Source organism: Kribbella sp. NPDC051620 (assembly GCF_044453825.1).
Lineage (GTDB): Bacteria > Actinomycetota > Actinomycetes > Propionibacteriales > Kribbellaceae > Kribbella.
In genome coordinates, this window is the sequence record NZ_JBITDB010000002.1 from 168,038 (window position 1) to 283,380 (window position 115,343).

A 115,343-nucleotide genomic window follows, 5' to 3' on the forward strand; every position below is an offset into this window, starting at 1 on the left:
CCCAGGCGCTTCACCAGGAACCGGACCGCCAGCCAGCTCACGCCGTACACGTCGGCGTTGTTGTTGTAGAAGCCCTGGTCCGACGGCAGCGCGCTGAGCAGCGGCAGCGCGTCGTCGATGACCTCCTGCTCCCACTTGCCGACCTCGCCGGGTCCGCTGATCGCCTCGATCCCCCGCCAGGACACGTACTCCGCCGCGCCTTCGGCCAGCCACAACGGCTCGTACCCACCGAGGTCGGCGGTGGCGACGTGAGTGATCTCGTGGGACAGCAGGATCTCGTCGACCCGGTCGCGTTCCTTGGGGTTGACCACGATGTACGCGCCGGCGACCGTACCGTCGGCGGTGTCCTGACCGGGCAGCGACGAGAAGGTCGAGCCGGCGCTCGCGGCGGACTCCACGTCCTCGTCGTTGAACCGCGCGTCGCGGACGTCGGAGTCGTCCAGCGCGGCGATCAGCACGGTGCCACGCCACTTGCGCGGCCAGTACGCGGTCACCTCGGCAAGCGCCTCGGTGGCTTCGGTGACGATCGACCGGCCGCGCTGGGTGTCGCCTTTGTCGACCAGGACGAGGACGCGCGGGGCGCGATGCACCTCGAACCGGCCGAGGTCCCAGGCTTCCTGGTGCGCGCCCGGGCCGAGCTCGTCGTCGAGGTCGTTGTCGTCGGCCATGATCCAGCGGCCGCCGTGGTGCACGAAGGTGTAGCCGAGCTCGGTCGTCACCGGCACCAGGTCGACCTCGTGGATCTGGTACCTCATCAGCACCCGGACCAGGTACGTCGAGGCGCCGTGCGCGCGGACCGCCTTCTGGTCGAACCGTTCCTCGGCCTGGCTGTAGCCGATCTCGTCCAGGCCGAGCTCGACCAGGTTCGCGAACAGCACCTTCTGCTCTTGCCGCAGCTTCTTGTTCGCCGGGTCGACGTCCTGCAGGAACATCTTCTCGTTGACGGTCCGGACGGCCTTCGCGCGGCGCAGCAGGATCGTGTCGACGGCCAACCGGCGGGCAGCGACCGCCGCAGCCGTCTTGGACGGCGGCTTGGTGCCGTTGTTCGGCTGGGTCGCAGGCGGCGTGGTGAGGGGCGCGCTGGGCCTGGCCCGGGCATCCTGCTCCCGGTCCTCGACCGCGTAGACGACGCCCGCGGAGACCACGGCCACGGCAATCAGCAGGCCCAGCCAGCGGCGGGGCCCGTGGGGCGGAACCTCGGCGCCGGACGGTACGGCGCCAGGTGTTGTCGAACTCACGTCGGGTCGATTCCTCCGGTCCGCCCGTCTGCCACAGCCCGGCTACCCTACTCGCTCCTACAGTTTCCACCACCGACACGCCGGGTATACAACTTGCCCGCTGCTGCCCTTAGCCGGCCGCTTCCTTCTTCAGCGCGAGGAAGAGGCGGCCTTCGGTCAGGTTGAGGTGCTCCAGCATGATCCGGTTGCGCTCGGCCTGGGTCTCGCCGAGCGAGGCCATCTCCTGGTAGAGCGTGCCCACCTCGATGCCGCCGAAGTGGCGGAACAGGTAGTCGACCGCGAGCCACGACATCGGGTACGAGCTGTTCGAGTCCTTGAAGAACACGTCGTCCGCGGGCAGCCCCTTCGCCTTGGCCAGGTACTTGGTCTGGACCTCTTTGCGGTACTTGTCCAGCGCGAGGTTCTCCTCGCCGGCCATCGGCAGGAACTCGACGTACGTCGCCGCGCCCTCCACCAGCCAGCGCGGCGCAAACGCCCCGTACGGCGCGGTCGCCACGTGGGTGAACTCGTGGGCCAGCGTCCGGGCGTCGACCTTGTCGCGGTTGCGCGGGTTGATGACGACGTACGAGTCGGCCCGCTCCCCCATCGCCGTCACCTCGCCGGGCAGCGTCCGGTACACCCAGGTCGCCATCGCGAGCGCGTCCTCGGCGTTCTTCGGCACGGTGTAGTCGGCGCCGCGGACGATCTTGTCGTCCAGCGCGATCACCACGCCCGAGCCCGTCCAGCCGCCCGGCCAGGCCTTGCTGACGGCCTCTACCGCGCTGACCGCCTTAGCCGCGAGGTTTTGGGCGAGCTTGGTCTGGTTGCGCTCGACCACGATCAGCACCCGCGGCGCGCGCTTCACCAGGATCTGGCCGAGATCCCAGGCCTCCTGATGCGATCCCCGCGGCAACAGATGGTCCATGTCGCTGTCGGACACCAGCAGCCAGCTGCCATCGGGCTTCTGGACGAAGGTGTAACCGAGCATCGTCCGCACCGGCTGCGGATCGATGCCCTTGATCTGGTACCTCATCACCACGCCGACCAGGTACGTCGACGGGCCGTACTTGTCCACCAGCCGCTGGTCGAACTGTTCCCTGAGCTGCTCGTACTGCAGGCTGGCGAACCCGAACTGCCGCAGGTTCTCGAAGAGCAGCTTCTGCGCTTGCCGCAGCGTCTTGTTGGCCGGGTCGACGTCTTGCAGGAACTCCTGCTCGTTGTCGCGCTGGACCGCCTGGGCACGGCGGAGCAGCACCTTGTTCACCCCGGCCGCGCGGGCCGTCTCGTCGATCTCCGGCGGGCCGGACGTCTTCGGCGAGGCGATGGCCTGATCGGAGTCGGCGCTGGACCGGTGCAGGGCGAGCCCACCGGCGACGGCTCCGGCGACGAGAACCAGCGAGAGCAGCAACGGCCAGAGCCGACGCTGCCGGGGTGCCGCGGAGTGCCGCCCCCTCGCCGGTCCCCCGTCAGGCCCCGCCCGGCCTGCCGCTCGCGGTGTCTGACTCACTGGTGATCGCGTCCCCTTGCCTGGCGATCAGCTCTATCACGTCCCGGGCCAGCCCCTGGCCGGTCAAACCGATCTCCTGCAGGATCTTGTCCCGCTTGGCGTGCTCGAGGAACTCCTGCGGGATGCCGAAGTCGCGCACCGGGGTCGTCACGCCCGCGTCGCGCAGGGCCTGCGCGATGGCCGCGCCACAGCCGCCGGCCCGGCCGTTGTCCTCGATCACGACGACGAACTTGTGCTTGCCGGCCAGCTCGACCAGCACCGGGTCGACGGGCTTGACCCAGCGCGGGTCGACCACGGTGACGCCGAAGCCCTGCTGCTGCAGTCTGGTCGACACGTCCACGGCGGTCGCGGCCATCGAGCCGATGCCGATGATGAGGACGTCGGTGCCGGTTCGGACCAGGACGTCGCAGCCGCCGATCCGGTCGATGGCTTCGATGTCGGGGAACACCTCGCCCTTGGCGTAGCGAAGTACCGTCGGGGCGTCGTCGACCTCGATCGCCTCGTTGAGCAGCTCACGCAGCCGGGTGCCGTCGCGGGGCGCGGCCAGCCGCAGGCCGGGGACGACCTGGAGGATCGACATGTCCCACATGCCGTTGTGGCTCGCGCCGTCGTCACCGGTCACGCCGGCCCGGTCGAGCACGAAGGTGACACCGCACTTGTGCAGCGCGACGTCGAGCAGCAGCTGGTCGAAGGCGCGGTTGAGGAAGGTCGCGTAGAGGCCGACCACCGGGTGCAGGCCGCCCATCGCGAGGCCGGCGGCACTCGTCACCGCGTGCTGCTCGGCGATGCCGACGTCGAAGATGCGGTCGGGGAACTGCTCGGCGAAGGCCGCCAGGCCGGTCGGGTGCAGCATCGCGGCGGTGATCGCGACGACGTCGGGCCGGCGGTGGCCGATCTCGATGATCTCGTCGGCGAACACGTCGGTCCAGCCGCGCGGCTTGCTCTTCGGGCGGACCTGGTGGAAGTTGTCTTCCTCGTCCTGCTCGGCAGCGGCGTACCCGAAGCCCTTCTGGGTGACCGCGTGCACGATCACCGGGCCGCCGAACGCCTTCGCCTTGGTGAGCGCGTCCTCCATCGCCTGCCGGTCATGGCCGTCGACCGGGCCGACGTACTTGAGGCCGAGGTCCTCGAACATGCCCTGCGGGGCGAGCATGTCCTTCAGCCCCTTCTTGACGCCGTGCAGCACCTCGTACATCGGCGGGCCGACATACGGCGTACGGCCGAGGTTCTTCTTCACCAGGTCGAGGATCTTCTCGTACCGCGGGTTGGTGCGCAGGCTGGTCAGGTGCGTGGCCAGGCCGCCGACGGTCGGGCTGTAGGAGCGGCCGTTGTCGTTGACGATGATGACGAGCTTGAGGTCCTTGGCCGCGGCGATGTTGTTGAGCGCCTCCCAGGCCATCCCGCCGGTCAGGCCGCCGTCGCCGATCAGCGCGACGACGTGCCGGTCCTCCTTGCGCAACCGGTACGCCTTGGCGAGGCCGTCGGCGTACGACAGGCTGGTCGAGGCGTGGCTGTTCTCGACGACGTCGTGCTCGGACTCGGCCTGGCTCGGGTAACCCGACAGGCCGCCCTCCTGACGGAGCGTGTCGAACTTGGCGGCCCGGCCGGTGAGCAGCTTGTGGACGTACGTCTGGTGCCCGGTGTCGTAGATCAACCGGTCCCGCGGCGACTCGAACACCCGGTGCATCGCCAGGGTGATCTCGACCATGCCCAGGTTGGGCCCGAGGTGCCCGCCCGTCCGCGACACCGTCTCGACCAGGACGTCACGGATCTCCGAGGCCAGCTCACGCAGTTGCGAGTCGGTCATCCGTTTGAGGTCCGCCGGGCCATCGACGGTCTCCAGAACGCGCATCGAGCTCCTCCGCAGGTTGTCCTCGAACGCTTGAGTCTATGCACGGACAGCGACGATTCCGAACTCAGCAGCCCCGCAGATGCGTTTCTCACACTCCCCCAGGCTCACCGCGACTCGGCCGGGGCGCGCTTGCTCGCTTGTGATGCGCCCCTCACCTAAAGTCACCCCTATGGAGCCAGACCGGGGCGGTGGGGTGGGGCAGAGATGGACATGGTGAGGACACTCTTCTGCAAGTACGACGGCACGCCCCACCGCCTCCTCGAGTCCATCAACCTGGGCGAGGACGAACACGGCCTCTGGGTAGGCTCCCTCCCCGGCTCCCGCGGCCAGCGCGCCGACGGCACCTGGGTGACGATCGACCACCACCGAGTCCGCCTCTACCCCAGAGGCCAATGGTGGAGCGCCCTCTTCAACGACACCCCCCACCCCACCCAGATCTACTGCGACATCACCACCCCACCCGTCTTCGGCGTCGACTCAGTCACCACCATCGACCTGGACCTGGACATCCGCCTCCTCCGAGACGGCACCATCAAGGTGATGGACGAAGACGAATTCCTCCTCCACCAAAAGCTCTACAACTACCCACCCCAAATAATCGCCACCGCCCAAGCCACCTGCACCTGGATAACAGCCAACATAGCCACGTCCGAACCCTTCACCACGGTCTACAAGACCTACCTCGAAAAGCTACGCACCCTCCAGCCCTGACGCTCCAGAACCTCACCCCTACTCCGGCTGTCGCACGACCTTCGCCTCGAACTCCCCACACCCATCGTGCTCGAACCGCACCCGCCCGTCCGAGCCCGACGCCGCGTTCGCACAGACACCCCAGTCTTCCCCCATCACCCCGGCCAGCGGCCGCCAAAACAAGCAATCCGCACACTGCTCCCAGTACCACGCGTCCAGGTACCCAACCTCACCGGTAACCCGGTTCCGAAGCCCCAACCACCGCGCATGCGCATCTTCAGCACTCATCCGCCGTTACGCTCCTGAGCGCTTCGTCTGGCTGCGCCACCACGACTCATCCCGGCCGGCGTCCTCGAACGCCTCGCTCATCTCGATCACATGCTCCACAAAGCTCCGCGGCGGCCGGAGCCCATGATCACTGACGTAGTGCTTCAACCCTTCCGGCCAGACATACACCCCATCACTCAACTCCAGCGAGCCGTTGGTAGTCGAGTCACAGAGCCGGCACGGCGAGTACCCCATGTAGGCGCGCGTAACAAACCCGCGCCCAAGGTAGTCAACAACCCGATACCGCTCACTCTCATCCCAATCCAGATCTACGAAGTCACCAGGCTCCGGCCAGCCTTCCTCCCTCGGCCCGCGCCAGTAACCGATCAAGATCAACTCGGATCGAACCACTGCCACTCACCTCCGCCATGAACCTTGAGCATCTCCCGCAGCACACCGAGCCGCTTCATACGTTGAGCAATCCCTCGTCGAACCAGACGTCCTCGCATCCCGGCGCGATCAGAAGCCGCCACCGCCCAGAAATACCAGCCGCACGCATCTCCGTCGACCGGATGCCTCAACCCGTTGAGAGGCCAGGCCTGGGCGTCCCGCACCTCCCGCGCAACGCCGGCCATCTGCATTCCCTCAACCTCAACCCCTACCACCCCGAACCGCTCGCACACCTCCCTCATGCGCCACTCCCTCGTCGACAACCTTCAGTCGGTACTCCGGTCCGTTGGCCAGGCTTACTCATTTGGCAGTAGTCGGCGGCGAGCTGGATCCGTGGGTGGGCGAACACGGTGTCCGGGAACAGCGCGTCCTCAACCCCAAGGCCCCCGGCCGCCAACGCCGGTTCGACCGCGATTCCCACCGGCGTACTCACGCAGACGCTCGCGTAGTCGAGCCACTGCGACGAATCCATCCCGGTCGTCGACTCTGCTGCCCAACCCCAACGTCCGCAGCCTGTCTGTCCACCTGCCCGGTCATCACAAACCGGTACCCGATCTCCCGTGCACTCGCGAGCCACAGGCTGGCGAGAAGGTCGCTGTCTCGCGGTAGACAAGCATCGGCAGGTCTACCTCGACAGGCGCCCAGAGCTTCGAACTCCTCCGGTGTCTGCGGAGTTGGACGGGGTAGCGGTGGCACGGAGGGATTGTTGGAACGCCGTCGCCATTGCATTGACTATGCCGGTTCGGCCGCGCGCCGGGGATCCCAGAACGGCGTTGCGGCCCCCTCCCATCGCTTCAGCAGCGTGTCGGCGCCATGCTCGGCAACAAACATGCGTTCTGATTCGAAGACGGGCACGACCTGAAGGAACTCGACGCGGACTCCATCCTCCAGTCTGAGTTCGGGCAAAATCTCAACGGCCTGGCGTAGCACCAGGAGCGTATGCATCTCACTTCCCGGCCAAAGAGCCTCATCGGCCGGCACTGTGTGCCCATGATCGACGCGTACGCCCTCTCGCCGTGCGAACAGCCCGAGCGCGGCCAAAGGAGACGCAATGGCATCGCGACCAGGCTGGAGCCCGACGAAGTACTCGACCCGATGTCCGTCTCCCGCGCCCGGCATGTCCTCCACGCTGGCACCAAGGGTGGCGTACAGGTCGACCCCTTCGCCGTTAGCCGCCGCGTCCCATTTGAAGATCTCGATCTCAAACGCCCCACTCCGGAACGCGGCCTTACGCGACGGCTCACCCCAGCGACCTCGATAAAGATCGCGAACAGCACTCACTACAGTCATTTACGGACCTCCATATGGCCACCAGACGCCTGCCGGCTGGAAGAAGTCGACATCCTGCGAAGCTCCTCCCCGTCCAGACAGACCACCCGCCGGTCCCCCTTCGACCGGATGCCTCAACCCGTTGAGAGGCCAGGCCGACCCGTCCCGGACTTCGGGCGTGACGCCAGCCATCTGCATTCCGCCAACCTCCACCGGCCCCACCCCGAAAGGCTCGCATACCTCCCTCTCCTCGACGAGAACCTTCAGGCGGTACTCCGGTCCTGGCGGAGCTCACTCGTTCGAAGGCGTTCCGAGTACATCGGCACCCTTCAGGAACGTGTCGAGCGTCGGTCCATCCGGTGCTGGGAGTAACTCCAGGCCCACTACGATCCGCTGACAGTAGTCGGCGGCGAGCTGGGCTCGGGCGTGAGCGAACACGGTGTCGAGGTCGTCGTCATCGTCAGGGAAAGCGACGTCATCGAAGAGTTCCAGAGACACAACCTGAACCACCGGAAACAGCGCGTGCTCAACCCAACTCCCGACCATCAACCCCGGATCGACCGCGATTCTGACCGGCGTACTCAGACAGACGATCGTTGAGCTGAGCCACCGCGACGAATCCACCCCGGTCGATCCTGCGGCCCGACCCCAGACGTTCGCCGCCTCGTCATCCACCCACCCGGTCGTCACGAACCGATATCCGATTCCCCGCACCCAGACGGTTCATTCCATCGCGGTCATGATCGGGGTAGTCAGGAACGATCGACCAGAGGTCCAGCCATCACGTGACTGAAAGAAATGACTGCAGCGATTACCGCACGAGTCTCCTCAGCCGACATAGAATCCAAGCGGAACAAGTCAATGTTAGGATTCGCGACGGTTATACCCCGCCTACTCTCAACCGTAAAAGATGCGTAGACAACTTCTCCACTATTTAAGCGGATGACTGCGAGGACAGCATCATCATCGGCCGCCGAAAGACTTACCAACTTCCTCGGAACACACACCTCCGCTCACATACCGATCCATTTCGAATCGACAGTGTAGTTCTCGCGCCAGTGCCTGCGGGTTCGACCATTCGCCGAGCTTTTCCAACAACTCCGCCTGAGACCGAGCCCATGGCCAGGTTGCCTGCTTTGAGGGTGAGGATCGGGTCGGTGAGTCCGGGTACCACCGCCTGCCACAGGGGTTGGGGGGTACGAGCGATCGCCACGAAGCCTCGGACGTTGGCCGAAGAAGATGGTCCCGGTGAAGTTATTGACGCATTCGTAGGTCGCCTGAGTCATATCGACGCTGCCCTTGACGGAGCCCAGCTTCCCGGTGGCAATACCGTGGGCGATCTGAACCTGGGCGTCTTCGGGAGGCGCAGCCCATACTTCAGTACATAGTACGCCAGCTGGCCTCCGTTGAACGGCGCGGGAGCTCAGTCGACCAGCAAGCTCTCGTCGTACCACACGTCTTCATGGCCGGGCGCGATGAGGAATCTCCATCCCGGCGGGAGTGCCAGATAGGGCAATGCGACTGGACACCAATCAGCGAGATGACTGACGTGCAGAGGAACGAAGAAGTCCGCATCGTTGGAGAACTCTTCCCCCGCCCAGATGTACCAGCCGCTACCTTCTCCTTCCAGCGGATGGCGGAGCCCATTCAGCGGAAGCACCGACTTACTACGCACATTCTCCGAGATTCCGACCTTCAGGTGAATAGGCGCGACAACCGGCGCGACATCGAAACGCCGACAGACATCCAGCTGTTCTGCGAAAACGACCTCGTGACTCAAACCCACACCCCTCGCCTCGCCGCAGGTCTCATAGCAACGGCAGTTGAGTCCGCGTCGTGTCCGATTTGAACCGAACCGCGCGGGTGGTATAGCTGCCACGAATTCTCCATCCCGCCAACTGCCATCAACTCCGCCGGCCCGGCACCCGATGTAGGCCAGCGGCTACCCATCCAGGTCCCACCGACGCTCTGCCCGAAGCTGCTCGAGTTGCTGCGCGGCTTCGCCCTTCGGGTCGAGCACTTTGCTCTCGGCCACTGATCCGTCAGCGCTGAACCGAAGCGCTAGAACGCAGACCCCGTACTCATAGCGTTTCTCCACCACCAGGCGTCCTTGCTCGTCGAACTCTCTGCTTGTCCCATGAAGAACATTCTGGACATAGCGCGACTCGCCTTTCGGGACGCCAGATGGATACCAGTCCCGGGCCAACCCTTCCTGCAGGCCGTCACGGTAAGTAATCTCCGACCTGCCCAGTTCTGCCGACTCCTCGTAGGCGATGCCAGTGAAGGCCTCGCCGTCGAGCGTGAACACCAGATCCGAGTCGAATTCCAACTCGGAGTCCCGAACGAACTGCGGCTTGCTCATCGCACCAGATCCTCGGCTCCCTTGAGAACATTCGCGCAGTTGCCACACATCGGGATCTGGGCCCCCTGTGCACCACCCCGCAGGCGAACACTGTAGAACACAAAGTCAGAAATGGATGACCCCGGGCGTGCGTAGAGTCCTTGGCTGATGGCATTGAACTCCGAGTGAGTCCCAGGTATGCCCTTGCCTGCTGCTGACGACCCCTTGAACGCATCAAGCGCCGCACCAAGCTGCGGATGCATCGGCACCGGGAAGCCTGTGTTTTGGCCGAAGAACACTTCGCCTGTTTGACGGTCCATCGCACCGGTGAGCACTGGTCCGCGCTTGCGAATCGATTGCGATTTGATCACCTGCGCTGCCCGAGTCTCTACTCCCGCAATCAGGCGAGCATCATTTGTCGCAGAGATTGCCGCCGCTGCCGCCGCCGCATCTGCGGCGGCGGCAGTCCTCGCAGCTGCGGATGCCAAGGCGCCGGCACCCTTCGAGCCCAGGAGGATTTCGCCGCCGATCCAGGTGGCCTGGCCGATGGCGTCCCCCACGTTGCCGGCTTTGAGGTTGATGAGGATTGGGTCGGTGAGTCCGGATACCACAGCCTGCCCCAGCGCCTGGGGGGTTCGGGTCACCGCTACCAAGCCTTGGACGTTGGCTGAGCAGACGGTGCCGGTGAAGTTGTTGACGCATTCGTAGGCGGCCTGAACCATATCGAAGCTGCCCTTGGCCGAGCTCAGCATCCCGGAGGCAATGCCGTGGTAGACCTGGCCCTGAAGGTCGTCTCCGTAGCTATTGTCGAGGTGCTTCTGGATCTTCTTGAATATGCCCTGTCCGCCGCCACCACCATCGTTGTTGTTGTCGGATCCGCTACCACCCGGGCTGCCGCCCTGGTCGCCTCCGGTGCCGCCTTGGTTCGTTCCATGCTCGCTGCCACTGCTTCCAGTGCCGCTGCCAGTGTCTGGTCCGTCGCTAGGAGGCGGCGTGGGTAAGGCGTTGCCACATTCGCATTGGCTGATCAGGCCGCTGGGGTCTGACATGGAGGTCGGGTTGTCGTTGCCGTAGGTGTAGCCGAGCACTTGCTGCGGGTCACCTGTCGACATCAACGGGTCGACGCTGAGGAAACGGCCGATCGTCGGGTCGTACTCGCGAGCGCCCAAGTGGGTCAGGCCTGTGGTCTTGTCGACTGGCTTGCCCAGGAAGCCGTGGTCGTCGGGCCAGTTGGCCGGGTCCACGCCGCGGGACTCGCCGAAGGGTGTGCTGTAGCGCGTGACGGTCGCCAGCGTGGCTGAGTCGACGGAGACCTGTGTGGTGCCGTGGTGGTCGGGGATCAGCCACTTGCGGTCGGTGACGGAAGACTTCACGGCGACTGCTTGCCCGCCGATTGAGTACTCGCGCTTGGAGGTCAACGCCAGGGTCGCGGTGTCGAGCGTCAGTTCCAGCGAACCGACGTACAGGGTGGTCTTTCCAGGACTTTTGCGAAGGAGCAGACCGCCTTCGGCGTCATAGACATATGACGTGTCGCCTGCGGTGGTGCTCAGCTTTTCGAGCTTGCTGTCCGCGTTCCACGTCAAGGTCTGCGCAGGCGTCCCCACCGGCCCCGGCCTGGCGGTCGTGTTCCCGCTGACGTCGTAGGCGTAGGACGCCGCCGGCTTCGGCGCGGCACCCGTAGTCGCGATCGACTTCACCGTGTGGGGCTGGGTCGTGTCGTAGGTGTAGGTCTCCAGCGTGTCGCCCAGCGCGGTGTGATCGGTCTGCGTCTTCCGCAGGCCGTTCGCCGTATAGGTCCATGACTGCCAGTACTCCGCTGGTCCGCCCAGCGCTGCCGCCGATTTTGCGGTGCCGCAGTCAGCGTCCGCCGGGGTCCACGCCTCGGTCAGGCGGCGGTGACCGTCATAGTCGAAGCACTGGGTGTCCCCACCGACCAGGTTCTTGTCCTTCAGCAGGTTCCCGGCCGGGTCGTACTCATAGTTGTGATTGGCAACGATGTTCACGTCGCCGGCCAGCGTCTGCTTCAGCCGGCGGGAGCCCATCTCGAACGTGTTGACCACGTACATGTCCTCGTTCGACCCCAGCTCGTACCGCTCGGGATCGCCCAGCGCCGTGTACTTGAGGTCCTTCACATAGACCCCGTCGCCGCTCTTCATCGAGACCGGCTGACCCACCTGGTTGTAGGTGTAGTTGAGGATCTCGCTACCGAGGGTGCCGCCGCCCGGGACGTCGGAGAAGGCGACCGTCTCCTCATCCGGCGCGTAGCCGATCCTCGTTTCGTAGATACCGTCGAGCTCGCGGCCTTCGACGGCCGGAATCACCACGCTCGTCACCGTCGGCTTGTAGAGCACGTTGCGCTGCGAGATCTTCGACTTGTACACCGGCCCGGTCTTGCCGGTGGGATAGCGGGCGGACTGATACAGCTGTCCGAGGGCGCCGTCCGCGTCGTAGATCCAGTCCGACCTCAGGTTGGCGTCGGATTTCGATCCTTCGTACAACGCGACCTTGCGGTCGAGGTTGTCGTAGGCGGTGATCTGCTTCTTCTGGTTCGCGTTCGTCATCGTGGTGACGCGGTCCACTGCGTCGAACTCGTAGGTCGTGGTCCCCGAATCGGGATCGTTCACCCTCGTCTGACGGCCCAAGATGTCGTGCCCGTAGGTCCAGGTCGCGCCGGCGCTGGTCAGCGCGGTGAGCCTGCCCGCGACGTCATAGGCGTAGCTGCTCTTGACGAAGCCGGGCGTCTGGACGTTGCTGTCGTACTCGCGCCGCTCGACCACATGGCCAACCGCGTCCTTGATCTCCGAGGTGGCCGCCGCACCACTTGGCGGCAAGGTGGTGATCGCGTCACCGCTGTAAAGGGTCCTGGTCGACCACTGCGGCTGCGCCGCGACGGCGAACGTGGACTGGATCACGCGGCCGGCGCCGTCGTACGTCGTCTGGGTCTCGTTCGGGACCTCGTTGTCGAGGACGCTGACCATCGTCCCGGCAGGAGCCGCCGAGTTCCACAAATCCTTGTTGTTGATGATGGCCAGTCCGCGCGAGTTGTACTTCGTCTCGCTGATCAGGCGGCCGCCGTTCGCCGCGACTTCCTGACTCTGCCGGGGCCGCAGCAATGAGTCGTAGATCGCGTAACCGGACAGGTAGCCGTTGGCCAGGATATTGAGGGAGTCGGTCCGCACGTATGACGGGGCGGTACTCGACAGGTTGTAGGTGTACTTGGTGTTCGGCAGCTCGCTGGCCGACTTCGACTGATTCGGCAACCAGACACTCGTAAGACGTCCGAGGACGTCGTAGTCCAGACTGGTCAACTTGCCGTTCGGGTCGGTGACCTGCGACGTACTCCCCCACTCGGGCAGGTAGGTCGTTTTGGTTTCGAGGCCCTTGGTCACGCCGTCAGGCGTGACGATGGATGGCGTCTTACTGATGATCTGTGTCAGCGCCCCGGCACCGGCAGGGGTATAGGCAACGCTCGAAACGCGTCCCAGCGCGTCGGTCGTGCCCGTGCTCCGCCCCAAAGAGTCGTACGTCGACGTCGCGACCGTCTGGTATCTCGGCATGCCCTGGACGTATCCGTCCAAGCGCTGCGTCGAGGTCACCTCGCCTTTGGTCGGTGCCGAGCCGAAGGAGCCGCCGTCGTAGAAGGTCCGGTTGTCGGTCAGCGCCCGGCTCTCGGGCGGGTTGGCCGAGGCCGAGTCGCAGCGGCCCTCCGACGTGACGATCCGCGACGGCACGACCATCCCGGTGGCGGCGTTCTTCGCATACGAGGTGATCGTGCACTTCTCGTCCACCTTCGCCGAGTCTCCCTGGTCCTCGACCTGTACCTCCAACCCTGTCGCAGGGTCGTACTCGGTCAGTGCCGCGTGGACGAGGTCGGTTCTGCCACCATCTCGTGTGATTCGCGCTGCCACCGCCGACGGCTTGACGATCGAGGCACGGCGTACCAGCCCGGTCTCGATCGACTGTGCGGCGGTCTCCTGAATCCAGTAGTCGGTCAGGTTGCCGGAGATTTCGGTGTTGCTGGTGTCCGACGCGTAGGTAATGGCCTCGCGGACGAGTCCATTCAGTGCGGGCGCATCGGCACGGGAGCCGCCCAAGGTGTCAGCCACGGTGACTGACTTCGTACCGCCGGCCTTGAGCTTGTCGCCGTTCATGCCGCGGAAGTACGACGTGACGACCCTAGACCGAGGGCCCGGTTGGAACGGGTCACCGGAAGACGTGGTCACCGTACGGAAGCCGCGCCAGTCGGACCAGTTGCGGTCCTTGGCTGGGACGAGCGGATTCTCCTCGTAGTGCCACGCGGCGCCGCCGCCATAGGTGTAGTTCGTGACCGCTGCGTCCGCGCCGCCGGTGATGTCGTTGACCCGGACCTGGGCGACCACATGCCGGTGGAACCAGTCCTCGCGCTCGGCCGCCAGCGGGGGCGCCCACTTGACCGGGTAGCAGCGCATCGTGTTCGTGTCAGCAGATGCCGGCATGTGCCGAGCCGCGGTTGGCCCCGCCACACACTCAGGGTCGGCATAGTTCACCGTGATCTGGGCGCCGGTCTCGGTCCAGATGTTGCCGACCCGGTTCTTGATCATCGGCCCGACGCCGTCGCTGTCGGTATCCACCCGGTTCGGCAATGGCATCTTCCCGAAGCTCACCACCAGCGGGGCCGCGGCAGTCGGTGCGACCGCCTTACCCGTGTGGGTGATGGACTGCAACCACAGTGCCCGGCCGGACATCGGGTCGCCTACCGACGGAAAGTCCTGGGACAGGGTCCAGCCATCAACACTCTGGTAGGTCGTGCTCTTCAGCACCTGCGTCGTCACCTGCGTCAGCCGGCGCCGGGAGAAGAAGGTGGGAGCGACCTTCGTGCAGGTCGCACCGGACGCGCAGATCTGGTCGAACGGAACGTCGGGCCAGTTTCCCTTGGTCGCGCTCGTCAGTGACGTGCAGTTGCTCAGGCATCGTTCCTGGGTGTCGAACAAAACCTGCATCGGAGCCAGCGCGGTCATCGCGTCCGAACGCTGACCGTACAGGATCTTCATCAGGTAGCCGCCGCGGTCGTAGACCTTGGTCGCGGTGGTCGCGCCGTTCTTGGCGTAGTAGTTGCTCTCCTTGGCGTACCACAGCGACATCGCGTTGCCGTGCGGGTCGACGACGTAGTCCAAGTTCCAGCGCCAGGCCTGGTTGTCGCAGAACGAGGTGGCGAAGGTCGCCTTGTTACAGGGTTCGCCGGCATCATCGCCGGCCACCGGGACGGTCCACACCGAGTTCTGTCCGGTCAGCAACTCCCGGCCGAAGTAGTACTGCGTGCCATCGAGTGTCGTGACCTTCCAGGCTTCCTTGTCGTCGTCGCCGTTGGCGGTCGGGTTGGTGACCTTCTCGACCTTTGACCCGTCGTCATTCTTCAGCCGCCAGCCGTTCGCGCCCTTGACCAGCTCGCTGGCCTGACCGTTCAGCACCACGGTCGCGTTCTCGTACTTCCAGCACAGGTCGTACTTCCCCACCTGCCCGTCGTCCTTGCACGTGCCGTACCTGCGTTCGACGTACGACTCCGTCAAACCGAATCCCTCGCCGATCCACGACGACTGGTTGTTGGACGCGGCAGTCTTTCCGTCGACCGATTGTGCGGAGTAGTCGATGGAAAGCTTCGGGGCCGGACCTGCCGGCACCGGAGGCACTCGCAGCGGGTAGTTCCAAGTGAAGTCACCGCTGGCCCGTCCGGCGGACCATGAGGCGGCCGGCGACAGCGAAGTCGCGGAGTAGTCGCCGGTGCTCCCGCCTGAATCGGCGGTCACCGCCATCACCCGTTCGGTGTTTCCCACCCATACGGGGGCGGTCAGGGTCTGCTTCTCCACGTTGTTGATCGAGCCCACCGATGCTGGGGTCAGGCAGCCCTCCACCCGTGGCGTGGTCAGCGCGCATGCCGGAAGCGAGACGAGCTTCAGTCGCGAAGCCCAGTCGCCGCCGGATGCCTCGGCAAAGCCCGAGTAGTCGATGGTGAGCTGAGCCGGCGCCTCACCTTTGCCTTGGTCTGCCCGAGTCAGACCGAGCAAGAAGCCGGACACGTCCGCAGCTGTCGCCGTTTTCTGATCAAGTACCCGCACCCGCGTCTTCGTCGGTGCAACCGGTTCGCCTTTGGCCCGGGACAGCGGGGCGGCCATCTTGATCGCCTCGCCGGAGGCGACGCCCAAGGTGACGATCTGGTCGGCGGCGCCTGGCCAGATCGCCGGCTTTGGCTGCGGACCCCGAAGCATTTCGCGGGCCCGTTCCGCCACCGACTTCTTGGCTTCCGCAACCTGGAGCGGGCTCACCTTCGTGTCCCGGGCCTTCGGCAGTGGCGGGATCTTCGAGGTCGTCGCGGCGGAGCTAGTCTGCGCACCGATGACGGGCAGGCCACCGGCCAGCAAGGCGCAGGCGGAAACCGTCACGAGGACCGCGCTACGAACGGCAACTGCTCTTCTCATCGCTCGGTTCCCCTTGTCAGCGCCTTGACCTGATTGGTCCACGTCATCGTTGTGCTCCGTGCCCGTCGTGAATCGGAGGTCATCAGTCAGCCCGCCGGAACAGGACAGTTGCCCTCGAGCTCGGGGAACTCGTCGCAGATCGCGTTGTCGAGCAATGGTCCGGAGTACATCCGGAAGTCGTGGAGCTGTCCCGCGAACTCAGCGCCGGCGGTCCGGCCCTTGCCGATGACGGTGCTGCCCAGCCGGTACGGAGCGATGTAGCTGTCGCGGCCTTCGGCATCTGCCCGCTTGTTCACGGTGATTCCGATTTCCCCCAGTGCAGAACCGATCGCGTCTTCCGCCGAAGCGTCGTAGGTCCCGACGATGAGCTGCCAGTAGTTGGTGACGGCGTCGATGTCGGCCTCGAAGACGGCGGTCTTCGGTTCGGTCGAATTCGCCGGCGTTCGCGAGAAGATCCACTGTCCGCTCAGCGCGTTGACCGGCTTCCATTCCAGTCGCCAGGCATCGCGATCCGGCCCTGCCTGACGAGCGATCACCGCCGGTTTGGTCGCATCCTCGAGCTTCACCCAGACCGCCGCGGAGAAGCTTGTCCCGCCGTCGACCACCGCCCGCGGCAGGGTGAGCGACTCGCTTGCCGCCCCGGAGAACTGCAGAACCCGGCCCATGTCGTCGTCCTCGACGAATGCCGTCGACTGGTCTGCACCGCCACCGAAGCCGGAGATCGCCAGGTTCGCACCGTAGATCGTGTCTTCGGTGCGCCACACCTGATCAGCGTCCAGCGTCGCGCTGTTCAGCGGCCACACCGCCGCGCGGCCGGCAACCACCCGGTCGGCCTTGCGGATCTCGACTTCGGCCATCACCGCCTTGTCATTCAGCGGTCGCTGCCAGATCTTGACCGCGTCCACGGAGCCGGCGAACCGGTTGCCGAAGACGTCGTTGTACTGTCCGTGGCCGATGCTGAGCGGGCCGGTGGCCTTCCATGCGCTGTCCAGGTACGGGACGTCGCCGGCCGACTGCAGTCGCCCGTTGATGTACAACCTGAGTCGGCCCTTGTTCGGGGCCGCGTCGTACACCCCGGTCACCAGCGTCCAGGCGCCGAGTACGGCCGGTTCGTCCGACAGCGCCTTCACGTTCGACGGCGCCATGGTGTCGCTCTTGACTCGCATGAACACCCACCGGTTCAGCGATCCCGAGTAGTACAGCTCGAAGGCACTCGAGATGTTGCCTGCGGCACCGACCACGACCGCCTCCTTGACCGAGGTCAACCGCGCCCAGGCCGATACGGTGAAACTCTGCGAGGTGTCTACTACCGGTGTCGCCGTCTGCGCGTAGTCGTCGGCGCCGTCCAGTTGGAGCGACCCGCCGTCGCGCCCCGCGTCATCGAAGGCCGCTCCCCCGGTCAGCGTCAGTGGATGGGACGGCGCTGCGGTGTCCGCCGCTGTTGTCCCCGAACCATCGTCGAATGACCATGCGGCAACCGGTGGCGCCGCGCTCTTGAGATTGACCAGGAAGTCGGTCGGTTTGCTGGAGCTGCCGGCGGCGTCGAAGCTCACCACGTGTAACAGGTTGTAGCCGGTATCGCTGGGCACCAGATTGACGGTGACGGTGTTGCCGCTCACCTGCGAGCGGACCCGGGCTCCCTGGTAGAAGTACTCATGGCGTACGACGTCTGCTGCGGCGCCCTTGATGGTGTACGAAATGGCAGCGCCATGCGGAACTATCTCCTGGCAGGTGGTGGTCGCAGCGGCACAGTTCGGAACATTCGTGGTTCCGTACTTCGCAGTGACGATCGGCGGCGGCGGAGCGAGTCTGTCGACCTTGAAGTAGCACCAGATCGTGTAGGCGGAGTAGAGGGTTCCCGAGCCGTAGGCCGAGCTGTAGGGATAGAGCGTTCGGGCACGGAAGTGATAAGTAACCTGGTCTGGCAGGTCCTTGCTGGGAATTGTCACCGTCAAAGCGGTATTGGGCAGGTCCAAGCCGGTCGCGTACGTCCTGAAGAGATTGCCGGACGAGCTGAAGATCTCGATCTCTGCCTTGACTCGCGCTCCAGAATCAATCGGTGTCAATCTGGGAGTGACGCCGAACTGGATGTTGACCGATCCCACGTTCTCCATGTCCGCAGGTTGCTGGCAGCCGATCTGCGGGTCCGTCAGGCCGAGTCGGCCAGGCACTCCGGGCGGCGTGACGTAGGTGATCTGCAGTTCGCCTGTCGAGTTGAACTGCTTCCAGGCGATCTCGTCAGTCTCGTCCGTCGCCGCGAGCCGGAAGGTGGACGTGGTGTAGCCCTTGGCGGCCGTGTCGACGACAGAGTTGGTGACCGGGAACTCGACATAGTTGTCCGGGCAAGAGGAGTCGTGGCCGTTGGCGAAGCTCTTGCTGCCGGCTGCGAGCTGGACGGCCGGCTGGTTGTTCCACGTTGTCGCGGCTGAGATTGGACCGGTACGGGTCACCGACACCGAGCGTGCCGCACAACTCGCCGAATGCGTCTCGAACGTTCGTAACGTCGCCCCGAGGATCTTCTTGCCGGCGAACGCGCTCGTGCTGAACTGGAAGGAGGATCTTCTTGCCGGCGAACGCGCTCGTGCTGAACTGGAAGAATGACCGGACGATCTTGTGCTGCTCCCAGTCCTCGTTCCCCACCCCGAGGCTGTGGGTCGTCTTGTAGAACGAAGTCGTCGGGGAGGTCTGCCAGGCCGCTGCCCAGGCGGTCCTCGTCGGGGTGGACACCGATGGGTCAAGCACGACCGGATAGACGGTCGACAGGCCGTTGAGAACAGCTGGGTCCGGCGTCACCGTCAGACCGCTCGCGTCGCCCCTGAGGTCCATCGCCGCGACATGAGCACCGCTCGGTCCGTCGTCCACCAGTTGAGCCGACGCCTTGGCGGCCTTGCCTTGCGGTCCGGGACCTGCCGAGTCCCACATGATGGCGCCGCCTGCCATCATCGCCAACCGGCCGTCCTGGGCGACGTACGCCGGTCCGCCGGGGCGGTCCGCGCGGAGCGACAGGCCGGATGCAGCGACCGGAAAGTGAATCGACTTCAGAGCTGGATTGCCGGCGGCCTCCCTGCTCTTCACTACGAGGTTGTAGGTGAAGCCGTCCGTCGTTGCTTCGGTGACCAGGTCCACACCCGCGACTACGTCAGCGTAGGTGGCCTTCGATCCGGACAGCGTGGGGCGTGGGAGCTGCCAAGGAGATCGCAACTCCAGGCTGCCGTCCTTGACTCCAGCCTTGACCAGCAGCCCAGACCCACCGCCCGACAAGGTGACGTCCGACGTTACCGCTTTTGGTCCGACGCTCCCATCAGGCCGGAACTCCAGCGTCGTGTCTATCGCACGCCAGTTGTCGCCCTGCCGAACCCGAACCGGACTGTTCGCCAGTTTCGCAGTCTGTGACCCGTCCGGGTTGGCGAACGTCTGCGAGGTTTCCGTGGTGCGATCCGGGATCTCGACCGGCTCACCGGTCTGCGCAGCCCGCGCGACTGCATCGGCCTCGGTCCGGACAGCTGTGACCGGCGCCGCCACCGCCTCGGTGGCAGGCAGCGCCCGTGCTCCTGCAAAGGCGACCACACCAAGCGCCGCTACTAGGCCTAAAGCCCGCCAACCAGTCCCGTTCCCCGCGATCCAACCGCTCACGATGCCCTCCCCGGCGATGCCAGCCGGGCCTCACGCCGGGCGGCCACTCATTGTCGAGGTGGGCACTACTCTGCGTCTACGTGACATATACGACCTGCAACAAGCTGCAATTTCTGTAACGCCGGAATTACAGACCGGTGATGTGGCAGGTGGGGATGGTGTGTCGGGGCTCTCGGTTATTCGGGGACGATTGTGTAGTTGGGTGGGTTGAGGGTTCCCCAGGGGGTTGTGGTGGCTTGGGGTGGGAGGGGGGCGGGGGTGGGCATGGGGCCGGTTAGGCAGGTGTTGCACCAGAAGTAGGCGGTGCCGTAGGTGGCGCAGGGGTCTTTGACCTCGAATTCGAGGCGGAGGTTGTGGGCGCCGCAGTTGGGGCAGGAGAGGGTGGGTAGGGAGGTTGGGCGGTGGTGGGCGAGGTTGTAGGCGTCCATCCAGCGTTGGTACGGGGTGTTGTTGGAGCAGAGGCGGATGAAGACCTGCCAGACGGCCCAGAGGTCGTCGGCGCGGCCGCGGGCCTGGGCGTAGGTGTCCGCGGCGTCGACGGCGTCCTGCAGGTAGGTCAGGAGCTGCTTCTCGCGGTCGCGGACGATGCCGGGTGGCAACGTGACCTCAACGCAGAGCGAGCGGCTCTCGAACGCGAGGACCCGGGTGCGGGGCAGGTTGCCCGGGCCGCGGAACAGCACTCTGAGGCTGAGACTGGAATCGAGCCCAGTCTCAGCCTCTTCCGCGCGGGTCTGCAGGTCGGCGATCTCCCGCTGCCACCCCTCGGCCGCGTCCACCAGCGAGAGCACGCGCTCACACGCTGCCATCGCGCCCGGCAATCAATCGAACTCTCATCGGACCATAAGAGGGTCTAGACCGCCCAGTTGTCGAGATCTGAGCGCATTCCGGAATCGATTCCCGGTGGTACCGGCGCTACAACAGGTCTTCGGGTCTCAGCGGCCGAGGAGTTTGTAGCGGGCCTCGGTGGTCGACTTCTGTGGTTTCCACCAGGTGGGGTTCTCGCGGTACCAGGCGATGGTGGCGGTGAGGCCGGTGGTGAAGTCGTAGGTGGGGAGCCAGCTCAGCTCGGTGCGGAGTTTGGTGGTGTTGTTGGAGTAGCGCAGGTCGTGGCCGGGGCGGTCGGGGACGTGGTCGTAGGCGTCGGCCGGCTGGTCCATCAGGAGCAGGATCTGCTCGATGATCTGTTTGTTGCTGCGTTCGTCGCCGGAGCCGATCAGGTAGGTCTCGCCGATCCGGCCGTTGGCGATGATCCGGTGGACGGCGTCGTTGTGATCGTCGACGTGGGTCCATTCGCGGACGTTGTCGCCGGCGCCGTAGAGCTTCGGCCTGTCGCCGAGCAGGACGTTGGTGATCTGGCGCGGGATCAGCTTCTCGACGTGCTGGTACGGGCCGTAGTTGTTCGCGCAGTTGGAGAGGGTGGCGGCGACGCCGTACGAGCGGACCCAGGCGCGGACGAGCATGTCGGAGCTCGCCTTGCTGGCGGAGTACGGGCTGGACGGGTCGTACGCCGTCTGCTCGGTGAACTGCTCGACCGAGTCCAGTGGGAGGTCGCCGAAGACCTCGTCGGTGGAGATGTGATGCATCCGCTTGTCGTGGCGGCGGACCGCCTCGAGCAGGGTGAAGGTGCCGAGGATGTTCGTCCGGATGAACGGCGACGGGTCGTTCAGCGAGTTGTCGACGTGCGACTCGGCGGCGAAATGCACCAGTACGTCGGTGTCGCGGACCAACCCGTCGACCAGCGCGGCGTCGCAGATGTCCCCGTGCACGAAGGTGATCCGGTCGGACACCTGGTCGAGGTTGCGCTGGCTGCCGGCGTACGTCAGCAGGTCGAGCACGGTGATCGCGAGGTCCGGGAAGCGCCGCAGCGAGTCGAGGACGAAGTTCGAGCCGATGAATCCGGCTCCACCCGTGACGAGCATCCGCTGCATGCGGCTCAGGATATCCGGAGTGACCGCCTGCCGCCGGTACGGTGACGCCATGCGTAACGTTCGGGTCGTCTACCGCAAGTACGACGAGAAGCTGCACTGGCACCAGTGGATGCAGTACCTCGGCGAGGACCAGTACGGCGTCTGGCTCGGCGCCCCGCCGAACTCGGTCTCTCAGCGCGGCGACGAACCCGAGGTGACCCAGGAACAAGCGCACGTCCAGCTGTTCCCCCGGGACCGGGGTTTCACCGCGCTGTTCAACGACGAGCCGCGCTCGACCGAGATCTACTGCGACGTGAGCACGCCGGTCGAGTTCAACGGCGACGTGTTCACGATGATCGACCTCGACCTGGACGTGATCCGCAAGCGCGACGGCTCGATCTATGTCGACGACGAGGACGAGTTCGCCGAGCACCAGGTCAAGTACGGCTACCCCGCCGACGTGATCGAGCAGGCCCAGGCGACCGCCGACTGGCTCGTCACGGCGGTCGCCTCCGAGGAGCCGTTTCTCACCGTCTTCAAGACCTGGCTCGACAAGGTCCGTTAGCGGACGCGGTGCAACCGCAGCGTCACCTTGTCGAGCAGCAGTGAGCTAGGCACTTGACCGTTCTGCCCGGCGAACATGTCCGCCACCGGTGACACGGTCAGGAAGAGGGTCTTGCCGGCCGGTACGTCGACTGCGATCCCCGGTAGGTCGAGCGTCCGCCGAGCCCCGTGGACCGGACGCTTCTCGCGCAGCGGCATCGTGTTGTTCTGCACGATCTTCGCGTCGAGTGGAGTCGTGCCGACGCTCAGCGCGAAGAAGGCGGCCGCGTTGGGCAGCAGGCTGCTCACCCGAGCCCTCACCTGAGGCACTCCCGCCACCGTGATCGGTCCACGAGCCACAGCGGTCGTGACAGCACGGACCGATCCCAACCGGTACTGCGTATTGGCCGTCAGCTCTCGTTGCGTCAGGCAACGACCATCCGCGGTCGCCAGGTGATAGCTGCCAAAACCGGTCAGCCCGCTCGACTCGTGCTTCAACTGCAGCGCCATGAACCGTTGCTCCAACGCCGCGAAGCTCGGACTGCCGAGCGCGATCGAGCACGGATCCCCTGGCGTCACGAACCCCGGCGGCACGACGCTGGGCAGCGTGTGGCCGGCGTTGTACCCGACAAACAGCGACCTCGACCGCGCCCTCGAGGTGAGCGCCCGATCGAAATTCTTCAACCCCTGGTTGAGGTTGAACAGGTTGTCCGGCAGCCCTTGCCCGATGATCACCGGGATGTCGAGCTTGCGCCCGTGCGCGACCTGCCAGGACGGCCCGTTCTTGCGGAAGAACGCATCCAGGTCACGGCCGGCTTGACCAACCGGCCACTGCCCCGTCGTGATCAGCGCGACGAACCCGGCCTGCACCGCCGGCGGCAGATGCGTGCCACTGCCCGCGTAGAGCAAGGTCAGCCACATCGTCCGGGCAGCCTCCGACGGCGCCAGGCTCTCCTTGAGATCCCACCAGGTGATCTCAGGCGCCAGCGCGTCGAAACGCGTCCGCCCCTTCTCGCGCAGCTCCGTGAAGGCCCCCGCAAACTGATAGCCGCCTCCATACGATCCACCGATCGCGCCGATCAACGGGTCACCAGGCCGTTGCTTGGTCACCCAGTCCAGGCCGGCGACGAGGTCGACCAATCGCACCACGTCACGCCCCTCGAGCTCCGGGTTCATCACGTGCGCGACCCCGGTCGACTCCCCGAAACTGCGCTGGTCGAAGCTCAGTACGCCGTACCCCGCGTCGAGCCATGACTTGAAAGCGGCCGCGTCCTTGGTCCGGCTCCCACCCCACCCATGACTGTGGAAGATGAGCGGCACGGTGTGCGCGGCCGACGCACCGGCAGGTTGGAACAACGAGTAGCAGATCCGCACCGGCGTCGTCGTTCCCGGCTCAGGCACGCTCGCGACGCATCCGTTGGTCGTCACCGGTCCAGCAGCGTGGGCCGGTACGGCGACGACCACCGACCCGAGAAGCATGAGGCTGACGGCGGTACGGAGCAGGCGGCGGGACATATGACCCCCAGTGATCGGAGTGTGCCGGTGCGCACACGGTAGATGAAAGCAGGCCCCTCGGACAGTTCCTGATCTCCGCTGTGGGCGAACCGTGCAACACCGGTCCGCGTGGCCTGCGACACTGTGCGCGTGGATATCGCGATCGAGATCGTTGCTCTCGTCGCCGTGGTCGCGGCCGGTGCCGCTCTCGCCCGGCGGATCGGGATCTCGGCTCCCCTCTTGCTCGTCGTCGTCGGGATCGCGGCTTCGTACCTGCCGTTCGTCCCGCGGGTCGAGTTGTCCCATGAGGTCGTCCTGGTCGGCTTCCTGCCGCCGCTGCTGTACTCCGCGGCGATCAAGACCAGCCTCGTCGACTTCTCCCAGCACCGCCGCTCGATCGGGCTGCTGTCCGTCGGACTGGTCGCGTTCACGACCGCCGGAGTCGGCCTGGTCGCGTACTGGCTGCTCGGCCCGTCGATGGTCAGCGACAACCCGCTGCCGCTGTGGGCTGCCTTCGCCATCGGCGCCGTCGTCGCGCCGCCCGACGCCGTCGCGGCCACCGCGATCGCGAAGAAGGTCGGCCTCCCCCGCCGGGTCGTCACGATCCTCGAGGGCGAGAGCCTGCTCAACGACGCGACCGCCCTGGTCTGTCTGCGGACCGCGATCGCCGCCGCCCTGATCACGCCGACCTTCCTGCACGTCGGCCTCGACTTCCTCCGCGCGGCCGGTGGCGGCGTGGCGATCGGCATCGCCGTCGCGATCGTGCTCGCCAAGGTCCGCAAGCGATTCACCGATCCGGTGCTCGACACCACACTCAGCCTGACCGCGCCGTTCATCGCGTACGTCGCCGCCGAGAACCACTACGTGCACGCGTCCGGCGTCCTCGCCGTCGTCGTGACCGGCCTACTGCTCGGCCACAAGGCGCCGATCATCCAGTCGGCGGCCTCGCGGATCTCCGAGCGGACCAACTGGCGCACCTTCCAGTTCCTGCTCGAGAACACGGTGTTCCTGCTGATCGGTCTGCAGACCCGGTGGATCCTCGACGATCTGTCCCGCAGCCCGCTCTCGGCGTGGACGATCGCGACGGCCACCATCGGCGTCTTCGCGGCGACCGTCCTGCTCCGCCCGATCTGGCTCTTCCCGGTCACGTACCTGTCCCGGCGCATCCTCGGCCGCTCCCGTCCCGGCCCGGTCTCGGTCCAGGCTCTGGTGGTCGTGTCCTGGGCCGGCATGCGCGGTGTGGTCACGCTGGCGGCCGTCTTCGTGCTGCCCGAGGACACCCCGCATCGCGAAGTACTGGTCTTCATGGCCCTCGTCGTCACCGCCGGAACGTTGCTGCTGCAAGGGTCGACTCTCCCCTGGCTCGTACGCCGGCTGCGTCTGCCCGGCCCTGACCCGGCCGAGGATGCACTGCAGGAGGCCGCGGTACTGCAGGGTGCCCACCGCGCCGCCGAGCAGACACTCGACGAGCTGATCACTCCGAACGACCCACCCGAGGTCGTCAACCTGCTGCGGCAACGCGGCGAGTCCCGCGCGCTGGCCGCCTGGGAACGGCTCGGCCGCCCGGAGACCGATCTCGAGACGCCGAGTGAGACCTACCGCCGGCTGCGGATGGCGATGCTGGAGACCGAGCGGGCGCACATCCTCAAGGTGCGCGACGACGGCCTGGTCGCCGACGAGGTGCTGCAACGCGCCCAGATGGCCCTCGACATCGAGGAGTCGATCCTGGACCGCTCCGCGACCGACGACGTCGGCGGTACGTCGGAGAACCTCACCGCTCCCCCGTCATCGGTCGCCGAATGCGAGCACCTCGCCTCGGCGCCCTGTGTGCTCACGCCGCACACGCCGGACGGTTGCGAGGAGTGTCTCCGCGACGGCGGTACCTGGGTCCACCTGCGGTTGTGCCTGGGCTGCGGTCACGTCGGCTGCTGCGACTCGTCGCCCGCCCGGCACGCCAGCAAGCACTTCGACGAGACCTCGCACCCGGTGATGCGCAGCTTCGAACCGGGTGAGACTTGGCGCTGGTGCTTCGTAGACGAGAAGCTGGGCTGATGGCGGACTGTCTCTTCTGCTCGATCATCGCCGGTTCGACCCCGGCCCACATCGTCTACGACACCCCTGAGGTGCTCGGCTTCCTCGACATCAGGCCGGTGTTCAAAGGGCACACCCTGCTCGTCCCCCGCGAACACATTCCGACGCTGGTCGAGCTGCCCGACGAGCTGATGGTGCCGCTCTTCAGCGCCGCCCGATCGGTCGCGGCGGCGGTCCGTACGGCGTACGACGCCCAAGGCTCCTTCGTTGCCGCCAACAACGTGGTCTCCCAGTCGGTACCCCACCTGCACGTCCACGTCGTCCCCCGCACCAAGGGCGACGGCCTCCGCGGCTTCTTCTGGCCCCGCACCAAGTACGCCGACGACGCCGAGGCAGCGCAGTACGCCGAGAAGCTGCGCAGCGCGCTCTAGCAACTGGCGTCAGGCCAGCGGCCGGTCAAGGCGTTGGGAGAGGTTTTCGAGCGCTCGGACGACGGCGGCTCGGACAGTGATGTCCGGGTCATCCTGCAGGGCTTCGACTGCGGCAGCGTGTTCGTATTCGCCGGCCGCGCCGATCGCCCGTACTGCGGCCGCGCGGACGCGCGGCAGCTCGTGGTCGAGCATTGGCAGCAGCGCGTCGACCAGTTGACCCAGCTCGCGTTGAGCCGTGATCCGGGCGACGTGTTCGCGGACTCGCCAGGCTGGGTCGGCGGCGACCGTGGCCAGCGCTTCGACGGCGTCGTCGCGCCAGACGTAGAGGAAGGCTCGGGCCGCCCAGACCCGGATCCAGTAGAAGTTGACCGGGTCGACCGGCTGGGACCAGCCGCCCGGGTTCGGCGAGCCGGTGATCGCCACCAGCTTCGGCAGGTCCGGGCCGTAGGCGTCCTCGCCGGAGATCTCGCCGGTCAGGAACGCGACGCACCAGTCGATCACCACGTCCTCGCCGTACCGCGCGCACGCGGCCCGGATCACCTCACGCGGATGTTCCCGTTCCATGCCGCCCAGTAAATCGGACCGGACCGACAGTTTTGCGGCAACGCGGTCAGCCGCGCGCCAGGATCTCGATCATGAACGCCTTGATCGTACCGACGCTCGACTTGCTGCCGGCGCCGGAGATCTGCACCCCGGTCAGCACGCCGGCGTGTTCGACCGCGGCGTACCAGATCGGTATCCCGCTGACCGACGCGCCGATCGCGAAGCCCTGGTCGCCGACGCCCTCGAGCAGCTTCTTGCCGCGCGCCTTCTTCGCCTTCGCGTCGCCGATCATCTTCTGCGTGAACGCACCGTACAGCGAACCGTCACCGCGGGTGATCGTGACGACGCCGGGACCGTCCACCGGCTTCACCGTGTTCCAGGTGCAGGTGACGTACGGCCCGTTCTTGCTGGTGACGGCCTTGCGGACGGCCAGTCCGAGGGTCTTGCTGATCTCCGCCGTGCTGAAGATCTCGCACAGCGGCTTCGGCGCCGCGGTCGACTCCTCCACGATCGGAGGCAGCGTCGATTGGTCCACCGGCGCGGTGGTCTTCGGCCGGATGGTCGGCCCGGCGGTGGTCGGTCCGTAGGTGGTCGGCTCCTCGGCCGCGCACCCCGCGACCAAGAGCACCGCCGCGAGCAGTATCGCTGGGTAACGCACGCATCCCCCCGGAACTGAGACCCCGACCCGCCCGGCCGAGGCACCGACAGCTAACCAGGACTTTGTTACCAAGAGCAACCTGCACCGTGAACAGACCGGTACGGCGCACCACGGACGACAGCCCGCGGTACGCCGTACCGGTCAAGCACTCAGTTCGCGATCAGCGAGCGCAGTACGTACTGCAGGATGCCGCCGTTGCGGTAGTAGTCGGCCTCGCCGGGGGTGTCGATCCGGACCACGGCGTCGAACTCCTTGACCGAACCGTCGGTGCCGGTGACCTTGACGTGCACGGTCGGCGGTATCGGACCGTCGTTGAGCGCGGTGACCCCGGTGATGTCGAAGGTCTCCTCGCCGGTCAGGCCGAGGGACTCCGCGTTCTCACCCTCCGGGTACTGCAGCGGCAGTACGCCCATGCCGATCAGGTTCGACCGGTGGATGCGCTCGAAGGACTCGGTGATGACGGCCTTCGCGCCGAGCAGCGCCGTGCCCTTCGCGGCCCAGTCACGCGACGAGCCCGAGCCGTACTCCTTGCCGGCCAGGATGACCAGCGGAGTACCGGCGGCCAGGTACGACTCCGACGCCTCGTAGATCGAGGTGACGGGCGCGTCCGGCTTGGTGAAGTCGCGGGTGAAGCCGCCCTCGGTGCCGGGCGCGATCTGGTTGCGCAGCCGGATGTTGGCGAACGTGCCCCGGATCATCACCTCGTGGTTGCCGCGGCGGGAACCGTACGAGTTGTAGTCCTTGCGGTCCACACCGTGCTCGGCCAGGTACTTGCCCGCCGGGCCGTCGGCCTTGATCGAGCCGGCCGGGGAGATGTGGTCGGTGGTGACCGAGTCGCCGAGCTTGGCCAGCACCCGGGCGCCGGTGATGTCGGTGACCGGCGACGGCTCCTTGGCCATGCCGTCGAAGTACGGAGGCTTGCGCACGTAGGTCGACTCGGGGTCCCAGGCGAAGGTCTTGCCCTCGGGCGTCGGCAGCGACTGCCAGCGCTCGTCACCGGCGAACACGTCGGCGTAGTCCTTGGTGAACATCTCCTTGTTGATCGAGGTGGCGATCACCTTCTCGACCTCGTCGGCCGACGGCCAGATGTCCTTCAGGAACACGTCGTTGCCGTCCGTGTCCTGGCCGAGCGGGTCGGTCTCGAAGTCGAAGTCCATCGTGCCGGCCAGCGCGTACGCGATCACCAGCGGCGGCGACGCCAGGTAGTTCATCTTCACGTCCGGGTTGATCCGGCCCTCGAAGTTGCGGTTGCCGGACAGTACCGACACGACCGCGAGGTCGGCTTCCTGGACACCGGCCGAGACCTCCTCGGGCAGCGGGCCCGAGTTGCCGATGCAGGTGGTGCAGCCGTAGCCGACCAGGTGGAAGCCGAGCTTCTCCAGGTACGGCGTGACGCCGGCCTTGTCGTAGTAGTCGGTGACGACCTTCGAGCCCGGTGCGAGCGACGTCTTCACCCACGGCTTGCTGGTCAGGCCCTTGTCGACCGCGTTCTTGGCCAGCAGCGCGGCGGCCAGCATCACCGACGGGTTGGAGGTGTTCGTACAGGAGGTGATGCTGGCGATCACGACGTGGCCGTGGTCGAGCTCGACCTCCTGCCCGTTGAGGCTGATCTTGGTCTTCTTCGACGGGCGGCCGCCGTTGCCGGAGCCGTGCGGGACATGCGGCTCGTCGTCGGTGTTGCCGTGGCCGTTGGGGGCGTCACTGGCCGGGAAGCTGCCGAGCTCGGACGGGTCCACCTCGAGCTCTTCGGTCGCGTAGTCGACCAGCGCGCCGCGGAAGCCTTCCTTGGCCTCGCTGAGCGCGACCCGGTCCTGCGGCCGCTTCGGGCCGGCGATCGAGGGAACGACCGTCGACAGATCAAGCTCCAGGTACTCCGAGAAGCGCGGCTCGATCTCGGCGTTGTGCCACAGGCCCTGCTCCTTGGCGTACGCCTCGACGAGGGCGACCTCGTCGTCGCCGCGGCCGGTCAGGCGCAGGTACTCCAGGGTCACGTCGTCGATCGGGAAGATCGCGCAGGTGGAGCCGAACTCCGGGCTCATGTTGCCGATCGTGGCGCGGTTGGCCAGCGGCACGGCCGCGACCCCGTCGCCGTAGAACTCGACGAACTTGCCGACCACACCGTGCTTGCGCAGCATCTGGGTGATCGTCAGCACGACGTCAGTCGCGGTCGCGCCGGCCGGGACGGACCCGGTCAGCTTGAAGCCGACGACCTTCGGGATCAGCATGCTGACCGGCTGGCCGAGCATCGCGGCCTCGGCCTCGATGCCGCCGACGCCCCAGCCCAGCACGCCCAGGCCGTTGACCATGGTGGTGTGGCTGTCGGTGCCGACGCAGGTGTCCGGGTAGGCCTGGCCGTTGCGGACCATCACGGTCCGGGCCAGGTGCTCGATGTTCACCTGGTGCACGATGCCGGTGCCCGGCGGTACCACCTTGAACTCGTCGAACGCGGTCTGGCCCCAGCGCAGGAACTGGTACCGCTCCTTGTTGCGGCCGTACTCCAGCTCGACGTTGCGCTCGAAGGCGTCCTGACGGCCGAAGACGTCGATGATGACCGAGTGGTCGATGACGAGCTCGGCCGGCGCCAGCGGGTTGATCTTGGTCGGGTCGCCACCCAGCTCGGCGACCGCCTCGCGCATGGTGGCCAGGTCGACGACACACGGCACGCCGGTGAAGTCCTGCATGATCACCCGGGCCGGGGTGAACTGGATCTCGGTGTCGGGCGCCGCTGCCGCGTCCCAGTTGCCGAGCTTCGTGATGTGCTCGGCGGTGATGTTCGCGCCGTCCTCGGTGCGCAGCAGGTTCTCGAGCAGCACCTTGAGCGAGTACGGCAGCGTCTCAGCGCCCTCGATACCCGCCAACCTGAAGATCTCGTACGACGTTCCGTTGACCTCGAGTGCACCCTTGGCACCGAAGCTGTCGACGCTGGCCATCAACCTGCTCCTCTATCCGGTCCTGTATCCGCTGAACCCATCCTGCCGAGCCACCGGCCCGGGCGCGAGATCAGGCTGCCCTAACCTCGCCATGCAAACTCTCTCGACATCAAGATACACGACATCGAGCCACTTCCGCTGCTACATCTGCGGCAGGATGTCCGACGCGATCAGCTCGAGGTGGTCCAGGTCGGCGAGGTCGAGCACCTGCAGATAGTGGGTCTGTGAACCGATCGCCGCGAGCTGTCCGAGGCGATCGACGATCTGGGCCGGAGTACCGACGATCGAGCCGTCGCCGGGGTTCTCCGGGTCGCGGTCGACGACGGCCGCGCGCCGGCGTACCTCGGCGTCGTCCTTGCCGACGACCACGGTGTGCGCGGTCGAGAGGTTGAGCGTCTTTGGATCGCGGCCGGCCTGCTCGCAGGCCGCCTGGACGCGGCCGAAGATCGTCTTGATCTCGTCGACGGAGCGGAAGCCGGCGTTGAACTCCGAGGCGTACTTCGCGGCGAGCGCGGGCGTCCGCTTCTTGCCCGCGCCGCCGACGATGATCGGCGGGTGCGGCTGCTGGATCGGCTTCGGGAGGGCCGGGGAGTTCTTCAGCTGGTAGTGCTTGCCGTCGAAGTTGTACTTCTCTCCCACCGGCGTGTCCCACAGACCCGTGATCAGCTCGAGCTGCTCTTCCAGCAGGTCGAAGCGGCCGGGAGTATCCGGGAAGTCGAGTCCGTACGCCTGGTGCTCGTCCTCGAACCAGCCGGCGCCGAGACCGAGCTCCACCCGGCCGCCGCTCATCTGGTCGACCTGGGCGACGGAGATCGCCAGCGGGCCGGGATGGCGGAAGGTGACCGGGCTGACCAAGGTACCGAGCTTGATCCGGCTGGTCTCTCTCGCCAGGCCGGCCAGCGTGATCCATGCGTCGGTCGAGCCGGGCAGGCCGTCGACGTCGCCGAATGCGACATAGTGGTCCGAACGGAAGAACGCGTCGAAACCGCACTCCTCCGTCTTGCGGGCGACCGCCAGCAGGTCGTCGTAGGAGGCACCTTGCTGAGGTTCGGTGAAGATCCGGAGCTTCATGCGGCAACGCTATCTCGCGCTGGTGTACAGCTTCTCCAGGTATGACGGTTGCCAGTCGGCGCCGCGTCCGTTGAGCCGCCGGACCAGGCCGTCGACGTCGAGCCTCGGCTCGACCGGGTTGTCCCACCAGTCGGGCACGCTGTCGTACCAGCGGTCGATCCGCAGCGTCCGGCCGGCCGCGTCCATCCGCGCGAACAGCCAGCCACCTTGCTCGCCTTGCGACTCCGCGATCCAGAGGTCGCCGAGCAGCTCGGTCAGCTTCTCAGCCCCGTACTCCGGGTCGTCGACCTCCGGCGGCTCGAGGTCGAACCGATAGCTGGGCGCCGCGGGATCGAGTACCTGCACCTGAATGGTGAAGCCGGACGGTACGACCTTGGTCCGCGCGCGACACCACTCCCGCAGCGCCCGGAACGCCGCGGACTCCTTCGGCCGTGGGCGGGGGCGCTCGACCTCGGCACGCATGGCCTCCTCGATCGAACCAGGCGGCGTCTCAACCGGCGGCGCTTCCCCACCGACAACCCCAAGCCCCGGAATGGCGACAGCCCGGCCTTCGTCAGGCACCACAAGCTTCTCCGGACGAGCCACCGGCGCCGGCCCCTCACCCACACCAACCGCGGCCACTCCCACAGCCGCTTCCGCAGCCGAATCTTCCGGCTGCGCGTCCTGCGGCTGCGGGTCATACGGCTGCGGGTCGTACTCGCTCGGCTCCGGCTGCTCATCCCGAATCGCCTCGAACTGAGCCGTCACCTCACTCGCCGTCAGCTCATCCAGCTCCGGCCCGTCCGGCTCCCGCCCGTCGTGCTCCCGCCGGTCCAGCTCCAGCTCGTCTTGCTCGCGCGCATCCAGCTCCCGCCCGTCGTACTCCCGCGCGTCCAGCTCCAGTTCGTCTTGCTCCCGCGCGTCCGGCTCTTCCTCCAGCTGCCCCTCGGCCGACTCACCAAACTCAACCGCGCCACCCTGCCCCCGCACCTCGCCCAGCCCTTGCGGACCGCCGTGCCCCTGCGCCTCGGCCAGCCCTTGCGAACCGCCCTGCCCCTGGGCCGCGCCCAGCCCTTGCGGAGCGCCCTGCCCCTGGGCCTCGCCCAGTCCTTGCGGCCCGCCCAGCTCTTGTACCTCGGTCGGCTCGTGCGCCTCCTCCGGGCCCTGCTGTTCGTGCATCGCTTGCGGCAGCGGCTCTTGAGGTCCGCTCGCGGACTGCTGCGGCTCGCCCAGTTGGTCAGCGGTCCAGTCTGCGTCGCCGAGGATCTCGTCGTGGAAGTTCTCGCCCAGCCGGTAGTCGAAGTCCCCGAGCGGCTCGAGACTGCTGAACCCGTTCGGCGGAACATCCCGCGCCTCCGGCGCGAACGGCGAACGCCCGGCCGCGTAGTACTCATCCTCAGGATCCTGCTCAACCACAGCCGCAATCTCAGCCGTAGGAGCATCCCCCTCAACCTCACCCTGAGCCTCCCCACCCGGCTCCCCACCCAGGTAATCCCCGCCCGTCACCCCATCTCCGCGCTGCTCAGCCCCGCTCCGGCTGCCGAGCTGCTCAACCCCAGCCAGGTGCCCAGGCTGCTCAGCCCCAGCCTGGTTGCCGAGCTGCTCAACCTCAGCCTGGTTGCCGAGCTGCTCAGCCGCAGCCTGGTTGCCGAACTGCTCAACCTCAGCCTGTACTCCGGCCGACTGCTCATCAGCCGCCACGTCGTCAGCCGCCGGAGCCGCCATCCCGAAGACCCGCTCGGCCGCCTGCTCGAACGGATTGACCCCTCGAAGGCGCCCCTCCGTCGCCGGCTCCTCGCCATCCTGGACGTCGCCCGCCCGCTGCGAGAGCTCGTCCCCGTCATCAGCGGCCGGCTCAACCAGCTCGTCGCCCGACAGCCCGACCGAATCGGCATCCTGCAGCCGTTCCTCAGCCAGCGTCTCCCCACCCGACCGCTCGAACGGATTGACGCCGTGCAGCCGTTCCCCGGCTGACCTCTCTCCGGACGACCGCTTGAACGGATTGACGCCGTAGAGCTGATCCTGCGCCGCCGCATCCTCGTCTGACCCGAACCGCGCGGCGTCCGTGAACCGCTCCTCGGCCGAACCCTCCTCCGGTACGAACTCCCCCGGCTCCTGCTCGAGACCGGCGAGCCCAAGCACCAGTTCCTCAGTAGGCGGCTCCTCCGAGGCTTGACCGTGGACCTCAAGAACGTGTTCCTCGGTCGGCGGCTCATCCGGAGCTTGGTCATGGGCTGCAAGTCCAAGAACGCGTTCCTCGGTCGGCCGCTCATCCAAGGCTTCGCCGTGGGCTGCAAGCCCAAGAACGCGTTCCTCGGTCGGCGGCTCATCCGAGGCTTCGTCGGGGCCTGTGACCCCAAGTACGCGTTCCTCAGTCGGTGAGTCCTCCGGAGCTTGGTCGCGGGATGTACGGCCGAGGACGTGTTCCTCGGTCGGAGAGTCGTCAAGAGGCGGAAGCTGGCTGAAGTCCTCCGTCGGCAGTTCCTCTACCGAAGCAGGCTTCGCCGGACCAGCGGCGTTCTGAGCTGCTAGGTAGGCGGCGACATCCTCCACCCACACACCATTGATCCAAGCCCCACCAATCCACTCCGGCCTAGCCGGCGCACCCCGCCCCTCCGCCACATACGCCTGCTCCTGCTCCTGCTCCAATACTGCGGAGCGCATGCCCTCGGACACCGCCTCAGCCTCAGCCCCGGCTCCGGCCCCGGTCCCGACCTCGGCTCCAACCTCAGCTCCGGCTCCTGCCTCGCTCCAAGGCTCGGGCTCGGCTTCGACTTCGGTCTCGCTCCACGGCTCGGGCTCGGATTCGGCTTCGGCTTCGGCGCCGCCTTCGCTCCAAGGCTCGGCTCCGGACTCGGGCCCCACACTGGTACCGGCGTTGGAATCAAGCGGGCCGCCGGAGACTTCATCCGTCGTCCTGGCATCATCGCGGTCCCCGAAGCCCTCACCTGAACGCAGAAGCGCGCCCTGGTCTGGCCCCACACTGAGGTGCGCACCGGAGGCACCCGCGCTGGCAGCTTGCCGCCCATCCTCGTGCACACCCAGGGCGTCGGCGGCACCGATACCCGCGCTTGCACCTAGCCCGGCGCCCGCTCCCAGCTCTGTGTCCTGCCGGGGGCCGGTACCCACGACGTGCCCAGCACCTGGGCCCTGCCCGCTACCTGGGCCCTGCCCGTTACCTGCGCTCTGCCCGGTGCCCGTGGCCTGCGCTCTGTGCATGGTCGGCTGGGCGTACGGCGTTGGCTCACCGTTGGGGGTTGGTTCGGCGTCCAGTGCCAGTTCGGTGTCTGGCGTCGGGTCGCCGTCTGTGGCTGACCAGGCGTCGGTGGGTCGGGCGGCGGAAGGATCTGGGTGGGTGGCGGACGGGTGTGGGGCGAGGGGGTTTTGGGGTGGGGCTTCGGTGGTGGGGGTTGGGGGGATTACGCCGGTGTCGTCGGAGGCGGAGAGGTCGGGGGTTGGGGCGACATCGGCTGGGTCGGCCGATGCGTCCGGGGTGGGGGGGACATCGGCTGGGTTGTCCCCGGAGTCGGGGGTTAGGGGGACTTCGCCGGTGGCGTCGTCGGTGATTGCGGGGATCTCGTTTGTTGCGTCGTCGGCTGACCAGGTGTTTGCGTTGGCGGGGGTGTTTCGGGTTACGTCCGGTACGTATGTTGCGGCGGCTGGGGCGTCGGCGAAGAGGCTTGCGTAGAAGTCCTCGCCGTCGTTGACCGGGCCGCCGACTCGGGGCTCGGATGACGGGAGCTTGGGCATCGCAGGAGTACCTGCGTCTGTCTGCTCGGGCTGGTCGCCTGTGGAGTGCGCGTAGGGGGTGCCTGTGGCGGGCGTGCGTGGGCCGTCGGTTGGTGAGGTGTACGGCACGGATGACCGGTATGGGTCGCCGGGGGGCTGCGCGTACGGCGTACCGGGGGCTTGGGCGTGCGGCGTACCGGGCGCTGCTGTGGGTGGCGTGGGTGCAGGCTGCGGGAGGCCAGGGGGTGTGCCGGTGGGTTGGGGGTCGGGGGCTTCGTGTTTGCGGCGGCGGAAGAGGCGGGGCTTTTTGGCGACGATGCCGTAGTCGCCGTGGTGGGGGGCTGCGTCTTCCGGCTGGTATGGCGGGTCTGGGTCGGGCTCGGGGGTGAACGGGGGCTCGGGTGTGTATGGCGAGGGGTCGGGCGCGAAGGGCGAGTCCGGTCGGAACGGGGGCTCGGGGTTGAGCGGGGGTTCCGGGGTGAAAGGGGGCTCGGAGGCGACCGGAGGTCCGGGAGTGAAAGCCGGTCCCGGAGTGGAGGACGGGCCGGAGGTGTAGGGCGGTTCCGGGGTGTAGGGCGGTTGTGAGTTGTAGGGGTCGTTGGCGCCGATGATGAGGTTGGCGTCGTCGCCGATCGGCTGGCCGGTGAACGGGCTGATGCCCGGTGGCACTGCCACCGACTCCTCGTCGTCCGCTTCGTCGAGCAGTTCGGCGGGCAGAGAGGCTGGCTCCGCGGCCGGCGCGGCGAGCGTTGGTGGAGCAGGGGGCGCCACACTCGACGGCTGCGAGGACGGCGCTGGAATGCCGGAGCCGGGACCGCCGAGCGCTGGAACGCCGGGCCCGGGAACACCAGACCCGGGAGCACCGGACCCGGGAAAGCGGGCTTCGGGGACGCCGGGTGTGGGTGAAGGCGGTTGGGTGGCGGGCGCCGGGGAGCTGATGGCGGTGCCGCTGAAGGCTGCTGCTGCGGCGACGGCGGCGCGCAGGTCGGGGTGTTGCGGGGACTGCGGACCGATGCCGAGGCGGTCGAAGAGGTCTAGGAGGGACTCCGGGGTGATGCCGGTGGTCGACGCGGTGCGGATCAGCTGTACGCCGACCGGCAGCAGCTCGTCGAGTCCGCCGAGGTAGTCGGCCCACTCCGCCGCCCACTCGATCATCTCCCGGGCGGCCTCCTCGTCTGAGGTGATCCACTCGCCTATCGGCAGGAACCCGTCGTCCAGCGGCTGCCACGGGTCGCCGGGGTACGACGCCCGCGCCCACGTCCCATTGAAGCTGCCGTAGACGAAGCCGAGCTCGCCTGCCGCCATCCGGCGCTTGACCTCCGGCTGCCCGATCCAGGGCGGCGCACCGGCGAGCAGGTCGGCCCCACCCGTCTGTGTGTGCTGCGTGTGAAATCCGAACAGCACTGCCCGCCCACCGTCGAGCCGGACCATCCGCAGGTCGCTACCGGTCTCGTCCTGGTGGTACCAGCCGTGCTCGTCGGCGTACCAGCGCCGGTCGTAGCCGGTGGCATGGGCGACCGCGGCGAGCGCGCTCCAGCGAGCGCGCAACTCCTCCGGGTCGTCCAGGTCGACGAGCGGCATCAGGTCTCCTGCTCAAGTGCCAGATCCAGCGATTCAAGCCAGAACGGTACCCGAGAAAGCGACCCTAGGCAGGTCGCGGTTCGAGCACAGCCACGCACTCTATGTGATGCGTCATCCCGAACAAATCGAACGCCCGCAGCGAACTCACCCCGTACCCGAGTCCCCCGAACGTCTTGAGGTCCCGCGCCAGCGCCGCCGGGTCACACGCCACGTAGGCGATCCGCCGGGGCGACAGCGCCGCGATCCGCCGTACGACGTCCTTGCCGGCGCCTGTCCGCGGTGGGTCGAGCACGACCAGGTCGACCGCCTCCAGCCCCTGCCCAGCTGCGTTGTTCAGCACCTTGGCCACATCCCCGGCCTCGAGCGTCACCGCCGGCAGGTCGTGCAGGTTCCGCCGCGCGTTCTTCACAGCGTCCTTACTGCCCTCCACAGCCAGTACTGCGCACCCCGCCTCCGCCAGGAACGCAGCAAACAGCCCCACCCCGGAGTACAGATCCAGTGCCGTCTCACCAGCACGCGGCTCCAGCCCAGCCAGTACTGCGTCCACCAGCGTCTCGGGAGCGGCCGGGTGCGCCTGCCAGAACCCATTGGCCTCCACCCGGAAGCGCCGGTTCCGTACGACCTCCACTACCCGCCCACCGGAGTTGTCGTCGGTCAGTACCGCCGTCTTGCCCTCAGACGACACCACTGCCTTCACCGACGAGGCATCCGGCCACTGCTCATGCAGTACGTCCGGGGTGCCCGGATGCGCGATCAGGCACTTGTCGATCAGCACCAGGTCGTGCGACCGGTGCGCACGCATCCCGGGGCGACCATCGACGACCGCATACCGCATGCGGGTCCGCCACCCGAGCCCGTCGTCGCCCGGCGACTCCATCACGATCGCGCGCTCGATCCCGCCGATCCGCCGCAGCGTGTCCGACACCACGGTCGCCTTCAGCCGCCGCTGCTCGACGATGTTGGCGTGCTGGAAGTCGCAGCCCCCGCACCGCCCCGGCCCGGCGAACGGGCAGGGTGGTTCGATCCGCTGCGGCGAGGGCGTCAGCACCTGTACTGCGTCCGCGCGGAGGTACTTGCTCGTCTGCTCGGTCACGCGGGCATGCACCAGCTCACCTGGTAGTGCATGCCGCACGAAGACCACCTGGCCCTCGTAGCGCGCGACACAGTGCCCGCCGTGAGCTACTGGCCCCACTTCCAGCTCCAGCAGCGTCCCGACGATCTGGTCTTCCGTCACCGGTCTCCTGAACTCTTGCGCGCGCCGCGCCGTACTTGGCCGGCTACGCGTTCCTCACGGTCCTGCCGCTCCTCAGCCGCCTGGGACGAGATCAGCTGGTAAGGAACGGACGTAACCATCACACCAGGTGTGAACAAGAGCCGTCCCTTGAGCCGCAGTGCGCTCTGGTTGTGCAAGATGTGCTCCCACCAGTGCCCGACCACGTACTCGGGGATGTAGACCATGACCACGTCCCGCGGCGACTGCCGCCGGATATCCCGAACGTACTGCACGATGGGGCGAGTGATCTCCCGGTACGGCGACGCGAGCCGCTTGAGAGGTACTGGGATGTCCCGCGCGTCCCACTCGGCCTGCAGTTGCTCCGACTCGTCCCGGTCGACATCGACCGTCACCGCCTCGAGCATGTACGGCCGGGCCGCCTTGGCGAAGGCCAGTGCCCGCAGAGTCGGCTTGTGGAGCTTGGAGACGAGCACGATCGAGTGCACCCGGGCCGGCAGCATCAGCTGGTCATCGGCGTCCACTGCCATCTCCCGGCCGACAGTGTCGTAGTGCCGGCGGATGCCCTTCATCATCAGGAAGAGCACCGACATGGCGATGATCGCGATGTAGGCGCCATGGGTGAACTTGGTGATCAGCACGATGATCAGCACGGTCCCGGTCAGCGTCAGGCCGATCGCGTTGATCACCCGCGAGCGCATCATCTGGGCCCGCCGGCCGCCGTCGGTCTCGGTCTTCAGGTGCCGGGTCCAGTGCCGGATCATGCCGAACTGGCTGAGCGTGAAGGAGACGAACACCCCGACGATGTAGAGCTGGATCAGCTTGGTGACCTCGGCGTCGAAGGCGATGATCAGGCCCACCGCGCACAGGGCCAGCAAGACGATGCCGTTGCTGTAGGCAAGGCGGTCGCCGCGGGTGTGCAACTGCTTGGGCAGGAAGCCGTCCTTGGCCAGGATGGAGGCCAGCACCGGGAAGCCGTTGAAGGCCGTGTTCGCCGCCAGCACCAGGATCAGCATGGTCGCGCCGATCACCAGGTAGAAACCGGGCGAGAAGTTGGAGAAGACCGAGTCGCTGATCTGGGCGATCACCGTCTTCTGCTTGTATCCCTCGCCGACCGGCTCGCCGTCGCGGTAGAGCTGGGTCGCCGGGTCCTCGGCGAACCGCAGGTGGATCTTCGAGGCCAGGAACAGGATGCTCATCAGCATCGTGATCGCGATCGTGCCGAGCAGCAGCAGCGTGGTCGCGGCGTTCTTGCTCTTCGGCTTGCGGAACGCCGGTACGCCGTTGCTGATCGCCTCGACGCCGGTGAGCGCCGCGCAGCCCGAGGAGAACGCGCGGGCCAGCAGGAAGGCCGCCGCGACGCCGCTGAACACCTCGTGCCCGGGCTCGGGCCGGACCTCGAAGCCGGCGCTTTCGGCCACCGGCAGGTTGCCGAGGCCGAGCCGGATGGTCCCCCAGATCGCCATCCCGATGATCGCGGCCATGAAGATGTAGGTGGGGATCGCGAACAGCGCGCCGGACTCTCGTACGCCGCGCAGGTTCAGCGCGGTCAGTACCAGCACCAGCCCGACCCCGAGCGGTACCTCGTGGCCGGCCAGGAACGGCAGCGCGGACTTCGCGTTCTGTACTCCCGACGAGATCGACACCGCGACGGTCAGCACGTAGTCGACCATCAGCGCGCTCGCCACGGTCAGGCCCGCGGTGGGGCCCACGTTCACCGTGGCGACCTCGTAGTCGCCACCGCCCGAGGGGTAGGCATGCACGTTCTGCCGGTACGACGCGACCACGATCAGCATCACGAAGGCGACCAGCAGGCCGATCTTCCAAGAGAACGAGTAAGCCGCCAGACCGGCCACGGACAGGGTCAGGAAGATCTCGTCCGGTGCGTACGCGACCGACGACAGAGCGTCACTGGCGAACACGGGGAGCGCGATCTTCTTCGGGAGCAGCGTCTCGCCGAGCTGCGCGCTGCGCAGCTTGCGTCCGATGAGGATGCGTTTGCCGATGTCGCCTAGAGCGGGAGTCACACCGGTGATGTTAGAGGCAGCACCGGTCCGGTGTAGCGTCTATCCCTGCCGAGACCGATGCCAGCGGCCCCAGGTGGGGCAAGGAGTGATCACGGAGTGCACGTCGTCATCATGGGCTGCGGCCGCGTCGGGTCGACACTGGCCCGGACGCTGGAGAAGCGCGGTCATACCGTCGCGATCATCGACCAGTCCGCCGACGCCTTCCGCCGGCTGAGCCCCAACTTCTCCGGCCGGACCGTCACCGGGATGGGTTTCGACCGCGAGGTGCTGACCGAGGCCGGGATCGAGGGCGCCGAGGCGTTCGCGGCGGTCTCCAACGGCGACAACTCCAACATCTTGGCCGCGCGGGTCGCTCGGGAGAACTTCGGCGTCGGCAACGTCGTCGCCCGGATCTACGACCCGGGCCGCGCCGAGGTCTACCAGCGGCTGGGCATCCCCACCGTCGGCACGGTGAAGTGGACCGTCGATCAGATGATCCGGCGGTTGCTGCCGAGCGGTTCGGAGCCCGAGTGGCGCGACCCGTCCGGCACCGTCCGGCTGGCCGAGGTGTACGTGAGCCCCGGCTGGGTCGGGCGGCTCGCGGTGGACATCGAGAAAGCCACCGGCGCGAAGGTCGCGTTCCTGACCCGGCTCGGCGAGGGCTTCATGCCCAAGCCCGACACGGTGATCCAGGAAGGCGACCTGGTGCACGTGGTCATGCTGGAGAAGGACGCCGCCGCCATCGAGTCCCAACTAGGTACCAAGCCTGAGGAGCTGTGATGCGGGTAGCCATCGCCGGCGCGGGCAACGTCGGACGGTCGATCGCGGCAGAACTGCTGGAGAACGGCCACGAGGTGCTGCTGATCGACAAGGACCCCCGGGCGATCAAGGCCGAGTCCGTACCGCGGGCCGAGTGGCTGCTCGCGGACGCCTGCGAGCTGTCCTCGCTGGAGGAGGCCGCGCTGCAGCGGTGCCAGGTGGCGATCGCGAGCACCGGCGACGACAAGACCAACCTGGTCGTGTCGCTGCTGGCCAAGACCGAGTTCGGCGTACCGCGGACCGTTGCCCGGGTCAACCACCCGCGCAACGAGTGGATGTTCAACGAGGCCTGGGGTGTGGACGTCTCGGTGTCGACGCCGCGGATCATGTCGGCGCTGGTCGAGGAAGCCGTCTCGGTCGGTGACCTGGTACGCCTGTTCACCTTCCGCCAGGGCGACGCGAACCTGGTCGAGCTGACCCTGCCCGAGGACTCCCCGATGATTGGCCTCCGGGTCGGCGACATCGACTGGCCGGTCGACACCGCCCTGGTGACGATCATCCGCGAAGGACGCGTCCTGCGCCCCGACCCGGAAGGCACCCTCGAGCTCAACGACGAACTCCTCTTCGTCGCCGCCGACGAGACCGAGGAACAACTCGAGGACATGCTCTCCCCGCACCACCGCAAGTAGCTGTCAGGCGGCGCCGAAGCGTTCGGTGTGGATTCGGCGCAGGGGGATGCCCCGGGCGGCGAGGTCGTGGCTGACGGTGTGGACCATCGGTGCCGGCCCGCAGAGGAAGTAGTTGAGGTGGGCGGGGTTGCGGGGCAGGTGGCGGGTGAGCAGCTCGCTGCTGATCCGGCCGACCTCGCCGGTCCACTCCGGGTCCGGCTTGCTGAGTACCTCGATGACCTTGAGGTTGAGCCGGCACCGGACCTCCTCGATCTCGGGGCGCAGCATCATCTCGTCCGCTGTCCGGGCTGCGACGATCAGCCAGTGCCTGCGAGTGTCGCGGCGGTCGGCCAGGGTGCGCAGCATGCTCAGCATCGGGGTAATGCCGACGCCGGCCGCGATCATCATGAAGCCGGCCGAGCCGTTGTACCCCTCGATCGTGAACCCGCCGTACGGGCCGTCCAGGAACACTCGCCGGCCCGGCCGCAGCCCGCTCAGCAACTCGGTGAAGTCGCCGAGCGCCTTGATCGTGAACTGCTTGCGGTACGGCCGGACCGCGGTCGAGGAGATGCTGAACGGATGCTCCTCGAAGACGAAGGCGGTCGAGCCGAACTTCAGCCAGGCGAACTGCCCGGCGTTGAACGGTACGCCGTGATGCCGGTCTGCCCGGATCGTCAGGGTGACGCCGTCGCCGGGCTCACGCCGTACTTCCTCCACCAGGTATGACCGCCGCCTTGCCCGCAAGGGCAACCACAGCCAGCGGCGTACCGTCAGGCCCAGCACCAGCAGCCCGGTCCCGACGAACCAGGTCGCCAGCAACGGCATCGACATCAGGTGCCGCAACCACCAGACATGCAGCCAAGCGGTCACCAGCACGATCCAGGCCAGCGCGTTGTGCACGAGTCGCCAGCCTTCGTACCGCGGCTGGCGACGCGACCTGGTGAGCGCGAGAACGACCATCAGCAGCAGAGCCGCCGTCGAGCAGGTGGCAGCCCGAGCGGCCCAGGTCGTGTGCGCCAGATCGAAGATGGACAACCCGCGTGGATCCTCGATCAGCACCGCGACCAGGTGCAGCAGCACCAGGATCGTCGCGGCCTTGGCGATGGACCGATGGATCCTGAGGATCGTCTCGATCCCGAAGGCGGCGATCAGCGGCGACACCCTGGCAGGCAGGATCACCGCGACCACGAGGGCCGAGAAGGCCACCAGTCCAAGGCTCAGCGCGACGGCCTCGCCGGCGGTCGGTTCGTCGGGACCGAGGGACAGCCAGGTGAGCACGAGCGGCACCAGCAATGCCTCGAGATAGAGCAGGAACCAGCCGGCTCGAGCGGCCGGTCCGTGGACGTGCGTGGTGACAGCTCTTCGATGGATCATTCCTGATTCCCATCGCTTCCGTGGGGGCGGTGACAGGGAACCTACGCCCGGCGGCAACGCTTCGAGATCCGTTGCAGGGCAGTCTTGCGACGGTTTTACAATCCGATTCCTGATCGCCGCTTCGTCCGGACAATCGCCGCTGGCCGGATCCGGTCATCGACACGCGAGCGATTTCACATCGGGGCCGCGGCGGTCTACCGTCTTCCCACCATGAATCGTTTCATTCGGCTGGGGCGGGAGAACCATGAAGGTTCGGCGATGGATCGCAGTGGCGCTGGCGGCAGGACTGGTCGTGGTGAGCCCGGTGCCGGCATCTGAGGCGGTCGCGGACTGGAAGGGCGCTCAATGGATCAGCCCGGACACGGCCGACAGCAAGACGTGGCAGGACTTCGTTCTCGACGTCGATTTCACCATCGAGGCGGCGGCCGCGAGTGTGGTCTTCCGGGCGAAGGACACCGGCAGCTTCTACCTGTGGCAGATCAACGCGGCCCTTACCCCAGGCAAAGTACTGCTCCGGCCGCACGCGAAGGTCGACGGGCGGTTCAGCACGCTCGCGGAGATCGACCTCGGTCCGTTCGACCTCACTGCTCAACATCACTTGAAGGTTCGCGCCGAGGGCGCGACCATCACCACCTGGATCGACGGCACGCAGGTCAGCCAGCTCACCAACACCGCGCTCAGCAAAGGCACGGTGGGCTTCCGGTCCTCGACGAGTGGTGGGGTCCAGGAGCGAGCGGCGTACGACAACCTCGTGATCCACAGCCTGGCCGGTGACGAGCTCTATCGGGACAGCTACGACTCGGAGCCCGGTGGTCAGCTGGAGCCGACCGGTGATCCGACGCTGATCCAGCGCGAGCCGGATGCGCCGATGCTGCGCCGTGAGTTCGCCCTCGACAAACCGATCGCGAGCGCTCGCGCTGATGTTTACGGGCTCGGCTTCTACGAGCTCCACCTGAACGGCGACAAGGTCGGCGACCATGTGCTGACGCCCGCCAGTTCGCAGTACGGGGAGAGAAATCTCTACGACTCGTACGACGTGACCGCGGAGCTGCGGCGAGGAGCCAATGCGGTCGGCGTCTGGCTTGGCAACGGCTATGGCGCGAACTACAACCCGTACGGTTTCCGCTGGCTCGGGCCGAAGCAGGCGATCGTCCTGATCGACGTCACCTACACCGACGGCACCCATCAGGCGATCACGTCGGACCCGAGCTGGAAGTGGTCGACCGGCGCGATCGTGGGCAACGACATCTACGGCGGCGAGAAGTACGACGCCCGCCTGAACCAACCAGGCTGGGACAAACCAGGCTTCGACGACTCGCACTGGCAGCCGACTAAGACCGTCGCCGCTCCGAGCGCGAACCTCTCCCCCAACACCATGCCGGCCATCCGCGTGGTGCAGACACTGCGGCCGGCAAAGCTCACCCAGCCGAAGCCTGGCGTCTACATCTACGACCTCGGCCAGAACATCGCCGGCTGGCCGCGGTTGGCATCCGTGCGAGGTTCAAGAGGCACCACGATCAAGCTGCGCACGGCCGAGGAGCTCGGCAAGGACGGCCTGCTCGACACCGCGACCAACCGGAATGCGGCCGCGACCGACACCTACATCCTCAGCGGGCAAAGCCCTGAGACCTATGAGCCCCGCTTCACCTACCACGGTTTCCGGTACGTCGAACTGACCGGCTACCCGGGCCAACCTACGCTGGACACTGTCCAGGGCCGGGTCGTCCATGCCGACGTCGAGTCAACCGGTTCGTTCGACTCGGACAACGAGCTGCTCAACCAGATCTGGCGCAACAACCGCTGGAGCATCCTCAACAACTCGATGAGTCTGCCCACCGACACCCCGGTACGCGACGAGCGAACCCCGCCGACGATGGACGTGCAGGCGTATCGCGACGCGGCGGTGCGCGAGTTCGGGATGAACAGCTTCTATGCCAAGTACCTGCGCGACCTACCGCCCGGCACGGCATTGCCGAGTGACGCCGCCAAAGCGCAGTACCCGGACATGGCCGGCGGTCAGATCAGCCTGGCGTGGACGCTCTACGAGCAATACGGCGATCGCGCGACGCTCGCCGAGACCTACCCGAAGATGAAGGCGTTCGTGGACAAGAACGCCACCGACGTTCCCAGCCATATCTGGCCGGCGGATCAGGGCTTCGGCGACTGGTGTCCGCCCGACCACGGGCCTGAAGCCAACGACGGGATGGGCAGTCCGTCAGCCGGCGACTGCTTCAGCGAGGTGTCATTGGTCAACACAGCCCTGTCGTATCAGCAAGCCGTCGATGTGGCGAAGGCCGCGCAGGTGGTCGGCACCGCAACGGAGGTCAGCCACTACACCGACCTCGCCCACAGCATCCGGCGGGCGTTCAACGAGCACTTCCTCAGCGCGGACGGTACGACGTACGGAAGCGGTCGCCAGACGACGAGCGTGCTCCCGCTGGCGTTCGGGATGGTGCCGGCCGAGAACGTGAAGGCTGTCGGGGACCAACTTGTCGCGACGATCCTCACCAAGGACAACGGTCATCTCGACACGGGCATCTTCGGCACCCGGTACCTGGTCGACGCGCTGGCGAAGATCGGCCGCATCGATGTGGCGATGACGATCCTGAACCAGCGGACCTATCCGAGCTTCGGCTTCGAGATCGCCCACGGCGCGACGACCTCGTGGGAGCAATGGCTGTACAGCTCTGGGATGGAGACGCACGACCACGCGATGTTCGCCGGGATCAACGCGTCGCTCTACACCGAGTTCGGCGGCATCAAGCCCACCTCTCCCGGCTACCAGACCGTCACCATCGCTCCGCAGATCCCGCCGCAGCTCGGGTCGGTCTCCGCCTCGATCGAGACAGTCCGGGGCAAGGTCGCCTCCCGCTGGACGCAGACCGCCGACACCATCCGGTTGGCCGTGACGATCCCGGCCGGCGTCACCGCGACCGTCGTCCTCGGCGGCATCACGCACACCGTCGGCTCCGGCCACTGGACGTTCAGCACCAAGAAGTAGGCCGCTGGATCTTCAGGCAAGAAGTAATGCTGCCGGGCGGAGCTGCTACTCCGCCCGGCAGCGGCTTGGTTACTTCAGGCCGAAGGCGCGGGTGATGGTCTGATCGACCACGGCGCCCTTGCCGTCGTCCGCGTGGACGCGCAGGCTGACGAAGCCGTCCCGCGGGCCGTCGAGCCGCGTGGTCCAGCCCGCGCCGGTACTACGAAGCGCAGCCGGGTGCCACGTCTTGCCGTCGTCGTAGGAGATGTCGAGCGAAGGCTGACGCAGTCCCTCGGCCGTCGAGTTGACCGACCACTTCGGCGAGACGGTGAGGTCGTCATGCCGGCCGGCCTTGCCGGTGACATCGGTGTCGATCGCGTAGTCGAGCTGGATCAACGACACCGGCGAGGCATCAGCGGTCGAGGTGGAGTTGAACGTCCACTCGGTCCGCGTGGCCGTCGAGTACGGGCTCGGGTAGGTGCCACGGGTGTTGTCGACGACCATCCGGTAGGGCAGGGACTCGGGCTTGAGGCCGCTCACCGTGAGCTGGTCGCGGTCCGCCTCGGCGACCAGGGTCGACCCCTGGTACAGGCTCAGCTTCTGGGTCAGGTCGAAGTTGCCGAATGCCGTACCGGTGTGATCTCCCCCGCCGTCGCTCCAGCCGGGTGCGACCATCGCGAGCCCGTCACCGAGCCGCACCGGTGACAGTCCCTTGCTCAACCGCGGCCGCTGGATCGGACCGAACCACTGCACATCGGTCCTGCTGCCGGCGGCGTACGTCGTCCAATCCGGCTCAGCCTGCTGGACCTCGCGGATGATCTCCGCCTTCGCCTGGTACGGCGTGCCGGCCATCACGTAGTCGGCGCGCTCGGCGACGAGCGGCATCCCGGTCGTGTTCATCGCCGACTCCCAGTCGACGTTCCAGATGTCGAACCGGTTCTCGATCCCGGTGCCCTGCCGGAAGTTCCGGTACGAGACGTTGAGCCGGGCAAGATCGCCCGTCCGCGCCCGGTACGACGGATCGGCGGGCAGGTGATCCCAGTACTTCGACAAGTCGTACGTGTACTCCAGCGTCGGGTTGGAGTTCACGGTCAGACTCCCCCGCCCCTGCTCCACCTGAGCGATGAGTGCCTCGCCCTCGTCCTGCGTGAGGGTGACGACCGTCAGCGGCACCGGCTGCACCCAGTAGATCGAGTCAGTCCAAGGCGCCGGCCTGCCCACCCCGTCGCCGACTACGACGAGCAGTTTCGCGCCGGCCGCCGCGGCAGCCGCGGCATGGTCCTCCAGCGAGTCGTCGTCCCGGACGACGACCGCCTTGCCACGCTGGTCCTTCGCGTCGGCGAGCACCGCCTCCAACTGCTGCTTTCCCTTCGGCAAAGGCGTATCGCCCCGGCGCACCCGGAGGTCGTCGAACGTCTGCTTCGACGAGCTCATCGTCAGCGCCGGCTGCTGCAACAGCCACCGCGCGCCGGTCGTGAAGGCCCCACTCTTCGCCTTGCCCGTCGGCAGTTCCCAGACGCTGTCGTAGCTGCCGTCCGGCCACCGCGACGATCCCACCGAGAAGACGTCGCGCCCGAAGTCGCGGTAGTTGTTCACCCGTACTTCGCCAAGAGTCGTCGCCTGCGGAGCCGCCACCGTGAGCTGCTTCGCCTTGCGGGCGTCGTACGTCACCGTACGGTCCTTGTCGAGGTGGATGTCGAGCAGAGTCAGTACTGCGAGTCCGCGCGACGACGGCCCATGCGTGCCCTCCACATCGGTGGTCAGCCAGGTCGTGTAGTCGCCAGGCGGCAGGCTGATCGTCGTACCGCCCTCCTCGACGATGAACTGCCCATAGCTCGTGCCACCGATCAGGATGGCGTCGCCGGTCAACGGGCGACCGCTGCGGTCCTTGGCGTCGAGTGTGAGGTTGTACCGCTCGCCTTCACGGCCGATACCGATCATGGTGCTCAGCTGCGTGCCGTCAGCCTTCTTGGCGATCAACTGGCCGGACAGCTGGCGATCGACCGGTGCGGCGTCGACCGTGGCGGTCAGCGTGACCGTGGCGGTCCCATGCGCAGGCACAGTCACTGTCGGGCTCGACAGCGTGAACAGGCCGGCAGGTGCGTCCGCGACCTTGGTGGTGAGGTCCAGCGTGACGGCTGCGTCGCCAGTGTTGGTGTAGGTCACCACGCTCTCGGCAACCTTGCCGGGCTCCACCGGCCAGGCGAAGTGGCCGGAGTAAGCGCTGGACGTCGCGAAGACGGTCGCCTTGCTCGTGGCGGCGATGTCCAGCCGCCCGTTGCCACCCTGGTACGGGTTGTAGGCGGGGGTCGGCTTCGCAGTACTGACGATGGCGCTCTTCAGTTGCTGGCCGGTCCAGTCCGGGTGCTCCGCAGCGAGCAGCGCAACCGCGCCCGCGACGTGCGGCGTCGCCATCGAGGTACCGCTCATGAGCTGGTACGAGCCACTGCCTTCCGGCGCGTACTGCGACCGTGCGGCGAGGATGTCGACGCCCGGCGCGGTGATGTCGGGTTTGAGTCCGCCGTCACCGACGCGCGGACCCCAGCTCGAGAAGTCGGCGAGCTGGTCGGCGCCGTCGACAGCACCGACGGTCAGCGCCGACTCCGCGATGCCCGGCGCGCTGGCCGTGTAGTAGCCCGGGCCGGCGTTGCCTGCAGCAACAGTGAAGAGCGCGCCGGTCTCGGCCGACAACTCGTTCAGCGACTGGCTGATCGGGTCGGTACCGTCGGTCGGCCCGCCGCCGAGGCTCATGCTGACGACCTTGGCGTGCTGGTCGCGCGCGGCCCACTCCATCCCGGCGATGATCCAGGACTCCTGGCCGCTGCCCTCGTTGTCGAGCACCTTGCCGATGTGCAGCTTGGCCCCCGGTGCGACACCGCGCTCGACTCCGCCCGACGCTTCACCGGTACCGGCGATCGTGGACGCGACATGGGTGCCATGGCCGTGCCGGTCGGTGACGTCGAGACCAGGCACGAAGCTGGTCGACGCGGTCACCCGGTCGTCGAGGTCAGGGTGTTGCAGGTCGACGCCGGTGTCGAGTACCGCGACGTCGACGCCCTCGCCGGTGTTGCCGCCTCGCCAGACCTCGGGCGCGCCGATCTGCGCCGTACTGTCGGCCAGGTCGGCCTTCAGCTTGCCGTCCAGCCACACCTTCTTGATGCCGGCCGCGAACGCAGCCCTCGAACCAGCAGTGCCCGAGCCGGCAGTCAATGAGCGCCAGAAGTCGCCGGTGCGGTCGACCGTGAGCGCGGCGCCCTGGATGCTGCTGAGCGTGCTCTGCTTGCGCGCACCGGCCGGTACGGCTTGGGTGCGCGCCTTCGCCGCGGCGTCGGTGTAGGTGACGATCAACGGCAGGCCGTCGTCGTACCCGTCGGCCAGCAGTTTGGTGACGTTGAACAGATCCTGGTCGAGCAACTTCGCCGCCAGGAAGCGCGCGGCGGATCGCGGGTAGACGTAGGTGTCCTTCCCGTCGACCCGCACGTCGTTGTCGACGAGCCGGCCGTCCGGACCGGTGACGAGATAGCTCTTCTTGCCGTCGGCGCCGACGCTGACCTTGACCAGATCCCCAGTGATCAAGGTGACGGACTGTTCAGCGTGGCCGGCCTCGGCGGCGTACGAACCGGAGGGAGCGATGGGTGGTGCAGCAGCGGCGTACCCGCCGGTCACAGCAGCGGCGGCAGCCAACAGCGCCACCGCCAGGACCGAGAGTCTTCGGCCGCGGCCAGGACGTGGAGTCACGAATGCCTCACAGGGGGTCTACGAATGAGTTGCCAGATCGTAGGCCGGGAATTCCGCCCCGATTAACCGATTCAGCTGGCCACAATCAGCCGTGTCACGTTTGCGACACCCCGGAAAGTAACTCCGCGCCGACCGGCCCACTCTCGAGTCGTGTCCTGACCGACGTCAGGTAGCGGGCAGCATCGGCACCGTCGACCAGCCGGTGGTCGTAGGTGAGGGACAGATACGCCATCGAGCGGATCGCGATCACTTCGTCGCCGTTCCCACCGGGGAGGACGACGGGCCGGCGCACGACCGCGCCGAGGCCGAGGATTGCCGACTGGGGCGAGTTGAGGATCGGGGTGTCGAACAGCGCGCCGCGGCTGCCGGTGTTGGTGATCGTGAACGACCCGCCGGCGAAGTCGTCGGCGGTTGCCGAACCGTTCCGGGCCCGGGTGGCGAGCTCGGCGATCCGGCGGGCGAGCCCACCGACGGTGAGGCTGCCGGCGTCCCGGATCACCGGGACGACCAGCCCCTCGTCGGTGTCCACCGCGATACCGAGACCGACCGACAACGGATAGCTGATCGTTCCAGCGGCCAGATCAAGCTCTGCATTGATCACCGGATGCCCGCCGAGAGCCTGCACGGCAGCCTCGGCAACAAACGCCAACACAGACAAGGATGCGCCGTACCGGAGCCGAAACGCATCCTTCGCCGCTTCGCGGATGGCCACCTCCCGGCTGAGATCAACCTCGATGACAGTGGTGAGTTGCGCCGTCTCCTGCAGAGACCGATGCATCCGCTCGGCAATCACCCGGCGCCTCCGCGAAAGCCGCTCGATCCTCGGTTGGACCGGGGCGGCTGAGGTGGTGTTGCGCTCACGGGCCAGGCGGCGGGCGCGGGGGGTGTCGTGGTGCCGGTAGGGAGTGGTGGTCACGTCTGCATCGCCTTTTCGATGGTGGTGACGATCAGGTCCACCGAGGGGATGACGAGGTCTTCGAGGGAGTCCGCAGAGGGTAGGGGGACGTGCGGCGTGGTGATGCGGATGACTGGTCCGTCGAGGTTCCAGAAGCCTTCGTCGCTGACGATCGACGCGATCTCGGCGCCCCAGCCCAGAGCGCGCGGGTTCTCCTCGACGGTGAACAGCCGGCCGGTCCGGCCGACCGATTCCAGGATGGTGCGGGCGTCGAGCGGAATCAGCGACCGTACGTCGATGACCTCGCAACTGATCCCGCGCTCGGCCAACTGCTCGGCCGCGGCGAGTGCCCTCGGCACCATCAGGCCGAGCGCGGCGATGGTCGCGTCGCCACCGGAGCGGCGGATTCTCGCCTCGCCGAGAACGTCCTCGATGATCCCGTCCGGCACCTCACCCTTGCTGGCATACAGGCCCTTGTGCTCGAAGAACAGCACCGGATCGTCGCTGCGGACCGCGGCGGCCATCAGGCCGACGACGTCCTGCGGGCACGACGGCGTGACGACCTTGAGCCCGGGCACCGCCATCGCCCAGTTCTCGATCGACTGCGAGTGCTGCGCGCCGAACCGCAGTGCTCCCCCGTTGCCGCTCTTCACCACCAGCGGGATGGTGACCTGCCCGTTGGTCATGTACCTGGTCTTCGCCATCTGATTTACCACCAGGTCCCAGCAGACCGCGAAGAAGTCGGAGAACATGATCTCCGCGATCGGCCGCAGCCCGGTCATCGCGGCTCCCATCGCCGCGCCGAGGATGGCCTGCTCGGAGATCGGGGTGTCGATCACCCGGCGTGGCCCGAACTGTTCGAGCAGTCCGGCGGTCGTCTTGAAGACCCCGCCGGAGCCGGCCACGTCCTCGCCGACCAGGACCACACGTTCGTCCCGCCGCATCTCCTGGGCGATGCCGCGAGCAACCGCCTCGCGATAGGTCAGTTGCGCCACGAGTGTCCTCCGTCTGCCCATACGTCGGTGTACGCCGCTGCCGGATCCGGCACCGGTCCGTTCTTGGCCGCCTCGGTCGCCGCATTGACGGCCTCGGCGACCTGTCGCTCGATCTCGTCCAGCTCCGCGGCAGCGAAGCCGAGCCGCTCGAGCCGGCCGCGGTACAGCGGCAGCGGGTCGTGCGCGAGCCACGCCTCGAGCTCTCCCGATGGTTTGTACTTGCCGGGATCAGCTCGTGAATGGCCGCCGTGCCGATAGGTCAGCGCCTCGATCAGCACCGGCCCCTGGCCGGATCGTGCGTGGACCAGGGCATCCCGAGCAGCCAGATGACAGGCATCGGCATCGTTGCCGTCGACAACGATCGCCTCGAGGCCGTAGGCGCTCGCCCGGTCCGCCGCCGGACGCCGTACGGCGGTGATGTCGGCGATCGCGGTGTACTCCATGTACTGGTTGTTCTCGCAGACGAAAACCACCGGCAGGCTGAAGACCGCCGCGTAGTTCAGCGCCTCGTGGAAGGCGCCGATGTTGGTGGTGCCGTCACCGAAGAAACAGACCGCGACCTGACCGCTGTCGCGGTACTGCGCGGACCATGCGGCGCCGTTCGCGATCGTCAGATGCGCGCCGATGATCGCGTACGAACCCATCACCCCGTGCTCCACGCTGGTGAGGTGCATGGACCCGCCCTTGCCGCCGAGCAACCCGTTCGAGCGCCCGAGGAGCTCGGCGAGGATGCCCTCCATCGGGACACCCCGGGCCAGCGTGTGCGCGTGGCCTCGGTACGTCGCGAAGGTGTAGTCGTCCGAGCGCATCGCCGCACCGAACCCCGCCGCCACCGCCTCCATCCCCAGCGACAGGTGGGTGGTGCCCTTGACCAGGCTCTGCATGAACAGGTCGTAGGCACGCTTCTCGAACTGGCGCATCTCTTGCAGCCGTCGATACATCAGCAGCCGGGTGTCCCGGTCGATGTCGGCATCGTCGTACCCGGTCTGGCTCCGCGGCGGCAGCACGATCTCGTGCTCACCGTACGCATGGCGCTCGAGTGGCAGCGTCATACCAGTTCTCCGTTGAAGACGGCCGTGTTGAGGTGCGACTGCGACTCACGCCGGGTCGGCAGCTGCCCGCCGGTCGTGTAGTAACGCTTGCCGGCCACGAGCAGATCCTCGGCGGGGAACTTCGTGATCACCTCGCAGCCGTCGGCGGTGACGACCAGCTCCTCCTCGATCCGGGCCGCGGACCAGCCGTCCTTCGCCGGCCAGTAAGTCTCGAGGGCGAAGACCATGCCCTCCTCGAGGACCTCCGGATGGTCGAGCGAGACCAGCCGGCTGAAGATCGGCTTCTCCCAGATCGACAACCCGACCCCATGACCGTACTGAAGGGCGAACGCCGCTTCCTCGTCGGCGAAGCCGAACTCCTGCGCGGTCGGCCATACCGAGACGATGTCAGCGGTGGTCGACCCAGGCTTCACCAGCGAGATCGCCTGATCCATGTACTCCCGGCAGATCTTGTACGCGTCGTGCTGAGCCGCGGAGGCGCTGCCGACGGCGAAGGTGCGGTAGTAGCAGGTCCGGTACCCCAGATAGCTGTGCAGGATGTCGAAGAAGGCCGGGTCGCCCGGGCGGATGATCCGGTCGGAGTACACGTGCGGGTGGGGGGCACACCGCTCCCCGCTGATCGCGTTCACGCCCTCGACGAACTCCGAACCCATGTCGTAGAGCGCCTTGCTGACCAGCCCGACCGTCTCGTTCTCGCGGACTCCCGGCCGCAGGAACTCATAGAGCTGGTCGTAGGCGGCGTCGACCATCGAGGCCGCCTGAGTGAGCAGTCCGATCTCGTCCGGAGTCTTGATCCTCCTGGCCTCCAGGAAGACCTGCTGGCCGTCGACCACCTGGATGCCGGTCTGCTGGAGGGCGGCAAGGATCGGCAGCTCGATCACATCGACACCGAGCGGTTCACCGAGCAACCCGTGCAGTTCCAGCTCGGTCTTGATCTTCCGCGCGACCTCTTCGGCGATACCCGCACCTGGGTGGAAGGCGCCGCGCAGGGTCGAGATCCCGGCCCTGGCACCTCCTTGCGGCCTGGTCGCGCCGTGGTGCGGCCCGTGGACGGCGTCGGCCGACTCGGGCCCGGCGTGGTCGAGCCAGGGGTTGTAGAGCTGGTGATGGCGGGCCGCCGATCCGAAGTCCCAGATGATCGGCTCGGCGCCCCGGACCAGGAGGGCGAAGCGGATCAGCTTGTCGTTCGCCCAGGTACCGATGTGAGTGGCGGTCATGTAGCGGATGTTCGGGAAGTCGAACGCCAGGATCGCGCCGAGCGACGAGCGTTCCAGCTCGGCCCGGAGCTTGGCCAGCCGCTCGACGCGCAGCCGATCCAGGTCCAGCCGCTGCTCCCAGTCGACGGCGTTCGTTCCATAGGTGTGGATACCCACGTCAATACCTTTCTGTAAGGCCGGGCGGATCGGCCCTGGCCGCGAACCAGGCCGTCATCGCGGCCATGTCCCGGTCGCCGAGTCCGTCGTCCAGCGCATGTCGGTGAAGTTCCAGAGCCCGCCGTACGACGGAGTCGCGCAGTCCGGCGTCATCAGCGGCGCCGGCCGCGAGCCCGAGGTCCTTGGTGGCGGTGTGCAGATCGAAGGCGACCGCCGTCCCCTCGGGGTCGGTGAAGGCGGGCCGCTTGTAGTCGAGGAAGCGGTTCCACAGGACCCCGACCGAGAGGACGTCGAAGAGGGCGGTGGTCGAGACACCGGCCGCGCGAGCAGTCACCAGGCACTCGGCCAGGGCGGTGCTGAAGGTGTGCAGCAGTGCGTTGCTCGAGACCTTGGCGGCAGCGCCGGCACCGGTCGGACCGACGTGCACCACCGTGCCGAGGGCGTCGAGCACCGGGCGGATCCGCTCGATCGTGGCGACGTCTCCGCCTGCCATCAGGCCCAGTTTGCCTTGGCGGGCGACAACGGTGCTGCCGCTCACCGGGCAGTCGACGAACCCGACGCCCGCGGCAGCACACCGGTCCGCGGCCTCTCGAGCCGCCTGCGCCCCGGTGGTCGAGCAGTCCACCACGACCAGTCCCTTCCGGGCGCCGGGGAGGATGTCGTCGAGCGTGCGGAGTACCGCGTTGCCGTCGGTGAGCATGGTGATCACGACGTCCGCATTCCTGGCTGCCAGCCCGGGGGTGCCGGCCACCTCGGCGCCGGTGTGCTCGGCGACTGCCAGGGCGCGCGCCAGGGTCCGGTTCCAGACGGTCACCGTGAATCCCTGCCGCGTCAGAGCGGACACCATCTCGGTGCCCATCCGGCCGATGCCACAGAAGCCGACCCGAAGTGTCATGAGGACTCCTGGGGATCCACGAGGAACTTGCCGCGGGCGGTACCGGCTGCCATCGCGGCAAAGGCGTCCTCGACCACTCGGTCGAGTGGTACGACGCGCTCGACGAGCAGCGACGCCAGGTCGCGCTCAGCCAGCAGTGCCAGCGCGGCCGGCAGGTTCCGATCGCACGCGTGGGCCACGGTGGTCATCACGTCAATCTCGCGGAGAATGAGATCGGAGGCAGTGAACGACACCTCGCCCTTGGGCAGGCCGACCAGCAGAACGGTGCCGCCGCGCCGGGTGAGCCGCTGCGCCCGGGCCAGTCCGTCCGGTACGCCGCTCGCCTCGATCGTGACGTCGGCCAGTGCGCGGCCGGTCAGCTCACTCACCAGGTCGAGCGGATCTGTCGCGGAGGCGTCGACCGTCACGTCGGCGCCCAGCTTCGCAGCCGTCTCGAGCCTGCCGTGATCGATGTCCACGGCAACGATCAGCCTGGCGCCCGCGGCCTTGAGGCCGGCGATCACGAAGGACCCGATCGCGCCGGCGCCGTGCACGACCACGACGTCGCCCGGCCGCACCCTACTGCGCTCGACAGCATGCAGGCCGACCGCCAGCGGCTGCGCGAGCGCGGCGTTGTCATCGGCGACCTGCGGCGCGATCGCGTGCAGCATTCCTTCCGGCACCGTGACGTGCTGGGTGAGCCCGCCGTCCGCGGACAGTCCGTACGTCCAATAGGACTGGCACAGGTTGGTCTGGCCACGCCGGCACCAAGGACAGTTCCCGCACCAGACCCCGGCTCCGGCCGCGACCCGGTCGCCCGCGACGAAGCGCTGACCTGTCGTCTCCACGACACCGACGAACTCGTGCCCGAGCACCACCGGCCCGAGCACACCAGAGTTGGGATGCCGGGTCTTCAACGGAGTCATCATCGGTCCGGCCGTGTACTCGCTGACATCGGTACCGCACAGGCCGACCCGGGTGACCCGGAGCCGCACCTCACCGCAACGGGGAGCGGGCGGTTCGGGTCGCTCCTCGATCCGGAGGTCTCCGGCGGCATGCAACACGACGGCTCTCATGCGGCGGCCCCGTTCTCGATGTGCACCTTGACGTTCTCGCCGGTACGACGGGCGGCGGCGTACGCGTCGACCGCCCGGTCCAGCGGGTACCTGCTGCTGATCATCGGGGTCAGGTCGAGCCCGGTCCGGGCCAGGAACCGCAGGGTCTCCGGCCAGACGCCGGGCGACCCGATGGTGCCCCGGATCTGAAGCTGCTTGGACTGGATCAAGCCCAGCTTGGCGGTGGCGCTGCGCCCGACGTCGATGCCGATGTTGACCAGGCGTCCGTTGAACCCGGCCACTTCCAGGGTCGCCGCCATCGCGGCCGGCTGACCCGATGCCTCCATGACGACGTCGGCGCCTCGTCCTGCGGTCAGCTCGAGCACCTCGTCGGCGAAGTGGTCCGTGGTCGGGTCGAGCACGTCCTCGGCGCCGAGCTGACGAGCCAGGTCACCTCGGATCTTGTCGGGCTCGGCCGCGACGACCCGGGCGCCCATCGTCGCTGCGACCGCAACGCAGCTCAGCCCGATGGGACCCGCGCCGAAGACGATGACCGTGTCGCTCGCGTTCATGCTGCCTGCACGCGACGCGGCGAAGTACGCGCAGCTAAAGGGCTCCACCAGTGCCGCCTGGCTGTCGGTGAGTTCGTCCGGCACCTTGTGCAACCAGTCGGGACGGGCGACGAAGTACTCGGCGGCCGCACCGGAGATCGAGAAGCCGAAGTGCTCCGTACCGATGACGCACTCCCCCAGCACGCGGTCGCCGGGCTTGAAGCCGGTCACCTCGCGGCCGACCTCGGCGATCTGCCCGGACCACTCGTGGCCGGGGATGATCGGGTAGCCGAACGGGATGATGTAGCGCCCCTCGAGCAGTTCGAAGTCGGAGTGGCAGATCCCGACCGACCGAAGCGAGATCAGCACCTCGCCGGGGCCGATGCGCGGTACGTCGATGTCGGTGAGCACCAGCTTGCCGACGTCCTGGAACTGGACCGCCTTCATGTCTCGTTCACCCCCGCGGGAATGACCCGCTGAGCCCGCAGGTGGTCGAAGAGATCGAGGAAGGACCGGCTGCTGTCCTGGGACCGGCTGAATCCGGCGTCCCGGCTCTTGGTCATCGCGGCGTGCGTCTCGACGGTCCGGCCGAGATCGCTGTCGGTGTGCCACCAGGACACCAGCCGGTCGATGTCGGGCTCGATGAGCGCCTCTCGATCGGCGATCCGCCGCCAGACGGCCGCGGCGTCCCCCATCCGGTGCTCCAGTGGAGTCGGCTGTCCCGGGTACGGCGCCGGCTCGACACCGAGGCCGGCCGCCACCACCTCCCACATCTGCCTCCAGTGGAAGGTGTCGCCGTTGGTGACGTTGAAGGCCTCGTTGGCCGCCGCCGGGGTGGTCGCTGCCCACGCGAGATGCTCGGCCAACAGCCGGGCGTCGGTGATGTCAGTCGTACCGTCGTACTGCTCGGGTGAGCCGGGGAAGACGAACGGGCTGCCGGTCTCGCGGGCGAGCGTGCCGTAGACGGCCAGCGTCACGCCCATGTTCATGGCGTTGCCGAGCGTGTAGCCGATCACCGTGTGCGGCCGGTGCACGCTCCAGGTGAAGCCGAACCGCTCCGCGGCTTCCCAGAGGATGTCCTCCTGGGTGTAGTAGAAGTTCTCGTGCGCGAGCCGCGGCTGGCTCTCATGGAACGGCGGCTGGGCAGGGTTCTGCGCATAGGCCTCGAACGGGCCGAGGTAGTGCTTGAGCCCGGTCACCAGGCAGACGTGCTCAAGGGTGCCGGTCCGGCCGGTGGTCTCGAGGACGTTGCGCAGCATCGCCCCGTTCACCTCGATGTTGCGGGCCTCGGTCTCCTGCCGCGACCACGTGCAGTAGAAGACGTGAGTGGCCCCAACCTCCTGGGCGACCGCGGCGATCGACACCGGATCGGAGATGTCGGCGCTGACGTTGCGCACCCCGTCGGTGTCCATGCCCTGCTTGCGGGACACCCCCGTGACCTGCCAGCCGGTCCTGGCCAGATGGTCGGCGGTGTTGCGCCCGGTGAGACCGGTGGCACCGACGACCAGCGCTCTGCGCTCACTCATCGGCGTTGCTCTGGAAGAGTTCGAGGGTCACGCCGTTGGGGTCCTTGAAGTAGACGAACCAGCAGCCTTCGAGCGGACCGTCCTCGATGTGCAGCGGCGGCGCCAGGAACTCGGCGCCCTTGGCCCGCAGATCTTCGTACGACTGATGGATGTCGGGAACGTCGATACAAACGTGCATGCTGCCGACGTCGGCGCTGCTGCGGTCGGTGGCGTCTTCGCGGTCGTTGTCGTAGTGCAGCAGCTCGACCACGCAGCTGCCGAACCGGAGGAACGCGAACCGCAGCTTGGCGTCCGGTACGCCGACTGCCGCGGACAACTCCGGACCGGAGCCCTCGGCAACGAACTCGGGCCGGAGCCCGAACATCCGCTCGTACCAGGCCAGTGAGGCCTCGAGATCGCGGACCGTGATGCCGACGTGGTGCATGTCGCCGAACGAACTCATCGGAAATCTCCTTCGAAGGATCAGGAAGTGGGACTGACCAGGACCTTGAGCTGGTCGCCCTGCGGGTCGATCAACGGGTCGAAACCCCTGGCCACGACGTCGTCCAGCCCGATCCGGGCGGTGACCACGCGGCCGACGGGATAGCTGCCGGAGGCAACCATGCGGATGATCCGGGGCCAGTCGGTCAGCCCCCAGCACCAGCTGCCGTACAGGGTGAGGTCCTTCGCCGACAGCGCCATCGCGTCGAACGTGGCCGGTTTGGTGTGCAACCCGGTCTGCACGATCGCCGCGCGCTTGCGGGTCTGCTCCACACAGGACGTCAGGCCGGGAGTACTGCCGGAGCACTCGATGGCGAGGTCGACGCCGTCGCCGTCGGTGAGCCGGCCGACCACCTCGTCGAGCTCGCCGGTGGCCGGATCCACCACCGGGCCGATGTCGAGCGCGGCCGCCAGCGCGGAGCGGTTCTTGTTCGGCTCGGAGATGATCACCGTCGATGCTCCGGCCGCGGCGGCGTACAGGGCGGACAGGATGCCGATCGGGCCGGCGCCGGTGACCAGGACGATGTCGCCGCCGGTGACTCCGGCGCGCTCCACTCCGTAGGCCGCGACCGCTGCCGGTTCGATGATCGCGCCGTCGAGGTCGGACACCTCGTCGGGGAGCTTGGCGACCTGGTACTCCTTCACCAGCGCGAATTCGGCCAGTCCCCCGGTCTCGGCGCTGAGGCCGGTACAGGCGAACTGCACGCACAGATGTCCCTGGCCGCGACGGCAGTAACGGCATCGTCCGCACACGATGGCCGGCATGATCGCGACGCGGTCTCCGACGCCGACGTCACGAACGGCGGCGCCGACCGCGACCACCCGGGCGGAGAACTCGTGCCCGAGGATCTGCGGCAGGGTCACGCCGGTGAGCGGATGCGGAGTCGTCGGGGTGACGATCGGCCCGACGGCGTACTCGTGCAGATCCGTCCCGCAGATACCGCAGTACAAGACCTCGACCAGTACGTCGTCGGCCTCCCTCACCTGGGGCTCGGCGACTTCCTCCACCCGGATGTCGTGTTTCCCGTGGTAACGCGCTGCTTTCACAGTGAGCTCCTTTCGTTGCCGCCTCGCACCTGGCTATAGACGACGGCCGCAATCACGATGAGACCGCCCTGGAAGAGGTACTGCCAGGTCTGGGTGAGGCCGAGGAACGTGGTCGCGTTGAGAAGCTGCACGATGAGGCCGGCGCCCAGCAGGGTGCCGACGAAGGTGCCGCGACCGCCGAGCAGGCTGGTCCCACCGAGTACCACGGCGGTGATGCTGGTGAGGGTGTATCCGATGCCTTGGGCGGGGTCGCCGATGCCTAGCTGGGCAAGCAGGACAAGAGCGCCCAGGAAGGTGAACAGCGACACGACGACGTACCCGGTGACAACCGTCCGGGTGGTCGGGATGCCGAGCCGCCTGGCCGATTCCTCGTCCGAGCCCACCGCCCGGATGTTCAGGCCCCAGCGGCCGGTACGGAGGACGAACTCCATCGCGAAGGTGATCAGGACCAGGGCGACGAAGGCCACCGGGACCGGACCGAGTTGCGTCGTGATGAGGTCGGTCGCCGTTCGGCTGATCAGACCTCCGGGCTTGTTCCGCAAGAGGAAGCTGAAACCCTGCAAGGCGATGTAGGTCGCCAGGGTGGCCGCCACCGGGGTGAACTTGCCGAATCTGATCAGCGAACCGTTGACCAGCCCCGCGACGCCTGCCAGCGCGGCCATCAGGGCCAGCCCGAGGATCACCGCCGTACCGGAGTGTCCTTCGCTGAGGAAGAAGGACCCGACCACGACCAGGAAGCCCGCCAGTGGTCCGACGGACAGGTCGATTCCCGCCGTCATCAGGGCCACCGTCTGACCGAGGGCGATGAAGCCGAGGGCGCTCACCAGCAGCATCACCGAGGTGACGTTGAAGGGCAGCAGGTAGCGCTCGTTGCGGGAGTAGATGTAGGCACCGAGGCAGAACATCACGGCGGCCAGGATCAGGACGGGCGCATAGTCGCCCTCCAGCTTGCGGCGCCACCGCGGAGCGAGCCTGCGACCAACGGCTGGTTCGGCCTCCGTCCTGGTATGCGTGGTCGACTCCACGGCGGCCCGGACCATCCGCTCCTCGGTGACCTCGGGACCGGTCAGAGACGCCACCAGATGACCGCGGGACAACACGATGACCCGGTCGCAGAGTCCCTCCAGTTCCTTGGCGTCGGAGGATGCGACGATGACCGGTACCCCGCTGGCGGAGACCTCGCGCAGGATGCGGTAGATCTCGGCACGAGCGCCGACGTCGACCCCCTGGGTGGGTTCGTCGGCCAGCAGGATCGCCGGCTTGGACAGCAGCGACCGGGCCAGCACGACCTTCTGCTGGTTGCCCCCGGACAGGCTGGTGACCGGAGCCTCGAGGCTGGCCGTCTTCACCGCAAGCCCGGCCACCTCGGCGCCGACCAGCTCGACCTCGCGCCGGCGGCTGACGAATCGGGACGGGCCGAGCCGGTCGAGTGAACTGAGCGCGGCGTTCTCCCGGACCGACAGCGACATCATCAGACCTTCGTGGTGCCGATCGGCCGGCAGGTACGCCGAAGAGCGCAGCAGCCGGCGGTGATTGACCCGCACGCCGTCGATGACGACGGCACCGCTGTGACCGTCAAGACCCGCGAGGGCACGGAGCAGCTCGCTCTGGCCGTTGCCCACCACCCCGGCGACGCCGATGATCTCGCCGCGCCGCGCGGTGAACGAAACCTCGGAGAACCGGCCGCCCGACAGGCCCTCGACCGACAGGACAGGCTGCTCGTCCTCGGCGCCCAACTGCTTGGCGGGAAAGGTGTACTCCAGCTGCCTGCCGACGATCATCGCCAGCAACTCGTCGTCGGTGACCTCGCTGACCACGGCGGTCCCGCGGTGGTGCCCGTCCCGCAGCACGGTGACCCGATGGGCCAGTTCGCGGACCTCGGCGAGCCGATGCGTGATGTAGACGACGGCGGTTCCCTCGGCGACCGCCGAGCGGACCAGGTCGAACAACAGTCCGACGGACTCCTTGCCCAGCGGGGCTGTCGGTTCGTCGAGGATGAGCAAACGAGGCTTCATGGCCATCGCCTTGGCCAGCTCGAGCAGATGCTTCTGCGCGATGCTGAGGTGACCGACCCGGTCGTCCAGGTGTGCGGTGCACCCGACACGTTCCAGCACCGCCCGCATCGCGGCGCGCCGGTCGGGTGCACCGTCGAGCAGCCGCGCCGGCACCGCGACCGCGAGGTTCTCCGCGACGGTCAGGTCGGGAAGTACCGCGGGGTGCTGGTGCACGATGGCGATTCCCAGCTCGATCGCCCGACCGGGTGTCAGTTCGACGACTGTCTCGCCGAGGACCGCGATGCCGCCACGATCGGGGGTGATGGTGCCGGCCGCCACTCCCATCAGAGTGGACTTGCCGGCACCGTTCTCGCCGAGCAGCGCGTGGACCTCGCCGGGCAGGACCTCGAGCGACACGTCGGTCAGCGCGGCGACCGCGGCGTACGACTTGCAGATGCCGTGCAGCGCCAGCGTGGGCGGTGTCGCTGGTCGCGGCCGCCCAGTGCCGGCTGGCTGGGTGGCTCTCGTCTCCTGCGTCTGGTTGATCACCACAGCGTCCTCCGGATCGGGAGTCGGATCAGGTCTCACTTGAGGAGCTTCGCCTGGTCTTCACCGGACATCTCCGCGGACAGGTAGACGTCGTCGGGCAGGTTGGGCTTGCACTGCACCGGCTTGTCCTTGGAGGTGGAGTCCTCGAAGACCACCGACGGGAAGGTCGCCGACGCGGGAATCTCACCACCGGTGGCCCGCGCGACCGCGTGCTGGACGGCCAGCCGCGAATGGTCGTTCTGGGTCGAGACCGTGAACAGCTTGAAGTCGGGGTTCTTGGCCTTGTGGTCCTGCCAGAAGCAGGACAAGACGTTGCCGTCGGACGCGGCGATGGCAGGGATCGAGCGTCCACTCTGCTCGAACACCGGCAGCGCGCCCACCAGGGACGGGCCGAAGTCGGAGACGATGACGTCGATGTCCGGGTTCTGCGAGATCGCCGCGGTCAGCACCTTCTGGGTCTGAGCCGGATCCCAGTTGGTCACCTCGAACGGCTGCTCGCCGATGAACTTGTACTTGCCGCCGGCATCGAGCACCGTGTGCAGGCCCTCGGCCTCCTTGCGGCCCTGGCTGTTTCCGGGCGGGCCGCTGAGGAACAGCACGTTGCCACCGGCCGGCAGGATCTTCTTGATCCACTCGCCCCAGTTCTTGCCGGCGTCCGCGAAGTCGGTGTCGACGAACACGTCGTAGTCCTGGCCCGCCTTGCCGCCCGGATCGACCCGGTAGGGCACGGTCACCACGCCGGCCTTGTAGGCACTGCGGATGGCCGGCAGGACCGCTTCTCCCGCGTCCGGGAAGACGACGAGGGCATTCACGCCCTTGGCAACCATCCCCTGGATGTCGGCGATGGCCTTCTGCGTGTCACCCTGCCCGTCGGCGTACTCGAACTTCGTGATGCTCGGGCATTTGGCGGCCTCCGCCTTGGCGGCAGCGGTGGTGACGAGTCGCCAGCTGTTGCCACCGAAACCGTCGGTCAGGCCGAGAACGGCCTTCTTGCCCCCACACCAGGAGGGGACATCGCCGGCGTTGGCCGCGTTGTCGGAGGTCTGTGCTGCGGAACCGGAGCCGCCGCAGCCCGCTAGGGCGACTGCACCGGCACCGAGCAGCGCGACGAAGCGCGCGCGGCGAGTGGATCGGATCATGACGAGGTTCCCTTCCTGGGACTTGCCGTGCTGAGGGCTGGCTGAGGGGCCGACGTGAACCGGCGGCGTACGGCCGCCCAGTCGACGCTGTAGAGGGCGACACCCACCGTGAGGGCGGCCGCCTCGACCAGAGTTCGGATGGCGAACGAGACCCCGAGCGCGAGCACGAACTGCTCGAGCTGGGAGAGGAAGAGCGCTGCGACGGCCGTGGCGGCCAGATAGCCGCGACCACCGAGGAGCGACGTACCGCCGAGCACCACCGCGGCGACCGACGGCAGGAGGTACGAGTCGCCCTGGAACGCCGTCGGCTGGGCGATGATCCCGGCCAGCAGGACGCCTGCGAGCCAGTAGAGGATCTGCGCCCACACGTAGGCACCGGCCCGGTACCAGGTGACCGGAAGTCCGGTCGCGGCCGCAGCGACCGGGTTCGCGCCGATCGCCTCGAAGCGACGGCCTCCGACCGTGGTCTTCATGACCACTGCCGCGACTGCCACCACGAGGAGGGCGAAGTAGACGGAGTTCGGGATCCCGAAGGTCACACCGCCGCCGACCTTGCGCAACAAGGCGGTCGTACGCCGGGGCGATCCACCCGAGATGCCGAGCACTGCGGCGTACATCAAGGCGTTGACGCCGAGGGTTGCCACGATCGGATTGAGCCGGCGCCGGCCGACCAGCACCCCGTTGGCGATGCCGAACCCGATGGCGACGACCAGTCCGAAGAGCAGGGCGCCGGGCAGTTTGCCGTCGTCCCCGGCCGGCCGATGGGTGGTGATGACGACGGCCAGTGAGACCGCGCCGGGGACGGACAGGTCGATGCCGCCCTGCTGCACCACCAGCGTCTGCCCGATCCCGACGATGGCCAGCACCGCCGCGAACGGCAGCATCCCGAGCAGAGCGCTGTGATCCACGCTCGTGGGGGCCAGGACGGCGCTGGCCACGGCGAGCAGGACCAGCGCCGCGCTGACAGTCAGCAGTCCCCGGGAGACGCGCATGCTTCCACCTCACAGTCATCAGCCGGATGTTTGGCAGGACTGTACATATCGCCCTTGGTGTTCACAAGACCTCGCCTATAGCTCACCGAAAGCGCCCGAATTGCTAACCATGGGTTAACTTCTCCTGCATCTTGACGCAGCTGACTCCTGGATGTTCAGTAGGAGTGATCACTCTCTTTGTCGAAGGCGGACACCCACATGCAGCTCAGCGACGGACTCGGCCACCTCACCTACTCGACGCTCGTCCACCCCGGCGACACCTGGGCCGAGATGCGCGACAGCGTCGAACGGCACGTCCCGGCGGTGAAGCGGCGGGTGTCGCCGGATGCTCCGATGGGTCTGTCGCTGCGGCTGTCCGGTTCTTCCGTGGCGGCGCTGCAGGCGGACCCGGCCGAGCGCGCCGATTTCCTCGGCTTCCTTCGCGAGCAGGACCTGTACCTCTACACGGTGAACGCGTTCCCGCACGGCCCGTTCAAGGGCCGGTCGGTGATGGAGCAGGTGTACGAGCCGGACTGGGCGACCGAGGACCGGACCCGGTACACGATGGGCGTCGCCGACGTCCTGGTCGACCTCACCGAGCCCGAAGTCGAGCCGTCCATCCAGACCGCGCCGCTGGCCTTCCGCCCGAACGTCGACGGACCGGCCTTCGTCGAGCGATTCACCACGAACCTGCTCCGGGTCGTCGCGCACCTGATCGACCTGGAACGCCGTACCGGCCGCCGGGTGAAGTTGTCGCTCGAACCGGAGCCGTTCTGCTTCCTCGAGACCACCGACGAGACGGTGCGCTACTTCCAGGAGCGGATCTTCTCTCGGGCCGGCACCGGCGAACTCGCGAAGCTGGCCTCGGTACCGGTGTCGGACGCCATCGGGCTGGTCCGCCGGCATCTCGGAGTGGTGTTCGACATCGGGCACCAGTCGGTGGAGTTCGAGGACATTCCGGCGGCGCTGGAGTCGCTGGTCGCGGCCGGGATCCCGATCTTCAAACTGCAGGAGGCCGCGGCACTGTGGGTGCCCGAGGTCACCGAGGACGCGGTGCGCGCACTGCGGCAGTTCACCGACACCATCTATCTGAGCCAGACCACCGAGCGCCGCGACGGGCAGCTCACCCGATTCCTCACCCTGGGCGACGCGATCGAGGCCTGGAACGCATCGCCCGGTGGAGAACGGGAGTGGCGGACCCATTTCCACGTACCGGTGTTCCTCGACGAGATCGGCGGGTTCCGGACCACCCGATCGACCATCGAGGCAGCCCTGGACCTGCATCGCCGGACGCCGCTGTCGGACCATCTGGAGATCGAGACCTACACCTGGGACGTGCTTCCGGAGCACCTCAAGACCGGCGACATCGACGAGTACGTCAGCCGCGAGATCGACTGGGTCCGGAAAACACTCGGCGTGCCCGCTCGGGTCGGTACGGTATGAGCGCCTCCGCGAAAGACCCGACTGCCCGTTCTCACCCCGCCCTGACCCAAGGAGTCCCCGTGACATCACCGCTCGCACCGCAGAGCCCGGACGATGCGACCGCGGTCAACCTCGGGCTCCAGCTGCGGACCGCGCGGCAGAAGTCGGGGATGACGCTGCGCGAACTCGCCCGCAAGCTCGGTGTCTCGCCGTCCTTCCTGTCCCAGATCGAGAACGGCAAGTCGCAACCGTCGGTGGCGACGCTGTACTCGATGGCGCAGACCCTCGATGTGTCCATCGACCACCTCTTCGAGAGCGAAGATGCCGGTCAGGAGGCTCGAGCAGGCGGGACCGACGCGTCGACCGCACCGGAGCCTGCGGGCGAGGCCGCGCCGGCGGACGTCCGACGACGCCGCCCGGGCGGCGAGGACCCCAGTACGGTCCGGCGCTCGGATCTGGGTTCGCTCGAGCGGGTCTGGGACGACAGCGGGAGCACCGGCCGGTTGTCGGTGACGACGCCTGGCCAGCGCACCCGTCTGGTGATGGACACCGGGGTGATCTGGGAGCAGCTGGCGACGAACACCGCGCACAAGCTGGACTTCATCGAGATCGTCTACCCGCCCGGGTCGAGTTCGACCAACGACGAGCGCATGCTGCGCCACGACGGGTTCGAGTACGGCTATCTGATCGAGGGCGAGCTGGAGGTGACCTTCGGCTTCGAGACGTTCACCCTGCACGCCGGCGACGCGTTGGGCCTCAACTCAACGGTCCCCCACCTGTTCCGCAACCTCGGGACCGAGCCCGCCCGCGGCGTCTGGTTCGTCCACCACGACCACAACTGACGGGCTGGATTAGCGGCTGGTGGGCACCGGGGTCGTGTCGAGCGGAGGGTACGGGGAGTCGGGGAGGCCGAGGTTGCGCCAGACGAAGCGCGGAATGCGGGCCAGGAAGCCGTAGAGGAACGCCGACGAGTGCTCGATCAGCTCGTGGCTGTGCTCGCTCGGGCTGAACCAGACCCAGTCGCCGTCGAACTCGAAGGCGGCCGGCGGGTTGGCCATCAGGTACTCCATCTGGCGCGGGTGGATCACGTCGTAGGCGAACTTGGTGTCGTCCGCGGTGACCTTGAACTTCTCGTTGAAGGCGCCGCTCTCGAAGGTGATGCCGTGACCGAACCCCCGGTACCCGACCTTGAGGGACGGCATCCGGGCCGGCAGCTGGAACCCGAGCACCGCCTCACTGTGGTACTCGGTGACCGTCCGCGTCTGACTGCGGCCCTCGCTGTCGGTGTAGGACTCGGTCCGGGTCGTCTCCCACTTGTGGGTGAACGCGACGAACGGCGGCCCGTTGCCGTCCCGGCCCCGGATCACGTCCGACGTGCTGTGGGCCCGGCCCGACCTCGTCACCCGGGCCGTCTCCAGCAGGCTGTCGTCCTCGCCGACCCAGTACCACTCCGGGTGCTGGTAGAAGGTCAGCCGCGACGGCCGTACCGGCTGGATCCATTGGTCCAAAGGCGTTGCGTCGATCGCCGCGGCGACGGTGGCGAGCTGCTCAAGCCACGCAGCGAGCACGGCAGGGTCCTTGCGCGGCGGATCCAGTACGACGAGTTGGTCCCCATCGATACTGAGGTTCAACCCGGGCTGCCCCGCGGCCATCACGGTCAGCCGCTCGCACAGTTGCGGCGTCATCACCTCCGCGCCGAACGCCGGGTCGAGGGCACCGACCTTCCACCCCGGCCCGAGTTGCTGAGGCGCCGGCACGCTCGTCGCGGCGACGCCGTACCGGAGTTGCGTCTGACCGCCGATGATCCACAGCTCGGGCAGCCGGCGGGACAGGGTGACCATCCCGACCCAGCCCCTCCAGTGCTCGGCGCCGTACTCGATCACCTGGAACGGCCGGCCCGTGCTCGTCGAGCCGATGATCTGGTCATCGGGCTTTCGCACGAACCCCAACCCGAACGGCGGGTTGGCGAGTGTGGCCACCGCATCCCAGGTCGGGCTGCCGTTGAAGGTCCAGCCGCGCTCTCGCAGCGACCGCACGTACCGCTGGCGGCGGATGATCGCGTAGAGACCGATGGCGACGCCGATACCGGCTACCACCAGGACGATCGCAATGGTCGGGCTCACGCACTCCCCCTTGGTTCGCGGCTGGTCCGCGGGGCTCGAATTGTTCCCTATGACGCGGGTTACCCCCGGGTCAGTTCCCTGAGCATGGCCTGAATCGCCGGGCTCGCGTCGGCACTCCGCCGCCAAGCAGCCTGTACTTCGCGCGTCGGCCGGCGCTGGAGTGGCCGCGAGACGAGTCCCTCGGCCAGCGGCGGACGGGCCAGCCGCGGGATCAGGGCGATCACGTCGCCGGACTCGACCAACGCGAGTTGGGTGGCGAAGTCGTCGACCAGATGCCGTACGTCGGGCTCCACCGGCGCATCAGCGAACAGCCGCCGAAACCACTGGTGACAAACCGTCCCAGGCGGACTCGTCACCCACGCATGCCCCGCAAGATCGGCAGCCGTCAACGGCTCCGGGTTGGCCAGGGGGTGGGTGCTGCTCATGACGACGTCGCCGGTGTCGGTGTGGATGTGGCGTTGGGTCAGTGACGGCGGGAGCGGAGCGGGGAGGCCGTCGGCGTCGTGGACGAGCGCCAGGTCCGCAGTACCGGCTTCGACGCTGCGCAGCGCCTGATCCGGGTCCTGCTCGGTGAGGTGTACCCGGAGCTCGGGTGCCGTCTTGGCAAGTTGCCGCAAGGTCGGCGCGAGCAGCCCGCGGATCGCAGTCGAGAACGCGACCACTCGCAGTACGCCGCGCGGCGTCCCCTCCGACACCGACTGAGCAGCCTCGACACACCGCTCCAGCGCCTGGAACACCTCAGGCGCAGAGTTCACGATCGCCTGCCCAGCCGGCGTGAGGACAACTCCACGTCCAGCCGGCGCGATCACCGGTACTCCCACCTGCCGCTCCAACCGCTTGAGCTGCTGCGACACCGCCGAAGCCGTGAACCCCAACTCCTCCGCCGCCCGAGCCAACGTCCCCAGCCCGGCCACAGCCCCCAACGCCCGCAAAGCACCCACTTCGATCATGCAGCCACACTAAGCAATACCGATGAAAAACCATCGCTAGACCACATCGATCACCCTCGACGACGATCAACCTCATGACCGCAGCAGACCTCTTCGGCGCGAACCTCGTCGCCATGGTGACCCCGATGAACCCCGACGGCTCGATCAGCACCGAGGGCGTCACCAGCCTCGTCGACCACCTCATCACCACCGGCGCCGACGGCCTCGTGGTCGCCGGCACGACCGGCGAATCCCCCACCCTCACCGACGCCGAAACCACCCAACTCATCAAAGCCGTGGCAACCCAAGCAACCGGCCGCGCCAAAGTCGTCGCCGGCATCGGTACCTACGACACCGCCAGCTCCATCCGCCGCGCCCAAGAAGCCGAAGCAGCCGGCGCCGACGCCCTCCTACTGGTCACCCCGTACTACTCCAAGCCCACCCAAGCAGGCGTGATCGCCCACTGCCGAGCAGTAGCCCACGCCACCACCCTCCCCGTCATGCTCTACGACGTCCCCCACCGCACCGGCCTGGCCCTCGACCCGGCCACCATCACCGAACTGGCCACGCATCCCCGCATCCAGGCGATCAAAGACGCCAAGGGCGACCTGGCCGAAGCAATGACCGTGATGGCCACGACCGACCTCGCCTACTACTGCGGCATCGACGACCTCAACCTCCCCTACCTGGCCGCCGGCGCCACCGGCCTGGTCAGCGTCACCGGCAACCTCACCGCCACCCCCAACGCCGACCTCATCCAGGCCATCCGCACCGGCGACCTGGACACCGCCCGGGCAATCCACGTCTCCCAGATCCCCGTAACTGCCGCCCTGACGACAGCCTCCCAAGGAGCCGCCAACTCCAAGGCAGCCCTGGCGGAGCTCGGCATCATCCCGCACCCGTCAGTCCGCCTGCCCCTGGTCGAAGGTCAGCCAGGTTCGATCCTCGCGCTCGCCGTCTAGCCGGGGACGACTACTTCTTGCCGGCACCGCCGCGGAGGAGGCCGGTGACGTGGTCGCGGGTCTCGTCCCACTTGTCGGCTGGGAGGGAGCCGCGCAGGACCGAGTAGGCGAGCCAGAGGGCCAGGGCGTAGCACGGCAGGCCGAGGCCGATCTTGGCGATTCCCAGGGCGTTGAGCTGGTGGGTCAGGTACAGGGGAATCTGGATGGCCAGGCGACCGGCGAAGAGGCCTGCGAAGACGAGCGTGGCGCGGTTGAAACCCCGGTACATGTCGGGATCCTTGCGCCAGTCGCCGCCGGTCTGGGTGATCACGCCGTACAGGGCGCCGAAGAGTGGCCAGCGGACGACGATCGAGAGGCCGTAGATCAGCAGGTAGCCGCCGCTCAGAATCATGCCGGGCAGGTAGACGTTCTCGGCCTTGCCGCTGCGGTTCGCCACCCAGGCGGAGAACGCGACGCCGATGAAGCCGCCGATGACGTTTCGCAGCGGCTGCTTGCGGAGGAGCCGCAGCAGCGCGACCGCACCACCGCAGGCGACGGCGACGATCAGTGCGAGCTTGAGATCGTGGTCGGAGGCCGCGTACACGATCATGAACGCGATCCACGGCAGCCCGACGTCGAGCAGCGCTCCCCAGCCACCGAGGGCCTGGAAGAAGTCCTTGTCGGTGGTCGCCTCCGGCTTGGCCGGCGCCTCGGCCGCGTCGTCATCAGCCGGCGGCACCGTACCGGCCGCCTCGAACTCCGGTTTCAGAATCTCGACGAGCTTCTCGTTCAGGTCCTCGTCGAGCTGGTCACGCTGCGTTCCGGGCGGCTCAGCCATGCGCGGCCGCGGGACGGAGCTCGTACTTCGGGTTGAACATCACCCGGTCCCCGTCCACGACACCGATCCGCCCGGACGCGGTCAGCTCCGATCCCGGGTGGATGCCGGCGATCTTGCGCCGGCCCAGCCAGACCAGCTTGACCGTGCCGGTGCCGTCGTACAGCTCACCCTCCAGCGCCGGTACGCCGCCGCGCGGGCTGAAGGTGATCGTGCGCAGCGTGCCGTACAGCGTCACCATCTCCCGGTCATGACATCCGGTGATGGAACGCGCGCCACAGCCGTGCGCGTAGTCCTTCAGCACTTCGGCGTCTTGCTCGTCCCGGTCGCCGGCCAGTCCCTTGAAGGCGCGCTTCCACAGCCCCTCGGGTTTATCGCTACCCATGAGCCCAGTGTAAGCCGTTCGCGAGCGTGCTCGGCCGGTATCCGGACATGACTGTCAGGCCTCTTCCTCGGTCGCGGCCTGGGCGCCCGCGGGCAGCCGCAGGGCCAGCGATTCGCGCGGTGCCATCGGCTCCGCGCCACGGACGACGACCACGTTGCGCAGCGACTGCTCCATCGGCGGCGCAGCGTCCGGCTCGACAGCCGCGCGGCCCAGCACGGTGGCCCGCAGCAGCCAGCGCGGCCCGTCGATCCCGATGACGCGCGAGGTCTGGCTGAAGATCTGCCCCTCGGGGTCCTCGACCGGTACGACCAGCACGAGCTCGGTCCCGAACGGCCCCTCGGTCTCGGACGCCGTGCCACCCATCCGGGTCGCCTCGGCGGCGATCTCGCGCCGTACTTCGTTCCAGATGCCACTCGTCTTGGGCGCCGCGAACGCACGCAGCTCCAGCGCGGAGTCCTCCAGCACCAGCAGCACCGCCTGGACGTCGCCGCTGGCCTCGTCGACCTGCAGCCGCAGCTCCATCCCGGGCAGCCCGGTGACCACCAGCGCACCGAGGTCGATCCGGTCCTCGGCCTCCAGCGTCTCGGGCTCCACCTCGCTGGAGTCGAACGGGCCGGCGCTGCGACCGACCGGCGCGGCCTCCTCGGCGCCGTCGCCTTCGACCGCTTCCTCTTCGTCGCCGAAGAAACCGCCAGTCGTCTCGGCGTCGTCGTTCTTGCCCTTGCGACGGAAGATCACTGCTCTTGCCCTACTTCCATAGTCATCATCAAATCCGCTGGCGGCCGTGACGGCCCGCCGTAGTCTCGCTCATCCGGCAGGTCAATTGCCTGCACCTGATCAGCGTGTCACACCGCCGAAGCCGCCGGTCGAGCCGTGGCCACCTTCGCCTCGATCCGACCCCGGCAGCTTGGTCACCTCGACGAACCGGGCCCGCTCGACCCGCTGGATGATCAGCTGCGCGATCCGGTCGCCCCGCTTCAGGGTGATCTCGGCAGCCGGGTCCAGATTGATCAAGCACACCTTGATCTCGCCACGGTAGCCCGCATCCACAGTGCCCGGCGCGTTGACGATCGACACCCCGTGTTTCGCGGCCAGCCCGGACCGCGGGTGCACGAACGCGGCGTACCCGTCCTGCAGCGCGATCGCGATCCCGGTACCGACCAGTCCCCGCTCCCCCGGCTTCAGGGTGATGTCGCTGGCCGCGACCAGGTCGGCGCCCGCGTCTCCCGGGTGCGCGTACGCCGGTACCGGCAGGTCCTCGTCTAGCCGCTGGATCAGTACCTCAGTCATGGGAGAGGACCCTACCGACGGCGCCGGACACCCGCCGTGCCAGGCTGGTGTCGTGGAGCAATACCGGGAACGGCTGAGCGTGCCAGTGAGCTGGTGGATCATCGCCACCGCGGCAGTGATCACCCTGTACGTCATCACTGCTGTCCCCGCCGGCGTCATAGCGGGCGCAGCGGTCGGCGGGATCGCAGCAGTCCTCCTGGTCACTCTGTTCGTCCGGTACGGCGGTGCTGTGGTCTCCGTCGACTCCCAGAAGCTCCAGGCCGGTCGCGCCCGCATCGAGCGGGAGCACCTCGGCAAGGTCGAGCCCCTGTCCGGTGAGGCTGCCCGCAACGCGTTCGGCCGCGACTGCGACCCCGCTGCCTACCTGGTCCTGCGCAGCTACCTCCCCGGCGCCGTACGGGTGGAGATCACCGACCCGCAGGACCCTGCGCCCTACTGGCTCATCGCCACGCGGCACCCAGACAAGCTCGCAGCCGCCCTGACGGCTGACAGCGTGGCAAGATCCTGAGCAACGGGACTTAGGAGGCAGTTGTGATCGGTGCCAAGATCGGCTGGAAGCTCGTGCTGATGGCGTTCACCATCGTGGTGGGCCTGCTCGCCAACAAGGCGGTGACGACGGCCTGGAAGATCGGGTCGGGTGGTAAGCCGCCCAAGGGCAACCAGGCCGGCTACCTCGAGATCGTCACCTGGGCCGTCGCCAGTGGAGCCTCTGCCGCGGCCGCCAAGCGGTTCGCCGAGGACCGCGCGGCGAAGTACTGGCTGAAGTCCACCGGCAGCCTGCCGCCCGGTTACGAGGACAAGCCGAACTCCTGACGCACGGCTTCGGCCACAGCACCACGTGGACGGTCACGAAGCTTGCCGTCGAGATACACGTCCAGTGCGTCGTCGAAGAACGACACGAGCCCGGCGAGCCCCCTGACCTCCTTCAGCGGCTCCAGATAGCTCCACAGCAGGTCAGGAGCGCCTGCGACGGAGTAGTACGTCGCATGGCCCTTGTAGGCGCACGCGGTACGCCGCTCGCTCGGGAGCAACTCCGCAACGAAGTCCTCCCGCGGTAGGTAGAAGCGGGTGGGCAGACTGGTCTCGAACACGAGAGTCGGCCGGCTGCTCTCTGCCAGCACCACCCCGTTGCGCTCGACCCGGACCGTCCGCGAGCTCGGCCGGACCGCGACCGCGTGGTACGGCTCCCGAGCATGCGACACCAGCCGCTCGTCCTCCTCGTACCACTCGTCGAATGCGTTGAAGTCCAGTACGACGTACTCCATCAGCTCCGGGTCTTCGGGGCGGAAGCCGGCGCCTGCCAGCCCGTCGACGTCCATCACCTCCCCGGGGCACGAGTGCGCCGCGAACGGGATGCCGGGATGGAGGATGCCGTCCGGTACCGGCCTCACCGGCTCGTCCGACGGGCTCACGGTCGCGTGCAGCTCGGTCGCCGGTACGGCGTACGAGGGGACCACCCGGCGCGGTTCCCAGACCAGGATCGCCCTGACCGTGTCCACCAGCTCGTGACCGTCGTGCCGGATCCGCACCCGCATCTCGGTCGGTTCGTGGCGCAGCAGCCCCAGTCCCTCCGCCCACAGATCTCGCATCTGCCTGCTCATCTCCTCAGCTTCAGGTATCGCCGAAGACATGACAACGGGACCGTCCCCCTTGCGAGGGGACGGTCCCGTGAGTCGGTACGGACTCAGCCGAGCAGGGCGACGATGCTGTGGTTCAGGCAGCGCAGTCGCGGCAGATCAGCTGTCCGTTCTTGCTGTTCGCGAGCTGGCTGCGGTGGTGAACCAGGAAGCAGCTCGAACAGGTGAACTCGTCGGCCTGGCGCGGGAGCACCCGCACCGCCAGCTCTTCGTGGCTCAGGTCCGCGCCGGGCAGCTCGAAGCTTTCCGCAGCTTCCGCCTCGTCCTCGTCGACCTTGCCGGAGTTCTTGTCGTGACGGCGAGTCTTCAGTTCCTCGATCGACTCTTCGCTGGAGTCCTCGTCCGTCTTGCGCGGGGCGTCGTAATCAGTCGCCATGGTGTTCCCTGCCCTCTTCGTACCCGTGGTGTTGCCTGCTGAGCCCTTGAACGGGTAAAGCGGCCGAGAAATTCCGCGATGGAAGCTCTCGTCCCCCGAAACCCTTGACAGACAGGCTGGCAGCGGTGTCAGTACCGCCCCCGAGGCAGGGATTGTGCCCTATCAACGGCCCTTCGCGCGCGCCGGGGTCCATCTTCTGGCCCGCGTGTCGCAGATTGAGACAGGACCGAACAGCGGAATGCTCATTAGTGCGTACTAGCGCGCACTAACGAGCAGTTTTACAATCTGAGCGGGTTGGCGGCAGCGAGCGCATCGTGCAGCGCGCTGAACACGGCCGGTGTCGCCGCGATCGACATCTCCGGCGACACCGGGGCTCCGTCGATCCCGCCGACCGTCGCGCCGGCCTCGGCGGCGATCAGCGCGCCAGCGCCGTAGTCCCACGGGTTCAGCCCGCGCTCATAGACCGCGTCCAGCCGGCCGCAGGCGACGTAGCACAGGTCGATCGCCCCGACACCGATCCGGCGGATGTCCCGCACCTTGGTGATCAGCGATTGCACAACTTCGGCCTGTACTGCGCGCCGCTCCGCGTCGTACCCGAAGCCGGTGCCGACCAGCGCCTTACTCAGGTCCGGGCAGTCCGAGACCTTGATCGGCTTGCCGTCGAGGAACGCCCCGCCACCCAGTGTCGCGGTGAACATCTCGCCCTTCGGCGCATCGACGACCACACCGGCCACCGTCTGCCCGTCCACCTCGACCGCGATCGACACCGCGTAGGTCGGGATGTCGTACAGGTAGTTGACCGTGCCGTCGATCGGGTCGACGACCCACCGCACGCCGCTCGAGCCGTTGACGTCGTCGCCCTCCTCGCCCAGGAACGAGTCGTCCGGCCGGGCCGCCAGCACCCGGGCCCGGATCAGCTCCTCCGACTCACGGTCGACGGCGGTGACGATGTCCGTCGCGGTGCTCTTGGTGTCGGCCACGGTGACCGTGCCCCGGCGGCGCTCGACGATCAGCTGGGCTGCCTCGGCGGCGACCTCGACAGCCAGCTTCAGCAGGTCCTGGGGGTTCTCGGAGCTCATACGGATTCCTTAGCTGCCGGTGCGGCGGATTCGGGGCCTGTTGATTCGCGGGAGGTAGGCGCTCCGGGGCGGCGGAGGGCAGGACAGCAGTCGGGGCGGCAGTCGTCCCACCCAGGGCCGAGCTTGCCGAGGCAGGGGCGGGCAGGCTGCTCGCCACGCTCGGCGGCGGCCCGCTCGAGGACCAGGTCGCGCAGCATCGTCACGAACCGCGGGTCGGTACCAGGGGTCGCGGCACGAGCCATCGGCAGCCGCAGCTTCTCGGCAGTCGCCAGTGCCTCGGTGTCGAGGTCGTAGATGACCTCCATGTGGTCACTGACGAACCCGATCGGTACCACGGCGACACCCGGCACCCCGTCGGCCGCAAGGGCCTCCAGGTGGTCGTTGACGTCCGGCTCCAGCCACGGCACCTGCGGCGGCCCGGAGCGCGAGCAGTAGACCAGGTCGGTCCGGCGCTCGACCCCTGTACGCCGCTGCAGCTCCGCGGTGATCTCGGCGGCCACGTCCAGATGCCAGCTGACATACCCGTTGCCGTCGGGGCCACTGGTCTCGTTCATCTTGGTGGGGATGGAGTGCGTCACATAGGCGATCGCGGAGCCCTCGGGCAGCTTGCTCAGCGTCTCGGCGGTGGACTCGACGAAGGAGCCGACGAAGCCGGGGTGATTCGCGTAGTGCCGCAGCTTGTCGATCCGCGGCGCCCCCTCGACCGCTGCGGTCGCATCGGCCAGGTTCTCCCGGTACTGCCGGCAGCCGGAGTACGACGGGTAAGCGCTCGTGACAATCACCACAGCCCGCCGTACCCCGTCGGCCGTCATCTGGCGCAGCGTGTCGGTCAGGTACGGCTCCCAGTTGCGGTTGCCCCAGTACAGCGGCAGGTCCAGGCCCACCTCGTCGAAGGACTCACGGAGGGCCTTCAGCAGCGCACGGTTCTGGTCGTTGATCGGGCTGCGACCGCCGAACGAGTAGTAGTGCTCACCGACCTCGACCAGCCGCTCATCCGGGATACCGCGGCCACGGGTGACGTTCTGCAGGAAGGGCAGCACGTCCGCGGGCTTCTCGGGTCCACCGAAGGAGAGCAGCAGGACGGCGTCGTAGGGAGTCGGATCAGGCGTCAGCTCGACGGGCATACCTCGATGATCCCAGGCGCACCGGTAACTGATGCGTGCGGTCCCTCCGCGGGCAGCTAGGGTGAAGTCGATTTCCCATGCTGAAGCCCTATGTACACCTCATGCGCCGGCCCGGCGCCCGTGCCTTCTTCGTCGCCGGGATCGTCGGGCGTATGCCGATCTCGATGCTCGGTCTCGGCACGGTGATCCTGATCGCCCGGGAGAGCGGTTCGTACGGTCTGGCCGGCGCGGTCTCCGCCGCCGGGGTGATCGCGGGAGCGCTCACCGGACCCATTCAGGGCCGGCTGGTCGACCGCTGGGGCCAGCGCATGCTGCTGCTGGTCGGCACGATGCTGTGCACGGTCGCCCTGGGCGGCCTGCTCGTCGCCGTCCGTGCCGACGCGCCGTCCTGGGTGCTGTACGTCATCTCGTTCGTTGCCGGAGGCACCCGTCCGCAGGTCGGCTCGTTCGTCCGGGCGCGCTGGACCCATCTGCTCGGCCGGGGTCGCGCTCTCCAGACCGCCTTCGCGCTCGAGGCCGTCGGCGACGAGGTGGTCTTCATCGTCGGTCCGGTCCTCGTCACGGCCCTCGCCACCCAGCTCAGCCCGTACGCCGGCCCGGCGGCAGCCGGAGTACTCGGCCTGGGCGGCGGTGTCTGGCTGGCCTCGCTCCGCGCCTCCGACCCACCTGGCCGTGGCAGCTCGAACGGTACGGAGAAGGCACCGCTCCCCTGGCTCTCCTTGCTCCTGCTCAGCATCATCGGGCTCGGCCTGGGCGCCACCCTGGGAAGCGCTGAGGTCGTCACCGTGGCCTTCGCCGCCTCCGAGGGCAAGCCGGGCATGTCCGGCGTCGTACTGGCCGTGTGGGCGCTCGGGTCGCTGCTGGCGGGGCTCTGGTACGGATCGGTTCATTGGAAGGCACCGGTGGAGCGACGGCTGCTGCTCGGCACCATCGCGTTGGCCATCACGCTCGCGCCGCTGCCCTGGGTCGGCAACATCCTCGTGCTCGGGGTGGTGCTGTTCGGCGCCGGCCTGACGATCGCACCCACGATGGTCGCGGTCACCGCGTGCGTCGAGGAATGGGTGCCGCCGCAGCGGCTCACCGAGGCGATCACCTGGACCGTCACCGGGCTGCTTCTCGGTGTTGCCCCGGGCAACGCGGCCGCCGGACATGCGGTCGACGTCTGGGGTGCCTCGGACGCGTACTGGGTGCCAGTCAGCGTCGGCATCGCGTGTGCCCTGATAGCGAGCGTCTCAGTCACCTTCGCCCGCCCGAAAACCCGCTTCGCCCACAATTGAGCTTGAGTCTCCCCCGGTGGGAGACACCAGGGTGGTCTGCATGGACGAACTCTTCTCGATCGGCGAACTGGCCCGGCGGACCGGACTGACGGTCAAGGCGGTCCGGTACTACTCCGATCGTGGGCTCGTACCACCGACCGACCGCAGCCCGGCCGGTTACCGCCGCTACGACCACGCCGCCGTCGCTCGCCTCGATCTGGTCCGCTCGTTGCGTGAACTCGGCCTCGATCTCGGCACGATCCGCCGGGTCCTGGATCAGGAGATCGCGCTCTCCGAGGTCGCCGCCGCCCATGCGGAGGCGCTCGCGGTCCAGATCCGGACCCTGCGGTTGCGGCGCGCGATCCTCACGGCGGTGGCCGAGCGTGGCTCGTCCCCCGAGGAGCTGAAGCTCATGCACCGACTCGCCCGACTCTCCGACCTCGAACGACGTCAACTGATCGAGGACTTCCTCGCGAGCGTCTTCGGATCCGATCCGGTGTTCGCGGGCATCCGCCAGACGCTCACCGCCGAACTGCCGGACCATCCGTCTGCCGAGCAACTGGAAGCCTGGGTCGAGCTCGCCGAGCTCGCCCAGCAGCCGTCCTTCCGCGATGCCGTCCGGCTGATGGCGGCCGACTATGCGGTGGCCGTCGAGCAGCCTGGGTCACTTCGTGAGCGGTTCGCCCACCTCCGACGGGCGACCGTCGACCCGCGCTGGCCCCGGTACCTGGAACTGCTTGCCGTGGTCAACGGATGGGTCCCGCCCGCTCTAAGTCACGCGGGGTAGTGGGGCGTTCCAGCCTCGGCGGATGGCGATGAAGCGGATCAGGAAGCAGACGACGGCTGCCGCGAGGGTGGTCCAGGGGGCGTCGTAGTGGAGGGCGTTGACGACCACCACGATCCCGGCGCCGAGGAACGCCGGGGTGGCGTAGATCTCGCTGCGTAGTACGACGGGGACGCGGCCGGACAGCAGGTCGCGGATGACGCCGCCGCCGATGCCGGAGATCGTGCCGACCAGCGCGGCGGACAGTGGTGGCAGGCCGTACTCCAGGGCCTTGCGGGCGCCGGTGACGCAGAACAGGGCGAGGCCGGCCGCGTCGAAGATGTTGACCAGGCGCTCGACCCGGCCGATCCCGGGATGCAGGAAGAACGTGATCAGCCCGGCCGCCACCGGCACCACGAGGTACCGCCAGTCGACGAGGGCGGCCGGCGGGGTCGCGCCGATCAGTACGTCGCGGATGAACCCACCACCCAGTCCGGTCACCAGCGCCAGCACCTGGATCCCGAACACGTCCAGCTTCTTCCGTACTCCGACCAGCGCTCCGGTGATCCCGAACACGAAGATCCCCACCAGATCGAGCACATGCAAAGCCCATCCACTCACCACCGCACCGTAGCCGCGCCACGAAAACCAGCGGCATCCGCCACGCCGACCCCCTACCCTGCCTGCATGAGCGGACCACCCGAAGTCGACTACACAGCCACCTCGGCCCGACCACCGTGGAGCGCTCTCCCGCCGTCCCTCCGCTCCGCGCTGACAGTTGCCCTAGGCACCGAAGTTGCAGCAGCAGGCCCTTCGGTCGGCTCCGGCTTCACCGGCGGCTTCGCAGCCCCACTCAAACTCGCCGACGGCCGAGAAGTCTTCGTCAAAGCCGCAGACGACACCCAACACCCCTACCAGGCCTACCAACGCGAAGCCGAGTTGGTCCCACGCCTCCCCCAGACCATCCACGTCCCCCGCATCCTCGCAACAGCCCACGCCACCGCACCCCGCACAACCGCCGCGACCCCGGGCATCACCACCGGGCCGGCCGCCGCCACCAACAGCGCGGCCGCTCTCTCCCCCACCGCCGCGACCGAGGGCGAAGCCCGATGGTTTGCGGTTGCTTCCGAGCGAGTTGAGGCTCGGATGCCGGGGATGCCTTGGACTCCCCAAGACTTCGCGACGGTGACCTCGACGCTCGAGCAGATGGCCGTTGCTCTTTCACCCAGTCCGTTCGACGATCTGGAGCCGTTCACCGCCGAGATCGAGAAGCCCGGCTTTCCCCGGTACCGGCCGGCCGAGATCCTGGCCGGCAAGGAGCCGATGCCCGAGGGATTCCAGCCGTGGCTGCCTGACCGGCTGCAGGAACTCCAGGACCTGGTCGAGCTCTACCCGACCGTGCTGGCACCCACCTCGGCGATCCACACCGACATCCGCCCCGACAACCTCCTCATCGACGCCCACAACACCTGCTGGACCGTCGACTGGAACTGGCTCTCCCTCGGACCCGCCTGGTTCGACTGGGTCGGTCTCCTCCCGCTCGCCCACCGCGACGGCATCGACACCCTCGCCGCCCTCAAGGCCAGCCCACTCACCAAGGCGGTACCGGCCGAACACCTCGACTGCTTCGCCGCCGTCCTCGCCGTCTACTTCATCAACCGGCTCGACGCCCCGCCCCCACCCGGCTGCACCCCGGAGATCCGCCGCCACCAGCGCCGCTACGCCTGGTCCTACTTCGATTGGCTCGCCATCAGGCGCGACTGGAAATAAGCGCCTAGATTGTATACATGAGCAAAGGACCCACGACCCGGTACAAGGTCGAGGTGCAGGACGGCAGCAAGACGTCCCGTCGCGAGGACGTGGTGGTCACCGAGGAACCGCTCGAGCTCCGCCTCGAGTGGCCCGGTCGCCCGCCCGAGCCGCTCGTCATCACCATGCGCACCCCCGGCTCCGACTTCGAGCTGGCCGCCGGCTTCTGCCTCGGCGAGGGCTTCGCCGTCCGCCCGGACGCGATCAGCACGGTCGCCTACTGCACCGACGTGAAGCTCACCCGCGACCAGCAGTTCAACACAGTCACCGTCACCCTCGACGGCCCGCCCGACCGCGAACCACCCCAGCGGTACGGCGTCACCTCGGCCGCATGCGGCGTCTGCGGCCAGCAGAGCCTCGACGAGCTCGCCGAGCGCCAGTACGACCCAGTCGACCCGGTGGAGGTACCACTGGACGTCGTACTGCGCCTGCCGGACCTCCTCCGCGACGCACAACCCACCTTCGGCCGTACCGGCGGACTGCACGCCGCAGGCCTCTTCACCCCGGACGGCCAAAAGGTAGCGGTCCGGGAGGACGTCGGCCGCCACAACGCCGTCGACAAGGTGGTCGGCTGGACTGTGCTCAACCAGCGCAGCCGCAAAGGCCTCGTACTCGTCGTCAGCGGCCGGATGGGGTACGAACTGATCCAGAAGGCGGTAGCGGCCGGCATCGGCATGATGGTCGCCGTGGGCGCGCCGTCCAGCCTCGCCGTCGACCTCGCCCGGCGGTTCGGCGTCACCCTCGTCGGCTTCACCCGGGGCGAGCGCTGTGTGATCTACAGCTCACCCGACCGGGTGCTGCGCTGACCCATCCGATGACCACCGCGCTCCGAAGTACCTCCGACCAGCTGGATCGAGTCGGAGGAAACGCCTTGTGAGCGAGGAGACCGCTTTACCGTGGCCGCGGGTGGTCAACCCGGCGACCGGTAGTCCGGCCGACCTGATGGCCCGGGTGGCACGTGGCGACACCGACGCGTTCGCCGAGCTGTACGACCTGATGGCGCCCCGCGTCTACGGCCTGATCCGGCGCGTCCTGCGCAACCCGGCCCAGTCCGAGGAGGTGACCCAGGAGGTGATGGTCGAGATCTGGCGCACCGCCACCCGGTACGACGCCGACCGCGGCTCGCTCACCTCGTGGGTGCTGACGATGGCGCACCGCCGGGCGATCGACCGGGTCCGCTCCGAACAGTCGTCGACCGATCGGGAACAGGCGGTCGCGGCGGCGAGTTCGATCACGGAGTACGACGAGGTCGCGGAGGCCGTGACAACGAACCTCGAGGTCGAACAGGTCCGGCACTGTCTGTCCTCGCTGACCGAGCTGCAGCGGGAATCGGTGACGCTGGCCTACTACGGCGGATACTCGTACCGGGAAGTGGCGGAGTTGCTCGACGCCAAGCTCGCGACGATCAAAGCACGCATGCGCGACGGCCTGATCCGGCTGCGCGACTGCCTGGGTGTGACGGGGAGGTGAGGACCATGACGACACCGGAAGTGCACGCGCTGACCGGTCCCTACGTATTGAACGCACTGCCCGAGGACGAGCGGATCAACTTCGAGGAACACCTCGCCGACTGCCAGTCCTGCAGCGCGGAGGTCGCCGAGCTCCGCGAAGCGGCCAACAAGCTCGGTACCGCGGTCGCCACCCAGCCACCGCCAGCGCTGAAGACCCGGGTCCTCGCCGAGATCGCCAGTACCAGGCAACTGCCGCCGCTGGTGCGTCCCGAAGTACAGGTCGAGCTGCCCGCGCCGGTACGCCGGAAGTCCTTCAACCGTCGCTCGCTGTTCAGCCTGGCCGCGGCCGGGATCCTGGTCGCCGGCGCCGGTGGCATCGCCGTCGACCAGTACCGCGACAGCTCCCGCGAGCACCAGCAGAACCAGCAACTCGCCGCCCTGCTGGCCGAGCCGGATGCCAAGACCGTCCGCGGCAACCTGAAGGACGGCGGTCAGGCGGCCGTCGTGATGTCGGCCAGCAAGGACACCGCGATCGTCCTGCTCAACAACCTGCCGAAGCTGCCCAGCGGCAAGACCTACCAACTCTGGCTGAGCGACAAGTCCGAGGTGATGCACTCGGTCGGCGTGACCACCAGCGACGGCCCACAGGTCATCCGCGGCGGGGTGGCCGACAAGATCGCCTTCGGCCTGACCGTCGAGAACAAGCCCGGCGCTACCGAGCCGACTCTGAGCACGGCCAGCGTCATCCCGATGGTCTGAACTCAGCGGCGTTCCGGGGAATCGGCGAGCAACTCGTCGATCTCCTGGCGCGCCGACTCGGGCAGCGGGCCGAAGCTGATGGCCGCCGCGTGTTCGGTGACCTGTTCCGGGGTTCGGGCCCCAGGCAACGGGATGATGATGGGGTCCAGCGCCCAGAGGTAGCAGAGGGCGCCCTGGGTCAGGGTTCGGCCGTCCGTCGTGAGGATCTCCCGGACGGATTCGAGCCGGCGCAGCCAGTCGGCCATCGCGTCGTCGTCGAAGTAGGTCCACCAGGGCGTGTCGCGCCGGACGTCGGTCTCGGCGGGCCGGTTCGAGAGGTCGTACTTGCCGGTCAGCAGGCCCATGGCGAGCGGCGTACGGGCAAGTACCGCGAGGTCGTACTCGTGGGCCGTCGCCAGCACCTCGGGATCGTGGCCGAAGACGTTGAGCTGGGACTGCGCGCTGATCGCCGACGATTTGCCGTACGCCGCGATCACCTCCGGCTTGTCGACACTCGTCCCGAACGCCTTGAGCTTGCCCTCAGCAACGAGTTCCTCGAGCGTCGCCACCACGACCTCCGCCTCGGCGGCCGTGTCGGCGCCACCGTGCATCTGCGTGAGGTCGAGCGCCTCGACCCCGAGCCGTCGCAGGCTGCCCTCGGTCGCGGCCCGGATCGCGGCGGGCGAGACGTCCTGCCCCTCGGCCACCCGGGTCGTCTCGTCGAAGACGTTCCCGAACTTGGTCGCCACGATCACCTCGTCGCGCACGCTCGCCGGCAACCGTCGCAACGCCTCACCGACCACGACCTCGCTGTGCCCGGCGCCATACACATCTGCGGTGTCGAGCAGCCGGATGCCGGCATCGATGGCCGTGTGAATCATCCGGATGCTGACCTCGTCATCCACCTCACCCCACCCCGCGGGCCGACCAGAGGCCACCCACGGCCCACCGATCGCCCAGCATCCGACTCCCAGCGCGCTCGTACTACGCCCGCCGAGCTTCCTGTTCATTGCCTCAGTCATCTGTTTCCCATCGAGAGGTTCAGTCGCGAGGCGGCGGGTCGATGCCGTCCTCGGCGGCCTGGTAGGCCGCGATCTTCCAGTCGATGACCTCGAGGTCGGCCTCCAGCTGCTGTAGATCCGCGAGCACCTTGATCCGGTGCTCCCGCAACAACGCCAGCCGCCCCGCCCGGTCCCGGTCGCCCTCGCGCACATGCCGGGTGAACTGCCGCACCTGCTCGATCGGCATCCCGGTCCGCCGCAACCGGATCAGCACGTCCAGCAGTCCGATGCTGAGCTGATCGAACCGCCGCCGTCCACCACCGTCGCGCGGCAACTCGCCGAGCAGCCCCTCGCGGTCGTAGTACCGCAACGTGTCGATGGACAACCCGGTCAACCGGGCCGCCTCGCCGATGGTCACCCCACCGTCCGGCACCTGAATCGAGGTCATGCCTCTACCCAACTACCTGGAGTGGACTCCAGGTCAACCCCCGAAGCTCTTCATTCGCGTCCACGCTCGCCGGCGCCGGACGAGCCGGCCGACCGCCACCTCGACGCCTGCGCACCGGGTTCGACCGCCCTAGCTGCCGGCGCACTTCCACCGAAAGCCTTGGCCGCCGACAGTTGCAGTTCGCTGTCCACAACGGGCTCATTCAGGTACGTCGCGAAGTCCTTCCCGAACACCGGCACCCAGACATCGGCCCGGGTACCGTCCGGGTCGGTCCGCAGGGCAGCCACCAGCCGATCGTTGTACTCCCGGATCCCGACCCGGAACCGCTGGTAGTCGTCGGCCTTCCAGCGATGGTCGAAGTTCACGTCCGGCCGGCTCGGATCGTCGATCCGCGGCTTGCGCTCCGGATCGGCGGTGGCAGCGCAGAGCCCGTCGGTCAGCCGGCGCAGGTCGTCGGTAATACCCCGTTGAGCCAGTCCCGATTGCTTGATCTGCTCACCCAGCTGGATCGTCAACGCGATCGGCGCCAGCGGCAGCTTCCCCTCCATCGCGTTGGCGTACTTCAGCAACCGCACAGCCGGCCGCAAGCTGCCGCCGGCCCGTGAGTCCTGCTGGTCGATCCACTCCGCGATCCCGACCGGATCGACCGGCTGGAACGCGTCCTCGTCGAAGTTCACGATCGCCCGCTCGCCCGACGGCAGCTTCACCATCGGTACGACGTCCACGTGCACCTCGCCCGGGAAGTCGATCCGTACGTTCCGGCTCTGCCGCTGCGCCGCCCCCGCGCAGGTCCGGCTCTCGTTCAGCGCCCGCTCGGCCTCGACCAGATAGCGCTGCGGGTTCCAGTCCGGGCGGTACGGGAGCTCGAGCAGTACGTCGACGTCGAGTCCGCGCCCGGCGACCGGCTGGATCGCCGTACCGTAGAAACAACTGCCCTGCCCGAGCAGCCGATTCTCGTTCGCAGCGAAGCCCGGATCCTCGACAAAGGCCTGACGGACGTCGGCGACCCGCTGCCCCAGCACCCGGTACGCATCGGCCGACAGACTGACCTCTGAGTCCAGGAACCGCAGCAACGCCCGATCGATCCCGCGCTGCTGGTTGTTACGCAACCGCGGATTCTCGGCCGGCACCGGCAACTCCGGCGGCGTGATCCGGAGCCTGTCCTCGTAGCTGCTCTCCACCACCGGCCCGCTCCCCATCGAGTTCATCGCAAGAGCCTGTGGACCCACGATCTTCCATCGCACCGCCTGATCGATGTCCGGCGGTTCGAGCTGCTCGTCCCGAAGCCCGAACACGGCCGGCGTTACCTCCCGCCCGAGCATCGCCTGCCACCGATCCGTCCAGTCGGCGATGCTGGGGAACGTCTCGTTGATCAACGACTTCCGGACGAACCGGTACTTCGGATGCAGGTAGTCGTCAGGCCCGCGGGTCGGATCCGCCTCGAACCTCTCCCGCGCCCGCCGGACCATCTCGTCCGAGCTGATCACCAGGTCGACATCACTCGGCGGCTCCAACCCGAGCCGGTGCATCGCATCGAACAACCGCGACCGCGGCCGATCGGCATCATCACCGAGCCACTGCTCCAGCCGCGCCCTGGCCACCGGCTGATCGGCCAGCTCCGCCGGCGTCGGCAACGTTTTCCGCTTGTTGGCGAAGAAACTGACGCTCGAACCCTTGAGGAACACCTCCACCGATTCGGCCGGTACGTCGTCCGAGCGCAGCGCATCGAGCAGGCTCGACCTGAACTCCCGGAACTGCCCAGGCGTCAGCCCGTTCGGAGCCGTCCGGCCGTGCCACCACTCGAGCTGCTCGCGCGAGTAGCCGAGGAACTCGAGGTCCCGCGCCCGCACCTGATACCCGTTGGCCGGATCGACGGGGTACACGGGCTCAGACCTCTTGGTCCAGTACTACGCCCGCAGCAGCAACAGCCGCCCGCACCCGGTCGCGCACCGCCGCCAACTCACCGGCTGCCGGCGGATCCCCTTGGTACGTGAGCACGAACGACCACTGCCCGTCCTCGCGATACAGCCGCAGCACCACCGGCGTACCGGGTGTGTCGCGCAGGCGCCGTACGCCGAACTCCTCCGACCGCTCGTCATCCAGCCGCCCACGAGCCTCCAACCCGCTGACCGACCGAAGCCGATCCAGCGACTCCGTAGTCAGCGCACCGGAGAACCGAGCGGTGTAAGCACGCACGACCGGCAAACTCATGCGCGGCAGGCTACAACGTCAGCGGTCCGTCAGGACTCGAGTTTGATGTACGTCGCGCGCGGGACGTACTCGTACCGGTCCGGCATGCAGGTGAGGATGATGACCTGGCCGTGGTCGCCGGCTCGGCCGAGCAGCGCGCCCATGTCGCGGAGGCGGGCCTTGTCGGACCAGCCGAGGGCGTCGTCGAAGATGATCGGCACGCTGCCTTCGCCGGTGCTGACCAGGTGGCTGATCGCCAGCCTGGTGATGATCGCGAGCTGCTCCTGGGCGCCGGTCGACAACGCCTCGACGCGCAGCCGGGCGCCGTCCAGTTCGCGCTCGGCGACGGCGAGGTCGTCGTCCAGCCAGACCCGGAACGACGGGCCGTAGACGCTGCGGCCGAGGGCCTCGATCCGGGTCTGCAACGGCTCCGAGTACTTCGTCTGCGCCTCCGCGCGATGCCGGCCGAGCGTCTCGTAGACCCGGCGGGCCGCGTCGGCGCGACGCTTCAGGCTCTCGTGTTCCGACCGGATGGCGGCCAGATCGAGGTCGGCCGTGTCGCGACGCGTCGCGAGTCCGTCACGCCCGGATTGCTCCAGCCGCCCCTCGGTGGTGCGCAGCGAGTCACGCAGTGCGTCCCGCTCACCCTGCAGCCGCGTCGCCACCGCCAGCGCATCCGCCAACTCGCCGGCGACCCGATCGGCCCCGGCAGCGTCGACCTGCTCCTGTACCGCGGTCAGCTCCTCGAGTACCGCCTCGACCTCGGCCGTCGCCTCGACCTCAGCGCCCTCGACGTCATCGTCGGCCAGCAACTCACGAGCAGCCTCAAGGGCCTCCACCGCAGCGGCCAGCCGCTCCCCCGCCAACTCGGCCCGCGCCCGCGCCTGCTGCGCCTCCGACCGATCCTCGTCGGCCGCCTTCCGCGCCTGCGCCGCCGCGTACTCCGCGTCCGCCAGCAGCGCCTCCGCCTCGGCCAGGCCGCTCCGCGCGTTCTCCAACCGCCGTTGCGCGACCGCGAGCTCGCCGACGTCCATCGGCTCGGGGATCTCCAGATCCTCGAAGTCGAAGGCGTTCTCGTCCGGCTCGAACTGCTCGAACAGAGACATCTGCCCGGGCACGCTGACGTCGGCGACCTGCTTCGGGGCCGGCTCCTCGACCGGCTCACCCTCGACGAACCCGAGCCGCGAGGTCAGCAACGCGATCCGCTCCGCCGGGTCGCCGCCCGCCGTCAACGACCGCTCGGTACGCCGCGCCTCCTGCAACTCCGCCGACGCCAGGTCCCCCTTGCGCAGCAACTCGCGCGCGGCCGGCAGGTCCTTGACCCGGGCCTTCTTCAGCAGATCCTTCTCACGTCGGACAGCCTCATCCACCGCCGCCCGCAGAGTCGCCGCCTCGCCACCCGCGCGGACACGAACCTCCACTGCACCCGGTACGCCGACCACCAACTCGCCGGACACGAGCAACTCGACAGCGCCGTCCTCACCCAACGACGACGGCACCTTCGCCGAGCCGCCCGCATCCAACCCGGTCCCCGACAACTCAACGGCTTCGCCGCCAAGCCGTCGTACCGACACTTCCGGTACTCCGGCCGCCAGCGCCGCCCGAGCCTCGACGACCTTCGCGCGCGCATCCTCCAACGCGTTGACCAACGCGTCATCGACCGAGATCGCATCGAGCACCGCTCCCGCGGCAGCGATCCGGGCCCGTACGTCGACCAGCTCCGACTGCTGACCCAGCAACCGACCCAGCTCGGCCCGGTCCATCAGCGACGAGACGAGCCGCTCCACATCCTGAACCTCGCCACGGCGCTCGTCCCTGAGCTCGACCACCTCGGCCAGCGCGGCCTCGGCGGCGTGCACCGTCTCGGCCGCCTTGCGGGCAGTCTGGTCGGCGTGCTTCCACCGCTCGGCCAACTCCGCATCGGCCTTGGTGAAGCGCTCGACATCGGCCAGCAGCCGCTCGCGTTCGAGCCGGGTGCGGGTGTGGTTCTCCAACCGCGCGCGAGCGGTCTCGGCGCGACTGCGGATCGAGTCGCGCCGGAGCAGGATCTCGTCGGTCGCCTTCTTCTTCTCGCGCAGTCCCTCGACCGATTCGAGGTGCTCGTCCAGCCGTCCGGACAGGTCGGCCAGGTCGAGCGCGAGCCGCTCGGCGCGACGGATGTCGGTGAGCACCTCGTCCATCGCCTTCAGCGCCTGCTCAGCGGCCAACTCCGCCGCCGCGACGTGCTGCGCCGACTTGGCGAAGTCGCCGGTCGGGCGGCCGCCGCGGGTCCAGTAGCGCAGGTACTCGTGCTCGACGGCGGTGACCAAGGGCATCGAGGCGCCGTCGACCGGCGTACCGGATTCAGCGGTGACCGCCGTGATCAGTGGCTCGGCATCGGCGGGCGTCGGAAGTACCAGCGACTGCCCTTGACCGACCATCAACGTCTGCCACAGCACGGGATCGACGTTCTCGGCGAACAGCCGCTCGGCCTCGTTGTGCGCCTCGCGACCGGTGAAGGTCTGGCGCCGGCCGTCGGGCTCGACGACGGACAGCTCGGTGGAGCGGTTCTTCAGCCAGCGTTTCGTGTACGTGAGTTCGCGCCCGCCCAGGGTCAGTTCGACCGTCACCTCGGGCGCCACGTCCTGGCCGACCGGCTGGATGTCGCGGATCCGGGTCGACTTGGAGTCGTCGGGGAAGTCGAAGACGAGCGCGAACGCCTCGACCAGGCTCGACTTGCCGACCTCGTTGTCGCCGACGATCACGGTGGTACCGATGCCAGGCAGGTCGACGGTACGGTCCTTGACGCCACGGAAGTTCCGCAGCGTCAGTCGATGCAGCCTCATCCCGCGTCCCGGGCCAGTCTGTGCATCAGCGTGAGGGCCGCGCCGGCACCCTCGTCGCCGGCGGCCAGGGCCTGCCGCAACTCCTCCATCGCGGCCCGCGCGGGACCGCTCAACTGCAACGCGTCCAGGTCCGCGGCATCGGGTGCCGGGCGCACGGTCCAGAACTTCGCCCACCGCTCGACGCTGGCGAAGACCTCGCCCTGCGCGTCGACCATCGCGTCCAGCCGGCTGAGCAGCGGCAACGGCAGCGACCCGTCGGCGGCGAGTCGGACGTAGGTCCGCTCCTTCTCCGGCAGCTCGGCGAAGAAGTCCTCCAGCGCCGTCAGCGACTCCTCGTCGTACAGCTCCGCGTGGTGCTCCACCATGTGCCAGGCGCCGACCCGGATCGGCTCGACCTCGATCGTCGCCGGCTTCTTTCCCGAGGCCGGTCCGAGCGTCACCTTCAAGACGTTGCCCGGATGCGTCTCCTCCGGCGCGGTGACCTCCTGCGTCCCGGAGAACCAGATCCGCTCGGTCACCTCCGTGGTCGAGTGCCGATCACCGAGACCGACATAGTGCAACCGCCCATCGGCGACAGCCGCTTCGAGCGCCGCCTGGTCGATCGTCGGTACGTCGGACATGCCACCGCTCAGGCTGGTCAGCTGCCCGTGCGCGAGCAGGATCCGCGTCGTACCGGCCGGCGCCGGCTTCAGCTCGGCGTACCCGGGAGCCGCCGGATCGGAAACCGGCCGGCGCGAACGCCACGGCGCACCGACGATCTCGACCCACGGCACGATCTCCAGCGGCTTGCTGTCCGTCACGACAACGACGTGATCCGGCGCATGCCCCAACCACTGCGCCGACGACCAGAGCGACCCAGGCTCTAGCGCGTCGTGGTTGCCCGGCAACAGCACCACCGGTACTTCGATCCGCTTCAGCGCTTCACAAGCGCGCAGGATCGTCTGCCGCTCGACCTGGTTGTGCTCGAACACGTCCCCGGTGACGACCACGAAGGCCGCGCCGGTCTCCTTGGCGACGTCCCCGATCCGCATGACGGCATCCAGCCGCGCCTGAGCCCACCGAGCCTGACCGTCCGGCCCCAGGAACCGGCGCATCATGCCCAGCTGCCAGTCCGAGCTGTGCAGAAAGGTGATCGAGTCGTTCATCGCGCGAGAACGCTAACCCGGCGTACACACCTGCACCCAATCAACACACCCACAACCCCCCGACTGCCCGCCATCCGAACACCAAATCGAGTTGAAGTGGCTGATCAGGGTCGCGAGGATCACTCCATGGACATCTATCTCGAGACCGGGCGGCTGGTGTTGCGGCGGTTCACGGTCGGGGATGTCGAGTTGCTGGTGGAGTTGGATCGCGATCCCGAGGTGATGCGGTATCTGACCGGCGTGCCGACGCCGCGGGACGAGATCGAGCGGAAGGTGCTGCCCGAGATCCTCGCGCGGTACGAGACGCATCCGGGGCTGGGGACGTTCGCGGCGCACGAGAAGTCGAGTGGGCGGTTCGTCGGGTGGTTCGGGTTGCAGCCGACCGGCGAGGCGGGGACGGTCGATGTCGGATACCGGTTGAACCGGGCGGCCTGGGGGCAGGGGTATGCGACCGAGGGCACCCGTGCGCTGATCGACCACGCGTTCGGGGCGCTGGGGATGACGCGGGTGGTGGCGGACACGATGGCGGTCAACACCAGGTCGCGACGAGTGATGGCGAAGTCGGGGCTCCGGTTCGTCCGGCTCTTCCACGTGGACTTCGACGAGCCGCTGCCGGGGACGGAGTTCGGCGAGGTCGAGTACGCGCTTGATCGCAGTACCTGGGAAGCTGGGGGACGTGCCTGACGACCAACGCCCGTACGCCGTACTGGACATCGACGCGACGCTGTCCGACACCAGTCAGCGGATCAAGTACCTGGAGAAGAAGCCGAAGGACTGGGACTCGTTCTTCGCGCACGCCAAGGACGACGCCGTACTGGACGAAGGGCTCGCGGTCGCGACCACGCTGGCGGCGGACCACGAGATCGTCTACCTGACCGGGCGGCCCGAGCGGCTCAGGCGCGACACGGTGAAGTGGTTCGAGGACAACGGCTTCCCCGAGGGCAAGCTGCTGATGCGCGGCAACAACGACCGCCGCCCGTCGGCCATGATGAAGCTGGCCCGGCTCAGGACGCTCGCGCAGGAGCGGCGGGTCGCGGTACTGGTCGACGACGACGTCAAGGTCTGCGCCGCCGCCGAAAAGGCCGGCTACCCGGTGATGAGGGCCGACTGGGGACTCGATGCCGAGACCCAGCCGACCCTCTTCGAAGCTCAGGAAAAGGAAGGCCGCACCTGAGCCGGTACCGCTACTTGCTCAGACCCAGGGTCAGGACGTTCGGGTACGGCGGGTACGACGGCAGGTAGAAGTTCTGCACCTTGGAGCCGTGCAGGAAGGCGGTCCGTGCATAGATCAGCGGCACCACCGGCGCGTCGGCCATGATCTGCTTGTCCAGCGCACCCCAGGCCGAGGCGGCCTTGCTCCGGTCCTGCTCCGCGGTGGCCGCCTGGATCGCGGTGTCCACCGCCGGGTTGGAGTAACGGGCCTGGTTGTAGCCGCCGTTACCGATCTCGGACGACGCGAACAGCGGCTGGATGTTGCCGAGCGCACTCGGGAAGTCCGGCAGCCAGGTCGACACCGTCATGTCGTAGTCACCCTTGGGACCGGTGGTGAGGTCGAACAGCGGGTCCGATTCGTAGGGCTTGATGGTGACGGTGATCCCGGCTCGTTTCAGGCCCTGCTGGATCGCCTGTGCCACGCCGAGTCCGACCGGAGTGTTGGTGGCGGCGAGCACGAGGTTGAGGTTGCTCACGCCGGCGGCGGCGAGCATCGACTTCGCCTTGTCCGGGTCACCCTGCGGCGAGGCCGGATACAGGTCGTACTTGCTGTAGCCGTCCAGGCCGGGCGTGATCAGCGTGGTGGCGAGCTCGCCACCGAACTCCGGGCCGCCCACCGCGACCTGGACCGCCTGCTTGTCGACGGCGTACTCGATCGCCTTGCGGACCTCGGGGTTCGACAGGCCCGGGCGCTTGTTGTTCAGTGCCAGGTACTGCAGCGCGCCGGAGGGAGACTTCGCGACCCGGGCCTTCACCGCCGGGTTGCCGGTGACGCTCGGAATCAGCGCGGGCGGGATCACCGTGCCGGTGGCGGCCGCGAACTTGTCGTCGCCGGCGTCGGCGATCAGTCGCTGGTTGACCACGTCGGGCTGAAGGCCCATGTCGAAGACGATCGAGTCCGGCAGCCCGGTGCGTGCCTCGTCGGTCGCCTTGTCCCAGTTCGGGTTGCGATCGAGGACCAGCTTGGAGCCGGTGTCGTTCGTCTTCACCCGGTAGGGGCCGCTGGCAACCGGCTTGTCGTCGTAGTGCGCCGGATCGCTGTCCGCCTTCTTCGGCACCGGCCCGAAGGCCGGCATGCTGACGATCCACGGCCAGTCGCCGAACGGCTTGTTCAGCTTGAAGACGATGGTGCTGTCGTCCGGCGTCTCGATCGAGGCGAGTTCCTGGCCCTTGTACGGACCGGTGTACTTGTCACCACCCACCAGCAGCGACTTGTGGTACCCCAGGCCGCCCGACAGTTCCGGCGCGAAGGACCGCTCGATCCCGTACTTGACGTCGGCGGCGACGATCGGCGATCCGTCCTCGTACTTCAGCCCGGGCTTGAGCTTGTAGGTCCAGGTCTTGCCGGCGTCGCTGGCCTGACCGATGTCGGTGGCCATGTCCGGCACCACCTCGGTGGCCTTGTCCGGCGAGGTCTTCCACGACGTCAGGCCACGCACGATCAGGTGCACGGTGCTGATCCCGAGGTTCTGGCTCTTGGCCGGATCCAGGTGGATGTCCTTGCTGGTGCTGAGCAGGTGGATGGTGCCACCCTGCTCGGCCGCGGCGCTGTTGCCACCGCTCGGAGCTGTCCTGTCATTGGCGTTGCAGGCGGTAGCAGCCAACGCCAGTGCGGCAGCGACTGCGATCGCTCGGGTAGAGCGTTTCATGGTGTCCTCTCAGACAATGGGGGGTTCGAGAGTTCAACAGGGTCAGGCGGTTCCGGGAAGTAGCAGGCGACCCGATGGGTGCCCCCGGCAACTGGTTCCAGGACCGGCCGGACCGTCGCGCAGACGTCCTCGGCCTTGTAGCACCGGGTCCGGAACGGGCACCCCGACGGCGGGTCGACGGGCGTCGGCACATCGCCCTTGAGCACGATCCGGTCGCGGACCGCGCCGGGATCGGGGACCGGCACCGCGGACAGCAACGCCCGGGTGTACGGGTGCGCGGGCGAGGAGTACACCTCGGCCGCCGGCCCCTCCTCGACGATCGTGCCGAGATACATCACCGCGAGCCGGTCCGCGACCTGCCGGACCACCGCCAGGTCGTGCGCGACCAGGACGTAGGACAGTCCGAGCTCGTCCTTCAGGTCGGCCAGCAGGTTCAGCACCTGCGCCTGGACCGACACGTCCAGAGCGGAGACCGGCTCGTCGCAGATCAGCAGGTCCGGCTTGACCGCGAGGGCTCTGGCGATCCCGATCCGCTGCCGCTGACCACCCGAGAACTCGTGCGGGTAGCGCTCGAGATGCTCCTCGGACAGACCGACCTGGCCGACCAGGTCGACCAGTTGCGCGCGGGTCGGGCGGACGCCCTGCGCCTTGAACGGGGTGGTCAGGATCGTACCGACCGACTGACGCGGATTGAGCGATGCCTGCGGGTCCTGGAAGACCATCTGGATCCGCCGGCGAACCGGGCGGAGCTTGCGACCGCGCAACCTGGTGACGTCCTGACCGGCGATCCGGACCCGGCCGGCGCTCGGGTCGAGCAGGCGGGTCGAGATCCTGGCCAGCGTGGACTTGCCCGAGCCCGACTCGCCGACCAGACCGACCGTCTCGCCGCGGCGGACGACCAGGTCGACACCGTCGACGGCCTTCACCGACATCGATCGCTGCCAGGGCGCCGTACCGAGCCCGAAGTGCTTCTTCACACCCTCGAGCCGGAGCAGCTCGTCGGCGGGGGTTGGCTGCTCGGTCACGGGGCGACCTCCGGTCGGCGGCCGAGATGGCAGGCGGCCTCGTGGTAGCCCTCGCCTGGTCTCGGGGTGAGTTCTGGGCGCTCGGTGATGCACCGCTCGCCGACCTGGCTCGTATAGGCGCACCGCGGCTGGAAGGGGCAGCCGGTCTTGATCGAGCCGGGCGACGGCGGGCTGCCGGGGATCGTCGTCAGCCGGTGCCGCGGCGGTACGTCGACCCGCGGCATCGCGCCCAGCAAGCCGAGACTGTAGGGGTGGGCCGCGCGGTAGAAGAGGTCCTTCACCGAACCACGCTCGGCGGCACGACCGGCGTACATGACCAGTACGTCGTCCGCCACCTCGGCGACTACTCCGAGGTCGTGCGAGATGAGCACCAGCGCGGTACCGAACTCCGCTTGAACATCCTCGAGCAGCCGCATGATCTGGGCCTGCACGGTGACGTCGAGCGCGGTCGTCGGCTCGTCGGCGATCAGCACCTTCGGGTCGTTGATGAGTGCCATCGCGATCACGACGCGCTGCCGCATCCCGCCGGAGAACTCGTGCGGATAGTCCTTGGCCCGTTGCGCCGCCGCCGGGATACCGACCAGATCGAGCATCCTGATCGCCCGCTGGAAGGCGTCCTTCTTGGAGACGTCGTGATGCAGCCGGTACGCCTCGGCCACCTGCCAGCCGACGGAGTAGTACGGATTCAGCGCCGAGAGCGCGTCCTGGAACACGAGCGCGATGTCGTTGCCGCGGATCCGGCGAAGATCCTCGGCGGGCAGCCCGATCAGCTCACGGCCGTCGAGCAGCACCTCGCCCCTGAGCTCGGCGTTGCCGGGCAGCAAGCCCATCACGGCAGCCGAGGAGACGCTCTTGCCGGAGCCGGACTCGCCGACGATCGCGAGCGTCTTGCCGGGCGCGACCGCGAAGTCGATGCCGGCCACGGCCGGCACCTCGCCACCTTCGGTCCGGAAGGTGACGTACAGGTCGTGGACCTCGAGTACAGGTTTGTCAGCCACGGGTCACCCTCGGATCCAGTACGCCGTGCAGAAGGTCCACCACCAGATTCGCCAGGATCACCAGGAACGCCGAGAACAAGGTCACCCCGACCACCACCGCGATGTCGAGCTGGCCGACGCCGCTGATCAGCAACTCCCCCAGCCCCTGCATGCTGAACACCTTCTCGGTCAGGATCGCGCCGCCGAGCAGACCACCGAGATCCAGCCCGAAGATCGTCACGATCGGCACCAGCACCCCGCGCAGACCGTGCACCACGACCACCCGGCGTTCGCCCGCGCCTTTGGCCCGCGCGGTCGTGATGTGGTCGAGGTTCATCTCCTCGAGCATCTGCGAGCGGGTCAGCCGGATGTACGAGGCGGCCGAGAGGGCGGCCAGCACGCACCATGGAGTGACCAGGTGCCAGGCCCAGTCGACCGGGCTCTCGGTGAACGGCACATAGCCGTTGACCGGCACCATGTTCAGCCAGAAGCCGAAGACCAGGATCGCGAGCAGACCGACCAGGAAGGACGGCGACGCGACCCCGATCAGCGCTAGGCCGACCGCGAACCGATCGAAGAACCGGCCTCGTCTGAGGGCCGCCCCGACACCGAGTGAGACGCCCACGACCAGCCAGATCAGCGCGGCGCCGATCGCGATCGATGCGGTGACCGGCAGCCGGTCCAGGATCAGCATGGTGACCGGGCGCGCCAGCGGGAACGAGTAGCCGAAGCACGGTGCGCTGCAGTGCACGGCAGCGGCGCCGTCGCCGTACGTCCGGCCGGCCACGACGCCCTTGAGAAAGGCGGCGTACTGCTGGACGACGCTCTGGTCGAGCTGCATGAAGTGCCGGGCCCGCTCCAGCAGGTCCGGCGTACAAGGCTTTCCACAGGCCAGCCTGGCCGGGTCGGCCGGGATCGCGTAGAAGATCAGGAAGACCGCGAGGCTGAGGACGAGCAGCACCAGGATCGTGCTGAACAGCCGGCGGACCAGGAACCAGACCAGGTCCGTCATCAGATCGCCCTCCGCAGCCGGACGTCGAAACCGTCCCGGACGCCGTCACCGAGCAGGGTGAAGCCGAGCACCGTGACGAACAGCATCAGGCCGGGGAAGATCAGGAACCACGGGTCGGCGCCGGTGTAGACCCAGACGATCGAGTCCGAGATCGACCGGCCCAGGCTGGCTGTCGGCGGTGGTACGCCGACCCCCAGGAACGACAGCGCCGCCTCCAGCCCGATGAAGCCGGGGACCGCCATGGTGGCGACGACCAGGATCGGGCCGAGCAGGTTCGGCAGCAGCTCTCTGGTGATGATGTGCCAGCCGCTCGAGCCGACGCTGCGAGCCGCCTCGACGAACTCGCGGGTGACCAGCGAGCGCGCCTGGCCACGGATCAGCCGGGCCAGGCCGGCCCAGCCGAAGACGCTGATCACCAGGATCAGCAGCAGCCAGCGCGGGAACCTGGCCGGCACGATGATGCCGAGGGCAATCATGAAGACGAGTTGCGGGAAACCGAAGAGGAAGTCGAGCACCCGGGAGACGACGGCGTCGTACCAGCCGCCGAAGTACGCCGTGCTGATTCCCACCAGGGTGCCGACCGTGGTGGTGATCAGTGTCACCACCACGGCGATCAGCAGGGAGGTCCGCAGGCCGAGGACGACCCGGGAGAACAGATCGCGCCCGGTCAGCGGCTCGACGCCGAACCAGTGCTCGCCACTGACCCCGCCGATCGCCCCTTTCGGAGCCCCGCCCCGCGCCGGATCGAGCAGCCCGATGTTGTAGCTGTACGGGTCCTGCCCGGTGAGTTTCACCAGCAGCGGGGCGGCGACGGCGATCACCAGCAACACGATCACCAGCCAGGCTCCCAGCCGCGCGCTGCGATCCCGGCGTACCCGGCGCAGAGCCAACCGGGTCGGCGAGGCCACCGATGCGACCGATGCACTCACGACTACTCCTGACAACGATGGACTCCGCACACCCGGAGGATGCGCCGAACGACGGTAGGCGAGAGTCTCCCACCAAACCGATCCCATCTTGAATCATGAGAACGCCAACCCATCGGAGGCGAATACTTTCCGCGACCGGCCGGATCCGGAACGCGACACGCGAACCCTGCCACGCGGACCGGCGGAGATTATGCTCTAGACCATAATCGCCGACCTCAGATTGAAGGTGCGATGCCCCGCGACGCAGCTCAGACAGAGATCTACGACGCCATCGGAGTGGGTTTCGGCCCTTCGAATCTCGCGTTGGCGATCGCCCTCTCCGAGCAACCCGCGCGGTTGCGGACCCGCTATCTGGAACGGACCGGCCAGTTCGGCTGGCATCGCGACATGCTGATCGACGGCGCCACCATGCAGGTCAGTTTTCTGAAGGACCTGGTCACCCCGCGGAACCCGGTCAGCAGGCACAGCTTCGTGGCGTACCTCCACCAGGCTCACCGGTTTCACTCGTTCGTCAACCAGAAGACGCTCTTCCCGACCCGGATCGAGTTCCACAAGTACCTCGAGTGGGCGGCGTCGGACTTCGAGCACCTGGTCGGCTACGGACAGACCGTGACCGGGATCGGCGCCTGGGAAGAAGATGGCGCGGTCACTGCCTGGGAGGTGACCGCATCCGGGCCCGACGGCGAGGTGAGCACCACCCTGACCCGCAACCTGGTCGTCGCGACCGGGCTGACGCCGTCGCTGCCGGCCGGCGTCCGGACCTCGGACCGGATCTGGCACAGCTCGTCGTTCCTGTCGAACCTGCGCGACTGGCGGCCGCCGAGCCGCCCGAGGATCGCTGTCATCGGGGCCGGCCAGAGCGCGGCGGAGATCACCGCCCACCTCTACAAGCAGTACGAGACGGCCGAGATCTACAGCGTCTACTCCCGCTACGGCTACACCCAGTCGGACGATTCGCCGTACGCGAACCAGGTCTTCGACCCGCAGGCCGTCGACGACTTCTACTACGCCGACCAGCAGACGAAACAGAGCCTGTACCGGTACCACGCGAACACCAACTACTCAGCGGTCGACCAGGACCTGATCGAGGAGTTGTACCGCCGCCAGTACTCCGACACCGTGTCGGGCCAGGAGCGCCTGCGGGTGGTCAACCTGGCCAAGATCTCCGAGGTCCGGGAGCTGGCCGGCAAGGTCCGGATCGAGCTCAGCAGCCCGCATCTCGACGGACCGCTCGACGTCGACCTGGCGATCTTCGCGACCGGCTACCGGCCGATGGACACCGACGGGATCCTCGCTCCCGTGCTGCCGCACTGCGAGCTCGGCGACGACGGCAGGCCGCTGATCGGCCGCGACTACCGGATCGCCACCGGTCAGCACGTCTCGGCCGCGATCTACCTGCAAGGCGGCACGGAGGCCAGTCACGGCATCTCGTCGTCGTTGCTGTCCAACACGGCGACCAGAGCCGGAGAGATCGCGGACTCACTGACCCGGACCGGACGAGCGGCCACCGCGCTGCCCGTCTCCGTACCCCAGGATTAGACAGGACCCGACACTTTGTACGTACCGCCCGTTTACCGTGCCGCCGATCCTGCCTGGACCCGGCAACTGGTCCGCTCCTTTCCACTCGCGCTCCTGGTTTCACCCGGCGGTACCGACCTGCAGGCGACCCATCTCCCGGTGATCCCCATGCCGGGCTCGTCATCGGCCGAGGGCGGAGGTGACACCGGCCTGGTGGGCTGCACGCTCGCCGGCCACATGAATCGGCGCAATCCGCACTGGGCGGTGCTGCAGGACGGACCGGACGGCCACCTGCTGATCATCCAGGGGCCCAGCGCCTACATCACCCCGACCATCTACCAGCAGACGCCCGCCGCCCCGACCTGGGACTACGTCGCCCTTCACCTCCGCGGCCGGGTGGTACCGGTCAGCGCCGGCGCAGAGACGCTGCGGATCGTGCAGGAGACCGTTGTCAACTACGAGCGCGATCACGGCACCGGCTGGGACCCCAGTGGTTCGGTCGACTACTTCAAATCCATCGTTGCCGGTGTCGGCGCCTTCACCTTCGAGATCACCGGCGCCGAGGCGATGGTGAAGCTCAGCCAGGACAAGCCCGCGGAGTTGCGGGACACGATCGCCGACCACCTCGGCCGGGATCGGGCCCCCGGCGCCGGTGTCGCCGCCGCGATGAGAACCCTGGGTCTGGCCGGCCCCTGCCCGGGGATGGCCCATGAGTAGCGACGTCGCATCACCGTTGCCGGTCGACCACGCCGATCTCCCCAGCCTCGTCCGGAGTGCTGCAGCGACCGCGCCCGATCATCCGGCCGTCATCAGTGGCGAGTGCGCACTGACCTATGCCGAACTCATCGTCCGGGCCGAAGCGCTGGCGGCGATGCTCCAGCAGGGCGGAATCGGGCGCAGGTCCCTGGTGGCGGTCAATCTGCCCCGATCGGCCGGACTGATCGTCGCGTTGCTGGCGGTGCAGCTGACCGGCGCCGCCTATCTGCCGCTCGATCCGGGATACCCGGCGCAACGCCTGGAATTCATGGTCACCGACGCGCGCGCCTGTCTGCTGATCTGTGGTCCGGGGCCGGACTCGTTCGAGATCCCGTCGGTGCGGATCGACGACGAAGGCCGCCCGCTCGGCACCCTGCCGTCGCTGGGCCGAACGGTCGCGCTCCGCGACGACCTGGCCGCGATCGCCTACGTGATCTACACCTCCGGCTCGACCGGGACCCCCAAGGCCGTCCTGATCTCGCACCGCTCCCTCGCCCACTTCCTGGCGTCCATGCGCGTCGCGATGCCGCTGACCCCGGCGGACAAGCTGGTCGCCGTCGCGACGATCACCTTCGACATGTCGGTTCCCGAGGTGTATCTACCGCTCGCCTGTGGCGCGACGCTGCTCCTGCCACCGCACGACGTCATCCGTGATCCCAGGCAGCTGGTCCAGCTGCTGACGCGGTCCGGCGCGACGGTTCTGCATGCCACCCCCACACTGTGGAAGGAACTCCTCGACCACGGCGGCGCGCCGTTGCCCGGCGGGCTGCGCGGTTTCATCGGGGCCGAGCCGTTCACCGGCGCGCTGGCCGATCGGGTCCTTGCCAGTACCTCGGAGCTGACGACGTTCTACGGGCCGACGGAGGCAACGGTCTGGGCCACCTCGGCACGGCTGACCGCCGGGCAGACGGTCCCGCTCGGCAGACCGCTGGGCGACACGGCGGCCTACGTCCTCGATGAGGATCTGATGCCCTGTCCCGCCGGTGAGGTCGGCGAGCTGTACCTGGCCGGGACCTCGCTGGCCCAGGGCTATCTCGGCCAGGCGGCCCTCACGGCCGCCCGTTTCGTCGCCTGCCCGTTCCTTCCCGACGGCGCCCGGATGTACCGGACGGGTGACCTCGTCCGTAGTACCGAAGAGGGGGAACTGGTCTTCGTCAGCCGTGCGGACGAGCAGGTCAAGATCCGTGGCCACCGGGTCGAACTGCGCGAGATCGAGGCCGCGCTGGAGAGCCACCCGGCGATCTCCGAGGGCGTCGCCGTCGTCGAGACCGACCCGTACGGATCTGCCCGGATCGCGGCCTACGCCTCCCCCGCCTCGATCAGCCGCGAAGACCTGCACGATCACCTGCGGCAACAGTTGCCCCCACAGGCGCTGCCGTCCCGGTACGTCCTGCTCGACCGGCTGCCACGCACGCAGAACGGAAAGATCGCGCGCTCCGCCCTCGCCCAGCCCGAAACGATGCCACCGTCCGAGCCGGCGGCGCAGCACGAGCAACTCGTCCTCGAGCTGTTCCGCGCTGTCCTGCAGGACGACACGATCGGCGCCGACGACGACTTCTTCCTGTACGGCGGCCATTCGCTGCTGGCGACCCAGCTCGTCAGTCAACTGCAGCGCGCTACCGGAGTGCTGGTTCCGGTGTCCGTCGTCTTCGCCGAACGGACGGCCGCACGACTGGCGTCGGCCGTTCCGCGGCTTGCCCCGCTCGAGGTCGAGGCCGGCCAGGAACCGGTCGGCGGCCTGCTCGAAGCGGCCGTTTCCCCTGCCCAGGAACGCCATTGGATCATGCACCAGCTCGACGCCACCGGCTGCGCCTACAACCAGCCGATCGGATGGCGTCTTGACGGCGGGATCGACCCGGCCGCGTTGCGGCAGGCAGTGCACGACGTCGTACTCCGGCATCCCAACCTGCGCAGGGCATTCGAGCAGAACGACGACGGGATGCTGCGCGGGTACGACGTGCCGGCGCCTGTCCTCGAGTACCTGACCACCGATTCGTCGCCGATCGCCGGCGAGCTGGAGCGATACGCACGACGGCCCTTCGACCTCGGCGCCGAAGCGCCGTTTCGCGCGGCTCTGTTCACGGTCTCGGCCGAACTGCACTACCTGGTCGCCGTCACGCACCACATCGCGAACGACGGCTGGTCGGACCGCATCTTCGCAGCTGATCTCGAGCACGCCTACCAAGCCCGCCGCGGGAACACCGAACCTGTCTGGTCGACAGCCGTCGCGGGCTACGAGCAGTTCAGCCGGCGCCAGGCCGCGCGCCTGGCCCAGCTCCAGCCGGACGGGCACACGCCACGCGAACGGCAACTGGCCTATTGGAGGTCTGTTCTCGATCAGCCGGTCGCCGACCTGCGGCTACCTCGCCGAACCGAGCGCCCAGCGGCCGTCACCTTCGCCGGACAGACCGTCCGCGTCCCACTCGCCGCTCCCCTGATCGAGCAGATCACCACAGCGGCACTGCAACTGAACGCCACGCCCGCGATGTTCTTCCAGGCGGCGGTCGCGGCGCACCTGTTCGCAGCCGGCGCCGGGTCCGACCTCTGTCTGGCAGCGCTCAGCGCCGGAAGGTCGGACGCCACCTTCCACCAGACGATCGGCGACTTCGGCAACACCTGGCCGCTTCGGATCGAAGCCCGGCCCGACCTGTCGTTCGCGCAACTCGTGCGCCAGGTCCGGGATCGAGCGATCAGCGCCTACGACCACACGGACATACCGTTCCAGGAGGTCATCCAGGACATGTACCGAAGGCATCCCGGCGCCGACCGCGCGCGGAACCCGCTCCAGGCCCTGGTGGCCTGGCACCCGGTCGAGGTCGCGCCGCCGGAGCTTCACCTGGCCGGTGTTTCGGCGGCCGTCGTCGCGATCACCACCCGGACTGCGAAGTTCGAGCTCTCGGTCAACGCCACGACCCGGCCGGGCGGGGCCGGCGAGCTCACCCTCGAGTACGCCGACCACGTCTTCACGCCCACCACCGCTCAATCGTTCGCCGAACGACTCGCAGGACTGCTCGTCGAGATATCGCACGCCCCTCAGACCACTCTGCTTTCCATCACACAATCGCGGAGCCAATGATGCCGATAGCAGCGAGATCCATCCCGCAGGCCTTCCGATCGGCGGTCGCCCGGTACGCCGGCGATCCGGCCGTCGCCCAGGACGGCCGTACCTGGAGCTACCAAGAGCTCGACACGATGTCCACGGCGGTGGCCCGAGGGCTGTTGCCGCAGGGTGTCGCGCCAGGTGACCTGGTTGCCGTAGCCGCCGTCCGTGACGTCCGGCTGATCGCCGGCATCCTGGGCGTCCTCAAGGCCGGTGCCGCCTACCTTCCGATCGACAGCCACTGGCCGACGGAGCGGACGGCGACCATTGCCCGGCATGCCCGGCCACGCCTCTTCCTGACCACGGCCGGCCACGCCCCTGCGCCCGAACCGTTCCCGACCGTGCAGATCGACGACCTGATGGCCGGCACCTACGGCCCCGGCGTACTGCCGGAGGTCACCGAGGATTCGCCCGCCTACGTGATGTACACGTCCGGATCCACCGGCTCTCCCAAGGGCGTCATCCAGCCACACGGGACGATCCTCAACGATGTCGCCGCGTTGGCGTCGGTGCTCGGCCAGTCCCGGCCGACCATGCTCGCCAGCACCTCGACTGCCTTCGACGTGTCGGTCTTCGAGATCCTCACCACCTTGCTGCACGGCGGTCTTCTGCTCCCGGTACCGAGCCTGCTGGACCCGCGTCCGGCATCGGCGACGCCGGGGGTGGTGGTCAGCGGCGTACCGTCGATGATTCGCGAGTTCCTCCGCGACAACGCCGAGGCAGCGTCGCCCGCCGCGGTCGTCTGCGCGGGCGAGGCCTTCGACCAGCAGCTTCACCTCGAGCTCGCAACGGCCTGGCCCGACGCCCGGATCATCAACGGTTACGGGCAGACCGAGACGTTCTACGCGACCACCTACGTAGCGCCCGGACCTCCTGCCGGCGCAAGCGCTTCGTCTGTTCCGATCGGCCGTACGTTCGCCGGGAAGACCACCTACGTGCTCGACGATCGGCTTCGCCGGCTTCCACCCGGCGAGGTCGGCGAGCTGTACGTCGGTGGCGTCATCGGCGCCGGTTACCACAACGAGCCGGGCCAGACCGCCGAGCGGTTCGTGCCCGATCCGTTCGGCGCCCCGGGCGCCCGGATGTTCCGGACCGGCGATCTCGTCCGTGCGGACGCTTCAGGCGAGCTGGTGTACATCGGCCGGGTCGATTTCCAGGGAAAGATCAACGGCGCCCGGGTAGACCCGGCAGAGGTCGAGTCCGCCCTGCTGTCCTGCGACGGAGTCGCCGACGCGGCCGCGATGATCGTGACTGCCGGGGACGAGCCGGCCACGCTGGTCGGCTATGTCGTCCCGGAGCCCGGGCGGGACGACCTGACCGCGGGCGTACTCCGGCAGCAGCTGGTGGACCGGGTGCCGAGCTACCTGATTCCGGCCGAAGTGCAGTTCCTCGGCCGGATCCCGCGCACGCCGATCGGCAAGGTGGATCGCGCCGAACTGCCGGCCGCCCACGGCCGGGTTCCCGAGACCGGGTCCGTGCCCGTGCCTGCTCCCGTGCCCGAGTCCGCGTCCGCGTCAGCGTCCGCGTCCGGGGAAGCTGCTCCGGACGAGCCCGCCGAGCTGATCCTCCAGATCTACCGCCGGGTGCTCGCGATCCCCGACCTGCGCCCGGACGAAGACGTCTTCCTGCGGGGCGCCAACTCCTTGAAGATCGCCGCGCTGGCGGTCCGGATCGGCCGCGCGTTCGGGGTGAAGTGCTCGATGCTCGACCTGCTGCACCACCCCAGCGCGGCAGCTTTCACCACGTCCATCGCTTCCGGGTGGCGCCCGGTGGCAGCAGCGGAGGCAGCTCATGGTTAACCCGTTCGACGACCCCGCGACAGATTTCCGGGCCCTGCGCAACGAGCTCGGCCAGTACAGCCTCTGGCCGGTCACGATGGATCGGCCCGCCGGGTGGGAAGCCGTCTTCGGCCCCGCCTCGCGGGCGGCCTGCCTCGACCACATCGAGCAGGCCTGGACTTCGCTGAGTCCGGTCGGGCCCGCTCCGGGAGAGTCTGCGTGACCCCGGACCGGACGCAACTCACGTGGGCATCGGCGGAGTTCGCGGCCGATCCGGTCGCCATGGCAGAACCGCACCGGCCCGATCAGGTGGTGTTCGATCCGGAGCAGGAGGGCTGGATCGTGCTGCGGCACGACGACATCGACACGGTCCTGCGCAGCGACGACTACCGCAAGGATCCGCGGACCGCCTCCGCCTGTCCGTACACGACCAAGCAGCGCGCGATGGCGGGGTCGTCCCTGATCTTCATGGACGACCCGGATCGCAAACGGCTGCGCCGGCTGATCACCAGATCCTTCGCGCACCGCAACATCATCCGGATGCGGCCCCGGATCCAGGAGATCGCCACCCAGTTGCTCTCCCGGATCGACCCGTCCGGACCGTTCGATCTCGTCTCGGCGTACTCGGTCCCCCTGTCCGTGCGGGTCATCGCGAGCCTGATCGGAGTGGAGACCACCGCTGACCAGGAGCGGTTCGTGGCCTGGTCGGAAGATCTCGAACTCGAGTACGGCCACGATCTGGCCCCCGCGGACCTGCTGCGGATCAGGGCCTCCCGGGCCGAGTTGGCCTTCTACTTCCTCGACGCCATCGAGCAGCGCCGGGCGGAGCCACGCGACGATCTCATCAGCACGTTGGTGGCGGCACACGACCGGGACGGCGCGCTGACCGAGGAAGAACTCGTGTCGACCCTGGTCACCCTGCTCGTCGCCGGGAACGTCTCGACGGCCGATCTGGTCAGCAATGCCGCGGTCGCCCTGCTCCGGCATCCCGAGCAACTCGCGATGGTCCGCGCCGATCCCGGACTGCTGCCGGCCGCGATCGAGGAAGTCCTGCGGTGGGACAGTCCCTTGACCATCGTCGACCGGATCACCGCCAGGCCGCTGACTCTCGGCGATGTCCGGATCCCGGCCGGGTCATGGATCTGGCCGGCCATCGCCAGCGCCAACCACGATCCGGCCGCGCACCGGGACCCGGGCGAGTTCGACATCGGCCGGACCGGCAACCACCACCTGTCCTTCGGCGCCGGCGCACGCCTGTGCCTGGGTGCCGAACTCGCCCGGGCCGAGGCCGAGATCGCCATCGCGACGCTGTTCGGGCGCTTTCCTGATCTGCAATTGGATCCGGATATCCCGCCGGATCGTCACAGCAAACCGTCATTTCACGGGTTCAGCCGGATCAGCTGCACCGCCTGAACCGCCCGGATCGCCGGCATCACCTGGTTTCGCGACAATTCGATGACGCCTGCCCAAAAGTCATTTAGACCACGCTGGAATTGCCACTTCCGGCAACGATCTGTCCTTGACTGGTAACCATGCGTCGCGCAGACTTGATGTCGGGTTCCCTGGGTGCACCGGCATCCGGCCGCAAACAGAAAAGGAGGAATCAAGATGGCAGATTCCGTATACGAGAAGACCCCTGCGTTCTTCCGTTGCGCTTGTGTCGAGGCTTTCTTCGAGGCGGGCAACGGTGACGACCTCGTCGGGCTGCAGAGCGCTGCGTTCAACGAGGACGAACTTGAGGCAGAACTGGACGCCTTGCTGGCGGTCTGATCGAAACACGAAATAGGCGAGGGTGCCGGGATCATCCCGGCACCCTCGTTTTTCGTTGGTTATTTCTGGTCGAACAGGTGCCGGTCCAGGAAAACCGACAGCCGGGTAAAGGAGTCGAGAATGTTCTCTTTCTTGATCACGCCGTGTCCTTCGTCCGGGTAGACGACGTACTCGACCTCCCGGCCGAGCCGTTCGAGTTCGGCGACCAGCTGATCGCTTTCCTGCCGGGAAACTCTTGGGTCAAGCGCCCCTTGAATGACATGCAAAGGTGCTCGGATATTCTCCGCGAAGGACAGCGGCGACCTGCTCGACAACATCTCCGCGTCATGTTCGGGATGTCCGACACTGCGATACATGCCGGCCCGCCAGGTCGGCGGAACTGTTTTCAGGAACGACACCAGGTTGCTCGGCCCGACGATATCGACACCGGCGCACCAATATTCCGGATAGCGACCCAGGCAGGACAGCACCGCAAATCCGCCGTAGGACGCCCCGAAAAGCGCGATCCGGTCCGCATTCGTCCAGTCGCAGGCCCGCGCCCATTCCGCGCAGGCCACGATGTCGCGGAGTTCGTCACCGCCCCAGTCGCGCTGGATCAGCCGCTGATAGGCCGAGCCGTAGCCACGGGAACCGCGGTAGTTCGGCGCGATCACCGCGACCCCGCGGCTCGCCAGGTACTGGTAGAAGCCGCCGTAGGAGTACCTCGGGCGCTCCTGCGCGTCCGGTCCGCCGTGGATCGACACCACCACCGGGCAGCGCTGCCCGGGCTCGGTCACGGGCGCGTAGAGGAGAGCGGGCACCTGCCGGTCGAAGGACTGCACGGCGATCGACTGCGGCTCCACCCAGGCGGCGTCGGCGCTCGACGTACGACTGTCGGTGACCTTCGAGACGGCGCCGGTGCCGAGGTCCGCCACGTACACGTTGGCCGGTCCGGTCGGCGTCTCCCACAAGACGGCCAGCCGCTCCCCTCCCCGCGAGCAGGTCAGGTACCGGCAGACACCGGGCGGCAGGTCCAGCACCCGCGGATCGCCCCAGCCCAGCAGCTGGAGCTGCGAGTAGCCGTTCACGTTGACCGCCACGGCCAGCTTGCCCGGCGCCACCAGCACCGCGTCCTCGACCTCCCATTCCGGCTCGAAAACCCAGGTGCCGGAATTCGTCCGCAGATCGAACCGCAGAATTCCCATCAGATCGCGGCCCAGATTGGAAACCGCATAGACGGCGGCGCCGTCGGCATCCGCCCAGGCGAACGGAAACGACACCGAGTCGGTGGCGTTCAGCGCGGCCGGAAAAGTCAGTTCGCCGGTACCGAGGTCGACGACGCCGGAATGGATCTCACTGTTGGTGTTCTGCTTGAGCAGAAGAATCTGTTTTCCGGATGGATCGACCGCGCAGGGCTCCAGCACACCGGCCGAGTCGGTAATGTGCCGGACGGTTTTGCTGCCGATGTCGAAAGCCATCACGTCGCTGTCCTCGAGCGACCGTTCGTTCGAGCTGAAATAAATCGTGCCGCCATCCGGGGACCAGCCGCCGTATTCACTGAGATGCTGTTGGACGAGGCCACTTCCGGCGCGCAGTCCGCCGACACCGGTAACACCCGAGTCGGTAATCCGGACGACATAGAGCCGGGTCGACTCGGCGCCGTCGCGGTCGGCCGTGAATGCGACCACGTCGGCCGGGCCCCAGGACAATTCACGGACGGTGAGACCGGGCTGGGTGAGCTGCTTGTGGGCACCGCTCCCGAGATCTGCCGACCACAATGCGAAGCCACCGCGGCGATCGCTGACATAGAGCAGTTTGCGGCCGTCCGGCGAGAGCGCCAAGGTCGGCTGGAAATGTTCGGTCGGCGCGTAGTCCTGATAGCTGATCGGTGGCTGAGAATTCAAGTGGGACTCCCTCGAGAAATATCCGGACCACGACGGCAAACTCGTGTAGACTATCGGCTGGCCGGCAGCTTGCACAAGGCGCTGAGAGGTGGTACGTCATTACTGCTGAAGTAGATGTGGTAATTGTCGGCGGTGGGCCATCCGGTTTGGCGGCGGCGTTGACCCTGAGCCGGGCGCGGCGGACGGTGCTGGTAATCGACGAGGGCAAACCCAGGAACAGCGCCGCGACGGCCGTCAACGGGGTGCCGGGGTTCTCCGGACTTCGCCCGCAGGAACTGCTGGCCCAGCTCCGCCGGGAAGCCGGCGGGTACGGGATGCGATATCTGCCGGGCCGGGTCGCCGGGGTGCGCCGGCCGGACGACGCGACCTTCGTCGTCACCACCGAGCCGGCCGAAGGATCCACCGCCGGGTCCTCCGAGGTCCAGGCAGCTGCTCTCGTCATCGCCACCGGTGTCCGCGACTTCCTGCCCAAGGTCCCCGGGCTCGGCGACGCGTGGGGCACTCGGGTCCTCCCCTGCGCCTACTGCGACGGCGCCGAGGTCGCCTCGACCCGGGTAGGGGTATTGGGCGTATCCCCCAAATGGGGACAGTCGGTGGAGACCGCTCAACTGCTGCGGCAGTTCAGCGACGATGTCTGCTTCCTTCAGCACGAGGCCGCGGAACTGACGCCACTGGAGCTGTCCGCCCTCCAGGCCCGCGGAATCCGGCATGTCGACACCACCGTCGAGTCGGTGGCGCAGCTGGAGTCCGGCGAGCTCGAGCTGGTACTGACCGGCCGCGAGGTGCTCCGGCTGGACTACCTGTTCGTCGACACGGTCACCCGTCCTTCGAGCGCGTTCCCGGCCGCCCTCGGCGTCGAGCAGATCTCCACCCGTCTCGGCCCCGCGCCGAGGACGGCCGCGGACGGTTCGACCGGCATCCGGAACCTCTGGATCACCGGTAGCGCCGCCGTCCCCAATGTCAACATCCCGACCGCGGTGGACCACGGCTACCGCACCGGTGTCTCGGTGAACTCCAGCCTGATCGATCAGGAGATCTCGGCCCTGGTCCCCGGCTGGGACGCCTAGCCGCGCTCCTGCCAGAACACCCGTTGCGACGAGAGGGGCATCGTTGATGTCGACGAAAAGCACTGCGCTGCCGACCGGTTCCGTTCTGATCCCGGGCCTGTCCCGCGTCACCGAGAGCCGCCCTCCGTCGGCCGTCGCGGTCGCCGCGAAGGGGCTGGAGGTGCGGTTCTCCGACGGCTCCACCTGTCTGGACGGCGCCAGCGGCCTGTGGAACGTGATGTTCGGCCACGCCAACCCCCGCGTCAACGCTGCCGTCACCGAGGCTCTGGAAACGGCCGGCTACCTGAAGTGCTTCGAGACCTCCAACTCCTACGCCGAGGACGCCGCAAGAGCCCTGATCGCCGAATGCCCGGCCTTCCGCGCCGTCATGTTCTCCACCTCGGGCGCGTCCGCGAACGACCTCGCGCTGAAGCTGGTCCGCCAGTACGCCCACCACACCGGCCGGCCGGAACGCAACGGCGTGGTCGCCCTCAACGGATCCTGGCACGGCCTGACCTTCGGTGCCTTCTCGCTGACCGGTGAGCAACTCGGCCAGACCATGTACGGCGTCGACCGCCGCTTCGTCGTGCACTGTCAGCCCAACGACGCCGGCCAGCTCTCGGCGTTGTTCGAGAAGAACGGCGACCGGATCGCCGCCGTCTTCGTCGAGCCGGTGCTCGGCAGCGGCGTGATCGAACTCCAGCAGGAGTTTCTCGACACTCTCGAACAGCTTCGCGCCCGGCACGAGTTCCTGGTGGTGGCCGACGAGGTGACGACCGGATTCTGGCGGACCGGGCCGTTCCTGGCCTCGTCGAGATGGAGCTTCGACCCGGACGTGGTGATCTTGTCGAAGGCGCTCACCAACGGCACCTGCGCCGCATCGGCCGTCCTGCTCGGCCCTCGGTTGCACGACGTGTTGCAGGACGCCGACGCTGTCGTCGCGCACGCGGAGACGCAGGCCGGCACGCCACCGTCCTGCGCGGCGATCACCGCCGTGCTCGCCGAGGGAGCGGCGCTCGACGCGGTCCAGCGCGCTGACGACCTCAGTCAGGCATTGGTGGAACACCTGACCGCACTGGCGAAGACCCATCCGGCCGTTGCCTCGTTCAACGGTCTCGGCGCGATGTACGCGATCGAGATTCACGACCTAGCCGCCACCGATTCGTCAGCACTGGCAGCGATCCGCGACTGCGGCGCCCTGGTCCACAAGTCGCCGGGCGGCATTCAGCTGATGCCGTCCCTGCTGTACACCGCCGATGACCTGCGGCGTCTCTTCGAGTCGATCTCCGCCGGGATCACCCGCTGGCAGAGCTCTGCCCTGTCCTGAGACCGCGGCTCGCTGCGGCCCATCGCCGGATACCTCGCCGGATCTCGTCGTCGATGCCCTGCGGGTCCGCCGTCGACGGGCAGCTCAGGGTGTCGCCGACCTCGACGAGAAAGGTCCCGGTCCTGGCAGCCGCGTGGCTCCGGCCGGTCTCGTAGGCATAGTTCGGAACGCCGTCCGGCGGCAGATCCAGCAACGAGACCAGCACGTCTTCCAGCGGAAGCAGCCCGGCGACCAACGGGTGCTCCTCGGCGATCCGAGCGTACTGGACCGCGGCGCTGCCCTGCCCCACCCGAAGCTCGATCAGTGACGCCACCAGCGTCGCGACTCTGCTCAGGCACATCTCGACGTACCGTCCGCCTTGGGTCCACTCGACCATGCCGGCTGAGGTCTTCGCCGCGCGGGCCAGCTCGTCGGCGACCGGCTCCGACAGCACGATCGACTCGCAGGCCATCGAGACGGCCTCCAGAACCGTCGGGTCAAGATCCTCGATCGAGTTCAGCGCGCAGAAGTCATGACTCATCGCGCCATGACTGATCACGTGCCCCACCTCATGGGCCAACGACACGAAGTGCTGAAAACTCAGGACGGCATCCGCACCGTCGGCGACCGAACTCGCCCGGCATTGGATCCACCCGCGCGCTGCCCGGCCGGTGCTGCCGCCCCGGTTCACACAGCCCAGCGTGTTGCTCGACAGCCCCTGCTGCCAGGGCACGAACTCGAGCTCCGCCTGGGCCGAGATCCGCGGCCCGGTCACCTCGATCTGCCAGCGGCCGTTGCCGCGCCGATGGCTCAACTCGATGCCCAGCTCATCGGTCAGCGCGGATCGCAGAACCGACAGGGCCTGATCGGCCCCGATGACCGGCAGCGGCCCCGGTTTCGATGCCGCCAGCAACAACCCTGGATGGACGTGGGCGGGATCGGCGCTCCCGAAGCCCAGCTCCGCCGCTGTCGTCAGGAGCTCATCAGCCGTTCGCAGCGCCGCGTCGAGCGCGTTGCTCAGGTAGCGTTCCAGCTCTTCGTCCGGCACCGCCGTACGACTTCGGCCGGTATCGGCCGCGGCAGCCGCCAGCTCGTCCCACCGGGCTGCCAGAGCCGTGGCGAACGGCGCACGGGTGGCGCGCCAGACAGCCATCAACTTGGCGCGTGCACGCGGGCTCGAGGTCGAGGCGAGCACTTGTCCGAGCCCGGCCTCCGGACGCCGGCCCGCCCCGGACACCCGCCCGCCGGTCGCCCGGGACAGCATCGCCGACGACGCGGCGTTCAGCTCGCCGATTGTCGCGTGGGCACGCCGGTGCAGTACCCGGAGCTGGTCCGGCGGCGGTCGCATCCGCCGCAGCTCCAGGACCCGCGCGGCCTCGATCCGAGGATCGTCGTAGGCCGCCTGCTCGAGACCGCGCCGATAGTTGCCGCTGGCTCGATCCATCTCGGTCAGCGTCCTGCCCTGGACCCGGACCGGGCCACTGTGTTCCCACAGCATGGCATCGCGATCGGCGCAGAATTCGGCCAGCTCGACGAACTCCTGCTCGGACAACGCAGGTCCGTCCAGTCGACGACACCAGCTGCTCAACAGCCCCGGCAACGGCCGCCCCCTCGGTGTAAACTCACTGTCAGCAAGCGATTACTCGTACCCTACAGCGCAGCGAAGGCGGATGGCTTATCTCAATCTCGGCATCGTGGCGCACATCGATGCCGGGAAGACAAGCCTCACCGAGCGCCTGCTGTACGCCACCGGGACCATCCCGCACCTGGGCACCGTCGACGACGGCTCGACCCAGACCGACAGCGACGAGATCGAACGACGGCGGGGCATCACGATCCGCGCCGCCGTTGCCAGCTTCGCTCTCGACGACCTGCACGTGAACCTGGTCGACACTCCGGGCCATACCGAGTTCGTCGCCGAGGTCGAGCGCTCCTTCGCCGTTCTCGACGGGATCATCCTGGTGATCTCCGCGGTGGAAGGGGTGCAGGCGCACACCCGGGTGCTCTATCGGGCCGCCAAGGCCGCCGGCATCCCGGTGCTGGCCTTCGTGAACAAGGTCGACCGGATGGGTGCGCGACCGGCCGAGGTGGTCGAGGAAGTCACCAACAGCCTGAGCACCACCGCTGTCCAGCTGACCCGGACCCTCGGCGCAGGCACCGCTGAACCGGTGGTCGAGAGCCTGCTCGGTCCCAGCGACCTGTCGCAGCCCTGGGAGGCACTCGCGCTTGCGTCCGAGACAGCCTTCGATCGCTACCTCAGCAGCCCGGACAACGCTCGCGACGCGTTCGAGGCAACGCTCAAGGACCACATGCGGTCCGGACTCGCGACGCCGGTGGCGACCGGCTCGGCGAGAACCGGCGCCGGGATCACCGAACTGCTCGGGTTCCTGCGGCTGCTGATCCCTGATCCGGCCCGGGACCCCGACCCCGACTCCATTACCGGCGATGCCTTCTCGGTCGACCACGACTCCAAGGGGGTGCGCCGCGTCCTGGTGCGGCTGCGATCCGGCGAGTTCCGGGCCGAGACGAAGTACCTGCACGTCCACGGCCCGGACGCCGGGGCGGAGCCGGCCCGGCAGGTGAAGATCGTCGAGGCCGTCGGTCTGCAGCCGTCGGGGGTCGCGGAGGCGGGCAACGTCGTCGCCCTGCGGACCAGGCCGCCGATCGGGGTCACCGACCGGCTCGGCAGCGCCGGAGCGCAGGCCGAGCGGCCGCGGTACGAGCTGCCGAAGCCGACCGTCGAGACGATGGTCAGCGCCCACGACGGAAACCATGTGGAGCTGTACCGCGCCCTCGAGAAGATCGCCGACCGGGACCCGACGATCGCGCTCCGGGCGGTCGAGGGAGGCCGGGTGGCGGTCTGGCTGTTCGGCAACATCCAGGCCGAGGTGCTGGCCGAAACCCTCGACCGCGACTACGGCATCGGTGTGTCTTTCAGCGAGCCCACTCCGCTGTACTTCGAACGCCTCACCGGGACCGGCAACTTTCAGGTGCCGATCGGCCGGAGCCCGTTCACCGCCGGCCTGGGCCTGCTGCTGGAGCCCGCCGATCCCGGGTCGGGCCTGATCATCGACATGACCGAGGCCAGAGGACGCATCCCGCGCGCCTTCAGCGATGCCGCGGCCGCCGCGTTCGAAACCGCCTTCCAGCAGGCCTACTACGGCTGGCCGCTGCTCGACGCGCAACTGACCTTGACCTTCGCTCAGTACGACAACGCGACCAGCACCGGATCGGACTTCCGGCTGCTCGCTCCGGTGGTGCTGCAGACCGCGATCCGGCAGGCGCGGACGGTCGTCCTGCAGCCGCTGATCGAATTCGAGTGCGACTGTCCCGAGAAGATGGTGCCACCCGTTCTGCAGGCGCTCGAACGGCTGACCGGCAAGATCAGCCAGGCCGCTCCGACGCTCTACAAGGACCGCCGGTGGTCGATCACGGGACTGCTCCCCGCCCATGCGGTCGGCCAGTTCTCGGTCGAGCTGCCGAACCTGACCGGCGGCGACGGGTCCTGGAGTTACCGCCCGTCGGGGCAGCGTCCGTTGAAGACACCGGTTCTCCGCCGGCGGACCGACGGAAACCCGGCCAAGCTCAGCGAGTACATGCACTACCTGAGCCTGCTCTAGGTCAGATAGCGCTGGCGCTGGACCTGCGCCATGTACTCCTTGCTCGACGACTCGGTCAATTTCTCCAGGACCTTGCCGGTGACCAGGGCCAGCCGCTGCTCGGCCCGCTCCCGGGCGCCGTCCTCCATCCACGACGCCACCGGCTCCAAGGGCCGGTGCAGGGCGTCGATCTGGCGCAGGGCGGCGGCCACCCCGGTCATCACGGCGGTGTACGCGGTCACCACCGGGCAGACGATCGAGATGCTCAGCGAGTCGTCCGTCTGCCCGACCCCTTCGTGGATCCACATCAGCGGGATGTACATCACGTCACCCGGTTCGAGGTCGTACTCGATCACCGCGGAGCTGTCGATCTCGGCCCCGCCGACCCCTTCGTCGCCACGGTAGCGGGCCACCATGGTGTCCTTGCTCAGGCTGTCCGGCGGCGACAACCGCCACGACTTGACGCCTTGCTGCTGGATCACCAGATTGTCGCTGTGGTCGAAGTGCGAGCCGATCCCGGACTTCACGTAGGTACGGATCACATCGCACCATGCGGTCGGTACCCCGGCGATCCGCGCAACGGCCGCGGCGCGCGCGGCGAGTTCGTCATCGCCCCGGGAAGCCTGCTCGATGAACGTCACCTCACCGGCGCGCCGGTGAATGTCGACGCCTGCCACGTCCGACGACCGGGCCAGCAACTCGTCGAACCATTCGTAGCTGCGCTGACTGCCCAGCAGGTCCTGCGCCGCTCCGCGCAGCAGAACGGGGTGCTGACGCCACGCCCCGGCCAGCTTCTCGCCCACAGTCACGTCGACGGAATCCATCGTCATAGTTCCTCCAGTCTCGTGTACCGCACCGGTCGGACCCGTTCAGATCAAGCTGCCTGCTGACCCACCGTCGACTCGCACCACGGTGCCGTTGCCGCTCCGGCCCAGCCGCAGCAGCATCTCGATCGCGTCCCCGACCGCGTCGAGCGCGATGAACCGGTCGATGACGAGGTCCGGATTGCTGCGTGCCAGGGCCAGCGCCTCGATCTCGGGCACCGACTTGTCCAGACGTCGCGCCAGGGCGGACAACTCGGCGGTCCGCGCGGGCGTCAGCAACGGCCCGAGTGAGAGGTAGGCGACCGATTGACGCCCGCCGCGGCACTTCGCGGCCAGCGACGCCGTCAGGACCCGCGAGGCGGCCTTACTTGCCGCGTAGGGCCCGGATGCGTCGTCGGCATGGAACATCGCCTCCGAACCGATGAAGACGGCTCTGCATTCGGCGTCGTCGGCGGCGGCGCGCAGCAGCAGTGCGCGGGTGAACACGTAAGGCGCGATCGCGTTCACCCGGAAGGATCGCTCGATGCTGTCGAAGTCATGTTCGTCCCTGGCGCCGTCCACGGCCGCATGGATGATGGCCGACGGTGATCCCTGCGTCTTCTCCACCGCTGCCTCGACCTCATCAGGCCTGGCCAGGTCCACGGTGAGCTGACGGAAGTCCGGGGTTTCGGGCTGCGGCCGCCTGCTCACGCCCACCACGTCCCGCCCGGCCGTGGCGAACCTGCCTGCCAGGTACGCACCGACTGCTCCGCCCACCCCGGTGATGAGCACACTGTCCGAGATATCCATCAGGTCAGCTCCTCGATCCGCACACTGATCATCAGCCCGCTGCCGACCGGTACCAGCCGGGAGAAGAACCGTGGGTCGGCCGCCAGGCCGACGTTGTACTTGTGGACTCCGGCGACGGCCGCCTGGTGGCCGCCCGGCTCTTCGTCGAAGCGACCGCTGATCGGCGCGTAGGCGTCGTCCGCGACGACCAGGTCGCCTGGCTCCAATCGGTCCGCCAAGGCCTCGAAGTAGCTGGTGTACTCCTGCTTGGCGCCGTCGAGGAAGATCAACGCGCGGTGCTCGAGTTCCAGGCCGGCCAACAGCGGCACGGCGTCTCCGCAAAGGACCGATGCCGACACCCCTGCCGGGCCGAGCAACTTCAGCCGTTCCGTGGTGAGTGCCGCGTACTCCGGTTCCCGCTCGATGCCGACCACGCGACCGCCGTAACGGCTGACGATCCGGGCCAGTCTGGCCGTGGAGTACCCGGTCAGCGTTCCCACCTCGACCACCAGCCGGGGCCGGTGAATCATGCAGAGAGCCTCCAGCAGGTCGCCGGTCGTCGACGGGATCGCGATGTCGGGTTGCTGCTGCC

Annotated in this window: 94 protein-coding genes (2 of these 94 running past the window's edge); 30 read left to right on the forward strand and 64 right to left on the reverse strand. The window is 67.9% G+C overall.

Annotation, left to right across the window (positions count from 1 at the left end; translation table 11 throughout):
* From ACIA12_RS08120 to dxs, 3 genes are all read right to left on the reverse strand, one after another.
* Positions 1-1,238: the 5' portion of a hypothetical protein gene (locus ACIA12_RS08120; RefSeq protein ID WP_396366199.1), read on the reverse strand. 145 nt of this gene lie to the left of the window's left edge; the window shows 1,238 of its 1,383 coding nt (coding positions 1-1,238); the start codon lies at positions 1,236-1,238; the stop codon falls past the left edge of the window.
* Positions 1,239-1,347: 109 nt separating this feature from the next.
* Positions 1,348-2,625: a hypothetical protein gene (locus tag ACIA12_RS08125; RefSeq protein WP_396366200.1), complete on the reverse strand. Its 1,278-nt coding sequence runs from the start codon at positions 2,623-2,625 to the stop codon at positions 1,348-1,350.
* A gap of 58 nt (positions 2,626-2,683) precedes the next feature.
* Complete coding sequence (dxs, locus tag ACIA12_RS08130; protein ID WP_396366201.1) at positions 2,684-4,576, reverse strand: 1-deoxy-D-xylulose-5-phosphate synthase; 1,893 nt, start codon at positions 4,574-4,576, stop codon at positions 2,684-2,686.
* A gap of 210 nt (positions 4,577-4,786) precedes the next feature.
* Here dxs and ACIA12_RS08135 point away from each other — a divergent pair, with 210 nt between their 5' ends.
* A complete protein-coding gene (locus tag ACIA12_RS08135; protein ID WP_396366202.1) occupies positions 4,787-5,287 on the forward strand; it encodes a DUF402 domain-containing protein in 501 nt (166 codons plus the stop codon).
* 18 nt (positions 5,288-5,305) lie between these two features.
* Here ACIA12_RS08135 and ACIA12_RS08140 read toward each other — a convergent pair whose 3' ends face one another.
* From ACIA12_RS08140 to rfbB, 11 genes are all read right to left on the reverse strand, one after another.
* Positions 5,306-5,554, reverse strand: coding sequence for a DUF3027 domain-containing protein (locus tag ACIA12_RS08140; protein WP_396366203.1), 249 nt, complete (start codon positions 5,552-5,554; stop codon positions 5,306-5,308).
* Positions 5,555-5,560: 6 nt separating this feature from the next.
* Positions 5,561-5,788 (reverse strand): hypothetical protein, encoded by a 228-nt coding sequence (locus ACIA12_RS08145; RefSeq protein ID WP_396366204.1) that lies wholly within the window; start codon positions 5,786-5,788, stop codon positions 5,561-5,563.
* Positions 5,789-5,925: 137 nt separating this feature from the next.
* The gene (locus ACIA12_RS08150; RefSeq protein WP_396366205.1) at positions 5,926-6,174 is read right to left on the reverse strand and encodes a hypothetical protein; all 249 of its coding nucleotides are present in this window, start codon (positions 6,172-6,174) and stop codon (positions 5,926-5,928) included.
* A 541-nt stretch (positions 6,175-6,715) separates the two neighbouring features.
* The gene (locus tag ACIA12_RS08155) at positions 6,716-7,273 is read right to left on the reverse strand and encodes a suppressor of fused domain protein (RefSeq protein ID WP_396366206.1); all 558 of its coding nucleotides are present in this window, start codon (positions 7,271-7,273) and stop codon (positions 6,716-6,718) included.
* A 270-nt stretch (positions 7,274-7,543) separates the two neighbouring features.
* Positions 7,544-7,942 carry a hypothetical protein gene (locus ACIA12_RS08160; RefSeq protein ID WP_396366207.1) on the reverse strand — a complete coding sequence of 133 codons (399 nt, stop codon included), beginning with the start codon at positions 7,940-7,942 and terminating at the stop codon, positions 7,544-7,546.
* 733 nt (positions 7,943-8,675) lie between these two features.
* Positions 8,676-9,032 (reverse strand): hypothetical protein, encoded by a 357-nt coding sequence (locus ACIA12_RS08165; protein WP_396366208.1) that lies wholly within the window; start codon positions 9,030-9,032, stop codon positions 8,676-8,678.
* Positions 9,033-9,194: 162 nt separating this feature from the next.
* Positions 9,195-9,614 carry a toxin-antitoxin system YwqK family antitoxin gene (locus ACIA12_RS08170; protein WP_396366209.1) on the reverse strand — a complete coding sequence of 140 codons (420 nt, stop codon included), beginning with the start codon at positions 9,612-9,614 and terminating at the stop codon, positions 9,195-9,197.
* Positions 9,611-16,045: an RHS repeat-associated core domain-containing protein gene (locus tag ACIA12_RS08175; protein ID WP_396366210.1), complete on the reverse strand. Its 6,435-nt coding sequence runs from the start codon at positions 16,043-16,045 to the stop codon at positions 9,611-9,613. Before ACIA12_RS08175 ends, ACIA12_RS08170 begins: the two co-directional genes overlap by 4 nt.
* Before the next feature lie 86 nt (positions 16,046-16,131).
* Entirely contained in the window at positions 16,132-18,783 is a 2,652-nt protein-coding gene (locus tag ACIA12_RS08180; protein ID WP_396366211.1) for a LamG-like jellyroll fold domain-containing protein, read from the reverse strand.
* A gap of 1,071 nt (positions 18,784-19,854) precedes the next feature.
* Positions 19,855-20,466, reverse strand: coding sequence for a hypothetical protein (locus ACIA12_RS08185; protein ID WP_396366212.1), 612 nt, complete (start codon positions 20,464-20,466; stop codon positions 19,855-19,857).
* A gap of 144 nt (positions 20,467-20,610) precedes the next feature.
* Entirely contained in the window at positions 20,611-21,606 is a 996-nt protein-coding gene (rfbB, locus tag ACIA12_RS08190) for a dTDP-glucose 4,6-dehydratase (protein ID WP_396366213.1), read from the reverse strand.
* A gap of 49 nt (positions 21,607-21,655) precedes the next feature.
* Here rfbB and ACIA12_RS08195 point away from each other — a divergent pair, with 49 nt between their 5' ends.
* Positions 21,656-22,150: a DUF402 domain-containing protein gene (locus tag ACIA12_RS08195; RefSeq protein WP_396366214.1), complete on the forward strand. Its 495-nt coding sequence runs from the start codon at positions 21,656-21,658 to the stop codon at positions 22,148-22,150.
* On the opposite strand, the gene ACIA12_RS08200 is transcribed toward ACIA12_RS08195, so the two are convergent.
* Positions 22,147-23,643, reverse strand: coding sequence for a CocE/NonD family hydrolase (locus ACIA12_RS08200; RefSeq protein ID WP_396366215.1), 1,497 nt, complete (start codon positions 23,641-23,643; stop codon positions 22,147-22,149). The genes ACIA12_RS08195 and ACIA12_RS08200 overlap by 4 nt on opposite strands.
* Before the next feature lie 129 nt (positions 23,644-23,772).
* On the opposite strand from ACIA12_RS08200, the gene ACIA12_RS08205 reads away from it, so the two are divergent.
* Together ACIA12_RS08205 and ACIA12_RS08210 are read left to right on the forward strand one after the other, a co-directional pair.
* Positions 23,773-25,674, forward strand: coding sequence for a Na+/H+ antiporter (locus ACIA12_RS08205; RefSeq protein WP_396366216.1), 1,902 nt, complete (start codon positions 23,773-23,775; stop codon positions 25,672-25,674).
* Complete coding sequence (locus ACIA12_RS08210; protein WP_396366217.1) at positions 25,674-26,084, forward strand: HIT family protein; 411 nt, start codon at positions 25,674-25,676, stop codon at positions 26,082-26,084. The genes ACIA12_RS08205 and ACIA12_RS08210 overlap by 1 nt, the downstream gene beginning before the upstream one ends.
* A 9-nt stretch (positions 26,085-26,093) precedes the next feature.
* Here ACIA12_RS08210 and ACIA12_RS08215 read toward each other — a convergent pair whose 3' ends face one another.
* From ACIA12_RS08215 to ACIA12_RS08245, 7 genes are all read right to left on the reverse strand, one after another.
* Positions 26,094-26,648 carry a HEAT repeat domain-containing protein gene (locus tag ACIA12_RS08215; protein ID WP_396366218.1) on the reverse strand — a complete coding sequence of 185 codons (555 nt, stop codon included), beginning with the start codon at positions 26,646-26,648 and terminating at the stop codon, positions 26,094-26,096.
* Positions 26,649-26,694: 46 nt separating this feature from the next.
* Positions 26,695-27,285, reverse strand: a complete 591-nt coding sequence (locus ACIA12_RS08220; RefSeq protein ID WP_396366219.1) for a DUF3558 family protein — start codon at positions 27,283-27,285, stop codon at positions 26,695-26,697.
* 149 nt (positions 27,286-27,434) lie between these two features.
* A complete protein-coding gene (gene acnA / locus ACIA12_RS08225) occupies positions 27,435-30,215 on the reverse strand; it encodes an aconitate hydratase AcnA (RefSeq protein WP_396366220.1) in 2,781 nt (926 codons plus the stop codon).
* 141 nt (positions 30,216-30,356) lie between these two features.
* On the reverse strand, positions 30,357-31,286 hold the full coding sequence (locus ACIA12_RS08230) for an LLM class F420-dependent oxidoreductase (RefSeq protein WP_396366221.1): 930 nt from the start codon (positions 31,284-31,286) through the stop codon (positions 30,357-30,359).
* A 9-nt stretch (positions 31,287-31,295) separates the two neighbouring features.
* Positions 31,296-36,575, reverse strand: a complete 5,280-nt coding sequence (locus tag ACIA12_RS08235; protein ID WP_396366222.1) for a hypothetical protein — start codon at positions 36,573-36,575, stop codon at positions 31,296-31,298.
* A gap of 64 nt (positions 36,576-36,639) precedes the next feature.
* Positions 36,640-37,809, reverse strand: a complete 1,170-nt coding sequence (locus tag ACIA12_RS08240) for a class I SAM-dependent RNA methyltransferase (RefSeq protein WP_396366223.1) — start codon at positions 37,807-37,809, stop codon at positions 36,640-36,642.
* Positions 37,806-39,833, reverse strand: coding sequence for an APC family permease (locus tag ACIA12_RS08245; protein WP_396366224.1), 2,028 nt, complete (start codon positions 39,831-39,833; stop codon positions 37,806-37,808). Before ACIA12_RS08245 ends, ACIA12_RS08240 begins: the two co-directional genes overlap by 4 nt.
* A gap of 96 nt (positions 39,834-39,929) precedes the next feature.
* Between ACIA12_RS08245 and ACIA12_RS08250 the strand changes: the two genes are divergently transcribed.
* Positions 39,930-40,592 (forward strand): potassium channel family protein, encoded by a 663-nt coding sequence (locus ACIA12_RS08250; RefSeq protein ID WP_396366225.1) that lies wholly within the window; start codon positions 39,930-39,932, stop codon positions 40,590-40,592.
* A complete protein-coding gene (locus tag ACIA12_RS08255) occupies positions 40,592-41,260 on the forward strand; it encodes a TrkA family potassium uptake protein (RefSeq protein ID WP_328323076.1) in 669 nt (222 codons plus the stop codon). The genes ACIA12_RS08250 and ACIA12_RS08255 overlap by 1 nt, the downstream gene beginning before the upstream one ends.
* 3 nt (positions 41,261-41,263) lie before the next feature.
* On the opposite strand, the gene ACIA12_RS08260 is transcribed toward ACIA12_RS08255, so the two are convergent.
* A complete protein-coding gene (locus tag ACIA12_RS08260) occupies positions 41,264-42,613 on the reverse strand; it encodes a ferric reductase-like transmembrane domain-containing protein (RefSeq protein ID WP_396366226.1) in 1,350 nt (449 codons plus the stop codon).
* Positions 42,614-42,857: 244 nt separating this feature from the next.
* On the opposite strand from ACIA12_RS08260, the gene ACIA12_RS08265 reads away from it, so the two are divergent.
* Entirely contained in the window at positions 42,858-45,614 is a 2,757-nt protein-coding gene (locus ACIA12_RS08265) for a family 78 glycoside hydrolase catalytic domain (RefSeq protein ID WP_396366227.1), read from the forward strand.
* 69 nt (positions 45,615-45,683) lie between these two features.
* Here the strand turns inward: ACIA12_RS08265 and ACIA12_RS08270 are convergent, their stop codons facing one another.
* The 14 genes from ACIA12_RS08270 to ACIA12_RS08335 all read right to left on the reverse strand — a co-directional run bounded on the left by ACIA12_RS08270 (position 45,684) and on the right by ACIA12_RS08335 (position 63,853).
* A complete protein-coding gene (locus ACIA12_RS08270; protein WP_396366228.1) occupies positions 45,684-49,331 on the reverse strand; it encodes a S8 family peptidase in 3,648 nt (1,215 codons plus the stop codon).
* A gap of 94 nt (positions 49,332-49,425) precedes the next feature.
* Complete coding sequence (locus tag ACIA12_RS08275) at positions 49,426-50,247, reverse strand: 2-oxo acid dehydrogenase subunit E2 (RefSeq protein ID WP_396366229.1); 822 nt, start codon at positions 50,245-50,247, stop codon at positions 49,426-49,428.
* A complete protein-coding gene (locus ACIA12_RS08280; protein WP_396366230.1) occupies positions 50,244-51,221 on the reverse strand; it encodes an alpha-ketoacid dehydrogenase subunit beta in 978 nt (325 codons plus the stop codon). The genes ACIA12_RS08275 and ACIA12_RS08280 overlap by 4 nt, the downstream gene beginning before the upstream one ends.
* On the reverse strand, positions 51,209-52,273 hold the full coding sequence (locus ACIA12_RS08285) for a thiamine pyrophosphate-dependent dehydrogenase E1 component subunit alpha (protein WP_396366231.1): 1,065 nt from the start codon (positions 52,271-52,273) through the stop codon (positions 51,209-51,211). The genes ACIA12_RS08280 and ACIA12_RS08285 overlap by 13 nt, the downstream gene beginning before the upstream one ends.
* A complete protein-coding gene (locus ACIA12_RS08290; protein WP_396366232.1) occupies positions 52,270-53,646 on the reverse strand; it encodes a M24 family metallopeptidase in 1,377 nt (458 codons plus the stop codon). The genes ACIA12_RS08285 and ACIA12_RS08290 overlap by 4 nt, the downstream gene beginning before the upstream one ends.
* Position 53,647: 1 nt before the next feature.
* Positions 53,648-54,541 (reverse strand): NAD(P)-dependent oxidoreductase, encoded by an 894-nt coding sequence (locus tag ACIA12_RS08295; protein WP_396366233.1) that lies wholly within the window; start codon positions 54,539-54,541, stop codon positions 53,648-53,650.
* Positions 54,538-55,596 (reverse strand): zinc-binding dehydrogenase, encoded by a 1,059-nt coding sequence (locus ACIA12_RS08300; protein ID WP_396366234.1) that lies wholly within the window; start codon positions 55,594-55,596, stop codon positions 54,538-54,540. The genes ACIA12_RS08295 and ACIA12_RS08300 overlap by 4 nt, the downstream gene beginning before the upstream one ends.
* Entirely contained in the window at positions 55,593-56,573 is a 981-nt protein-coding gene (locus ACIA12_RS08305; protein WP_396366235.1) for a zinc-binding dehydrogenase, read from the reverse strand. Before ACIA12_RS08305 ends, ACIA12_RS08300 begins: the two co-directional genes overlap by 4 nt.
* Positions 56,570-57,652: an SDR family oxidoreductase gene (locus ACIA12_RS08310; protein ID WP_396366236.1), complete on the reverse strand. Its 1,083-nt coding sequence runs from the start codon at positions 57,650-57,652 to the stop codon at positions 56,570-56,572. Before ACIA12_RS08310 ends, ACIA12_RS08305 begins: the two co-directional genes overlap by 4 nt.
* Positions 57,645-58,094: a VOC family protein gene (locus tag ACIA12_RS08315; RefSeq protein WP_396366237.1), complete on the reverse strand. Its 450-nt coding sequence runs from the start codon at positions 58,092-58,094 to the stop codon at positions 57,645-57,647. The genes ACIA12_RS08310 and ACIA12_RS08315 overlap by 8 nt, the downstream gene beginning before the upstream one ends.
* A gap of 20 nt (positions 58,095-58,114) precedes the next feature.
* Entirely contained in the window at positions 58,115-59,179 is a 1,065-nt protein-coding gene (locus ACIA12_RS08320) for an alcohol dehydrogenase catalytic domain-containing protein (RefSeq protein WP_396366238.1), read from the reverse strand.
* Positions 59,176-61,761 (reverse strand): ATP-binding cassette domain-containing protein, encoded by a 2,586-nt coding sequence (locus ACIA12_RS08325; protein ID WP_396366239.1) that lies wholly within the window; start codon positions 61,759-61,761, stop codon positions 59,176-59,178. Before ACIA12_RS08325 ends, ACIA12_RS08320 begins: the two co-directional genes overlap by 4 nt.
* On the reverse strand, positions 61,758-62,861 hold the full coding sequence (locus tag ACIA12_RS08330; protein ID WP_396366240.1) for a substrate-binding domain-containing protein: 1,104 nt from the start codon (positions 62,859-62,861) through the stop codon (positions 61,758-61,760). Before ACIA12_RS08330 ends, ACIA12_RS08325 begins: the two co-directional genes overlap by 4 nt.
* A complete protein-coding gene (locus ACIA12_RS08335; RefSeq protein WP_396366241.1) occupies positions 62,858-63,853 on the reverse strand; it encodes an ABC transporter permease in 996 nt (331 codons plus the stop codon). Before ACIA12_RS08335 ends, ACIA12_RS08330 begins: the two co-directional genes overlap by 4 nt.
* Before the next feature lie 198 nt (positions 63,854-64,051).
* Here ACIA12_RS08335 and eboE point away from each other — a divergent pair, with 198 nt between their 5' ends.
* Positions 64,052-65,275: a metabolite traffic protein EboE gene (eboE, locus tag ACIA12_RS08340; RefSeq protein ID WP_396366242.1), complete on the forward strand. Its 1,224-nt coding sequence runs from the start codon at positions 64,052-64,054 to the stop codon at positions 65,273-65,275.
* A 59-nt stretch (positions 65,276-65,334) separates the two neighbouring features.
* The gene (locus ACIA12_RS08345; RefSeq protein WP_396366243.1) at positions 65,335-66,096 is read left to right on the forward strand and encodes a helix-turn-helix domain-containing protein; all 762 of its coding nucleotides are present in this window, start codon (positions 65,335-65,337) and stop codon (positions 66,094-66,096) included.
* 9 nt (positions 66,097-66,105) lie between these two features.
* On the opposite strand, the gene ACIA12_RS08350 is transcribed toward ACIA12_RS08345, so the two are convergent.
* Both ACIA12_RS08350 and ACIA12_RS08355 read right to left on the reverse strand, forming a co-directional pair.
* On the reverse strand, positions 66,106-67,377 hold the full coding sequence (locus ACIA12_RS08350) for a hypothetical protein (RefSeq protein WP_396366244.1): 1,272 nt from the start codon (positions 67,375-67,377) through the stop codon (positions 66,106-66,108).
* A 59-nt stretch (positions 67,378-67,436) separates the two neighbouring features.
* Complete coding sequence (locus ACIA12_RS08355) at positions 67,437-68,327, reverse strand: LysR family transcriptional regulator (RefSeq protein ID WP_396366245.1); 891 nt, start codon at positions 68,325-68,327, stop codon at positions 67,437-67,439.
* A gap of 74 nt (positions 68,328-68,401) precedes the next feature.
* On the opposite strand from ACIA12_RS08355, the gene dapA reads away from it, so the two are divergent.
* Positions 68,402-69,268, forward strand: coding sequence for a 4-hydroxy-tetrahydrodipicolinate synthase (dapA, locus tag ACIA12_RS08360; protein ID WP_396366246.1), 867 nt, complete (start codon positions 68,402-68,404; stop codon positions 69,266-69,268).
* Between the two features lie 10 nt (positions 69,269-69,278).
* On the opposite strand, the gene ACIA12_RS08365 is transcribed toward dapA, so the two are convergent.
* The 4 genes from ACIA12_RS08365 to dut all read right to left on the reverse strand — a co-directional run bounded on the left by ACIA12_RS08365 (position 69,279) and on the right by dut (position 71,757).
* Positions 69,279-70,085, reverse strand: a complete 807-nt coding sequence (locus tag ACIA12_RS08365) for a DUF3159 domain-containing protein (RefSeq protein WP_396366247.1) — start codon at positions 70,083-70,085, stop codon at positions 69,279-69,281.
* The gene (locus ACIA12_RS08370; protein ID WP_396366248.1) at positions 70,078-70,467 is read right to left on the reverse strand and encodes an OB-fold nucleic acid binding domain-containing protein; all 390 of its coding nucleotides are present in this window, start codon (positions 70,465-70,467) and stop codon (positions 70,078-70,080) included. Before ACIA12_RS08370 ends, ACIA12_RS08365 begins: the two co-directional genes overlap by 8 nt.
* Before the next feature lie 54 nt (positions 70,468-70,521).
* A complete protein-coding gene (locus ACIA12_RS08375; RefSeq protein ID WP_396366249.1) occupies positions 70,522-71,205 on the reverse strand; it encodes a DUF3710 domain-containing protein in 684 nt (227 codons plus the stop codon).
* 99 nt (positions 71,206-71,304) lie between these two features.
* The gene (gene dut, locus ACIA12_RS08380) at positions 71,305-71,757 is read right to left on the reverse strand and encodes a dUTP diphosphatase (RefSeq protein ID WP_343978306.1); all 453 of its coding nucleotides are present in this window, start codon (positions 71,755-71,757) and stop codon (positions 71,305-71,307) included.
* Between the two features lie 52 nt (positions 71,758-71,809).
* Between dut and ACIA12_RS08385 the strand changes: the two genes are divergently transcribed.
* A complete protein-coding gene (locus ACIA12_RS08385) occupies positions 71,810-72,265 on the forward strand; it encodes a DUF3093 domain-containing protein (RefSeq protein WP_396366250.1) in 456 nt (151 codons plus the stop codon).
* A gap of 23 nt (positions 72,266-72,288) precedes the next feature.
* Positions 72,289-72,570: a DUF4235 domain-containing protein gene (locus tag ACIA12_RS08390; RefSeq protein ID WP_396366251.1), complete on the forward strand. Its 282-nt coding sequence runs from the start codon at positions 72,289-72,291 to the stop codon at positions 72,568-72,570.
* Here the strand turns inward: ACIA12_RS08390 and ACIA12_RS08395 are convergent.
* The 4 genes from ACIA12_RS08395 to ACIA12_RS08410 all read right to left on the reverse strand — a co-directional run bounded on the left by ACIA12_RS08395 (position 72,546) and on the right by ACIA12_RS08410 (position 75,973).
* Positions 72,546-73,358 carry a DUF427 domain-containing protein gene (locus ACIA12_RS08395; RefSeq protein WP_396366252.1) on the reverse strand — a complete coding sequence of 271 codons (813 nt, stop codon included), beginning with the start codon at positions 73,356-73,358 and terminating at the stop codon, positions 72,546-72,548. The genes ACIA12_RS08390 and ACIA12_RS08395 overlap by 25 nt on opposite strands.
* A 112-nt stretch (positions 73,359-73,470) precedes the next feature.
* On the reverse strand, positions 73,471-73,770 hold the full coding sequence (locus ACIA12_RS08400; RefSeq protein ID WP_012921380.1) for a DUF4193 domain-containing protein: 300 nt from the start codon (positions 73,768-73,770) through the stop codon (positions 73,471-73,473).
* Positions 73,771-74,048: 278 nt separating this feature from the next.
* Complete coding sequence (locus ACIA12_RS08405) at positions 74,049-74,849, reverse strand: inositol monophosphatase family protein (protein WP_396366253.1); 801 nt, start codon at positions 74,847-74,849, stop codon at positions 74,049-74,051.
* On the reverse strand, positions 74,846-75,973 hold the full coding sequence (locus tag ACIA12_RS08410) for a ferrochelatase (RefSeq protein WP_396366254.1): 1,128 nt from the start codon (positions 75,971-75,973) through the stop codon (positions 74,846-74,848). Before ACIA12_RS08410 ends, ACIA12_RS08405 begins: the two co-directional genes overlap by 4 nt.
* Positions 75,974-76,050: 77 nt before the next feature.
* Here ACIA12_RS08410 and ACIA12_RS08415 point away from each other — a divergent pair, with 77 nt between their 5' ends.
* On the forward strand, positions 76,051-77,250 hold the full coding sequence (locus ACIA12_RS08415) for an MFS transporter (protein ID WP_396366255.1): 1,200 nt from the start codon (positions 76,051-76,053) through the stop codon (positions 77,248-77,250).
* Between the two features lie 40 nt (positions 77,251-77,290).
* On the forward strand, positions 77,291-78,016 hold the full coding sequence (locus ACIA12_RS08420; protein ID WP_396366256.1) for a MerR family transcriptional regulator: 726 nt from the start codon (positions 77,291-77,293) through the stop codon (positions 78,014-78,016).
* Here ACIA12_RS08420 and ACIA12_RS08425 read toward each other — a convergent pair.
* On the reverse strand, positions 77,999-78,613 hold the full coding sequence (locus tag ACIA12_RS08425) for a trimeric intracellular cation channel family protein (RefSeq protein ID WP_396366257.1): 615 nt from the start codon (positions 78,611-78,613) through the stop codon (positions 77,999-78,001). The two genes, ACIA12_RS08420 and ACIA12_RS08425, sit on opposite strands and share 18 nt — an antisense overlap.
* A gap of 66 nt (positions 78,614-78,679) precedes the next feature.
* Here ACIA12_RS08425 and ACIA12_RS08430 point away from each other — a divergent pair, with 66 nt between their 5' ends.
* The 4 genes from ACIA12_RS08430 to ACIA12_RS08445 all read left to right on the forward strand — a co-directional run bounded on the left by ACIA12_RS08430 (position 78,680) and on the right by ACIA12_RS08445 (position 82,011).
* Positions 78,680-79,762, forward strand: coding sequence for a phosphotransferase family protein (locus ACIA12_RS08430; RefSeq protein ID WP_396366258.1), 1,083 nt, complete (start codon positions 78,680-78,682; stop codon positions 79,760-79,762).
* 17 nt (positions 79,763-79,779) lie between these two features.
* A complete protein-coding gene (fdhD, locus tag ACIA12_RS08435; RefSeq protein WP_396366259.1) occupies positions 79,780-80,607 on the forward strand; it encodes a formate dehydrogenase accessory sulfurtransferase FdhD in 828 nt (275 codons plus the stop codon).
* A gap of 100 nt (positions 80,608-80,707) precedes the next feature.
* Positions 80,708-81,271, forward strand: a complete 564-nt coding sequence (locus ACIA12_RS08440; protein ID WP_396367144.1) for a sigma-70 family RNA polymerase sigma factor — start codon at positions 80,708-80,710, stop codon at positions 81,269-81,271.
* Positions 81,272-81,276: 5 nt separating this feature from the next.
* The gene (locus ACIA12_RS08445; RefSeq protein WP_396366260.1) at positions 81,277-82,011 is read left to right on the forward strand and encodes an anti-sigma factor domain-containing protein; all 735 of its coding nucleotides are present in this window, start codon (positions 81,277-81,279) and stop codon (positions 82,009-82,011) included.
* Between the two features lie 2 nt (positions 82,012-82,013).
* Here the strand turns inward: ACIA12_RS08445 and ACIA12_RS08450 are convergent, their stop codons facing one another.
* Genes ACIA12_RS08450 through ACIA12_RS08475 form a run of 6 tightly spaced genes read right to left on the reverse strand, consistent with a single transcriptional unit; the run spans position 82,014 to position 89,599 of the window.
* Entirely contained in the window at positions 82,014-83,000 is a 987-nt protein-coding gene (locus tag ACIA12_RS08450; RefSeq protein ID WP_396366261.1) for an aldo/keto reductase, read from the reverse strand.
* A 31-nt stretch (positions 83,001-83,031) separates the two neighbouring features.
* Positions 83,032-83,439, reverse strand: coding sequence for a MerR family transcriptional regulator (locus ACIA12_RS08455; RefSeq protein ID WP_396366262.1), 408 nt, complete (start codon positions 83,437-83,439; stop codon positions 83,032-83,034).
* 50 nt (positions 83,440-83,489) lie between these two features.
* Positions 83,490-85,322, reverse strand: coding sequence for a hypothetical protein (locus tag ACIA12_RS08460; RefSeq protein ID WP_396366263.1), 1,833 nt, complete (start codon positions 85,320-85,322; stop codon positions 83,490-83,492).
* A gap of 4 nt (positions 85,323-85,326) precedes the next feature.
* Positions 85,327-85,650, reverse strand: a complete 324-nt coding sequence (locus ACIA12_RS08465; protein ID WP_396366264.1) for a hypothetical protein — start codon at positions 85,648-85,650, stop codon at positions 85,327-85,329.
* A 29-nt stretch (positions 85,651-85,679) separates the two neighbouring features.
* Positions 85,680-88,454 carry an AAA family ATPase gene (locus tag ACIA12_RS08470; RefSeq protein ID WP_396366265.1) on the reverse strand — a complete coding sequence of 925 codons (2,775 nt, stop codon included), beginning with the start codon at positions 88,452-88,454 and terminating at the stop codon, positions 85,680-85,682.
* The gene (locus ACIA12_RS08475; protein ID WP_396366266.1) at positions 88,451-89,599 is read right to left on the reverse strand and encodes an exonuclease SbcCD subunit D; all 1,149 of its coding nucleotides are present in this window, start codon (positions 89,597-89,599) and stop codon (positions 88,451-88,453) included. The genes ACIA12_RS08470 and ACIA12_RS08475 overlap by 4 nt, the downstream gene beginning before the upstream one ends.
* Positions 89,600-89,725: 126 nt before the next feature.
* On the opposite strand from ACIA12_RS08475, the gene ACIA12_RS08480 reads away from it, so the two are divergent.
* Positions 89,726-90,283 carry a GNAT family N-acetyltransferase gene (locus ACIA12_RS08480; RefSeq protein ID WP_396366267.1) on the forward strand — a complete coding sequence of 186 codons (558 nt, stop codon included), beginning with the start codon at positions 89,726-89,728 and terminating at the stop codon, positions 90,281-90,283.
* Positions 90,276-90,773, forward strand: a complete 498-nt coding sequence (locus ACIA12_RS08485; RefSeq protein ID WP_396366268.1) for an HAD family acid phosphatase — start codon at positions 90,276-90,278, stop codon at positions 90,771-90,773. The genes ACIA12_RS08480 and ACIA12_RS08485 overlap by 8 nt, the downstream gene beginning before the upstream one ends.
* Positions 90,774-90,783: 10 nt before the next feature.
* Here the strand turns inward: ACIA12_RS08485 and ACIA12_RS08490 are convergent, their stop codons facing one another.
* Genes ACIA12_RS08490 through ACIA12_RS08510 form a run of 5 tightly spaced genes read right to left on the reverse strand, consistent with a single transcriptional unit; the run spans position 90,784 to position 96,403 of the window.
* Complete coding sequence (locus ACIA12_RS08490; RefSeq protein WP_396366269.1) at positions 90,784-92,460, reverse strand: ABC transporter substrate-binding protein; 1,677 nt, start codon at positions 92,458-92,460, stop codon at positions 90,784-90,786.
* Positions 92,457-93,485 (reverse strand): ABC transporter ATP-binding protein, encoded by a 1,029-nt coding sequence (locus tag ACIA12_RS08495; RefSeq protein ID WP_396366270.1) that lies wholly within the window; start codon positions 93,483-93,485, stop codon positions 92,457-92,459. Before ACIA12_RS08495 ends, ACIA12_RS08490 begins: the two co-directional genes overlap by 4 nt.
* The gene (locus ACIA12_RS08500) at positions 93,482-94,483 is read right to left on the reverse strand and encodes an ABC transporter ATP-binding protein (protein WP_396366271.1); all 1,002 of its coding nucleotides are present in this window, start codon (positions 94,481-94,483) and stop codon (positions 93,482-93,484) included. The genes ACIA12_RS08495 and ACIA12_RS08500 overlap by 4 nt, the downstream gene beginning before the upstream one ends.
* Complete coding sequence (locus ACIA12_RS08505) at positions 94,476-95,474, reverse strand: ABC transporter permease (RefSeq protein ID WP_396366272.1); 999 nt, start codon at positions 95,472-95,474, stop codon at positions 94,476-94,478. Before ACIA12_RS08505 ends, ACIA12_RS08500 begins: the two co-directional genes overlap by 8 nt.
* Complete coding sequence (locus ACIA12_RS08510) at positions 95,474-96,403, reverse strand: ABC transporter permease (RefSeq protein WP_396366273.1); 930 nt, start codon at positions 96,401-96,403, stop codon at positions 95,474-95,476. Before ACIA12_RS08510 ends, ACIA12_RS08505 begins: the two co-directional genes overlap by 1 nt.
* Positions 96,404-96,634: 231 nt before the next feature.
* Here ACIA12_RS08510 and ACIA12_RS08515 point away from each other — a divergent pair, with 231 nt between their 5' ends.
* The 7 genes from ACIA12_RS08515 to ACIA12_RS08545 all read left to right on the forward strand — a co-directional run bounded on the left by ACIA12_RS08515 (position 96,635) and on the right by ACIA12_RS08545 (position 105,325).
* Complete coding sequence (locus tag ACIA12_RS08515) at positions 96,635-97,942, forward strand: lysine N(6)-hydroxylase/L-ornithine N(5)-oxygenase family protein (RefSeq protein WP_396366274.1); 1,308 nt, start codon at positions 96,635-96,637, stop codon at positions 97,940-97,942.
* 15 nt (positions 97,943-97,957) lie between these two features.
* A complete protein-coding gene (locus ACIA12_RS08520) occupies positions 97,958-98,638 on the forward strand; it encodes an FMN-binding negative transcriptional regulator (RefSeq protein WP_396366275.1) in 681 nt (226 codons plus the stop codon).
* Entirely contained in the window at positions 98,631-101,753 is a 3,123-nt protein-coding gene (locus tag ACIA12_RS08525; RefSeq protein WP_396366276.1) for an amino acid adenylation domain-containing protein, read from the forward strand. The genes ACIA12_RS08520 and ACIA12_RS08525 overlap by 8 nt, the downstream gene beginning before the upstream one ends.
* Positions 101,753-103,576, forward strand: coding sequence for a non-ribosomal peptide synthetase (locus ACIA12_RS08530; protein ID WP_396366277.1), 1,824 nt, complete (start codon positions 101,753-101,755; stop codon positions 103,574-103,576). The genes ACIA12_RS08525 and ACIA12_RS08530 overlap by 1 nt, the downstream gene beginning before the upstream one ends.
* Positions 103,569-103,778: an MbtH family protein gene (locus tag ACIA12_RS08535; RefSeq protein WP_396366278.1), complete on the forward strand. Its 210-nt coding sequence runs from the start codon at positions 103,569-103,571 to the stop codon at positions 103,776-103,778. Before ACIA12_RS08530 ends, ACIA12_RS08535 begins: the two co-directional genes overlap by 8 nt.
* The gene (locus ACIA12_RS08540; protein WP_396366279.1) at positions 103,775-104,968 is read left to right on the forward strand and encodes a cytochrome P450; all 1,194 of its coding nucleotides are present in this window, start codon (positions 103,775-103,777) and stop codon (positions 104,966-104,968) included. The genes ACIA12_RS08535 and ACIA12_RS08540 overlap by 4 nt, the downstream gene beginning before the upstream one ends.
* Positions 104,969-105,163: 195 nt before the next feature.
* Entirely contained in the window at positions 105,164-105,325 is a 162-nt protein-coding gene (locus ACIA12_RS08545) for a hypothetical protein (RefSeq protein WP_343978208.1), read from the forward strand.
* 59 nt (positions 105,326-105,384) lie between these two features.
* Here the strand turns inward: ACIA12_RS08545 and ACIA12_RS08550 are convergent, their stop codons facing one another.
* The gene (locus tag ACIA12_RS08550) at positions 105,385-107,208 is read right to left on the reverse strand and encodes a S9 family peptidase (protein WP_396366280.1); all 1,824 of its coding nucleotides are present in this window, start codon (positions 107,206-107,208) and stop codon (positions 105,385-105,387) included.
* Between the two features lie 116 nt (positions 107,209-107,324).
* Here ACIA12_RS08550 and ACIA12_RS08555 point away from each other — a divergent pair, with 116 nt between their 5' ends.
* Positions 107,325-108,275 (forward strand): NAD(P)/FAD-dependent oxidoreductase, encoded by a 951-nt coding sequence (locus ACIA12_RS08555; RefSeq protein WP_396366281.1) that lies wholly within the window; start codon positions 107,325-107,327, stop codon positions 108,273-108,275.
* A gap of 46 nt (positions 108,276-108,321) precedes the next feature.
* The gene (gene mpaD, locus ACIA12_RS08560) at positions 108,322-109,581 is read left to right on the forward strand and encodes a daptide-type RiPP biosynthesis aminotransferase (protein WP_396366282.1); all 1,260 of its coding nucleotides are present in this window, start codon (positions 108,322-108,324) and stop codon (positions 109,579-109,581) included.
* Here mpaD and ACIA12_RS08565 read toward each other — a convergent pair.
* A complete protein-coding gene (locus ACIA12_RS08565; RefSeq protein ID WP_396366283.1) occupies positions 109,550-111,112 on the reverse strand; it encodes a hypothetical protein in 1,563 nt (520 codons plus the stop codon). The two genes, mpaD and ACIA12_RS08565, sit on opposite strands and share 32 nt — an antisense overlap.
* A 118-nt stretch (positions 111,113-111,230) precedes the next feature.
* On the opposite strand from ACIA12_RS08565, the gene ACIA12_RS08570 reads away from it, so the two are divergent.
* Entirely contained in the window at positions 111,231-113,180 is a 1,950-nt protein-coding gene (locus ACIA12_RS08570; RefSeq protein WP_396366284.1) for a GTP-binding protein, read from the forward strand.
* On the opposite strand, the gene ACIA12_RS08575 is transcribed toward ACIA12_RS08570, so the two are convergent.
* The 3 genes in view from ACIA12_RS08575 to ACIA12_RS08585 are tightly spaced (at most 39 nt apart) and all read right to left on the reverse strand, a layout consistent with a single transcriptional unit that may run on beyond the window.
* A complete protein-coding gene (locus ACIA12_RS08575; RefSeq protein ID WP_396366285.1) occupies positions 113,177-113,989 on the reverse strand; it encodes a JmjC domain-containing protein in 813 nt (270 codons plus the stop codon). The genes ACIA12_RS08570 and ACIA12_RS08575 overlap by 4 nt on opposite strands.
* Before the next feature lie 39 nt (positions 113,990-114,028).
* The gene (locus tag ACIA12_RS08580) at positions 114,029-114,772 is read right to left on the reverse strand and encodes an SDR family NAD(P)-dependent oxidoreductase (protein ID WP_396366286.1); all 744 of its coding nucleotides are present in this window, start codon (positions 114,770-114,772) and stop codon (positions 114,029-114,031) included.
* Positions 114,772-115,343 carry the 3' portion of an O-methyltransferase gene (locus ACIA12_RS08585; RefSeq protein WP_396366287.1) on the reverse strand. It continues 79 nt past the right edge of the window, so only the last 572 of its 651 coding nucleotides appear in the window; the start codon falls outside the window, past its right edge; the stop codon is at positions 114,772-114,774. Before ACIA12_RS08585 ends, ACIA12_RS08580 begins: the two co-directional genes overlap by 1 nt.

Excerpts from the sequence above, each read along its gene's own strand:
- ACIA12_RS08300 (WP_396366234.1), bottom strand. The coding sequence starts at position 55,596 with ATGAGAGCCGTCGTGTTGCATGCCGCCGGAGACCTCCGGATCGAGGAG.
- ACIA12_RS08575 (WP_396366285.1), bottom strand. The coding sequence starts at position 113,989 with ATGACGATGGATTCCGTCGACGTGACTGTGGGCGAGAAGCTGGCCGGG.
- ACIA12_RS08570 (WP_396366284.1), top strand. The coding sequence starts at position 111,231 with ATGGCTTATCTCAATCTCGGCATCGTGGCGCACATCGATGCCGGGAAG.
- ACIA12_RS08260 (WP_396366226.1), bottom strand. The coding sequence starts at position 42,613 with ATGATCCATCGAAGAGCTGTCACCACGCACGTCCACGGACCGGCCGCT.
- ACIA12_RS08335 (WP_396366241.1), bottom strand. The coding sequence starts at position 63,853 with ATGCGCGTCTCCCGGGGACTGCTGACTGTCAGCGCGGCGCTGGTCCTG.
- ACIA12_RS08310 (WP_396366236.1), bottom strand. The coding sequence starts at position 57,652 with ATGAGTGAGCGCAGAGCGCTGGTCGTCGGTGCCACCGGTCTCACCGGG.
- ACIA12_RS08445 (WP_396366260.1), top strand. The coding sequence starts at position 81,277 with ATGACGACACCGGAAGTGCACGCGCTGACCGGTCCCTACGTATTGAAC.
- ACIA12_RS08330 (WP_396366240.1), bottom strand. The coding sequence starts at position 62,861 with ATGATCCGATCCACTCGCCGCGCGCGCTTCGTCGCGCTGCTCGGTGCC.
- ACIA12_RS08400 (WP_012921380.1), bottom strand. The coding sequence starts at position 73,770 with ATGGCGACTGATTACGACGCCCCGCGCAAGACGGACGAGGACTCCAGC.
- ACIA12_RS08545 (WP_343978208.1), top strand. The coding sequence starts at position 105,164 with ATGGCAGATTCCGTATACGAGAAGACCCCTGCGTTCTTCCGTTGCGCT.
- ACIA12_RS08235 (WP_396366222.1), bottom strand. The coding sequence starts at position 36,575 with ATGCCGCTCGTCGACCTGGACGACCCGGAGGAGTTGCGCGCTCGCTGG.
- ACIA12_RS08470 (WP_396366265.1), bottom strand. The coding sequence starts at position 88,454 with ATGAGGCTGCATCGACTGACGCTGCGGAACTTCCGTGGCGTCAAGGAC.
- ACIA12_RS08415 (WP_396366255.1), top strand. The coding sequence starts at position 76,051 with ATGCTGAAGCCCTATGTACACCTCATGCGCCGGCCCGGCGCCCGTGCC.
- acnA (WP_396366220.1), bottom strand. The coding sequence starts at position 30,215 with ATGGCCAGCGTCGACAGCTTCGGTGCCAAGGGTGCACTCGAGGTCAAC.
- ACIA12_RS08580 (WP_396366286.1), bottom strand. The coding sequence starts at position 114,772 with ATGGATATCTCGGACAGTGTGCTCATCACCGGGGTGGGCGGAGCAGTC.
- fdhD (WP_396366259.1), top strand. The coding sequence starts at position 79,780 with ATGAGCAAAGGACCCACGACCCGGTACAAGGTCGAGGTGCAGGACGGC.
- ACIA12_RS08135 (WP_396366202.1), top strand. The coding sequence starts at position 4,787 with ATGGTGAGGACACTCTTCTGCAAGTACGACGGCACGCCCCACCGCCTC.
- ACIA12_RS08230 (WP_396366221.1), bottom strand. The coding sequence starts at position 31,286 with ATGAAGCTCCGGATCTTCACCGAACCTCAGCAAGGTGCCTCCTACGAC.
- ACIA12_RS08265 (WP_396366227.1), top strand. The coding sequence starts at position 42,858 with ATGAAGGTTCGGCGATGGATCGCAGTGGCGCTGGCGGCAGGACTGGTC.
- ACIA12_RS08140 (WP_396366203.1), bottom strand. The coding sequence starts at position 5,554 with ATGAGTGCTGAAGATGCGCATGCGCGGTGGTTGGGGCTTCGGAACCGG.
- ACIA12_RS08305 (WP_396366235.1), bottom strand. The coding sequence starts at position 56,573 with ATGAAGGCGGTCCAGTTCCAGGACGTCGGCAAGCTGGTGCTCACCGAC.
- ACIA12_RS08475 (WP_396366266.1), bottom strand. The coding sequence starts at position 89,599 with ATGAACGACTCGATCACCTTTCTGCACAGCTCGGACTGGCAGCTGGGC.
- rfbB (WP_396366213.1), bottom strand. The coding sequence starts at position 21,606 with ATGCAGCGGATGCTCGTCACGGGTGGAGCCGGATTCATCGGCTCGAAC.
- mpaD (WP_396366282.1), top strand. The coding sequence starts at position 108,322 with ATGTCGACGAAAAGCACTGCGCTGCCGACCGGTTCCGTTCTGATCCCG.
- ACIA12_RS08175 (WP_396366210.1), bottom strand. The coding sequence starts at position 16,045 with ATGAGAAGAGCAGTTGCCGTTCGTAGCGCGGTCCTCGTGACGGTTTCC.
- ACIA12_RS08395 (WP_396366252.1), bottom strand. The coding sequence starts at position 73,358 with ATGAGCAGGCAGATGCGAGATCTGTGGGCGGAGGGACTGGGGCTGCTG.
- ACIA12_RS08465 (WP_396366264.1), bottom strand. The coding sequence starts at position 85,650 with ATGAGTTTGCCGGTCGTGCGTGCTTACACCGCTCGGTTCTCCGGTGCG.
- ACIA12_RS08195 (WP_396366214.1), top strand. The coding sequence starts at position 21,656 with ATGCGTAACGTTCGGGTCGTCTACCGCAAGTACGACGAGAAGCTGCAC.
- ACIA12_RS08170 (WP_396366209.1), bottom strand. The coding sequence starts at position 9,614 with ATGAGCAAGCCGCAGTTCGTTCGGGACTCCGAGTTGGAATTCGACTCG.
- ACIA12_RS08525 (WP_396366276.1), top strand. The coding sequence starts at position 98,631 with ATGAGTAGCGACGTCGCATCACCGTTGCCGGTCGACCACGCCGATCTC.
- ACIA12_RS08215 (WP_396366218.1), bottom strand. The coding sequence starts at position 26,648 with ATGGAACGGGAACATCCGCGTGAGGTGATCCGGGCCGCGTGCGCGCGG.
- ACIA12_RS08450 (WP_396366261.1), bottom strand. The coding sequence starts at position 83,000 with ATGAACAGGAAGCTCGGCGGGCGTAGTACGAGCGCGCTGGGAGTCGGA.
- ACIA12_RS08505 (WP_396366272.1), bottom strand. The coding sequence starts at position 95,474 with ATGACGGACCTGGTCTGGTTCCTGGTCCGCCGGCTGTTCAGCACGATC.
- ACIA12_RS08420 (WP_396366256.1), top strand. The coding sequence starts at position 77,291 with ATGGACGAACTCTTCTCGATCGGCGAACTGGCCCGGCGGACCGGACTG.
- ACIA12_RS08480 (WP_396366267.1), top strand. The coding sequence starts at position 89,726 with ATGGACATCTATCTCGAGACCGGGCGGCTGGTGTTGCGGCGGTTCACG.
- ACIA12_RS08210 (WP_396366217.1), top strand. The coding sequence starts at position 25,674 with ATGGCGGACTGTCTCTTCTGCTCGATCATCGCCGGTTCGACCCCGGCC.
- ACIA12_RS08430 (WP_396366258.1), top strand. The coding sequence starts at position 78,680 with ATGAGCGGACCACCCGAAGTCGACTACACAGCCACCTCGGCCCGACCA.
- ACIA12_RS08410 (WP_396366254.1), bottom strand. The coding sequence starts at position 75,973 with ATGCCCGTCGAGCTGACGCCTGATCCGACTCCCTACGACGCCGTCCTG.
- ACIA12_RS08535 (WP_396366278.1), top strand. The coding sequence starts at position 103,569 with ATGGTTAACCCGTTCGACGACCCCGCGACAGATTTCCGGGCCCTGCGC.
- ACIA12_RS08150 (WP_396366205.1), bottom strand. The coding sequence starts at position 6,174 with ATGCAGATGGCCGGCGTTGCGCGGGAGGTGCGGGACGCCCAGGCCTGG.
- ACIA12_RS08295 (WP_396366233.1), bottom strand. The coding sequence starts at position 54,541 with ATGACACTTCGGGTCGGCTTCTGTGGCATCGGCCGGATGGGCACCGAG.
- eboE (WP_396366242.1), top strand. The coding sequence starts at position 64,052 with ATGCAGCTCAGCGACGGACTCGGCCACCTCACCTACTCGACGCTCGTC.
- ACIA12_RS08365 (WP_396366247.1), bottom strand. The coding sequence starts at position 70,085 with ATGGCTGAGCCGCCCGGAACGCAGCGTGACCAGCTCGACGAGGACCTG.
- ACIA12_RS08370 (WP_396366248.1), bottom strand. The coding sequence starts at position 70,467 with ATGGGTAGCGATAAACCCGAGGGGCTGTGGAAGCGCGCCTTCAAGGGA.
- ACIA12_RS08355 (WP_396366245.1), bottom strand. The coding sequence starts at position 68,327 with ATGATCGAAGTGGGTGCTTTGCGGGCGTTGGGGGCTGTGGCCGGGCTG.
- ACIA12_RS08155 (WP_396366206.1), bottom strand. The coding sequence starts at position 7,273 with ATGACTGTAGTGAGTGCTGTTCGCGATCTTTATCGAGGTCGCTGGGGT.
- ACIA12_RS08405 (WP_396366253.1), bottom strand. The coding sequence starts at position 74,849 with ATGAGCTCCGAGAACCCCCAGGACCTGCTGAAGCTGGCTGTCGAGGTC.
- ACIA12_RS08530 (WP_396366277.1), top strand. The coding sequence starts at position 101,753 with ATGCCGATAGCAGCGAGATCCATCCCGCAGGCCTTCCGATCGGCGGTC.
- ACIA12_RS08285 (WP_396366231.1), bottom strand. The coding sequence starts at position 52,273 with ATGACGCTGCCACTCGAGCGCCATGCGTACGGTGAGCACGAGATCGTG.
- ACIA12_RS08515 (WP_396366274.1), top strand. The coding sequence starts at position 96,635 with ATGCCCCGCGACGCAGCTCAGACAGAGATCTACGACGCCATCGGAGTG.
- ACIA12_RS08145 (WP_396366204.1), bottom strand. The coding sequence starts at position 5,788 with ATGGGGTACTCGCCGTGCCGGCTCTGTGACTCGACTACCAACGGCTCG.
- ACIA12_RS08455 (WP_396366262.1), bottom strand. The coding sequence starts at position 83,439 with ATGACCTCGATTCAGGTGCCGGACGGTGGGGTGACCATCGGCGAGGCG.
- dut (WP_343978306.1), bottom strand. The coding sequence starts at position 71,757 with ATGACTGAGGTACTGATCCAGCGGCTAGACGAGGACCTGCCGGTACCG.
- ACIA12_RS08315 (WP_396366237.1), bottom strand. The coding sequence starts at position 58,094 with ATGAGTTCGTTCGGCGACATGCACCACGTCGGCATCACGGTCCGCGAT.
- ACIA12_RS08200 (WP_396366215.1), bottom strand. The coding sequence starts at position 23,643 with ATGTCCCGCCGCCTGCTCCGTACCGCCGTCAGCCTCATGCTTCTCGGG.
- dxs (WP_396366201.1), bottom strand. The coding sequence starts at position 4,576 with ATGCGCGTTCTGGAGACCGTCGATGGCCCGGCGGACCTCAAACGGATG.
- ACIA12_RS08255 (WP_328323076.1), top strand. The coding sequence starts at position 40,592 with ATGCGGGTAGCCATCGCCGGCGCGGGCAACGTCGGACGGTCGATCGCG.
- dapA (WP_396366246.1), top strand. The coding sequence starts at position 68,402 with ATGACCGCAGCAGACCTCTTCGGCGCGAACCTCGTCGCCATGGTGACC.
- ACIA12_RS08490 (WP_396366269.1), bottom strand. The coding sequence starts at position 92,460 with ATGAAACGCTCTACCCGAGCGATCGCAGTCGCTGCCGCACTGGCGTTG.